This is a genomic window from Donghicola sp. XS_ASV15, from assembly GCF_041224595.1.
Classification (GTDB): domain Bacteria; phylum Pseudomonadota; class Alphaproteobacteria; order Rhodobacterales; family Rhodobacteraceae; genus Donghicola.
The window spans coordinates 112742-227580 of the sequence record NZ_JBGFGN010000157.1; the positions used below are offsets into that span (position 1 = coordinate 112742).

The window sequence follows — 114839 nt, forward strand, 5'->3', positions numbered from 1 at the left end:
TGCGGTTCGATTTGGACCGCGACCGTGATTTGGAAGATCTCATAGGTTTTGCTGTCCAGCCTTCATTGGCCTTGTGCTCTGGACCCTGCCGCCTTTTGGGCGGGGATCCGCGAGCAGGATTATTTTTTTGGCTTAACATCGCGGGGGCAGCTGTAACCGCACCAGCCTGCGACTACACCTGAGTAATCACTTTGACCCAGTTGTTGCAAGGCCAAAGCGCGAATTTGGGGTCTTAAACCTGCGAAAAATCGCCTAAACCTGCTCTTTTATTGCCGAAACGACACGATCATGGCCATTCAAGTCTTGATGAACGGTCACTTTGGATAACCCTGCCCCCTCAAAAATAGCGGAGACTGCGGGTCCTTGGCGGTAGCCGATTTCCACCAGCACGCGCCCCATCGGCGCTAGGTGTGTCATCGCGCCCGCCGCAATAACTGTATATGGCGCCGTCCCATCCGCGCCGGGGGTCAACGCCAGTTCCGGCTCGTGCAGACGCACTTCGGGCGACAGGTCATGCATTTCGGCGGCATCGATGTAGGGCGGATTGGAAACGATCAGATCAAACGCCCCCTCGACCGCATCAAACCAATCGGACTGTTCAAAGTCACAGCGCGCCTCGACGCCCAAACGCACCGCGTTCTCGCGCGCGACGTCCAAGGCTCGTTCGGACAGGTCCACCGCCACGCCGCGCGCCTCGGGACTCTCGGCCAAGAGTGTCAGGGCAATGCATCCGGTCCCCGTCCCCAAATCCAGAACCCGCGCAAACGGTTGCTCCAGAACCAGAGAAATCAGCGTTTCGGTTTCTGGTCGGGGGTCAAGTACATCGCGGGTGACTGTGAACCGGCGGCCATAGAAATCGCGCCCACCGGTCAAGTGGCTGACGGGCTCGCGCGCGGTACGGCGTGTGATCAGGGTGTAGAACGCGTCGGCCTGCACGGGGTCCAAAGCGTCGTGCATCATCAAGATCAAGCGTCCAGCGTCCACGCCAACCACATGGGCCAGCAAACGGCGCGCATCGACCGCAGGATCAGGCACACCCGCAGCGCGCAGTCGCGCGATGGCCGCGGTCAGCGCCTCTTGCAGGGTCATCCGTCCAGCTCAGATAGCAGGGTCGCCTGATGGTCAGAGATCAGCGCGTCGATCACCTCGTCCAGATCGCCCTGCATGATTTGATCCAGCTTATAGAGCGTCAGGTTGATGCGATGATCGGTCATTCGGCCCTGCGGGAAATTGTAAGTCCGAATGCGTTCGCTGCGATCCCCACTGCCGACTTGGCTCTTGCGGTCAGCGGCGCGTTCCGCGTCCGCCGCTTGGCGCTGCATATCGAAGAGACGTGTTTTCAAAACCTGCATCGCGATTGCGCGGTTCTGGTGCTGGGATTTCTCGCTGCTGGTGACGACAACGCCCGTGGGGATGTGGGTGATCCGCACCGCCGAGTCGGTCGTGTTAACATGCTGACCGCCCGCGCCAGAGCTGCGCATGGTGTCTATCCGTAGATCGTTCGCGTTGATCTCAATATCCACGTCTTCGGCTTCGGGCAGAACAGCCACAGTCGCCGCCGAGGTATGAATGCGCCCGCCACTCTCGGTCTCGGGCACGCGCTGAACGCGATGCACACCGGATTCGAACTTCAGACGGGCAAAGACACCCTCGCCTTTGACGTTCGCGACGACTTCTTTGATGCCGCCAAGCTCGGTCTGCGCCATCTCTAGGATCTCGAACTTCCAGCCGTGGCTTTCGGCGTAGCGCTGGTACATGCGCAACAGATCGCCCGCAAAGAGGCCCGCCTCGTCCCCGCCCGTGCCCGGACGAATTTCGATGATCGCCGGTCGGTCGTCCGCCGCATCGCGCGGCAACAGGGCCAAGCGCATCCGGTGCTCCATCTCGGGCAATTGCGCCTTGAGCTCTGGCAGTTCCTCTTCGGCCAGTTCCTTCATGTCGGGATCGGCCAGCATAGCCTCGGCCTCGGTCAGATCGTCGAGCAAGGTTTTGTAATCGCGGATCTCGGCAACGACCGGCTTGAGCTGTGCATATTCACGGGACAGCTCTGCGATCTCGTCGTTGAAATCTCCCGAAGACAGCTTGGCCTCTAGGAATTCGTACCGCTGTACGATCTGTTCGAGTTTTTCATAAGGTACCATGCCGCCTAAGTTTCCCAAGGCTGCGCTTTCGTCAAGTGCCCTCGGGGGTCAGTTGCGAAATCCACCCCTCGACCCGTGCCTTGTTCACGCCGAAATCAGACTGCCCAAAGCGCAGCCGACCGAACAGAATCACGCGATCCTCGGCCGCAGTGATGGTCGTGTAATCGGGAAATCCCCAAAAGGCCGAGCGGGTGATATAGGTCACGCTACTCTCTTCGACCGCGCCAGCCAGCCGCTCGGTGCGCGGGGTCGACAGGGCGATGCGATCCAGTTCAGCAAGGGAGGCGCTGGGATCGTTCACAGCCACAACGCGAATAGCTGCGCCCTCTTTGTCCTCGTCCTTGGTGAAGGTCAGCGCACCGTGCCAGCGGGCCGGGTCACTTGGGGCCAGCCGCACCCACGCCATCAGGGCCGCAACAGCGACGAGGGCTAGGACAAGGATGAGAAGTCCGATCTTCATGGGGGCTGGCTCCTTTGTTTCTGAACAACTTAGGCGGCCTTGCGCCGCGTCCAACACCAAAGGGCCAGAATTTCCATCGCCACATGGGCGCCCGCGATGGCCGTGGCTCCGGTCGTATCGAACGGAGGAGAGACTTCGACCACGTCACCCCCCACCAGATTGATCCCAGCAATGTCCCGCAGAATGATCGAAGCTTGGCCGCTGGTCAGACCGCCCCAGACCGGCGTGCCCGTGCCCGGTGCAAAAGCAGGGTCTAGGCAGTCGATGTCAAAGGTCAGGTAGGTCTGGTTGTCACCTAGGATATCCTTGATCTTTTTCGCAACGGCGACAGGACCGGTTTCATGCACCTCGCGGGCGTCGATGGTCGGCACGCCAAGGTTATCTTCGTTCACCGTACGGATGCCCACCTGAACGCTGCGTTTGGGGTCGATCAGCCCCTCTTTAACCGCTTTGTAGAACATGGTCCCGTGGTCGATGCGGCTCATGTCATCGTCGGCCCAAGTGTCCGAGTGTGCATCAAAATGCAGCAGCGACAGCGGCCCGTATTTCTCGGCATAGGCGCGCAAGATCGGGAAGCTGATGTAGTGATCACCGCCCAATGTGATGCTGGCCGCACCTGCGTCCAGAATGCCCTTGATATGCGTGGTCAGTTTACCCGGAAAGCTGGGAGTGTGCGCGTAATCGAACGCCAGATCGCCATAATCCACGACCGCGAATTCCGACAGCGGGTCAAAGCCCCAACCATAGGGCGGATCATAGGGTTGCAGGGTGCTGGCCTCGCGGATCGCGCGGGGGCCAAGGCGCGTGCCCGTGCGGTTCGTCACCGCTTGGTCGAACGGCACGCCAGTAATGGCCACATCCACACCGGTCAGATCCTTGGTGTACTGGCGGCGCAAGAAAGATGTCGCACCGCCGAACGCATTCTCGTACCGCAGCCCGCGCGGGTTCTTTTCAGTGAACGCCGTATCAACCTGTTTCTTTGCGTCTTCGAGCGCCATGATCAGTCCTTTCAGGTGCGGGGCTGGCCGGTTTCGACCAGACGGACAAAATAGCTGGCCCCGATGGGCGCGATCTCGTCATTGAAGTCAAAGGCAGGGTGATGGCAGACAGGCCCGTCCCCTTGGCCCAGAAACAGGTACGCACCGGGGCGCGCCTGAAGCATGTAGGCAAAATCCTCGGCCCCCATTTCGCGGTCAATGCTGTCATCGACCTGCGCGTTGCCAACCACGTCTCGCGCCACATCTGCAGCAAAGGCCGTCTGCGCGGCGTCATTCACCGTTGGGGGATAGTCGCGGAAGTAATCCAGTTCAGCCTCGACTCCATACGCAATCGCCTGCCCTTGCACGATTTCTGTCAGGCGGCGTTCGACCATGTTCTGTACATCCGGGTCAAAGCTGCGAACCGTCCCGTTGATGTAGGCGGTGTCGGGGATGATGTTCTCAGCGCTGCCGGTGTGGATTTGCGTGACCGAAACCACCAAATCATTCAACGCATGATGGTTGCGGCTGAGGATCGTCTGGATCGCCGTCACGATCCCGCAGGACGCCACCACGGGGTCCACACAGGAATGGGGCTGCGCGGCATGGCCGCCCTTGCCTTTGACGTTAATGGTAAAGGTGTCCACAGCGGCCATGATCGGACCGGGTGTCGTGACCAGATGCCCCTCGGGCACATTGGGCGCATTATGCAGGGCAAAGACACGAGCGATATCGAACCGCTCCATGATGCCTTCTTTCACCATGACGCCCGCGCCGCCGCCATCCTCTTCGGCCGGTTGGAAAATCAGCGCCACACGGCCCGCGAAATTCCGTGTCTCGGCCAGATACCGCGCCGCCCCCAGCAGCATTGTGGTGTGGCCATCGTGACCGCAGGCGTGCATCGCGCCCTCAACTTGGCTGGCGTATTCTGCGCCCGTCGCCTCTTTGATAGGCAACGCGTCCATGTCCGCACGCAGCCCCATGGTCGGGCCGCCGCCTGTGCCATTGATGATCGCGACAACACCGCTGGTCGCAATCCCCTCGTGGATTTCGTCGGCACCGAATTCCTTTAGCTTTTCAACGACAAAGGCCGCTGTCTTGTGGCAGTTGAACCCCAGTTCCGGCATCTGGTGCAAATGGCGGCGCCACGCGGTCATTTCGGGCGCGTAATCTGCAATTCGGTTAATGACGGCCATCACTGGACTCCTTTGGCGTGGGGCGGCACCTTGGCACCAAATCTGAAACTGAAGAGACACGCAATGCCCCACGATCCGATCCACGACCTGAGCGGGAACGCACGTCTGCGCGAAATTATGCGACGTTTGCGCGACCCTAAAAACGGGTGCCCTTGGGACATCGAACAAGGCTTCAAGACCATCGCGCCCTACACCATCGAAGAGGCCTACGAGGTCAGCGATGCCATCGAGCGCGAGGCATGGGACGAGCTGAAGTCGGAATTGGGTGATCTGTTGTTCCAGTCTTACTTCCATGCCCAAATGGCCGAGGATGCGGGCCTCTTCACCCACGAAGACGTGGTGAACGCGATCAGCGAAAAGATGATCAGCCGCCATCCCCATGTCTTTGGCGACGAAAACCGCGATAAATCTGCTGAACAGCAGACCGTCGACTGGGAGGTGGTCAAAGCCGCAGAGCGCGCTGCCAAGAAACAAGATGGCGTGCTGGACGATGTGGCACTGGCCCTGCCCGCCCTGCTCCGCGCGGTCAAACTGCAAAAACGCGCGGCAAGGGTGGGATTTGACTGGCCGGAAACCACCATGGTTCTGGACAAAATTCAGGAAGAGTGCCGAGAATTGGTCGAAGCCAAGGACACGCTAACACAAGCCGAAGTCAAAGAGGAAATGGGCGATCTGCTGTTTGTCATGGCTAATCTGGCCCGACATCTGGGGGTCGAACCCGAGGAAGCCCTGCGCGACACCAACGCAAAATTCACGCGCAGATTCCGCAGCATCGAGGCCGCACTGGCCGAGATGGGCAAACGGCCAGAAGACAGCACCTTGGAAGAAATGGACAAACTCTGGGACGCAGCCAAAGCAGAAGAGAAGGCTGCAAAATCATAACAGACTATTCCTATCAGGTATTGACCCGACTTATTTTGTCAGATTTAAACCCGCTCAAATTCGTTGCGAGGAGGACGTTATGTTCGCACATGTAAAAACCTCTCTGATGGCAGGCGCTGCTGTCTTGGCCGCCGCCCCCGTTCTGGCCCAAGAGGTCAACGTTTATTCCTATCGCCAGCCCGAGCTGCTCCAGCCTCTGCTGGATGCGTTCACCGAGGAAACCGGCATCGACGTGAACATGGCCTATCTGGCCAAAGGGATGGTCGAACGCCTGCAGGCCGAGGGTGATCGCACCCCAGCCGATTTGGTGTTCACCGTAGACATCTCGCGCCTGTCGGCGGTTGTGGATGCGGGCGTGACCCAGCCGATCACCACCGACTACCTGCAAGAGCACGTGCCCGCGCAGTATCACGATCCCGATGGCCACTGGTGGGGCCTGACCACCCGCGCCCGCGTGGTTTACGCGTCCAAAGACCGTGTCGCGGACGAAGATGTCACCACCTACGAGGATCTGGCCGATCCCAAGTGGGAAGGCCGCATCTGCACCCGTTCGGGCACACATACCTACATGCTGGCGCTGACCGCTGCGATGATCCACCACCACGGCGAAGACTACGCTAAAGAGTGGCTCGAAGGCGTGAAGTCCAACCTTGCTCGCAAACCCGAGGGCAACGACCGCGCGCAGGTCAAAGCGATCTGGGCCGGCCAGTGCGACATCAGCCTCGGCAACACCTACTACATGGGTCAGATGCTCGAGGATGCAGAGCAGACCGAATGGGCGAACAGTGTGCGCCTGCTCTTCCCCGAGTTTGAAAACGGCGGCACCCACGTGAACATTTCGGGCGTGGCGATGACCAAAGCGGCCCCGAACAAGGAAAACGCCATCAAGCTGATGGAATTCCTGACCTCGCCGGCAGCCCAAGAGCTTTACGCCGAAGCAAACCACGAATACCCGATCGCACCGGAAAGCACTCCGACCGATCTGGTCAGCAGCTGGGGTACCTTTACCGCGGATGACGTGAACCTGATGACCCTAGCCGGTCTGCGCGACGACGCACTGCGCATCACGCAAGAAGTCGACTTCGACGGCTAAGCCCTGTCACACTCCAAAATGAAAACGCCCCGCAATTCACGTTGCGGGGCGTTTCCTATTCTACTGTCCTAAGTGGGTTAGGCAGCCTGAATGTCCAGCTTCACGAGGGTCTGGTTCAGCAGGATGTACGCGATCTCGCCAAAGGTCACGGGGCCGGTAAAGGTGCCGGTCGATTTGCCTTCGAGCTCGCCATAGAGGTAGTTCAGGATGCAGTTGCAAGAGTACTGACCTACACCGCTATCGCCAAGGTTGGCCGCAAAAGTGCCTGCGTAATCGCTGATGGGCGCTGCCAGCTGGTATTCGACGCCGGGCATGACGGGCGCGTAGAATGCCACGTTGCCATTGTCGGTATCCACGGCCTGAACCGCTACGTTGACGAGTGCGCCGGCATAGTTTGCGACCAGCGGCAGGCGAGTGTCGATGTTATTCTCGGTCAGGTATTGGGCAAAGTTCACCTCACGGCCTTCGACGACAGCAGTGGTCGCAGCAAAGCCTTTTTCCTGGAAGGTGAAGGTGGTGCCAGCGTTGTGGCCCTGGTCAAAGATGTTGACGATGTCGGTGTTAACTTTCGCACCTGCGGGCAGCGCGATGTGCAGGCAAACAGCGCCGTCTTCGACCGCGATTGCAGTTGCGCCGTTGAAAACCATCGGCTTGGCAGTGCCCAGTTCGTCCAGATGCACGCCCGAAATCCAGCCGACCAGCGGCTGCGCGAACAGCGCGCCCATGCTGGGTGCTGCTTCTGCAAAGGTGGTGTGGGTGTTCGAGAAGGCCGGGATCAGTACGACGGTGAAGCCGCCTGCCTTGTAGCCACCCGCGATGTCATTCAGCGAGCTGGCATCCTGCTGGCGGACTTCGGCGTCTACCACATCCTCAAAGGTGGTGCAGAATACTTTGTCACGCACAATCGCGCCGCCGGTCTCGGTCACGAAGTAAACAGAGGTGCCGCCAATCCATTTACCAGCGGGCAGCTGAGCCAGCAGATCTGCATCGCCTGCGACAGTCATCACGTCACCAGCTGCGATACGCGCAGATGCCTCGGCTACGGTCAGGAATTCGTTCTTCATAATTTTTCTCCGAGGACAGGATTAGATGTTGGCGAGGTCAGCAGCAGCAAAGTCGTTCAACTGCGCGAACTCGGTCAGTTCTGCGACTTTTTGCGAAAGCGATGAGGGGTCGCCCGAGACTTCGGTGCGCAGACGACCAACGGTGATACGGGTCGCCAGCGAAGCTCTCGAAAGGTCACTGGAGCTAAGTAGAATTTGCTCGAGCTGAGCGGGGGCAGGCACAGACATATTTGTTTCCTTACGGTTTCGCCGGATACTCGGCAGTCGTTCTCAGACTGCGTGTGCGTTAGGCGTACCGCATAGGAAATGCTCAGCGCAGCCCATCTGAGGTATCACTGCGCCGTGAAATCGGGTGCAAGCCGATCCAATTGGATAGGTTTTTAGAGCGTCAGAGCGCCTTTTGAGCAATCTCTGCTGCAAGATTGGCGATTGCACGGGCCCGCGCGTCGGCGGCCTGTGCAGGACCAAAGGGTGCAGACACCGGCTCTTGGATGTCAAAAAGAACTGCGCGGTCCCTGCCCCGTCCTTCGCTGTCGACAACGAAATACTGCCCTGCGATCTGGAACTGGTTGTCCGATCGCGCCAGCATATCCGTAAATCTCACATCGACGCGTCCTGAAGCATAGGCGTCAAACGGCCACGGTTCTGGTGCGACCGTTGCGCCCGTGATCAGCGACAGGTGACGAGACAGCGCCAAGGTCACAGCCCGCGCCGGATCATCCGCCCACAAAAGCGATGCGCCCGACGTAATGGTTCCGTCCGCCTGTTGGATGCTGATCTCTTCGGCGCCGGCATAGGTGGGCAAGCTCACCAAGCGCATCTCGAGCGAGGGAAAGCTGGTACGCACAGACACATCGCTGTCAATTTGCGGCGTTGCCAACCTGACTTCGGGGGCTGTGCAGGCAGCCAAAGCTACCAGTGCGAGGATCGGAAGAGCGTTGGTCATATTTAGCGTCCCAGAATAAGTGAGTTGGGTTTGCGTTCAATCGTTCGCGCAAGGCCATCAATGGCGCGCATCGCTTCGGTCAAGGCGCGCAAGGCGGTGCGGGCATCGCGGTTGATCTGCGAATTACCATCGTAACCGGTCAGCGTCGCTTGGGCCTGCGTAATCAGCGTGCCGAGACGATCCACAAGGCTAGGCAGTTCGTCGGTCGCACGCGCGACAGCATCCGCCGCATCGCTCGCGGATTGCAGTGTCGTGTTCACATTGGCGACGGTCCCCCCTTCGCGCAGGTCACGCAGAACCGCGGCAACTTCGGTCAGGGTCTGCGACAGGTCTGCGGGCAATTGGCGGGCCTGCGGCGTGTCTATCAGGCGATCCACAGCCTTCAGCAGTTCCGACAGGTCTACGGTCAGCTGATCAATCGGCACGGTCTCAAGTTTGGCGATTACGCCGTCCACACGCTCGACCAGTTGCGGCACCCCGTCGATCGAGGCATTCGCCCGCTCGACCGTCCCTTGCAGCGAAACTAGCGTGTCGCTCAAAGTCGCAACCATCTGCGCTTCGTTGATCTGTTTGAGAGTGCCGTTCAACTCGGTCGCCACGCCGCCAAGTTGGGCCAGCAAAGTGCTCAACTGATCAGGAACCGCTTGCACTTGATCCGACCCCACCAGCCCGCGGATATCACCCAGCAGATTGCGGATGTCTTTGGGTGTCGACTGAGTGTCCTCGTTCGCGATCAGAGAGGTCGCCCCGTTCAAGAAGTCGATGGCAGACTGCAACAGCTGTTCGATGGGCAGGTTGTTAACGCGGTTGAACATGTCTTCTGCGGTCGCGGCCACGTCGGTCAGTTCCGGGGGCGCGGTCGGGAAAACAGGATAAGGTTCAGCGTTCAGGTCAAGGGTTGCTGCTGGCGCGCCTTGCAGCGTGACCAGCTCAACCTTCAGACCACCCGTCAGCAAAGAGGCATTTGTCAGGCGTGCCCGCATTCCGTCGGCAACACTCTGTTGCAGGAATTCGATTGGATCCATGCCGTCTTCACCAAGACCCAGCCGTTCGGGCTGCAGCGCCATGGTCGCCAGCAAACGCACACGGTTGTCGCCAAAACGGTCAGGGTCCACAAGGCCGGTCAGGTTGGTGATACGTCCCACGCGCAGGCCACTCAGCTCGACGGGCGCATCGGGGCGCAAACCCGATACGTTATCATCGAACACCAGCGTCAGCTCGAACTCGGGCCCTTCGGCGCGCGAGAACAGGCTGGCACGTGCCTCGGTTTCATCGTCGAATAGATCGTATCGGTCTCCTTCCTGCGCGGGCACACCACCCGACGCAGCCGTGTCAAAGGTGATCCCTCCAGCAATCAAGGTCGAGATGGTGTCGAAATCCACCGACGCGCCCTCTGGGCCGAAGCTGAGCGAGAAGCCAGAGGCATTCCAGAAGCGCGTGGTCGAGGTGATCAGCTTGTCATAGGGCGCAAAGATCACAGCATCCGCCAGCACGGTAGAGCCATCATTCCCGATCCGCGACGGGCCTATAGCACCCACTTCGATGCCGCGAAACAGGATCGGGGAATCGCCGCTGAGTCCGTCCTCACCTACAGCGCGCATGGTCAGACGCAGGCCCTCTTCACCCGGTCTGAGCAGGGGCGCTGTATCAAGACCGTCGAAGGCGAACTGCGACTCGCCTACAGTGCTATCCCAATCACCCTCGATGAAAACACCCGACAGAACGGTGTCGAGGCCGGTCACACCCCGCGTGGTGACTTCGGGCCGGACGACCCAAAACACCGCACCGTCATCCACATATTGCGCGACCTCTTTGTCCAGACGGACTTCGGCGGTGACATTCTCCATGTCGCTTTCCAAAGTCAGGTGCTCGACCAAACCAACGGTCACATCGCGAAACCGTATCTCGGTCTCCCCTGCCCGAATGCCGGACGCATTGGAAAAGGTAATCTCGATCAGCGGACCGCGAGACTGCCAGTGGTCCCATGCAATCGCCAGCGCGATAATCAAAGCGCCCAAAGGGACCAGCCAGACGACCGATGCGCGCTCCCACAGACTGGTCCGCGCGCTTTCAATGGTGACAGAGGTGGGGGTGTCAGTGTCGCTCAAGATGGGGGTCTTTCTTGGTAGGATCGTTTGGGGCGGGGTCAGTGTCCCATATCATGCGGCTGTCAAAGCTTTGTGCTGACAGCATGGTAAAGATCACCGACAGGGCAAAGGTCAGCGCCGCTGGCCCCGGAGAGATTTGCGCCGCCGCATTCAGCTGCACAAGCGCAGACAGGATCGCGACGACAAAGACGTCGATCATGGACCAACGCCCAATGTATTCGACCAGTTCATAAAGGTGCTGGCGCCCATGCGCTGACAGCTTCGCTTGCCGATTCACTGAAAACGCCAGATAGGCGATGGCCCCGAATTTCGCGACCGGAATCCCGACAGAGGCGATCAGAATGATCAGCGCAACGGGGATATCGCCGTGGTGGATCAAGTCAAAAGCCCCTTCGACGATGGTGGACTCGGACTCCATCACCAGTGTTCGGGTCTTGAGCATCGGCTCGAGGTTTGCGGGGACGTAAGCCATGACGCCCGCGATCCACCACGCCCAAACCTTTTGCAGAGACTTGGTGTCTCGCGAATGCAGGGTGTGCCCGCAGCGATCGCATTTATGCCCTTCAGCCTCGATCGACCAGACGGCCCCGCAACGCGTGCAGGCAAGCATGCCACGGCTGCGCGCCGAGGGGATATCAGAGTGATCGCTCATGACCGCTTTTCCAGAGCGTTCCAGACTGACCAACGACACATCATATTGTCCTGCAGCAGCACCACGATCACCAGCACGCCCATCATCCAAAAGGCCGAACCCAAATGGACCTGCGCCAGCGCGGCCACTTTGACCAGCGCCACGCCGCAGCCCAGAACAAAGATTTCGGCCATAGACCAAGGTTTTAGCGCCTCGAACAGGCGAAAGGCCTTGGCCGCTCCGCGCGCGGGCGCCCTGCCCGCCACCATCGGCCCCAGCACATAGAGCGTCAGGATCATGCGCATCATCGGCACGAGCACGATCAGCGCACCGACAGCCACCGACAGGACAAAGAGCGGATCGTCCGAAAACGCGAGCACCGCGTCCATCACAGATGTCTCGTTATGAAACCCAGCGCGGCTGATCTGTAGAAACGGCAAAAAGAGCGCCGCAATCACGAGGATCAGGTTCGTCACGGACAGGGCCAGAATGCGGATAAAAGCATTGCGGCGCGGCGCGATCAGCACCGTCCGGCAGCGCGTGCAGACCGCGCGCTCCCCGAACTCGGGGGTATGCTGCACATAGAGCGCATCACAATGGGGACAGACGATGTACCCCGATTGCTGTGAATGCGACATTCCGGTGACCCTCTGGCGATGTGGAACTCGTAACAGACGCTCCTATACTTGTAATTGCAATGCAGCAAAACAAGCCTTCGTGGTTGCGTCTATGAGACCTTGTGCCGTGCTCGCCGCGCAACAGGCCACACGCGGCGCTCGATGAGCGAAAAAATAGGGGGTGCCGAAACACCCCCTAGGTTCGCGGAACCGGGCTCATTATTATGTACCGCCCGTTCTAGTTTTTGCCTGCGTCCCAGTTCGCGTTAAGGAGCGAACGCATCCGCTCCGGAACGCCAGTTTGTGGGTCGTTGCCCATCACCGCGCAGCCCATTCGGGGGGCCGGCGATAATCCTTTGGCTCAGTGCAGCACGCGCTTTGCCGTGTTGACCGAGAACCGTGCGGTGCACGCACCGCCGCCGTTGGTGTGGTACTCCAGAACCGAATAGGTCACCGCGACACGGCCGCCATCATCACTCAGCAAGATCACCATCCGATCGTCCAACGCTTCGGCCAAGGGGCCCTCGGCGTCGGCCGCGAAATCGGCTTCGATCGTATTGCCGCGCATCTCGACGCGTTCGGCAATGCAAGCGTGACCGGCGATGTCAAAAACCAACTGCATGTGTCTCTTCTTTCATGGGGCCCGCCGAAGCAGACCCTCACCCTGTTGTTTTCTTTTACGAAACGCGGTGGTCTGCGTTCCGAACTGCCTCGTGTCCAACACCTTGGCGGGGCGTGCCTGCCGCCCTGCCAAGGGTTGGCAGGCGTTAGCTACAGCCGCTTGTTGCGCCGCAAGTGTTGCACTTCATACAGGTGCCATTCCGTACGAGGGTGTAGTTTCCACAGTCCCCGCAAGCCTCGCCTTCGTAGCCCTGCATCTTTGCTTTTGCTCGCGCATCGATTCCCCCAGCCTGAGCTGAGTCGGCCTCGGGCGCGAGGGTTGTAAGGGCTTGAAGTGACTCAGTTTTGGAGTCAACGGATTCGCTGTGGATATCTCCGCCGCCACGCAAAACAACCAATTCAGCGGGCACGCGCTTACGCAAATAACCGGACGAGCTGATCTGCTTCAGAACCTCGAGCGGGTCGTTGCCACGGCTTTCGGGCACCTCGCGAAAGTTGCGTTTTTCTTGCTCGTCACCACGGTGCAAATCGTCAAAGGACGCGCCTTCGGGCTTGATGTGGGCCAGATCGGTCCGATCCAGATAACTCACCGCCAATTCACGGAAAATGTAATCCAGAATTGAGGTTGCGTTCTTGATCGAGTCGTTGCCCTGCACCAGTCCCGAAGGCTCGAATTTGGTAAACGTGAACGCATCCACGAACTCCTCGAGCGGCACGCCGTACTGGAGGCCAACGGACACCGCGATGGCGAAGTTGTTCATCATCGCGCGGAAGCCGGCGCCCTCTTTGTGCATGTCGATAAAAATCTCGCCGAGATTGCCATCGCCATATTCGCCGGTGCGCAGATAGACCTTGTGGCCGCCCACGATCGCTTTCTGGGTGTAGCCCTTGCGGCGCTCGGGCAGCTTGGTGCGCTGGGTCTTGATGACCTCTTTGACCACGATTTTCTCGACGATCTTTTCGGCGATCACAGCGACCTTTTCCTGCGGCGTGCCAGTTTCCAGCACCTCTGCGGCGTCATCGTCATCCTCGACCAACGCAGCGGCCAGCGGCTGGCTCAGCTTCGAGCCATCACGGTAGAGCGCATTCGCCTTGACCCCCAACTCCCAAGACAGCTCATAGGCATTCTGACAGTCTTCGATGCTGGCGTCGTTTGGCATGTTCACGGTCTTGGAGATCGCGCCAGAGATGAAGCTCTGAGCCGCCGCCATCATGCGAATGTGGCTCTCGACACTCAGGTAGCGTTTGCCCTTCTTGCCGCAGGGGTTGGCGCAATCGAACACGCTGTAGTGCTCGGTTTTCAGGTGCGGCGCACCCTCTAGCGTCATGGTCCCGCAGACGTGGTCGTTGGCCGCGTCGATCTCTGCTTTGGTATAGCCGAGGTGGCGCAGCAGATCGAAGGTGGGGTCAACCAACTTCGGCGCAGGAATGCCCAGAACTTCCTTGCAGAATGCCTCTCCCAGCGTCCACTGGTTGAACACGAAACGGATGTCAAAGGCTGTTGCCAGCGCGGTCTCGATCTTCTCCAGCTCAGCATTGCCAAAGCCGTGACCGATCAAGCTGGTGTGGTTCAAACCGGGCGCATTGCCAAGGCTGCCATGCCCCACAGCATAAGCGACGATCTCTTCGATCTGCGCGCTAGTGTAGCCCAGTTTTTCCAAGGCCGACGGCACCGAGCGGTTGATGATCTTGAAGTAGCCTCCACCGGCCAGCTTCTTGAATTTCACCAGCGCAAAGTCAGGCTCGATCCCGGTGGTGTCGCAGTCCATAACCAGACCGATGGTGCCCGTGGGCGCGATCACAGTGGCCTGCGCATTGCGGTAGCCGTGCTGTTCCCCCAAACGCAGAGCCTCGTCCCAGCAGCTTGCCGCGATGGCGGTCAGGCGCGGATCGGGGCAGTTCGCAATGTCCAGCGGCACCGGCTTCACGGCCAGATCTTCGTAGCCATCAGCGTTGCCGTGGGCCGCGTTGCGGTGATTGCGGATGACACGCAGCATGTGCTGTGCGTTGCGCTGATATCCGGGGAAGGTCCCCAGCTCGCCCGCCACTTCGGCCGAAGTTGCATAGGACACGCCGGTCATGATCGCCGTCAGGCTGGCAGCCATCGCGCGGCCTTCGGGACTGTCGTAGCCATAGCCCATCTGCATCAGCAGACCGCCGATGTTGGCATATCCCAGACCCAAGGTCCGAAAGTCATAGGACAGCTGCGCGATTTCCTTGGACGGGAACTGCGCCATCATCACGCTGATCTCCAGCGTCAGGGTCCACAAACGCGAGGCATGCATGTAGTTTTCGACTTGGAACTGCCCGTCCTTGTAGAACTGCAGCAGGTTCATCGACGCGAGGTTACATGCGGTATCGTCAAGGAACATGTATTCCGAGCACGGGTTCGAGCCGCGGATTTGCCCGTCCTCGGGGCACGTGTGCCACGCGTTGACGGTGTCGTGGTACTGGATGCCCGGATCAGCGCAGGCCCAAGCGGCGTGGCCAATCTGTTCCCACAGGTCGCGGGCCTTGATCGTCTTGGCCACGGTCCCGTCAGTGCGGCGGATCAGTTCCCAATCGGCGTCATCCTTGACGGCCTGCAGGAACGCGTCTGTCACACGAACCGAGTTGTTCGAGTTCTGACCCGATACACTCGCGTAGGCTTCGCTGTCCCAATCGGTGTTGTAGGTCGGGAACTCGATGCTGCTGTAGCCCTGCTTTGCGTAGTCCAGAACGCGCTTGATATACGTCTCTGGGATCGCGTTCTTTTTGGCACCGCGGATGGCGGACTTCAGGCTGTCGTTCTTGGCCGGATCAACCGCGTCCTCGGTGCTGCCATCCCACTGACGGATCGCGGCGAAAATCTCGTTCAGGCGGGCCTCGTGCATCTTGGAACCAGCAACAATGCTGGCGACCTTCTGCTCTTCTTTGACCTTCCAGTTGATGAAGTCTTCGATATCGGGGTGATCCGCATCACAGATCACCATCTTGGCGGCGCGGCGTGTGGTGCCGCCAGACTTGATCGCACCAGCCGCGCGGTCGCCAATTTTCAAGAAACCCATTAGGCCCGACGACTTGCCGCCACCGGACAGAGCCTCGCCCTCGCCCCGCAGGCTCGAGAAATTGGTACCGGTGCCTGAGCCGTACTTGAACAGACGCGCCTCGCGGACCCACAGGTCCATGATGCCGCCTTCGTTCACCAGATCATCGCTGACCGACTGGATAAAGCAGGCATGGGGCTGCGGGTGTTCATAGGCGCTGTCCGATTTGGTCAGCTTACCGGTTTTGTAATCCACATAGAAGTGGCCCTGGCTGGGGCCGTCGATCCCATAGGCCCAATGCAGACCGGTGTTGAACCACTGGGGGCTGTTCGGCGCGGCCATCTGGCGGGCCAGCATGTAGCGCATCTCGTCAAAGTAGGCCTGCGCGTCTTCTTCAGTGGTAAAGTAGCCACCCTTCCAGCCCCAATAGGTCCAAGCCCCAGCCAGACGGTCGAACACTTGCTTGGCGCTGGTCTCACCGCCCATTACCGCGTCATCTGCTGGCACGGAGCGCCACAGGAACTCGGGCACACCTTTTTCGCGAACGCGCTTGGACGCCGAGGGGACGCCCGCTTTGCGAAAGTACTTCTGCGCGATGACGTCACTGGCGACCTGGCTCCATTTTGCCGGAACCTCCACTTCGTCCAGCTTGAACACCACAGTCCCGTCAGGGTTGCGGATTTCAGAAGTGGTAAGCACGAATTCCAATTCGGAATAGGCGTCTTGTCCGGCTTTGGTGAATTTGCGTTCGATCTTCATAAGTGCCCCGTATCGGCAAAATCTATCCAGCCCGCCGGATGGCGGGTCGCGGTGTTTGAACCGCTGCGTTGCTTTTCTTGTACTGACCGAGACCCGCTAGCTCTGCCCCAAGGGGTATGCGCGCTGTGTTGTCTGGCCTTGCGAGGGCCACCAAATGTAGTGGGCCGCCCGCTTGCCAGCACAATCTGGCGTAGGGAGCGCTAGATGGTCAACGGATTTTTTACCACGCTTTTTCGCGATTAGGGGTTGCATCGAGGGGGCTCTTCACGGGGCTGGGAGTGTCGGTGATTCATGCAATCAGGCCCCCAAAAACACGCCATCCGTTAACCATTTAAATTTTCGCTGAATCTACCAAGATTTACATGACGCAGCTGTTGTAGGTGCACCGAATACGCAAAAACGCTTCTACATTGATGCATTCTCAAAAGGATAGTCTTGTAAGTCTAACGATATTTTGGGCTATGGAATTACTACCCAGGTCTTGCAGGTTCTCAGCACTGCAAAACAGGAAAACACAGCACAGGATGCGCAAGTGATCGCGAATCTAGCACTCTCGTTTTGCGATAGTTTTTCGATAGGAGAGAAAGTGGTCGGGGAGGCGAGATTCGAACTCACGGCCTTCTGTACCCAAAACAGACGCGCTACCAGGCTGCGCTACACCCCGACTGGCCCCTTCCTTAGTCTGAAGAAACGACAAAGAAAAGAGGGATTTGATTATTTTGTGTCACAAGGCCATTCGGCGCTGTCGCCAAAGGCAGGATGCTGGACCTGCGCCCCCTCTTTGATGCCCATGGCCCGCGCCAAACCGCCGTTTATCTCTAAAACTGCGAGACGTGGCCCGTTTGAAGGGATCGGCGTTTCATCCAGAGGGACCGCGTTTTCATGGATCTCCTGCACGATACCGGCGGAGTCGATATAAAGGAGGTCCAGAGGAATCAGCGTATTTCGCATCCAGAAGGCAAGCTTTGCCTGCTCTTTTTCGTAGATGAAAAGCATTCCATGGGATTTGGGCAGATGCTCGCGGTGCATGAGCCCCATGGCCCGTTCCGCCGCATCGTCAGCCACCTCGACCGAAAAGCTCGCCTGCCCCCAGTCGCCGCGCAGGGCCACACGCGTTTCGCTGCATTCGGCCCAAAGTGGGCTCGCCAGGCATGTCATCCCTGCGGCCCACCCTAGTAATTTCATTTGTCTGCGCCGCGCAAAGCTGCTTCCCATGCGCAAACCTCGGTTGCCATGCGGCCCCGCTTGCCTTCGATCACGCGCAAACCAACCGCTTCGCCCGGTTGCAGGTCAGCAAGACCGGACCGGCGCAGCACTTCGATATGCACGAAGACATCCTCGGGGCGGCCCCAGACGTTGGCAAAGCCGAAACCCTTGCCCTTGTCGAACCACTTCACCCGCGCCGCGACCAGCTCTGCTGACGCAATGACGTCGGGATCCATTTCTTCGAAATCTGCCAGCGCAGCCGCAGATGTCGAGTTCGGTGGTTCGATTGACAGAACCGCAACAGCTTGGACGCCGCGTTGCGTCTCCTGTGCGATAATTTCGATACCCGCACCATCTGCAACAGAGCTCTGACCGAAGTTCCGCAGCACATTTGCATGAAGCAGAATATCTGCGCCACCTTCATGTGCTACCACGAACCCAAATCCCTTTGCGGGATCAAACCATTTCACGTGGCCTACAACGTGCTGACCACTCTTTTCTCCGTTCACAGCATCAATTCCAAAATAGTTCCCCAACACTCTCAGTTGTGATGCTGCTTCATGTAACATGCAACCCCTAAGATTTTGCACAAATGTCGAAGCAACAGACTGTTTTTTGTATCGTAGGCAATTTTCAGGGGTTCAGGCGGGTGATCCTCCATTTTTCGCCAATAACACTGCGTTTCCATTGAAAACGGTCGTGCAAACGGAAGGCACCATCTGCCCAAAATTCAATCTCTAAAGGGTTGATTCGGAAGCCTCCCCAGAATGGCGGGCGCGATGGGCTCGTCCCTTTGGATGCAGTTACCGACGCAACTTTTGCCATCAGTGCCCCACGCGAAGCCAACGGCTGCGATTGCGCCGAGGCCCATGCCCCCAGACGGCTCTTGAGTGACCTTGACGTATAGTAAGCGTCGGCTTGAGGTCCGTCCTCTTTCTCGACGATACCGCGAACGCGGATCTGGCGGCGCAGACTCTTCCAGTGCATGACAAAGGCCGCCTTGCCCGTGGCTGCGATTTCTTGCCCTTTGGCGCTCTCGTAGTTGGTATAGAAAACAAACGCGCTGTCCTCGATCTCTTTGAGCAGGACCATCCGCACATTGGGCAGCCCCTCGGCGTCTACGGTCGACAGGGCAATCGCATTGGGATCGTTGATCTCGGTGGCTTCGGCCTCGGCCAACCAGCGGCGCGCAATCTCGAACGGGTCGTCACCGGCGAAAATTCCGCTGCGGTTTTCTTGCTCTTCCATAGTCTCTCCAGAGTCGCATGGGTGTTTTGCGGCCAAGGTAGTGCCTTGATGCACCCTCGCCAATCGCCTAAACGACATCCAGCATTTCCAAGACCTGAGCGGGGGATACCTCATGTCAACAGCACTGATGGCCGGCAAGCGCGGCTTGATTATGGGCCTGGCGAACGACAAGTCGATCGCATGGGGCATCGCCCAAGCCTGCGCCGATGCGGGCGCCGAACTGGCCTTCTCTTACCAAGGCGAAGCGTTGCTCAAGCGCGTTGGCCCTCTGGCGGAGCAGCTTGGGTCGAACATCGTCCTGCCCTGCGACGTGAATGACGAAGCGTCGATCGACGCCCTGTTCGCCGAACTCGAAGCCAAATGGGGCAAGCTGGACTTTATCGTTCACGCCATCGGCTTCTCGGACAAGAGCGAGCTGCGCGGCCGCTACGTGGACACCACCCGCGGCAACTTCCAGATGACCATGGACATCTCGGTCTATTCCTTCACCGCTGTCATGCAGCGCGCGGAAAAGCTGATGACCGAAGGCGGCAGCGCTGTGACCCTGACCTACTATGGCGCAGAGCAGGTGATGCCCCACTACAACGTCATGGGCGTGGCCAAAGCGGCATTGGAAGCGTCGGTCATGTATCTGGCCGAAGACCTGGGCAAGAAGAACATCCGCGTCAACGCGATCAGCGCTGGCCCGATCAAGACCTTGGCCGCCAGCGGCATCGGCGATTTCCGCTACATCATGAAGTGGAACGAATACAACTCGCCCCTGCGCCGCAACGTGACCATCGAAGATGTGGGCAAGTCGGCTCTGTACCTGCTGTCCGACCTCGGTAGTGGCGTGACCGGTGAAAACCTGCACGTCGATGCGGGCTACCATGTCGTCGGCATGAAGGCTGTCGACGCCCCTGACATCACCAAGGGCTAAATGCTCGCGGTTCTGATCCCTGTCTTCGCGGTCCACCTCGTGGCCGCGATGAGCCCCGGCCCGGCTGTCCTCATGACGGCGCGGGTCGCGATGCTTCGAGGGATGGCCTCTGCAACGGCACTCAGCTTCGGACTGGCGTTCGGCGCATGTTTCTGGGCCGCGTCCGCAATGCTCGGCCTTGCCGCCCTGTTCGAAGTCGCGCCCAAGCTTCTGATCGCGCTCAAGGTCGTCGGCGCGACCTACCTGATCTGGTGCGCCTACAAGATGTGGCGCGGCGCGCGCCAATCCTTGGACCTCGGCACGGTCAAGGCGCCCAAAATCGCGCCTCTGCGGGCCATCGTCCTCGGGATCACCACCCAGCTTGCGAACCCCAAACCTGCGGTCTTCTTTGGCGCGGTCTTTGTGTCAGTCGTTCCACACGATGCTGACGTAACGACCTTTGCGGCAATCCTAATGATTGTCTTTTTCAACGAAGCGATCTGGAATATCTTCGTCGCTCGATTGTTTTCGCTCGAGACCACCCGCGCCGGATATATGCGCCTCAAGGCCCCGATCGACCGCATTCTTGGCGGCCTGCTCGCCGCACTCGGTCTCAAGATCGCCACGACCTGAAGGATAACAACAAATGACAGATCGTCTGCCCCACGAAAAAGGCTTCCACTTCAGCTGGGACCAACTGCACCGTGATGCCCGCGCACTTGCGTGGCGACTGCAAAGCGACGCCCCCGAAGACGGCTACAAGGCTGTGGTGGCGATCACCCGCGGCGGCATGGCCCCTGCGATGATCGTGGCCCGCGAACTGGACATCCGCACCGTCGATACGATCAGCGTCAAAAGCTACAACCACCAGACCCAGTCCGCACCGCAGGTGATCAAGTCCCCCGACATGGACATCATCGGCGACGGCACCGGCATCCTCGTAGTGGACGATCTGGTCGACACCGGCAAAACCCTCGAGGCCGTGCGAGCCCTGATGCCCAAGGCGCAGATCGCCACCGTTTACGCCAAGCCAATGGGCCGCCCGCAGGTGAACACCTTTGTCACCGAGGTCAGCCAGGACACGTGGATCTTCTTCCCGTGGGACATGGCGCTTCAGTACGTCGAACCCTACCGCGGCAAAGACTGAACCAAACCTTAGGGCGCCCACATCAGGCGCCCTTTTTCTTTGCCTCTCTTTCTTGGCCCGAAATACCCTCGGGGGTGAATTGGCGCCCCGCGCCAAGAGGGGGCAGACAGCCCCCTGCCCCCGTCAAACATCCCCAAGCCCCCTTCAAATCCGCGCCAAACCGCCAGCACCGCTTGCGGCCCGCCCTGCGCTTGCTTAGACAGTGGCGGACAGAAATTTTTCAGGAGGGCGCGCATCATGGCAAAAGCAGGCAAAGGCTCCAAAATCGTTGTCTGGGCTCTGGTGGGCGGGCTGATCGCCGGTCTTGGCGGGTTCGGTGTGACAAACTTTGGCGGAACCGTCGGCAATGTCGGCACCGTCGGCGACACCCCGATCCAGATCGAGGCCTACTCCCGCGCTCTGCGGGGCGAACTGGACGCGCTCTCGGCGCAGATGGGCTCTCCTGTCAGCTTTGCGGATGCCGCCGCGATGGGCATCGAACAGCGGGCCTTGGGGCAGGTCGTGATTGCTGCCACCCTCGATAACGAAGCGTCGGACATCGGTGTCTCGGTCGGCGACGCCGCCGTGGCCGAGCAGATCTTTGCCATCCAGGGCTTTCAGGGCACCGACGGCGAATTCGACCGAGAGGCTTACAAGTTCGCGCTCGACCGCGCGGGCCTGACCGAGGCCGAGTTCGAATCGCAACTGCGCCGCGAAAGCGCCCGCACCTTCCTGCAGGGTGCCGTGACCGGCGGCATTCAAGCGTCGGACAACTATGTGAATTTGCTGCTGAACTACATCGGGCAGCAGCGCGACATCACCTATATCGTCATCAACTCGACCAGCCTGCCCGCCACGCAGCCCCTGCCCACGGACGCGCAGTTGCAGGCGTTCTATGACGAGAACATCGCTGACTTCACCCTGCCCGCGCGCAAGGGCATCACCTATGTCGAACTGACTCCCGTCATGCTGGCCGACACCGTCGAGTTGGACGAAGGCATCCTGCGCCAAGCCTACGAGGACAATCAGGACCGCTACTACACGCCCGAGCGCCGCTTGGTCGAACGTCTGGTCTTTCCCGATGCCGAGGCGGCCGAAGCTGCCAAGGCGCGGCTGGACAGCGGCGAGGCCACCTTTGAAGATCTGGCCGCCGATCGCGGTCTGGAACTGGCGGATATCGACCTTGGGGATGTGGCGCAGGACGATCTGGACGGCGCAGGCGAAGGTGTCTTTGCCGCCGAGGCCGACAGCGTAGTAGGCCCTCTGGACAGCAACTTTGGCCCTGCCCTGTTCCGCGTGAACGCCATCCTGCCAGAGCAATCGACCTCTTATGAAGAGGCCAAGCCCGACCTGCGCGACGAGTTCGCCATCGACCGCGCCCGCCGCGTGATCGAACAGCAGGCCGAGGATCTGAATGACATGCTCGCCGCTGGTGCCACTCTGGAAGAGGTCGCCGCAGAGACCGAAGCCACCCTTGGCACCATCGAGTATTACGACGGACTAGAGAGCGACATCGCGGGCTACGAAGAGTTCCGCCGCGTGGCCAATGGCCTGACCGTAGATGACTTCCCCGAGATCCACGAGCTAAGCGATGGCGGCATCTTTGCTGCCCGTGTCGATGGCGATCTGGAGCCCAGCCCCATCCCGCTGGAAGACGTGCGCGCCGAAGTCGTACTGGCATGGCAAACCGCCGAAATGATGGACGAGCTGCGGACCCGCGCCGAAGCCCTGCAAGCTGCGCTCGACGCCGGTGACATGGCCGCGCTGGACGAGGTGGAAATCCAAACCGCCGAGAATGTGGGCCGTGGCCAGATGCTGCCGAACACCCCCGCCAGCCTGAACAACCACATCTTCGAAATGGAAGAAGGCGCGGTTGATCTGGTCGAGGGCGCGGAAAAGGTCGTGATCGTGCGCCTTGATGGTGTCTCGGACCCCGACATGGAGTCCGAAGAGGTCACCCAGATGCGCGGCTTTCTAGAGCAGCAGGCGGCGTCCCAGACCGCAGAGGCGCTGTTCCAAGCCTATCTCGAAGCCCTGCGCAGTGATGCGGGCGTCGAACTGAATCAGGCCGCGCTCAACGCGGTCAAAGCCCAGTTTCAATAAGAAAGGTCCGCAGCCGTGGCTCTGACCCCCGATTTTGACAGTTTTGCACAGGCCTACGAGGCCGGAGAGCATCAAGTCGTTTACACCCGCCTCGCCGCAGACCTCGACACGCCTGTGTCGCTGATGATGAAGCTGGCAGGCGATGCGCCTGACGCGTTCGTTCTGGAATCCGTGACCGGCGGCGAAGTGCGCGGTCGCTATTCGATCATCGGCATGAAGCCCGACATTATCTGGGAATGCCGTGGCACCGCGTCACGCATCAACCGTCAGGCCCGTTTCGACCCCACCGCATGGGAAGAGCAATCTGACGCGCCTTTGGACGCTTTGCGCCACCTGATCGCGGAGTCGCGCATCGATTTGCCAGCAGATCTGCCCGCGGCGTCTGCGGGTCTGTTCGGCTATCTGGGCTATGACATGATCCGTCTGGTGGAGCACCTGCCCAACGTGAACCCTGACCCGCTGGGTCTGCCCGATGCCCGCCTGATGCGCCCCACCGTGGTCGCCGTTCTGGACGGTGTCAAAGGCGAGGTCACGCTGGTCAGCCCTGCTTGGGTCACGCCCGGCCTGTCGGCCCGCGCGGCCTATGCCCAAGCGGCCGAGCGTGTGATGGACGCCCTGCGCGATCTGGACCGCCCTGCTCACGCCCCCCGCGATCTGGGAGAGGCGCAGCAACTGGGTGAGCTGACCTCGAACTTCACCAAAGAGGGCTATTTCGCCGCCATCGAAAAGGCCAAGGAATACATCCGCGCCGGTGACATCTTCCAAGTGGTGCCGTCCCAGCGCTGGACGCAGGATTTCCCCCTGCCCCCGTTTGCTTTGTATCGCAGCTTGCGCCGCACAAACCCTTCGCCGTTTATGTTCTACTTCAACTTCGGCGGATTTCAGGTGGTTGGCGCATCGCCGGAAATTCTGGTGCGTGTGTTCGACAACGAGGTCACCATCCGCCCCATCGCAGGCACCCGTCCCCGCGGCGCAACACCGGCCGAGGACGACGCGTTGGAAGCCGATCTCTTGGCTGACAAGAAGGAATTGGCAGAGCACCTGATGCTGCTGGATCTGGGACGGAACGATACGGGCAAGGTGTCCAAGATCGGGACGGTAAAGCCGACCGAAGAGTTTATCGTCGAGCGGTATAGCCATGTGATGCACATCGTGTCGAACGTGGTGGGCGAATTGTCAGAAGACAAGGATGCCTTGGCGGCGCTCTTGTCGGGGATGCCTGCGGGGACGGTTTCGGGGGCGCCGAAGGTGCGCGCGATGGAGATCATCGACGAGCTGGAGCCGGAGAAACGCGGCGTCTATGCGGGCGGTCTGGGCTACTTTAGCGCCAATGGGGATATGGACATGTGTATCGCCCTGCGCACCGCCGTCGTGAAGGACAAAAAGCTGTATATTCAAGCAGGTGGCGGGGTTGTCTACGACTCTGATCCCGAGGCGGAGTATCAGGAGACGGTCAACAAATCCAAGGCGATCAAGCGCGCGGCAGAGGATGCGGCGCGGTTTACCGGCGGGAATTCCTAACCGGTTTTTCACCGTCCGGCGTGGTTGCTTGTGGCAACCGGATCGACATGAGTATTTTACGCAAAAAGAAGCGGGCAGTCCGGAGATGGGCTGCCCGCTTTGCTTTGGAAAATTCAGGGTCTTGATCGCGTCTGGTTTGCGTATGGCAAACGTACTGACGTGGCCGCCTGACGTTACTCGGTCACGCTTTTCTTGAGGACGGCCGAGACGGGCGCGAGGGCGACTTGGCTGGCGCGGTCTTGGAGGGCCCAGATCAGGAGGGCCGAGATGGTTTCGGGGCGCAGGCGGGTCAGGACGACGACGCCCTCTTCGGCTTGGCGGGCGCGGAAGGCCGCATTGTCGAGGAAGCGGCGGATGACGTCGGCGTTCTGATCCTTGCCATCCAGATCGCGGAAGATCGAGGCGGCGGGAACACCCTCTTGGACGGCCACTTTTTGCGCGGTGTTCAGGCCCTTGGGCTGGAGGACGAGGCCGTAGCCGCTGTCGGCCAGAACGGCGGTGACCTGATCGGTCAGCTCGCGGCTTTGCTGGAGCGAGGCGTCGTCCGCTTCGAGCAGGCCGATGGCTTCGGGGACCGCGCCGAAAATGGCGCCGAGGGCGACTTCGGCATCGGTGGGGCCTGCGCCTTGGGGGAAGTTCGCGGTGGCAAGCACTTCGAAACCCGCGTCGCGGTAAGCCTGCATCCGCTGGAGCGCGTCAGGGGCCAGCGCGTCGATGGCGATGGTGATCGGATAGGGGAAGTCGCGCAGGACTTGGGGGCCGAGAGCCGTGCCGGGGGTGTCGATCAGGACGATGGACATGAGCGGGCGGTCCGCAGGGATGGAAAACTCCGTGCTATAGACCGACAGGGGCAGCACGTTTGCTTGCAGGGTCGGTGTGCTGTCGGCCTCGGCAGCGCGGCGAGCGTCGATCAGGTTACCCGCCGGTTCGGGCAGGCCCGGTTCCGGGGTCTGGGCAAGATCAATGGCTTCGGGCTGGACAGGAGGGAGTTCGGGCGCGGTGTCAGAGACTATGGGGGCTGCGTCGGTGCGGTCCGGTGTGGCCTCTGGCGCTGCGGGGTCCGGCGCGGACTCTGCATCCGCCATATCCTCTTCCGACATGTCCGTTTCGGGCGCGTCTTCTGGTGCCTCGGGCTCGGGCGCAGCAAAGCTCTCGGGTTCAGGCGCGGGTTCAGCCTCGGTCACTTCGGGCTGCTCTGGCGTCTCGGACGTTTCGGGCTGAGGATCCGGCGCGATGTCGGGCGCGGAGGACTCTTCGATCGCAGGTTCAGAGGCCGGCTGGTCCGGCGCGTCGGAGATGTCAGGATCGGGCAGGTTTTCGACCTTGGGCTCTTCGGCCTCGGGCGCTTCGGCCCCTGCGTCGGGGTCGATTTCGGTCACGATGGGCGTGGGCAAATCCTGGGCCATCGGGTCTTCGGCCGGCATCGGCAGAGGCGCGGCCTCCTCGACCGGATCAGAGACCGGTGCGGGTTGCGCCTCTTCGACGGGGATTTCGGGCAGATTTGCTGCCTGCTCGGGGACGTCCGACAGCAAAGACACCGTGACAGCCCCTGCCACGGACACGAATGTGCCCCAGACCACTCCGTTCCAGAATCCGCTAGCCACTGCCCACCTCCGTTATGGTTTCCGCATTAGCGGCAGACCTCCCCGCACCTGCAAGAGGAAATCCCTGACTTAATGCTTGGTCGCGCCCTTGACGCCGCTTGCCAAGCCTGAACATGTATACCCCGACCCGCACAGGGGGCTCTACCCATTTATTCAAAGGTCTGCCCATGCTCTTGCTGATCGATAACTATGACAGCTTTACTTACAATCTGGTTCACTATCTAGGTGAATTGGGCGCAGATGTTGTCGTCAAGCGTAATGATGCGCTGGATGTGCAACAGGCTATGGCGTTGAAACCGGCGGGAATTCTGTTGTCACCCGGCCCGTGCGATCCCGATCAGGCTGGAATTTGCCTCGCCTTGACCGAGGCCGCTGCTGAAACCAAAACTCCCCTAATGGGGGTCTGTTTGGGCCATCAAACGATTGGTCAGGCTTTTGGGGGTAATGTGGTGCGATGCCACGAGATTGTGCACGGTAAGATGGGAGCGATGCATCACACCGGTAAAGGGCTGTTCGCTGGCCTGCCCTCGCCCTTTGAGGCGACGCGCTATCACTCGTTGATTGTGGAGCGCGGGACCCTGCCCGACTGTCTGGAAGTGACCGCAGAGCTGGAGGACGGGACCATCATGGGTCTGCAGCACAAAGAGCTGCCGATTCACGGCGTCCAGTTCCACCCCGAGTCGATTGCCAGCCAGCACGGCCACGCCCTGCTGCAGAACTTTTTGAACGATATGAAGGTACCCGCATGACCGATGCCATCAAGCCGCTGATCTACGCCGCGTCCGAAGGCCCCCTGAGCCGCGCTCAGGCCAACGCGGCGTTCGAGATCCTGTTCGAGGGTCAGGCGACTCCGGCGCAGGTGGCTGGTTTGCTGATGTCGATGCGCGCGCGCGGCGAGGCTGTGTCGGAATATGCGGCGGCGGCAGCAGCGATGCGCGCCAAGTGTGTACCGGTGTCGGCGCCCGAAGGCGCGATGGACATCGTGGGCACGGGCGGCGACGGGATGGGCACGCTGAACATCAGCACCGCGACGGCTTTCGTTGTGGCGGGCGCTGGCGTTCCTGTGGCCAAGCACGGCAACCGCAAGCTGTCGTCCAAGGCGGGTGCGGCGGATGCTCTGGCCGTTCTGGGCATTGAGGTGATGGTCGAAGCGGACGTGGTCGAAAAGGCCATCGCCGAGGCGGGCATCGGCTTTATGATGGCCCCCATGCACCATCCCGCGATGAAGCACGTGATGCCTGTGCGGACCGAGTTGGGTTGCAAGACGATTTTCAACATTCTGGGGCCGCTGACCAACCCTGCAGGCGTGAAGCGCCAGCTGACAGGGGCTTTTGCGGTCGATCTGATTCACCCCATGGCCGAGACCCTGCAACAGCTTGGGTCCGAGAAGGCATGGCTGGTGCACGGCTCTGACGGCACGGACGAGATCGCGATCACCGGCACCACCGCCGTGGCTGCGCTGGAAAACGGCACCATCCACAGCCGTGAAATCCACCCAGAGGATGCGGGCCTGCCCGTGCATCCGCTGAAGGAGATCCTTGGCGGCACGCCCGAGGAAAACGGCAAAGCGATGCTGGATCTGTTTGCCGGTCAGGCGGGCGCCTATCGCGATGCGGTTCTGCTGAATGCGGCGGCGGCCTTGATCGTGGCGGACAAAGCCGCAGATCTGAAAGAAGGCGTCGCCATCGCGGCGGAAAGCATCGACAGCGGCGCGGCCAAACGGGCCGTGGACGCGCTCGCAAAAATCACATCGGGGGCAGCATGAGCACCACCATTCTCGACAAGATCAAAGCCTACAAGCTGGAAGAGGTCGCCGCCGACAAGGCAGAGCGCCCCATGGCAGAGGTCGAGGCCGCGGCGCGGGATGCGGGCCCTGTCCGTCCCTTTGCCGAGAGCCTGATGAAAGCCTCTCGCGAGGGGTATGGTCTGATCGCAGAGGTCAAGAAAGCCAGCCCCTCCAAGGGCTTGATCCGCGAAGATTTCGATCCCGCGACCTTGGCCAAGGCCTATGAGGACGGCGGCGCGACCTGTTTGTCCGTGCTGACCGACACCCCTAGCTTCCAAGGGGCCAAGGATTTCTTGGTTCAAGCGCGCGAGGCTACGAACCTGCCTGCCCTGCGCAAGGACTTTATGTACGATCCCTATCAGGTCGCCGAAGCGCGTGCGTTGGGCGCGGACTGCATTCTGATCATCATGGCGTCGGTCGAGGATTCGCTGGCCCAAGAGCTGGAAGATGCGGCCTTTGGCTGGGACATGTCCGTTCTGATCGAGGTCCACGACCAAGAGGAACTGGAGCGCGCGGCCAAGCTGAAGTCGCCGCTGATGGGGATCAACAACCGGAACCTCAAGACGTTCGAGACCACGCTGGACACCACCAAGACGCTGGCCAAACTGGTCCCCGAGGATCGTCTGATCGTGTCGGAATCCGGCCTGTTCACCCCTGCTGATCTGGCGGACATCGCGCGCTACGGCGCGCGCACCTTCCTGATCGGCGAGAGCCTGATGCGTCAGGACGACGTCGAGCAAGCGACCCGCGATATTCTGGCCAACCCGCTGACCTCGGGGGCCCTCTAATGAGCGGCCTGACCCATTTCGACGCCGAGGGGCAGGCCCACATGGTTGACGTGTCCGAAAAGGCCGTCACCAGCCGGATCGCAACGGCCAAAGGCTGGGTCCGCATGGCCCCCGCCACCATGGAAATGATCGCCGAGGGCGGCGCCAAGAAGGGCGACGTTTTGGGAGTGGCCCGCTTGGCGGGGATCATGGGCTGCAAGAAAACGCCCGAGCTGATCCCCTTGTGCCATCCGCTGCCGATCACCAAGGTGTCGGTCGATCTGGAAATTGATGCCGATCTGCCCGGCGTGCAGATCACCGCGACCGTCAAGACCACCGGCCAGACTGGCGTCGAGATGGAGGCACTGACCGCCGTCAGCACCACCGCCCTGACCGTCTATGACATGGTCAAAGCGGTCGATAAGTACATGGAAATCGGCGGTATTCGCGTGACGCTGAAGGACGGCGGCAAGTCCGGAAGGATCGAAGCGGAATGATCTCTGTCACAGAGGCGCTTGAGCGGTTGTTCGCACTGGTTCAGCCTCTGGCGGCTGAGACGGTTCCCTTGGCAGAGTGCGGTGGCCGCGTGTTGGCCGAGACGGTCCATGCGCAGCGCACCCAGCCGCCCTTTGCCGCGTCTGCGATGGACGGCTATGCGGTGGCGGGCGATGTGGCCTCGGGCGACGTGTTAACCGTGATCGGAGAGGCTGCAGCGGGCCACGCATTCGACGGCGTCGTAGGGCGCGGTCAGGCGGTGCGGATTTTCACGGGCGCGCCTATTCCCAACGGCGCGACCCGCGTGGTGATCCAAGAAGACGTCGAGCGGTCTGGCGACACGATTACCCTGCAGGACAATCTGGACAGCGGTGGGCACATTCGCCCTGCTGGTGGAGATTTCGCGGCGGGCGATCCGATGGTCGCACCCGTCCGGTTGGGGCCTGCGCACGTGGCCTTGGCCGCGGCGATGAACATCCCTGCCCTGCCCGTCCGGCGGCGCCCCGTTGTGGCGATCATGGCGACGGGCGACGAGCTGTGCATGCCGGGCGAGGACCCTGCGGCGGACCAGATCATAGCGTCGAATAACTTTGGCCTGAAAGCGATGCTCGAAGCGCGCGGGGCCGAGGTGCGGATGCTGCCCATCGCCCGTGACACCGAGGACGCCCTGCGTTTCGGCTTCCAGCTGGCCAAAGGCGCGGACATGATCGTGACCATCGGTGGGGCCTCGGTCGGGGACCACGATCTGGTCGGCCCCGTGGCCAGCGACATGGGCATGGACACCAGTTTCTACAAAATCGCCATGCGTCCGGGCAAACCGCTGATGGCGGGCAAATTGGGCGATCAGGTGATGGTCGGTCTGCCCGGAAATCCGGTGTCGGCGCTGGTCTGCGGGCAGCTGTTCCTGTGTCCGATGGTCGATGTGATGCTGGGCCTGTCTGCTGCCCCGCCCGCACGGCGCACAGCGGTTTTGGCGGCTGATTTGGGCACGAACGGCCCGCGTGAACATTATATGCGGGCGGTTGTGGCGGACGGTCAAATCACGGCGGCCGGTTCGCAGGATTCGTCGCTGCTGACCGTATTGGCGGGCGCGAATGCGCTGTTGATCCGGCCTGTGGGCGACGGCCCCCGCGCGGCGGGCGAAACCGTGGAATACATTGCAATTTAAGCAATCCCGTTGACACAAAACGGGAACATCGGTAGAACAAACCCGAGATATGCGAACATCACGGGGCGGAACATGCTGACGAAGAAGCAGAAGGATTTGCTGGAATTCATCCACCAGCGGGTGCAGCGCGATGGTGTGCCGCCCTCTTTTGACGAGATGAAAGAGGCGCTGGATCTGCGGTCGAAGTCGGGCATCCACCGGCTGATTACAGCATTGGAAGAGCGCGGATTCATCCGCCGCATGGCGCACCGAGCCCGTGCGATTGAAATTGTGAAGCTGCCCGATGCCATGGGCGGCTTTGTCCCGCAGGTGATTGAGGGCGATAAACCCGCCGCGCCTGCGCCCGCCCCGGCCCCCGCGCTCAAGGGGATTCCGGTCGAGCGCGGCGATGTGGCAGAGCTGCCCTTGATGGGCCGGATCGCTGCCGGTGTCCCGATCGAAGCGATAGGCGACGGCGATACCAGCGTGGCCGTGCCCGGCATGATGCTGCGCGGCCGCGGCAATCATTACGCGCTAGAGGTGCGCGGGGACTCGATGATCGAAGCGGGCATCAACGATGGCGATCTGGTGATCATCCTCGAGACCGAAGATGCGAAGAACGGCGATATCGTCGTTGCGCAAGTCGAGGGCTATGAAGCGACGCTGAAGACCTATCGCAAGAGCGGGTCTTCGATCGCGCTGGAAGCTGCGAACCCAGCCTATGAGACCCGCGTCTTCCGCGAGGGGCAGGTCGAGGTGCAGGGTCGCTTGGTCGGTTTGATCCGCAGCTACTGATCCGTATCGCGGGCCCGTGTGTTCCAAAGCCGCTGGCCCGTGTGCTCTCTGGCAGATGTGATGGCCAACTGGTCGCCGCCGATGTGGAACGCGAGCGCGCCGGATTTGCGCAGGTCTCTCGGTGTGGTGATCCGGCAATCGCCTGAGCCGAGCGTTTTGTCTAAGTCCTGATCAGAGATCACCCAAGTTTTTCCAGAGCATCCATCAAAGGCGCGGGCTTCGCGTTTGCCTTTGATATGCTGAATGGTCCATGCGCCAGCGTGCCAGACTTGGCCGCTTTGGGCATCGCGCCACCCGGCGCGCGCGGCGGCTTCGGATTGCGATGCGGGATCGCCGTCGTTTTCGAGCCAGACAGAGGCGACGAACCCTGCGCCTTTGGGATGGCTCGGGACGCGGCCTGTGTCCGAGAGGACGGCGACGAGTTTGCCATCGTCTGACACCAGACCCTGCGGGCGAGGCGTTTGGCTCCACAGTAGGCAAGCAGCACCGATGGCGATAATGCCGGCGAGTCGACCGATCCCCTGCCAAATGGACAAAAAGAGCGCACCGCCTGTCAGGAGCAGAAAGGCAGCGGTGTTCGGCGTGTGCACGGGTGTGACCGCGCTCGGCCACGCGGAAACCGTTTCGGCCACACCAATGATCCAGTCGATACCGTAGCCCATGACGACTAAGGCGGGTTTTTCCAGCCCGAACGGCATCAGCACAGCCCCTGCGATCCCTGCGGGCATGACCACGGTGCCCATCAGCGGCGTTGCGAGCAGATTGGCGATCAGCCCGTAATCGGACAGCCGATTGAAATGCGCCGCTGCAAACGGGGCGGTTGCCGCCCCCGCCATGGCAGAAGACAGAACGGAGACCACGATGGCTTGGAGCCAGCGGCGCTTGATCCGCGTGAGATGGGGGCTGAGCAGGTCGAACCCGGCGATCAGACCGGTCGTCGCGGCAAAGGACATCTGAAATCCCGGTCCCGTCAGGGCGTGGGGCTGCAGGACCAAAAGTACCAGCGCGGCGGTGGCGACGGAGCGCAGACTAAACACCCTTCGGTCCGCCATAACAGCGCAGAGACCGACTGCTGCCATGACGAAGGCCCGCTGGGTCGCGACGCTGGCCCCCGACAGCCCGAGATAGGCGGCGGCACAGGTCAGGGCGACGGCGGCGGCAATCTTCTTGGTCGGGTGATAGAGGGCGATGCGCGGGACCAGTGACAGGGTGCGCCGCGTGACCGCGTAAACGAGCCCCGCGAGGAGCCCCATGTGGAGCCCCGAGATCGCGAGAAGATGGGCAAGATTGCTGTCGCGCAGGGCGCGCACCGTATCCGGCGGGACCCCAGAGCGGTCCCCGGCCAAGAGGGCGGCGGCGATGTCCCCGCTCTGACCAGGCAATGCGGCGCGAATGCGGTTCACAAAAGTCTGACGCAGCCGCATCAGAGTAAGGGTTTCGGGCGCAGGATCACGGAGCAGAACTGGCGTCCGCGAATAGCCCACAGCGCCAAGTCGCTGATACCACGCATGGCGGCGAAAATCAAAACCGCCCGGCTCTGCCGGACCCGCGGGCGGCGACAGGTGGGCGGTCAGGATCACCGTATCGCCGTTCTTGGGCGGGGGGCTGGTGTCATCATAAAGGGCGACGCGCACGCGGGAAGGCGCACGGCGGCGATCGAGACGCACTTGGTCCAAGGTCAGGCGCAGCGCGCCAGAGGCGGCACGGTCTTGGAGGATGACGCGCCCCTCGACAGGGCCATAGTACCGCGACGTCAGGACAGGCTCGGCGTGGCGCAACGCCTCTGCCGCGGCAAGGACGTATCCGCCGAGCCCCAGTCCGATGCCGACCACCACGGGGCCGAAATAAACGCCAAGCCACCGGCCGCCGATCACCATGGGCAGGGCTATCAGGCCCATAGCCCACAGGAGCCAGAGCGCTGGCTCGCGCACAGCGGCGAAATACAGACCCACCCCGACCCCGAGACAGACGGGCGCCCATAGGAACAGGGCGCCCTCTTGTTTCAGCCATTCATTGCGGATTGCTGCAGGTGCACGCACTCTTGCCACCCAAATATGGGGTCGATAGACACGTCCCGAACGCTGCACGAACTTTCCTAAGCAAAGGTAAATCCTGTCATGACCTCCGCCGTCGTCACCCGTTTTGCACCCTCGCCCACCGGCTACCTGCATATCGGCGGGGCCCGCACCGCCCTGTTCAACTGGCTCTATGCCCGTGGCCGCGGGGGCAAATTCCTGCTGCGGATCGAGGATACGGACCGCGAACGCTCAACCCCCGAGGCGACCGCCGCAATCCTGAAGGGACTGGACTGGCTGGGTCTGGACCACGATGGCGAACCGATCAGCCAGCACGCGCGTGCCGACCGTCACCGCGAAGTGGCGCTGGAGCTGCTGGACGCGGGCAAGGCGTACAAGTGCTTTAGCACGCAAGAGGAAATTCAGGCGTTCCGCGACGCAGCCAAAGAAGAGGGCCGCAGCACCCTGTTCCAGAGCCCATGGCGCGATGCCGATCCCAGCACCTATCCCGACGCGCCCTATGTGGTCCGTCTGAAAACCGCGACCGAAGGCACGACCGTCATCGAAGACGAGGTGCAGGGCACGGTGAAAATCCGCAATGACCAGCTGGATGACATGATCCTGCTGCGCTCGGATGGTAGCCCCGTTTACATGTTGGCTGTAGTCGTGGACGACTACGACATGGGGGTGACTCATGTGATCCGCGGCGACGACCACCTGAACAACGCGGCGCGCCAGATGGGCATCTATACAGCGATGGGCTGGCCCCTGCCCGTCTACGCCCACATCCCGCTGATCCACGGTCCCGATGGCAAGAAGCTGTCGAAGCGTCACGGCGCGCTGGGGGTCGAGGAATACCAAGCCATGGGCTACCCCGCTGCGGGCATGCGCAACTATCTGGCGCGTCTGGGCTGGAGCCACGGGGACGACGAATTCTTCTCGGATGAACAGGCCAAAGAGTGGTTTGATCTCAAGGGGATCGGCAAATCACCCGCGCGTCTGGACTTCAAAAAGCTGGAGAATCTGTGCGGCCAACACATTGCTGCAACAGACGATGCTGCACTGCTCGCAGAAATTGAGGCATTTTTCAGCGCGACCAATCAGCCCGCTTTGACACCCGAGAAAAAAGAACTGTTTAAAAATGCGCTTTTCTGCCTGAAAGATCGCGCAAAGACCTTCCCGGAACTCATTGATAAAGCTGCATTTGTTTTCGCGGACCGCCCCATCGTGCCCGATGAAAAAGCTGCAAAGAACCTCGACACGGTATCCCGTGGTATACTGTCAGAATTGACGCCGCACCTGCAAAATGCTAGCTGGACGCGTGAGGCGTTGGAGGAGGTGCTGAACCAATTTGCCGAAGCTCGCGAGCTGAAGTTTGGCAAAATGGCAGGTCCGCTGCGGGCAGCCCTTGCGGGTCGTTCGGTCTCTCCTAGCGTATTCGACATGATGATTGTTCTTGGGCGCGAGGAAACTCTTGCCCGCTTTAACGACGCAGCGAACGGCTAAGCCGGAGAAGCTGACCATGAAAACCCTTTCCGGCCTCCACTGGCCGGAAAAAGGGACTAGATAATATAGCGTACCCTGGCCGGACCACCGGCCGACGGGAGGTAGCCCCGGGACCCGTGTCCGAGGGCCTTTCAAGAGGAATGACGATGGCTGATACTACAAAGACCGCGAAGCTGACGATTGGTGAGAACACCTACGATCTGCCGATCCACTCGCCGAGTGTGGGACCTGACGTGCTCGATATCCGCAAGCTGTACGCTCAGGCAGGTGTCTTTACCTACGATCCGGGTTTCACCTCGACCGCAGCCTGTGACAGCACAATCACCTACATCGACGGCGGCAAAGGCGAGCTGCTGCACCGCGGCTATCCCATCGACCAGCTGGCCGGCAAATCGCACTACCTCGAGGTTTGCTTCCTGCTGCTTTACGGCTACCTGCCCACAGCCGCCGAACTGGAAAAGTTCGAGACCACAATCACCCGTCACACCATGATCCACGAGCAGATGCACAACTTCTTCCGTGGCTTCCGTCGTGACGCGCACCCGATGGCGACCATGGTGGGTGTGGTTGGCGCCATGTCGGCATTCTACCACGACTCGACCGACATCTCGGACCCACGCCAGCGCGAGATCGCATCGCACCGCCTGATCGCCAAGATGCCTACCATCGCGGCGATGGCGTACAAATATTCGATCGGTCAGCCCTTTGTGTATCCGCGCAACGATCTGGATTACGCGTCGAACTTCCTGAACATGTGCTTTGCTGTGCCTGCGGAAGAGTACCACGTTGACCCGATCCTCGCGCGCGCGATGGACCGTATCTTTACCCTGCACGCGGACCACGAGCAGAATGCGTCGACCTCGACCGTGCGTCTGGCGTCGTCCTCGGGTGCGAACCCGTTTGCGTGTATCGCGGCTGGCATCGCCTGCCTCTGGGGCCCCGCACACGGCGGCGCAAACCAGGCATGTCTGGAAATGCTCAAGGAAATCGGCAGCCCCGATCGCATCCCCGAATTCATCGCCCGCGCCAAAGACAAGAACGATCCGTTCCGCCTGATGGGCTTTGGCCACCGCGTCTACAAGAACTTTGACCCCCGCGCGACTGTGATGAAGCAGTCTGCTGACGAGGTTCTGGAACTGCTGGGTGTGGAAAACAACCCGATCCTCGCCACCGCGAAAGCGCTGGAAGAGGCGGCCTTGGCAGACCCCTACTTCGCAGAGAAGAAGCTGTTCCCGAACGTGGACTTCTACTCGGGCATCATCCTCGAGGCGATGGGCTTCCCGACCTCGATGTTCACCCCGATCTTCGCGATGTCGCGGACCGTGGGCTGGATTTCGCAGTGGAAAGAGCAGCTGTCGGATCCGCAGATGAAAATCGGCCGTCCCCGTCAGCTGTACCTCGGCGAGACCTCGCGCGACTACGTGGACATCGAAGAGCGCTAATCGCGCTCTCACCCTTAGACATAAAGAAAGCCGCCCGTTTCGGGGCGGCTTTTTCGTTGGTGCGATGTGGGGGCTTAACCAGCAATCGGCTCCAGTCCGATCGCTGCGGCGACATTGAAGTCAGAGGGCAGCGGCTGGTTGATCTGCGCGAAGGCCACGCCATCGAGATAGATCATGGTCCCCTGCTCGTCTGCGTCCAGTTCGGTGGTGATCACGGGCGCAGTATCGCCCTCGTATTTGATCATCAGATAGTCCTCGTACGGGTCAAATGCGCGGATTGCGATCACGTCGTCGCTGTCCGCCGTCTCGACGAGGATCAGGGCATCAGCGCCGTCGCGGCCATCGATCGTGTCACCGCCGCCAGCAATCAAAACGTCGTTGCCTTCGCCGCCTTTGATAAGATCAAAGCCCTCGGTCGAAATGGTGTCGTTATCCATCGGGACATCGATAATGGTTTCGTCCTCGCCAACATCGAAGCGGACATAGCGCAGATCCGCACTCGTGCCGTTCAGCAGGTCATCGCCGGTGTCGCCAAAGATCGTGTCGTCACCCGTGCCGCCGACCACTTCGTCGTTGCCGGAATTGCCATCCATGGTGTCATCGCCCGCACCGCCAGAGATAAAGTCGTCTCCGGCATTACCAAGAAGCAAGTCATCACCGTGTTCGCCGTAGAGCGTGTCATCCCCTTGGCCCGCGTAGAACGAGTCATCCTCACTTCGGCCCATAAAGAGGTCATCGTATACGGAACCGAAGCGTTCATAATCAGGTCCGAATGTTTCCACACCATTCTCAGGCACGAACAGGCCAGTTACGACGACATCATCAAGGGTGAAGCTTTCATCCGCTCCATCAAGGCGCATCACCACCTTGCCGTCATCGAGAAGTTCGGCATAGCCATCCTCGTAATTGATCGAGAGGTCAATGCGGGCATTCGAGGTAACCGTATATTCGATAATATCCACGCCGGGCTTGAAGTCGGTGATCACCGCCGGTTCATCCCCGTCCACGAGGAACTCACGAAGAACGCTGAAGGTGTCCAAGCCTTTGCCGCCCGTCGCGGTATCGTCAGACCCAATGAACAGGGTGTCGTCGCCACCGTCGCCATAGACTTCGTCCGCGCCGCTGGTATCTGTGTCACCGATCCAGCCCAAGAAGGTCCGCACGTCAATTTCCGTGCGATCGGCCAAGGCTTCGAAGGCTGCGGCCTGATCTCCGGACCCTGCCGCGATGATCATATCATCCCCTTGTTCGCCGACCAGGACATTGTTGCCTTGGTTGTCGATCAAGGCATCGGTCCCATCGCCACCCCATAGGGTGTCGCTGCCACCGCCGCCGAGCAGAGTATCACTCTGTCCATCACCGTAGAGCGCATCATCGCCACCAGCGCCATACAGCAAGTCTTCGCTGCGGCCGCCAGCCACGAGGTCATCGCCCTGCCCACCGTTCAAAGTATCCTGCCATTCCTCGCCAGAGACAACATCATTGCCACTGCCCCCGAGCAGCAGATCGCCGCCCTTGCCGCCCTCGAGGCTATCGCTACCGTCACCGCCTCTGATTTCGTCCGCGGCATCCGTCCCGACAAGGTATTCATCCAAGGACACGGCCACGGTGTCCTCGCCTTCGGTCGGGTCTACATTTTCCGTCTGGTCTTCACCTACGGACGAGTCGGCCTCGGTTTCGACTTCGGGGGCTTCTGCTTGCACCTGTTCGTCGGAGTCGTCGTCTGAATCGCTGTCCGTATCGTCATCAATGAAAGCCGCGTATGCGCCATAGCTCGCCAGAAGCGAGAATAACATAATTCCAATCATTACTTCGCACCAAATTCTTGAACGCCTGAAACCGACGCTTCACTTAAAATGGCGGGATAATTCCCACCTGACCCCTGTCAAGATTTTGGCAATTTTGTGGCAAAGGCAAGTGATGTTTCACTCATCATTGCCAGTTCGGGTCAACCTCGGAAAGAAAACCACCTGCAAGTCTTTGATTAAATGAAGTTAACCAATTTTAGAAATGTAGCCGGAGCGAACATGACATCCGCTCTGGCTTTTCGTAATTATTTCCAAATTAAGTTCAACGACCCTCGTAAGACGCTGGTCGTTTCTCAAGAAAGGCTAATACACCTTCTTTGAAATCACGGGTGCTGCCGCAAGCGCCTTGAAGCTGCGCCTCGAGCAAGAGTTGTTGTTCTAAGTTGTTGTCCCAGCTGCCGCGGAGCGAGGCTTTGATATGCTGATAGGCCACCGACGGACCACTACCCAATTTGGCCGCGCGGGCGCGCCAGTGGGCGTCAAAATCGGCGTCTGGGACGGCCTCCCAGATCATGCCCCATTCGTCGGCTTGGCGGGCGGTGATCGGCTCGGCGAAGAGAGCTGCGCCCATGGCTTTGGCTGCGCCCATCTGGCGGGGTAGCCAATAGGTGCCACCAGCGTCAGGCATCAGGCCAATGCGGGCAAACGCCTGTAGGAAGACGGCGCTTTCGGTGGCAATCACAACGTCAGCGGCCAGCGCAAGGTTGGCCCCTGCCCCTGCTGCCGTGCCGTTGACGGCGCAGATGGTCGGCACGGGGCAGTCATAGATCGCTTGCAGCATCGGCACGTATTCATCGCGCAGCACACGCTCCAGATCCAGAGCGTTCAGGGTGCCTGCGTCGGACAAATCCTGACCGGAACAAAAGGCCCGCCCTTCGCCTGTCATGACCAACGCCCGCGCGTTTTTGCCCGCGTCCTTGACCGCTTCTAGGATCTCGGCGCGCATCTGCGAGGACAGCGCGTTCATCACGTCCGGACGGTTCAGGGTCAGGACTGCGATGTCGTCCGCAATCTCGTAGCGAATTGTCTGGAATTGCATGAAAGGCCTCCTCTGCTCTCTGGCCCGCATCAAAGCGGAAAGCCCGAGAGCAGGAAAGAAAAACCCAGCGTCAGTCCTTGAGGATTTCGCTGAGACGCGCTTCTTCGTCCGCGCTCAGGCGATCCTCGGCCGCTGGTTTGGCGGTGGCGCGGCCGCGCACGTAAAAGAAGGCAAGGATCAGGGCGATAACCGCCATGATCGGGCCTGCAAGCCACAGGAGAATATTGGAGCCGCGCGTGGTAGGGTTCAGCAGGACGTATTCGCCGTAGCGGTCCACCACGTAGTCCACCACCTCTGCGTTGGTGTCCCCTTCGAGCAGACGCTCACGGACCAAGAGGCGCAGATCGCGCGCCAGTTCGGCGTTCGATTCGTCGATGCTTTCATTGCGGCAGACCAGACAGCGCAGACCGGCCGAAATGTCCCGCGCCCGCTGTTCCATCGCGGGATCGGGCAGGATTTCGTCGGGCTGAACAGCATAGGCCATGGGGGCCGAGAGGATCAGCGCCAATACGAGGATCAGGCGTTTCATTCTGCGGGCACTCCTTGGACAGGTGCCTTGCGGGCACCAGCGGCGACGCGGTATCGGCGGTCCGTCAGGCTAAGCACACCGCCCACAGCCATGATGATCGATCCGAGCCAAATCCAGTTCGCCAGCGGTTTGATATAGGTGCGCACGGCCCACCCGCCATCGGACTGCGGATCACCGATCACGACATAGACGTCGCGCAGCAAACCACCGTCGATTGCGGCCTCGGTCGTGGGCATCTTGGCGACGGGATAGACCCGCTTTTCCGGATAGAGGGTCGCGATCTCGCTGCCATCCTGCGACAGGGTCACGTCGCCCATGGTGGACAGGTAGTTCGGCCCTTTGACCTCTTGGACGTCGTTCAGGACCAGCGTGTAGGCGCCCACGTCAAAGGGCTCGCCCAATTGGACTGTGCGGATGTCCTCTTGCTCCCACGCCATCAGACCAGAGACACCGATGAAGGTAATACCAAGGCCGGCATGGGCGACCGCTTTGCCCCAGTCGGCGCGCGGCATACGGCGCAGGCGGCCAAAGCGGTTGGCTCCGCGTCCCGTCCGGCTCCATAGATCCATCGCAGCGCCTGCAACCATCCAAGTCCCCAGCAGCAGGCCAATTGGACCCAGCGCAGTTTTGCCGGTTTGCAGCGCATAGGCCAGCGCGGCAACAGCAACGGCCAGCACCAGTGCGGGCACCAGATGGCGACCCACACGGCCCAGATTGCCACGCTTCCACGGGAGGATAGACCCGAGCGGAAGGATCAGCCCCAAGACCACCATGAAGGGCGTGAAGGCCATGTTAAAGAACGGCGCACCGACCGACAGTTTGCGGTCAAAGAACATCTCGGCCACCAGCGGCCAGATGGTCCCGATGAACACCACGAACGCCGACACAGCGAGCAGGATGTTGTTGGCGACCAGCGCGCTCTCGCGGCTGACCATGCCAAAGACACCCTTCGCCTCCATCACATTGGCGCGGGCCGCGAACAGGGTCAGCGCCCCGCCCATGAAGAACGCGAGGATGAACAGGATGAACACACCGCGCTCGGGGTCATTGGCGAACGCATGGACCGAGGTCAGCACGCCCGAACGCACGATGAACGTCCCGATCAGCGAGAAGCCGAAGGCAAGGATCGCCAGCAGGATGGTCCAGCTTTTCAGAGCTTCGCGCTTTTCGACCACGATGGCCGAATGCAGCAGCGCCGCACCGATGAGCCACGGCATGAAGCTGGCGTTTTCTACGGGGTCCCAGAACCAGAAACCGCCCCAACCCAGCTCGTAATAGGCCCACCAAGAGCCAAGCGCGATACCAATGGTCAGGAACACCCACGCGGCCAGCGTCCACGGACGGACCCAGCGGGCCCATGCGGCGTCCACGCGTCCTTCGATCAGGGCGGCGACGGCAAAGCTGAAGGCCATACTCAGGCCCACATAGCCCAGATACAGGAACGGCGGGTGGAAGGCCAAACCGGGGTCCTGCAACAGCGGGTTCAAGTCCTGCCCGTCAAAGGGCGGCACCGCGAGACGCAGGAACGGGTTCGAAGTAAAGATAATAAAGGCGAAAAACGCCACAGAGATAGCGGACTGCACGGCCAGAACGCGGGCCTTGAGCGTCGGCGGCAGCTGCCCGCCAAACCAAGCGGCACACGCACCGAATAGCGTCAGGATCAGCACCCAGAGCAGCATCGACCCTTCGTGGTTGCCCCACACTCCGCTGATTTTGTACAGCATCGGCTTGGCCGAATGGCTGTTCAGCACCACGAGCCGCAGGCTGAAATCCGACACAACAAAGGCATGGGTCAAAGCGGCAAAAGACGCAGCCGTCAGCAGGAATTGCGCGACGGCTGCGGGTTCGGCCACGGCCATCCAGCCGTGCCAGCGTTTATGGGCGCCAATCAGCGGAACGATTGCCTGAACGATGGCAACCAGAAAGGCGAGGATAAGGGCGAAGTGTCCGAGCTCTGTAATCATGCGCGGATATTAGGCGTTTGGCGATGCGGGGCCAATCACAATTAGCCCCGACTTAGGTTCACTTTGTCGCGGCTCCATGATCTGCCAGTTTTCGCCACTCTGACAGCGCGGGATTCTCCGGTTTCGCCGCGCTTTCGATCGCTTGGATCTGCTGGACCACCTGAGGGACACGCGCCGCGGTTGTCATCATATCGCGTTGGAACGACTGGTTTTTCGCCTGATGCCGCGCGCCAAAGTAGAAGCTGACCACGACGCCCATCAGCCACCAAAGCGGCTCTGGAATCAGCGCGAGCCCCTGCATTCGCGCCGCGAACCAAATGGGATCGTGCATTGCCATGCCAAAGAGACCCAACACCGACAGGGCAAGCATCGGGCGCGGCAGCCGGTTCAGCCCATCGACCAAGCCGTCAAACCAACTCTGGCGCGGGCGCGCGTATTCGGCGGCCAGTTGTTCAAGCGCGGCAGACTGCATTTGCACCGCCCGCTGGCCCGAGGCCTCTGCGTTCTCGCGCCAGACATGGGCGGTGTCGGCGATCACGTTGCGGCCCCCGAACAGCAGGTCCATCGCGTTCCACATCATCCCCATGAGGCCACCCGCGCGGCGTGGTCCGCGTCCGTCAGGTGATAGCGAGGGGAGATGAATTCCTCGGCGCGGGCGATCCAGCCGCCTTTGCCCCCGTCGCGGCGGCGGGCGTATTTGCGGCTGGCGGGCCGCTGGTCCGCGAGGCGGTAATAGTAGTTGCGGCGCGCAATCCCGTAGGCATCGCGCAGGTGGCTGGAAGACACCGCCGCTGCCGCATGGCAGGCCGCAACGGTGATCGGGCCAATCACGCCGTCATCCTGCAAACCGTGCCCCATTTGGGTCAGCAAACGTTGCAACACCTTGATCGCGTTGGACCCTGCGTTGACGTTCATGTCGAACACGGTGTCATGCAGCACGTCAGGCAACTGGTCGATGCGCGGTTTCAGATAGTAGTGATCAAGAAAGATCTGCACCGCCTGATCGCGGCTCAGCGCTTTCACGTCGCGGGCATCCACGCGGCCATCCCCTGTCAGGTCCAGCCCTAGCCGCCGCATGGTTCCGATGGTCACGCCGTAGTTGGTCGCGCCGCCGGGATCGTCGGGATCATCCACATAGCCGCCTTCGCGCGCGACGATGTCCCAAGCCATTTTCGTAATCTTGTCCATTCGAACCCCCGAATGCTGTTTCGAGGGCCGAGGATTATGAACAGCCGTTAACTGCTGGTGTCTTCACCGTCCGGATCACGGTAAACGCCCTGCTCTTTCAGAGCGTCAGTGACCTCTTTGGGCATGTAGCTTTCGTCGTGCTTGGCAAGGATTTCAGAAGCCTCGAACACGCCGTTGATGTAACGGCCCGTGCCGACCATGCCTTGGTTCTCGCCAAACAAATCAGGGAGAACGCCGGTATAGACCACGGGGACCGTCGCGCCGCCGTCGGTCACGGAGAAGCTGATCGTCTCCCCCTCGCCGCGCTTCAGGCTACCCTCTTCGACCAAGCCGCCAATGCGGAAGGTTTCATTGGGCGCAGGGGGTTCGGCCACAATCTGGCTTGGCGCACGAAAGAAGTTGATGCCGTCGCGCATGGCATAGCCGATCAAGCCGGTGGATACGGCCAAGGCCACAACGGCCACGGCAATCACCTGAATGCGGCGTGTCTTTTTGAGCGACTTCATTCGAACCTCCTTAGAACATTCGTGTTCCGCAATATATGCGGATGCGCCGTAAGGTCCAAGCCCCTGCGGCGCGATGTCATTACGGGAAGCAAGGTGCCAGCATCAGGCCGGTCGTTTCCTCGATCCCGAGCATCAGGTTCGCGTTCTGCAGTGCCTGCCCGCTGGAGCCTTTGGTCAGGTTGTCCAGCGCGGCGACCACGATGGCGCGGCCTTCGATGCGGTCGGCAACCACGCCGATATGGCAGAAGTTCGAGCCGCGGATGTGGCGGGTCGAGGGCAGTTCCTTGAAAGGCAGAACCTCAATAAACGGCTCGCCTTTGTAGGCTTCGATCAGCGTTTCGTGGATCTTGGCCGCGTCGCCATGGACATAGCTGGTCGCCAGAATACCGCGGTTGGCGGGGACCAAGTGGGGCGTGAACTGGATTTTGACCGGACGGCCCGCGATGGCCGAGAATTCCTGATCAAACTCGCCCAGGTGACGGTGGGTGCCGCCAGCGGAATAGGCGTGATAGCCCTCGGACAGTTCGGCGTGCAGCAGGTTTTCCTTCAGCGCGCGTCCCGCGCCGGACACTGCGCATTTGAGGTCCAGAATGATGTTGTCCAGATCAATAACGCCAGCAGCGATCAGCGGGCGCAGGACGAACTGGCCGGTGGCCGCGTTACAACCGGTACCAGCGACCAGACGGGCATTCTTGATCTCGTCGCGGTAAAATTCGGTCAGGCCGTACACAGCCTCTTTCTGCATCTCGACCGCCGCGTGGGGGTTGCCGTACCACTGCTCGTAAGCTTCGGGGTCGCGCAGACGGAAGTCCGCAGACAAGTCCACGATCTTCAGCGTTTTGGGCAGCTGGCTGATGACCTCTTGGCTGGTTTTGTGCGGCAAGGCGCAGAAGCACAGGTCGATCTGGTCAAAGTCGATCTGGTCCATGGTAACCAGCGGCGGCAGGTTCAGATGGCGCAGATGCGGAAAGACCTGCGCGATGGTTTGCCCGGCCTTGGAGTTCGCGCCAAGGGCCGCGATTTCGATCTCGGGGTGGGTGGCGATCAAGCGGATCAGCTCTGCCCCGGTGTAACCCGAGGCGCCAATGATGGCGACTTTACAGGACATACTTTTATCCCTTTTATCAAACGGTTATCAGGCGGCGCGGAACTTGATCTCGCGTCGCAGGAATTGGGTGGCGCGGGCCGAGACTTTGGCCGGGTCGCCTGAGGTCAGGAACATGCTCTCTGTCCCCTTGCCCAGCATTTCGGGTCGGCGCTCCAGATAATCGGCAAGGCTTTCGGCCACGAGGTTGGCTTGGCTGTACACTTCGACATCCGCGCCCAGAGCGTCCTGAAAGGTCGTCTCCATCAGCGGGTAATGGGTGCAACCCAGAATGGCGGCTTCGGGTTTGGGCATCTTGCGTTTCAGCGCGTCTACGTGGCTGCGCACCAAAGCCTCAGCAAGGATCATGTCGCCCTCTTCGATGGCATCGACCACACCGCCGCAGGCTTGGGCTTCGACATCCACACCGATCGCGCGGAAAGCCAGTTCGCGCTGGAACGCACGGCTGGAGACGGTCGCGGGGGTCGCGAACAGGGCCACGTGCTGAACCTTGACCTGACGGGGCGGGCTGTTGTCGCCCCACTGGCGTTCGGTCAGTGCCTCGATCAAGGGCACGAAGACGCCAAGGCAGCGCTTGTCCGTGGGCAGAAAGCTTTCCTGCATCCGGCGCAGGGCGGCGGCGCTGGCGGTGTTGCAGGCGATGATGACCAGATCGACGCCCTCTTCCCACATGCGGGTGACCGCTTTGGTGGTCAGATCATAGATGTCGTCCGCATCCCGCACCCCATACGGTGCGTGTGCGTTATCCCCGAAATAGACCAGCGGTACGTCGGGCAAACGGCGGCTGACGGCATCCAGCACGGTCAGTCCTCCGAGACCCGAGTCGAAAATCCCTACTGCCATCTGCCCTAGCCTTTGTGTTTTTCTTCAAACTCGAAGCCATAATCATACGATGCGTATGGCTTTGGCGAGAGGGCATAGGTGCTTTTTCGCAGGAAATCCATCATCTCTCGCGTGTCCTTCGACCTCTTGGCAATCTCGGCAGGGTCGATGGGCTGGCCAATGACGACGCGCACAGGGGTTCCGACGCGGGCGCGGAACTCCTTGATCAATAGTCCCATGCGCAGGGTGTAGTGCAGATGACTGGCCAGTTGGAACATGCGACTGTTGTGGCCGTCAAAGTAGATCGGGACCACGGTGGCATTCGATTTCGCCACCATTTTTGCGGTAAAACTGCGCCAACCGGGATCCATGGGCCGCGAGAACGGCTTGGCCGAGGTTGACACCGTCCCCCCCGGAAACACGCCGATCGCGCCGCCTTCGTTCAGGTAATTTAGGGCGGTTTTGCGGGTCTCGAGGTTCAATTTCACTGCCTCTTTCGTCTCGTCAAAGGCGATAGGCAGGATCACGCGGTTCAAGTCTTCGGCCTTGCGAAACACCTGATGCGCCAGAATGCGAAAGTCCCCACGGGTTTTCGACAGGATATGTCCCATCATCAGACCATCAAGGATGCCGTAAGGGTGGTTGGCGATCAGGATCAGCGGGCCGTCTTTGGGGATATTGTCCAGCGATCCGCCCATCACGTCCAGCGACAGGCGGTAGCGCTCGACCATCACCTCCCAGAAGTCGCGGCCTTGGGCGACTTCATGTTCGTATCCCAAAGCCTTGCGGATCAGGCCGAGGCGGCCGGTCACATTCTCCATCACGCGAATCAAAACTGCCCCGCTCCGCGATGTTGCGGAATGGGCATAGCTGATTTCGCGAGCGACCTCTTTGCCCCTCGTCATGGTGTTCCTCCCGACAGATGTCGTTTCTGAACACAAAGGCGCGCGGTCTGTCATCCACTTTCCGCGCGCATTTCTTTCATTCTGCGGCTTGGGCCAGCTCTGATCCACCACTGCGGAACGCGGCCAAGAAATCTTCGCGTTTCGCGCGTACTTTGGCGGCGTTCTCTTCCTTGACCGGCCCGAAACCGCGGATGTCGAGCGGCAGTTTCGCCAGTGCAATCGCAATGTCGCGGGTGGCAGGCGTGACCTGCGCCAACACCTCGTCCATGTCGCGCTCGTACTCGCGGATCAAGGCCCGCTCCATCTTGCGTTCTGCCGTGCGGCCAAAAGGATCAAACGGCGTGCCACGCAGCGGACGTAGCTTCACCAAAAGTCGCAACCAGCGGTCCATGCCTGTGCCGAATTCCCGCTTCTTGGGGCGGCCATTCGCGCCCTGTTTGGCCATGATCGGTGGTGCGATGTGATAGCTCAACTCGAAGTCGCCATCGAACTCCTCTTCGGCCAGCTTGCGGGTTTGCAGCAGCAGGCGGGCGACCTCGTACTCGTCCTTGTAGGCCAAGAGCTTGTGGTAGCCTTCGGCCACGGCAAGCTTCAGTTCGGGATCGTCAATCCCGTCGAGCCGTTTGGTAAAGCGGCGCGCCAGACGCGCACCGCCGTAGGTGTGTAGATGGTCGGTCCGGTATGCGATCTTGTCCTCTGGCGACTGGGGCAGATTCACCTCGACCGGAGCGCTCAGGGCATACGCTTCATCAGGATAGAGCGCCGCCCAGCGCCCGATTTCAAAGGCCCGCAGGTTGTTGTCCACCGCGGCGCCGTTCAGGCGGACCGCTTCGACAATCGCGTCTTGCGCAATCGGGATCAGGCCCCGCTGCCAAGCCGCACCCAACAGGATCATGTTCGAATAGATGCTGTCCCCGAGCGTATTCTTGGCCAAGGTGCTGGCATCGAACATCTGCACACGCTCTTTCAAACGCGCCTCTAGCGCCAAAGATAGACGATCTGATGGTAGCTTGAAAGACGGATCGCGGGTGAAGTCGCCAGTGACCGTGTCGTGACTGTTCACCACCGCCCCAGTTCGGTCCGCGCTGGTCAGGCCGAGCGTTTTCGCCCCCGCGCTGACCACCAGATCCCCGCCAATCAAGGCATCACACTCGCCCGTTGCCACGCGGATCGCGCTGATGTCGTCGGGTTGATTGGCCAGTCGGCAATGGATATGCACCGCGCCGCCCTTTTGAGCGAGGCCAGCCATTTCCATCATCCCCGCGCCAAGGCCCGCGATCTGCGCGGCCTGCGCCAGCACAGCGCCGATGGTCACAACGCCCGTGCCGCCAACGCCCGTGACGACCACGTTCCACGTGCCATTGATCGCAGGTAACTCTGGCAAAGGCATATCCGGCAGGTCCAGCGCCGTGGTTGCCTGTTTGCGCCGCTTGGCCCCCTTGAGCGTGACAAAGGACGGGCAAAACCCATCAAGGCAGCTGAAATCCTTATTACAGGCGGACTGGTCGATGGCACGCTTGCGGCCCAGTTCGGTTTCGACCGGAGTGATCGCCACACAGTTTGACTGCACCCCGCAATCCCCGCAGCCCTCGCAGATATCGGTATTGATGAACACCCGCTGATCGGGATCGGGGAAAGTGCCCCGCTTGCGGCGGCGACGTTTTTCCGCAGCGCAGGTTTGGATGTAGATGATGGCCGAGACGCCCTCTATCTGCGCGCACTCTTCCTGAACTGCGGGCATGTCGCAGCGTTCATGCAGCTTCATCCCCTTAGGAAAGGCGTCCAGATCGACCTCTTCTTTGGGGTCATAGACCACCGCGATGTGGCCGACCCCCATGGCCTGCAATTCGCGGGCAATGCGCTGAGGGGACAAGCTTCCTTCGTTTGGCTGGCCACCGGTCATCGCCACCGCGTCATTATAAAGGATCTTGTAGGTGATGTTCGTCCCCGCCGCCAAAGCGGCGCGGATCGCCTGAACGCCCGAGTGGTTGTAGGTCCCGTCCCCGAGGTTCTGGAACACGTGCTTACGGTTGCTGAACGGTGCCTCGCCGATCCAGTTCGCCCCTTCGGCCCCCATATGGGTAAAGCCGGTGGTGTTCCGGTCCATCCACTGCACCATGTAGTGACAGCCGATCCCCGCATAGGCGCGGTGGCCCTCGGGCACTTTGGTAGATGTGTTGTGCGGACAGCCTGCGCAGTAATAGGGCAGCCGCGCGGCAATATCCTCGGCGTTGTCGGCGCGGCGAGCATTCGCCAGCGTGTCCAGACCTGCGCGGACCCCATCCGTGCCGCGCCCCTCTTCGATCAGGATGCCCCCAATCTTTTCCGCGATCATCACGGGGTCGAGCGCCATTCGGGTCGGGAACAACTCCTCTCCGTGGTCGGCCCCTGCCCCGCCGCCCTTATGCCAGCCATAAACGCGGCGGCCACGGCGGTCGTCAAAGATGCTTTCCTTGACCTGCACTTCGATCAGCTTGCGCTTTTCCTCGACCACGATGATCAGGTCGAGCCCCTCGGCCCAGTCGTGGAACCCATGCATGTCCAAGGGCCAAGTTTGACCGACCTTGTACGTCGTAAGGCCAAGACGTTCGGCTTCGGACGCGTCGATGTTCAGCAGGTTGAACGCGTGCACCAGATCGAGCCAGTTTTTACCCGCGGCGACAAAGCCGATCTTGGCCCCTGCCTTGCCCCAGACCCGCTTGTCCATGTTGTTAGCGCGGGAAAATGCCTCGGCTGCGAAGCGTTTGTGGTCGATCATCCGCGCCTCTTGGGCGTGGGGCGTGTCGCCCAGACGGATGTTCAGCCCGCCGTCAGGCATCGCGAAGTCAGTCGGCTGGACCAGCTGAACACGGTGCGGATCACCATCCACAACGCCCGTTGCCTCGACCGTATCCTTCATCGTTTTCAGGCCAACCCAGACACCGGCATAACGGGACAGCGCAAAGCCATAGAGGCCGTAGTCCAGAATTTCCTGCACGCCTGCTGGGTTCACCACAGGCATATAGGCATCCACCATGGCCCAGTCGGACTGGTGCAACACGGTGCTGGATTCGCCCGTGTGGTCATCCCCCATGGCCATCAGAACACCGCCATAGCGTGAGGTTCCTGCCATATTCGCGTGGCGCATCACGTCGCCAGAGCGGTCCACGCCCGGCCCCTTGCCGTACCAAAGCCCGAAGACGCCGTCGTATTTCCCCTCGCCGCGGAGTTCGGCCTGTTGGCTGCCCCAGAGTGCGGTGGCGGCCAAATCCTCATTCAGACCCGGCTGAAATGTAACGTCATATTCACTTAGAACCCGGCCTGCACGGATCATCTGCTGGTCCACCGCACCCAAGGGTGAGCCGCGATATCCGGTCACCAAACCTGCTGTGTTCAGCCCAGCCGCACGGTCGCGTTCACGTTGTGCCAACATAAGTCGCACCAGTGCCTGCGTTCCGTTCAATAGAATCGGGGATTTCGTCAGATCAAAACGATCTTCCAAAGAAACAGTGTGCTTGCTCATCTCGCGCCTCCCCTCGCTCAATGTGCGTGCTATAGTATAGCACAAGGTTAGGTCGCAGATGCTGACCTACAAAGGCGAAAGTTAGGATTTTTGCACAATTCCTCGTGTATAATCCGTTCAAATGAATGACATTTCGTCTAAGATAAGAAGAGCGGGCAGAAAGTTACAAAGATGGACTGGGACAAATTACGGATATTTCACGCGGTCGCGGATGCAGGCAGCCTCACACACGCCGGTGACGTGCTGCATCTGTCTCAATCTGCGGTCAGCAGGCAAATTCGGGCCCTCGAAGAGAGCCTGAACACCACGCTGTTCCACCGTCACGCACGGGGACTGATTCTCACCGAACAGGGCGAATTGCTGTTTGACGCGACCTCGGCGATGTCGCGGCGCCTTGATGCGGCGTCTGCGCGGATCAAGGACAGCGAAGAAGAAGTGTTCGGCGAATTGCGCGTCACCACGACCACGGGCTTTGGCTCCATGTGGCTCGCGCCGCGTCTGACCAAGCTCTATGAACAGTATCCGAATCTCAAGATTGACCTGATGCTCGAAGAGCGCGTGCTCGACCTGCCCATGCGCGAGGCCGACGTTGCCATCCGCATGAAAGAGCCCAGCCAAGCCGATCTGGTTCGCAAGCGTTTGTTTAACGTCCGCATGCGGATGTACGCTTCGCAGAACTACATCAAAATGCACGGCGCGCCCGAAAAGCTAGAGGAATTGGCCAACCACCGCCTGATCTGCCAGAGCCCAAGCACCCCCCAGGTCGGGGCCGGTGCGCAGTTGGTAGCGTCCATCCTTGCCAACGACATTTCATCGACTTTGACCGTAAACAGCTATTTTGGCGTCCTTCAGGGGGCCATTCACGATCTCGGGATCGGGGTTCTGCCTCAATATTTGGCAGTTGACTTCCCAGACCTTGTCAGAGTGCTGCCAGAAATTGAAAGCGCCGAAGTTCCGGTCTACCTTGCCTACCCAGAGGAGCTGCGGCAGTCCCAGCGGATCGCCGCGTTCCGAGAGTTTGTACAGTCCGAGATCGCCGAATCTAGGCGGGCATATCCGGACGAACCGCCGCTGTAAGATGCGACGCGCACCTAGCTATGCCTTATTTGCATAGCAGGGTTGTTGCTCCTGCGGCAATTCGAGTCTTGATCGAGTCACCAGTGATCCTTATTTCGGCCGTCGAAGCTGGTCGCGCACTTTGGCGCTTCCGCTTCATACCTCCCTGTTGGACTTCGGCCGAGCTTAGTGCTCGGCCTTTTTTTTGCGGCGCCGCCAGTGGCCCGCAAACCGTCAGGCGCGATTTCGACCCCTACCCCCTTTCCCATTCTCGGACTCTGTCATAAAAGCGCGGCAATCCGTCTTAAGGGGACTTATTCCATGCAAGAGCCGGCGATCACGCCCGACCTCATCGAGGCCCACGGTATCAAGCCCGATGAATATGCCGAAATCCTTCGCATCCTGAACCGCGAGCCCACCTTTACCGAGCTGGGGATTTTCTCGGCGATGTGGAACGAGCACTGCTCGTACAAAAGCTCCAAGAAATGGCTGCGCACCCTGCCCACCGAGGGCCCTCAGGTCATTTGCGGCCCCGGCGAGAACGCAGGCGTTGTCGACATCGGCGATGGTCAGGCGGTCATCTTCAAGATGGAAAGCCACAACCACCCCTCGTACATCGAACCCTATCAGGGCGCGGCGACCGGCGTGGGCGGCATTCTGCGTGACGTCTTTACGATGGGCGCGCGCCCCATTGCGGCGATGAACTCTCTGTCCTTTGGCGAACCCGATCACTCCAAGACCAAGCGTCTGGTGCACGGCGTTGTCGAAGGCATCGGCGGCTATGGCAACTGCTTTGGCGTTCCCACCGTGGGCGGCGAGATGCGGTTCCACAGCGCATATAATGGCAACTGTCTGGTCAACGCCTTTGCGGCGGGCCTCGCAGATGCGGACAAGATTTTCTACTCGGCGGCGTCCGGTGTGGGCATGCCTGTGGTTTACCTTGGTGCAAAGACCGGCCGTGATGGCGTTGGCGGCGCGACCATGGCGTCGGCAGAATTCGACGAGACCATCGAAGAGAAGCGTCCCACCGTTCAGGTTGGCGACCCCTTCACCGAAAAGCGCTTGATGGAAGCCACGCTGGAACTGATGCAGACCGGCGCTGTGATTTCGATTCAGGACATGGGCGCTGCGGGTCTGACCTGCTCGGCTGTGGAAATGGGCGACAAGGGCGAGTTGGGCGTACGTCTGAACCTTAACGCGGTACCCTGCCGCGAAGAGAACATGACCGCCTACGAAATGATGCTGTCGGAATCGCAGGAACGCATGCTGATGGTTCTGCGTCCCGAAAAGGAAGCCGAAGCCAAGGCTGTCTTCGACAAGTGGGACCTCGACTTCGCGATCGTGGGCGAGACCATCCCCGAAGACAAGTTCATCATTGAGCATAACGGCAAGGTCATGGCCGACCTGCCCCTGCGGGCACTGTCGGGCAACGCGCCCGAATACGACCGTCCCCACGTGCCCACCCCCATCGCAGAAGAGCTGGCGCCGGTGCCCGAGGTTGACGCAATCGACGCGCTGAAAGCGATCATTGGTTCGTTGAACTACTGCTCGCGCCAATGGGTGTATCAGCAGTATGACACGCAGGTCATGGGCGACACCCTCCGCACCCCAGGTGCTGGCGCAGGTCTGGTCCGTGTCCACGGTACCAACAAAGTGCTGGCGTTCAGCAGCGACGTGACCCCGCGCTACGTCAAAGCGAACCCCGTTCAGGGTGGCCGTCAGGCTGTCGCAGAGACCTACCGCAACCTGACCGCAGTAGGCGCCAAGCCTCTGGCGACCACGGACAACCTGAACTTCGGCAACCCCGAAAAGCCCGAGATCATGGGCCAGTTCGTGGGCGCTATTGAGGGTATCGGCGAAGCATGTCTGGCGCTGGACACCCCGATCGTGTCGGGCAACGTCTCGCTCTATAACGAAACTGATGGTGAGCCGATCCTGCCCACCCCGACCATCTGTGCGGTTGGCCTGATTGATCACGTGGACGACATCATCGGCGGCGACGTACGCGAAGGCCATGTGGCTCTGCTGGTCGGCGACACTGTTGGTCATCTGGGCCAGTCTGCCCTGCTGGCCGAAGTCTTCAACCGCGAAGATGGCGATGCGCCGCACGTGGATCTGGACGCCGAACGCAAAAACGGTGAGTTCATTCGTGACAACCGTCAGTTCATCCGCGCCTGTACCGACCTGTCGGACGGCGGTCTGGCCGTTGCAGCGTTTGAAATGGCCGAAGCACACGGCGTTGGCGTTCAGCTGGATGCAGCAGACACCGCGACCCTGTTTGGCGAAGATCAGGCCCGCTACCTGATTGCCTGCAACTTCGACTATGCCGAAGCCCTGATGTCCGCGGCCGCTCAGGCGGGTGTGACCATCCAGTCGGTCGGTAAATTCTCTGGCGACACCGTGTCCATCGGTGGCGCTTCTGCACCGCTGGCCGAACTGTCGGCCCAGTATCGCGGTGCACTTGCCGAACGTCTCGGCTAATCTCATAGACACATCCTAAATCGATGTATCGCACAGTGTGCCCCCTTGCAGAGGGGGCACACGACGCCTACCCTTGTAGCGCTACAAGACGGAGGCCACTTGCACATGCCAATGCGTGCAGACGAAATCGAAAACCTGCTGCGTGAAACGTTCCCAGAGGCACGGATTCAGATCACCGACACCGCTGGTGACGGAAACCACTTTGCCGCCGAGGTCGTGGACGAAAGCTTTCGCGGCAAGAACCGCGTTCAGCAGCAGCGCGCGGTCTACGCAGCGCTCAAAGGGAAAATGGACGGCTCACAGGGCGAATTACACGCTCTGGCGCTGACCACACGGGCCCCTGAATGATTGATGCCGCCCTCTGGGGACTGATCGCTCTGGCGCTTGGCCTTTTCATTGCTGGGAAGGTCATGGGTCGACGCGCATATGTTCCGCTATCCAGAAGGCAGCCGAAACCCAGATTGCCGGAGACGCCTGAGTTGGGCCTCGAGGCGGTCGATCACGAGGCCTTGGCGCGGTCCCATCGGCAGAACGCCTCGCTTGAACGCGGGGTCAGCTGGTTGGGCGGCAATTACAGTCAGGCCGACATTCATATCCCGCCAGAGGCGGATGATGCAGACTACGCCCGGCGGTATCACCGGGCTCACAATCGCAGAACCTCAAGGAGGGTCAAATGAGCGAAGCACAAACGCAGATCAAAGACACCGTCACCAACAATGACGTGGTTCTTTTCATGAAGGGCACCAAAGACATGCCCCAGTGCGGCTTTTCGAGCCGTGTCGCAGGTGTTCTGAACTTCATTGGTGTCGACTATACCGACGTGAACGTTCTGGCCGACGAAGGCATTCGTCAAGGCATCAAGGACTACTCGGATTGGCCGACCATCCCCCAGCTGTATGTCAAAGGCGAGTTCGTCGGCGGCTGCGACATCATCACCGAGATGACCCTGTCGGGCGAGCTGGACACTCTGTTCGAAGAGAACGGCATCACCTACGACAAAACCTCGGCCGAAAAAATCCGCGAAGCCAACGCGTAATCGCATCCGGGATCGCAATGCAAAAAGACCCGCCTCGTTTGGCGGGTCTCTTCTGTTCCCAAGATGGGGCGACCGTTTAGGCCGTCGCCTTTTCTTCGACCTCTTCGGCCAGCTTTTCTGCGCGGTCCGCTAGCGCGGCCAAAGTGCTCTCCAGTCCTTCGGGCAGGGTCGGGACGGGCACTTCGACAGTTACTGTCTGCGGCTCGCGCGCTTTGAGCGCAGCGTTTTCGGCCTCAAGCTCTGCGATGCGGGCGTTCAGGGCGGCAGTGTTGTCCCCTGAACCCGCCGTTTTGTCAGCGAGCATCAGGCCAGCCATCAAGAGCATACGCGATTCCGGCATCCGCCCGATCTGCTCAACGAGCAACGAGGCCTCTTCGTCCAAAACAGCCGCTGCGGCTTGCAAATAGCTTTCTTCGCCGGGCTGGCAGGCCACATCGAAAAAACGTCCGCCGATCGATACCTGAACATGGGGCATTAGGTGCTCTCCTCTTCGGTGGCGACGCGGTTGGCCCCTTCGACAAGTGCCAGCAGCGCTTTCATTTCGGTGGCTTCGGCAGCGCGTTCAGCGCGCAATGCGGCCAGTTCGGCAACGACGCCCTGATCCATCTGTTCGATGGTGACGCCGCTTTCTGCACCACGCATCGCCTCGTTCGCGGCCATCAGTTCGGCGTTCGCTTCTTTCAGCTTGGCGATCTGTTCCTCCAGCTCGGCCACAAGGGTCGAGCTGATCTCGGGCTCGGCCTTGGCCAGCTTGTCTTGAACGCCGTCCAGTTTATCCTGCAGCGCTTCGCTATGGGCCAGCGCCGCCTGCAACTCCATCCGTAGAACATCGGCATCTGCCTTGGCGAGCGCACCTTCGGGCAGCGCATCACCCGCGGGCGCCGTATCCAACATCTGGACGCCCTGTCCGATCCGGTCGAACGCCGCCGTGATGCGACGTTGGAGTTCGTCAATCTCAGTCATTCCTGCTTGCCTTTCTTCGAGACAACACTGCTCTTGGGTCCCGCCGAATCGCGAAACCGTCGCTATAGGGTACTTTATCCCTATCCCCATCAAAATGCGCCCCTTTGGGCGTTTTTAGGCCGATCGTACGCGTTTACGGCGGTTGCACTATCTTGGGACCCTGATATTCAGCCCTCAGATACGCTTCTGACAGAGGAATTGCCCGTGGATATCGAAGCCCTGCGCACAACCAACCCTGAACACTGGATGAAGGCCGCCGCCATCCGCACCCTGACGCTGGATGCCGTTGCCGCCGCAAACTCGGGTCACTCGGGTATGCCAATGGGTATGGCAGACGTTGCGACCGTGCTGTTCGAAAAGCACATGAAATTCGACGCGAAAAACCCTGACTGGTTCGACCGCGACCGCTTCATCCTGTCGGCGGGCCACGGCTCGATGCTGATGTACAGCCTGCTGTACCTCACCGGTTACGAGGACATGACCCTCGAGCAGGTCAAGAACTTCCGCCAGTGGGGCGCGATCACCGCAGGTCACCCCGAGTACGGCCACGCCAAAGGCATCGAGACCACCACCGGCCCGCTGGGTCAGGGCATCTCGAACGCGGTTGGTTTCGCAATGGCCGAAGCGTCGCTGCGCGGCCGCTATGGCAAGAAGATCGTTGATCACTACACTTACGTGATCGCGGGCGACGGCTGCCTGATGGAAGGCGTCAGCCAAGAAGCCATCGCGCTGGCAGGCCGTCAGGAACTGTCCAAGCTGATCGTCTTCTGGGACAACAACAACATCACCATCGACGGCACCGTTGATATCGCCGACCGCACCAATCAGGTGCAGCGTTTCAAGGCGTCGGGCTGGCACGTGATCGAAATCGACGGCCACAACCCCGCCGAAATCGATGAAGCCATCGCCAAGGCCAAGACCACCAAGAAGCCTTCGATGATCGCGTGCAAAACGCACATCGCTTTGGGCCACGCGGCGCAGGACACCAGCAAGGGCCACGGCGCTCTGACAAATGGTGACCAGCTGGCAGCGGCCAAAGCAGCATATGGCTGGAACCATGGTCCCTTCGAGATCCCTGCGGACGTAAAAGCCCAGTGGGAAGCCATCGGTACCCGCGGTCAGGCCGAGCGCGCAGCATGGGAAGGTCGCTTTGCCGAGGTGTCGGCCAGCCGTCAGGCGGAATTCACCCGCATCATGACTGGCGAAGCCCCCAAGAAGCTATCGGCCACCGTCAAAGCGCTGAAGAAGCAGCTGTCGGAAGAGGCGCCCAAGGTCGCGACCCGCAAGGCGTCGGAGATGGCTCTGGAAGTGATCAACCCGATCGCACCCGAAACCATTGGTGGTTCTGCTGACCTGACCGGCTCGAACAACACCAAAACCGGTGATCTGGGCATTCTGTCCCCCGAGGACCGCAAAGGCCGCTACGTTTACTATGGTATCCGCGAGCACGGCATGGCTGCTGCGATGAACGGCATGGCCCTGCACGGCGGCGTGCGTCCCTATGGCGGCACCTTCCTGTGCTTTGCGGACTATGCCCGTGGCTCCATGCGTTTGTCGGCGCTGATGGGCGTTCCGGTGACTTACGTCATGACCCACGACTCCATCGGTCTGGGTGAAGACGGCCCGACCCACCAGCCGGTCGAGCATCTGGCCTACTGCCGCGCGACCCCGAACACCTACCTGATCCGTCCTGCGGATGCGGTCGAGACTGCCGAAGCGTGGGAAATCGCGCTGACCTCCAAGTCGACCCCGACCGTGATGGCGCTGTCCCGTCAGAACCTGCCTACCGTCCGCACCGAGCACAAGCTCAAGAACCTGACCGCTCAGGGTGGTTACGTTCTGGCAGACGCCGAGGGCAAGCGTCAGGCGATCATCATGGCGACCGGCTCGGAAGTCGAAATCGCGATGGAAGCCAAGAAGCTGCTCGAAGCCGAAGGCATCGGCACCCGCGTTGTCTCTATGCCTTGTATGGAACTGTTCGACGCGCAGGACGAAGGCTACCGCAAGAAGGTGCTGCCCGCAGGTCCCGTCCGCGTCGCCGTCGAAGCCGCTGTCCGTCAGCCCTGGGACAAGTACCTGCTGGGTGAGCGCGGCCGCGAGGCCAAGGCGGCGTTCGTGGGCATGGAAGGCTTTGGTGCCTCGGCTCCTGCAACGACCCTGTACGAGCAGTTCGGCATCACCGCAGCGAATGTCGCGCAAAAGGTCAAAGACATGCTCTGATCTCTTGAGCGATCAGAAATTCTGAGAGGGCGTCCTGCGGGGCGCCCTTTTCTTTGGGCTCTCGGGTTGGGCCGTGCAGGTGCTCCGTGAGTATTTGCAGCAAAAAGAAGTCGGGGGATTCGCGAAGGGGGTTTGCGCGATGCTGCAACGCAGAACTGTTAGCGATTGACTGTTAGCGCAAACCTGCACACGTGGTGCAGTTTATCGCTAACATACTGATAGATTTAGAAGATTTCCTTTGCCCCTTTTGCGGGGTTGGGCCATACAGCCGTTAACTCCCTCAGCTCGGTTTCAGGAGACACCCCCATGACCATCACCGTTGGCATCAATGGATTTGGCCGCATCGGTCGCTGCACTTTGGCGCACATCGCGGAAAGCGCACGCAATGACGTACAGGTTGTTAAGATCAACGCAACCGGCCCCATCGAGACCAACGCGCACCTGCTGAAGTATGACAGCGTGCATGGCCGTTTTGGCGGTGTGGTCAAAGTAGACGGCAGCACGCTGGATCTGGGCCGTGGCCCCATCGATGTGATGTCGACCTATGAGCCCAACGAACTGGACTGGGACGGCGTTGACGTTGTTCTGGAATGCACCGGCAAATTCAATGATGGCGGCAAGTCGGCGATCCATCTGGACCGCGGCGCGAAATCGGTTCTGATCTCTGCCCCCGCGACCAACGTGGACAAGACCATTGTGTATGGCGTGAACCACCGCAGCCTGGTCGAAGGCGACCGCATGATCTCGAACGGGTCGTGCACCACCAACTGCCTTGCGCCTCTGGCGAAGGTCCTGAATGACGCGATCGGCATTGAGCGCGGCATCATGACCACCATCCACAGCTACACCGGTGACCAGCCCACGTTGGACCGTCGTCACAAGGATCTGTACCGCGCTCGCGCAGCGGCCATGGCGATGATCCCGACCTCGACCGGTGCGGCCAAGGCCCTGAAAGAAGTTCTCCCCGAGCTGGAAGGCAAACTGGACGGCACCTCGATGCGCGTACCGACCCCGAACGTGTCTTGCGTGGACCTGACCTTTGAAGCTGGCAAGGACGTCACCGTTGCAGATGTGAACGAGATTGTTCGTGAGGCCGCAGCAGGTCACATGGGCCACGTTCTGGGCTACGATCCCGAGCCCAAGGTGTCGATCGACTTTAACCATACCTCGCAATCCTCGATCTTTGCTCCCGATCAAACCAAGGTTGTGGGTGGTCGCACCGTGCGCGTTCTGGCATGGTACGATAACGAATGGGGCTTCTCCTGCCGCATGGCCGACGTGGCCGCAGCAATGGGGCAGCTCCTTAACTAAGGAGCGGCCTCCGCGTGACGAACAAGCTGTCATTGATTCTAGGCGCCCTCATCGTGGGCGCCTTTTGCTATGATTGGATGGCCCAAGATGGCGAGAGCACCATCTTTCTGGCCAAAAAGGGAATTCTCCTGATCGAATACATCGAATTCTGGCGCTGATCCGGCGATATCGTCTGATCGGTTGACATCCTGTGCGATATCGCCATGTTAGCGATAACTTTGTTAGCGTTATCAGCGAACCATTTCGCGGGAGGAAACCATGACCGTAAAAGTTGCTATCAACGGCTTTGGCCGCATCGGCCGTAATGTACTGCGCGGCATCATCGAGTCGGGGCGCACCGATATCGAAGTCGTCGCCATCAACGATCTGGGCCCTGTTGAGACCAACGCACACCTGCTGAAGTATGACAGCGTCCACGGCCGCTTCCCCAGCGAAGTGACTGTTGGCGACGGTGTCATCGACGCAGGTCGTGGCCCGATCCGTGTGACAGCCATCCGTGACCCCAAAGACCTGCCTTGGGGTGACGTTGACGTGGCGCTGGAGTGCACCGGCATCTTCACCTCGAAAGAACAGGCGTCGCTGCACCTCGAGAACGGCTCCAAGCGCGTCTTGGTGTCGGCGCCTGCGTCCGGCGCGGACAAGACCATTGTGTACGGTGTGAACCACGACAGCCTGACAGCAGAAGACCTGATCGTGTCGAACGCATCGTGCACCACCAACTGCCTATCGCCCGTGGCAAAAGTGCTGAACGACAAGATCGGCATCGTCAAAGGCTTCATGACCACTATCCACAGCTACACCGGCGACCAGCCGACGCTGGATACCATGCACAAAGACCTGTACCGCGCCCGCGCGGCAGCTCTGTCCATGATCCCCACCTCGACCGGTGCGGCCAAAGCGGTTGGTCTGGTTCTGCCCGACCTGAACGGCAAGCTGGACGGCGTTGCGATCCGCGTCCCCACCCCGAACGTGTCGGTCGTTGACCTGACCTTCGAAGCAGCGCGCGAAACCACCGTCGAAGAAATCAACGCAGCCATCCACGAGGCCGCCGCAGGCGAGCTGAAGGGTATTCTGGGTGTCACTGACGAAAAGCTGGTCTCGGTCGACTTCAACCACGACTCTCACAGCTCGATCTTTGCCACCGACCAGACCAAGGTCATGGAAGGCACCATGGTCCGTATCCTGAGCTGGTACGACAACGAATGGGGCTTCTCGAACCGTATGGCGGACACCGCTGTTGCGATGGCGAAGTTCATCTGATCCACACTGGATCATGAATAGAAAACGGCCCGAGGCATCGCTTCGGGCCGTTTTGCATTTCGAAACCGTAGGATTGGCGATTAGCGCAGCTTGCCCTTCAGCGCGTCGGCCACCGTGGGCGTCACAAACTTGGATACATCTCCGCCAAGGCGCGCGATCTCTTTGACAAGTTTCGATGCGATGGCCTGGTGTTGCGCTTCGGCCATAAGGAAAACCGTCTCGACCGTGTCGTCCAACTGCCGATTCATTCCGACCATCTGGTATTCGTACTCGAAGTCAGACACCGCGCGAAGACCGCGCACGATCAACTGAGCTCCAACATCGTGGGCACAATCGATCAGCAAGTTTTCGAAAGGGTGCGCAATGATCTCAACCCCAGTTTCTTGGGCGAGGATCGCACATTCGGACTGGATCATCTCGACCCGTTCATCCAGCGAAAATAGGGGGCCCTTGTCGCGGTTGATGGCAACGCCAATCACCAGCCGATCAACCAGGGCTGTCGCACGACGGATGATGTCGATATGCCCCAAGGTGATCGGATCGAATGTTCCCGGATACAGTCCGATACGCATAAAAGTGGCTCCTTCCCCCGTTTTTCTGCGACGCAACAATATTGCGGCGCAGAATGCAAGGGGAACGCGACTATTGGCCCATGATCATGCCTTCTAGGGCTTCTTTCTCCATGGCCACATGGCTCAATTGCGCCTTCACTGCATCGCCAAGACTGATGACACCGATCAGTTTGCCATCCTCGAGCACGGGCATGTGGCGAAACCGGCCATCGGTCATTTTCTGCATCACCTCATCGGTTCGGTCGCCCTTGGCACAGGTGACAAGGTTCGCGGTCATCAATTCAGATACTGGCAGGTCCAGCACCGACGGCCCGGATTTGGCCAGATGGCGGACGATGTCACGCTCTGACAGGATGCCTTCGGGGTGCTCTCCGTCCGTGGAAACCATGACCGTTCCGATTTTCTTGTCGGCCTGAATCTTCGCGGCTTCCATGACAGTGATGGTGGGCTTGACGGTAAAAACGCCCTGCTGACTCTTACTACCCAGGATTTGTTGCACCAGCATGTTCTTCCTCCCGAAATAAAATTTCTTGAGGTCAAGCGTCTGCCCGATTGTTGACCCTGTCAAGCAGTTGCTTCAAGTCTGGCAATCTCGTTTCGCACGCCCTCTGCCACCAGTTTGGCAAAGCTGTTCATTCGTTCAAGTCTACGATCGTCTGCATGTCGGATCAGATAAAAGCTTCGCTTTAGGCTGACATCTTCGGTTAAAATGCGCCGGACGGTGTTGGTCGAGGGAATCGCAAAATCATGCACCACCCCGACGCCGCCCCCCATCCGCACCCAATTGAACTGCACCGAGACAGAGTTAGAGCCCAGACTCACCCGTTCCGCGCCCATTTCGGTCAGGTAGTCCAGTTCCTTGTCAAAGATCATGTCGGGGATGTAGCCCACCAGCCGATGCCCCTTCAGGTCCGAAAGGCTTTTGATTGGCGGATTCTGCGCGAGATAGTCCTCGGACGCGGCGAGATGTAGGTGATAATCGCTGATCTTCTGCACCGTCAGGCGACCCGTGGTCGGGCGACTCACCCCAATTGCCATGTCAGCCTCGCGCTTGGACAGGTTAAAAACGCGGGGCAAGGCAACGATCTGCACTTCGAGATCAGGGTTCTCTTCGACGATCCGCGCACAGACCTGGGGCAACACGTAGTTCGCACAGCCATCCGGCGCGCCAATGCGGATTTGCCCCGACAGGCCGCCGGTCTGCGATCCTACTGTTTCGAGCGCCGCATCCATCGCCTGCTCGACCCGTACCGCCTCTGTCATCAAACGCTGTCCCCGTTCGGTCAACGCATACCCTTGCGGGGACCGCGCAAAGAGCGGTGCCTCTAGTGCCTCTTCCAGACGTGTGATCCGCCGGCCCACGGTCGCAGGGTCCACCCGCAACATCTTGGAGGCGCCGGTCAGCCCCCCCGCCCGCGACACAGCCAGAAACATGCGGAGATCGTCCCAGAGCACTGACATCTTTGTACCTGCATTTGCGCAAATTGAATTTGGAAAACTTCCTCTGTTTCCGTCAGATTTGCAAGACTATGCTGCGCTCAACCACAATTCCGGGAGGATACGATGCAAGAGCTTACCCACTACATCAACGGCGAGATGGTCAAAGGCACCTCGGGTCGTTTCACCGACGTCTACAACCCCGCCACTGGCGAAGTTCAGGCCAAAGTACCGCTGGCCACCATCGAAGAGCTGACCAAAGCCATCGACGATGCCGCCGAAGCGCAGGTTGCATGGGCCAACACCAACCCCCAGCGTCGCGCTCGCGTGATGATGAAGTTCGGTGCCCTGATCAACGAGCACATGGAAGAACTGGCCGAGCTGGTTTCCAAAGAGCACGGCAAAACCATCCCCGACGCCAAAGGCGACGTTCAGCGTGGTCTGGAAGTTGTCGAAGTCTGCATGGGCGCCCCCAGCATGCTGAAGGGCGAATACATGGACAACGGCGGGCCCGGCATTGACCTCTACGCAATGCGTCAGGCTCTGGGTGTCGTTGCTGGCATCACGCCCTTCAACTTCCCCGCGATGATCCCCCTGTGGAAAATGGCCCCCGCAATTGCATGCGGCAACGCCATGATCCTCAAGCCCTCCGAGCGCTGCCCCTCGACCTCGCTGCGTCTGGCCGAACTGCTGACCGAAGCAGGCCTGCCCAAAGGCGTTCTGCAGGTCATCAACGGTGACAAAGAAGTCGTTGACGGCATCCTCGACAACGAGACCATCCAGGCGGTTGGCTTCGTGGGCTCGACCCCGATCGCGCAGTACATCTATGGCCGCGCAGCGACCAACGGCAAGCGCGCTCAGTGCTTTGGCGGTGCGAAGAACCACATGATCATCATGCCCGACGCGGACATGGACAAAGCGGCTGACGCTCTGATCGGTGCAGGCTACGGCGCGGCTGGCGAACGCTGCATGGCGATCTCGGTGGCTGTTCCTGTCGGTCAGGAAACCGCTGACAAGCTGATCGAGAAGCTGGTCCCCCGCATCGAAAAGCTGAAAGTCGGGCCCTACACCGCAGGCGACGACGTGGACTACGGCCCCGTTATCACCGCTGCTTCGAAAGAGCGTATCAACAAGCTGATCACCTCGGGCGTGGAGCAAGGCGCAGATCTGGTCATCGACGGCCGTGACTTCAGCCTGCAAGGCTACGAGAACGGCTTCTTCTGTGGCCCCTCGCTGTTCGACAACGTGACCCCGGACATGGAGATCTACAAAGAAGAGATCTTCGGCCCCGTGCTCTCGACCGTCCGCACCGAGAACTACGAAGAAGCGCTCGACCTGATCATGACCAACAACTACGGCAACGGCACTGCGATCTACACCGCGGACGGCGACACCGCCCGTGACTTCGCACACCGCGTCAACGTCGGCATGGTCGGCATCAACTTCCCGATCCCCGTTCCGCTGTCCTACTTCTCGTTCGGCGGTTGGAAGAAGTCGGCCTTCGGCGACCTGAACCAGTACGGCCCCGACGCGTTCAAGTTCTACACCAAGACCAAAACCGTCACCGCACGCTGGTTCTCGGGCATCAAAGACGGTGCCGCGCTGAACTTCAAAGCGATGGACTAAGGCTCGGCCTAGCAAAATAGAAAACCCCGCCAGAGCAATCTGGCGGGGTTTTTCATTGGCAGTTCCAGCGTCAAACTCAGAGCTTTAGGTTTTCCAACTTCACTGGCGTGTTGGCTTCGACGGCCTCGACCACTGTCGCTCCGATGACCTGATCCAGATGCTTGGGGGCTGCGCCATAGCCGGGACGTACACTGCGGACAGCATCGGCTGCAACCGTACCGCCCGCTGGGATATCTTTGACAAAGTAGAGAGACCGGCGGAACTTCACATTTCCGAGCTCGCTCGACTTACGTCCGTAGTCCACACGGCCAAGCGCTTCCCACGCGGTTTTTGCACCGGTGCAGAGCGCCTCTAACTCATGTGGTTCAAGAGAGAAGCTATCGTCTGGACCGCCGCCGTTGCGATCCAGCGTCACATGCTTTTCGACCACACAGGCCCCCAGAGCCACTGCAGTCAGCGCCGTCGTGTTGTCAAGCGTATGATCGGACAATCCCGTGAGCGTCCCATAGCGGGCGGCCATGTCCGGCAAGGTACGCAGATTGTAGTCCGACGCAGGCGCCGGATAACCCGAGACGCAATGTAAAACGACAAGCTCGTTGCAGCCTGCCCCGCGTGCGGCATCCACGGCTTCGGCAATCTCTTCGGCGTCGGCCATGCCCGTGGACATGATCATCGGCTTGCCGGTTTGAGCGACGTAGCGGATCAGCGGCAAATCGACCAATTCGAAGCTCGCAATTTTATAGGCGGGCGCGTTTAGATCCTCGAGCAGATCAACCGCTGTGCTGTCAAAAGGCGAGCTGAACATCGTGATCCCCTCGGCCCGGGCATGATCGAACAGCGCCTTGTGCCAGTCCCACGGCGTATGCGCCCATTCGTACAGGTCGTACAGGGAATGGCCCGCCCACAAACCATCAGTGATCTGGAAATCAGGCCGATCCGACTTCAGGGTGATCGTGTCCGCCCGATACGTCTGGATCTTGATCGCATCCGCGCCCGAGGCCTTGGCCTTGGTTATGATTTCGAGCGCCTTGTTCAGATCGCCATTATGGTTCGCCGACAACTCGGCGATGATATAAGGCGGGTGGTCAGGACCGATCGCACGGCCATCAATCTTAATCTCAGTCATGTCCTTGCCTGTACTTTGCGCTGATAGACATTGAAACCTTCGTTCATACCGGTCCGCGCATATCCTGCCTTTTCGAATACTTTCGCAGAGGCGTGGTTGTCCGGATGAATTTCTGCATCCAGATAGGTCAGCTTTAGGCCAGACGCTATCGCCTCTGCCAGCACAAGACCAGAGAGACCGATCCCTCGTCCACGCGCATCCTCGGCCAGACAAAGGCTGACGAAAGCACGATCCGCATTGGTCAAATCCAGCCGAACATAGCCGAGCGGCAAGGCCCCTTGTTCAAGCACCCAAAACCGAGTCGTTTGCGCGCGCAGGGCTCGCTGAAACCAGTTCCAGTGGTCCGGGTAGGGCGGCTCTTGCTGGCTGCGGTAGTATCGGTTTGCGCCGCCCTCGCGCCGCCACTCCCAGACACGGCGGGCATCTTCTTGGGTGGCAGTACGAAGGCTCACGTCAGCCTGCACCAACTCTCGCACCAAACGGGCTGTGCCGTCTCCATCGCAGATGCCTGCTGCTACTTCTGACATCCTAGCAAGCGCGTCCGGCTCCGAAAGGCGGTCCAGAGCGTGTGCCAGCGCGTCTTGCCAATGCTCTGAAGTTTCATCTCCCAAAAGAATGGCAGCACCAGTTTGCCCCAAGGCTTGGGCCGCGGGGATTTGATTGGCCGCAATTGTCAGCATCAAAGTCGGGAGTCCAAGGGCACATCTCTCCCATGTCGTGCCACCAACTGCACCGATAGCAAGGTCTGCCTCGACCATGCGGTGGCCCATGTCCGTGACATCGCAGGCGATCTCAAGGGGAAACGGGAATCTGCCAGCGTTCGCGGCCAGTGCATCAAGGTGTGGCGCTTGCCTCCCTAGAACTACGGAAACCTCTAGACTTGCCGCATTTTTCCATGCACCGAGTGCCTCCAGAATGCGGCCCGTTGCATTGTGCTGGTCCACGCCGCCCATCGCAATCAGCACCTTTGTCAAAGTACGATCACACCGAGACACCAGCGCTTCAGCGCGTTGTGCCGCAAATTCCGGGCGCAGTTGCGCGTATTTGGGCCCGATCAGACGTGTCACGTGATCAGCCAACAAGGCGTCATAGTCAGAACCCATGGTGCCCAAATTCTGATCCAACAGCACATCGCAATCATGCGCACGATCTGCCAGATCATCCCAGACCATGATCCGCTCAACATAGGGACGCATCGCCGACTGCCAGTTCCGATCAAAGGCATAGTGATCCATGATCAGCCAATCGACAGCATGGTCTTTCAGCGCCGCCGCACAATCCTGTGCATCCTGTTCCCAAGACACTTTAGCCCAGCGTGCATGAGCCGGCCCGCCCGCCGGTAGATCTGCATCCACTGGCGCGGGCAAAAGGTGGCAAGAAAACCCTTCGGAACGGATGCGATCACAGAGGCTCCCCTCGAGATCGCGGCTCAGGAAGAGACACTCTGCCCCCGCTTCACGCAATGCCTTGGCCAAAGTCAGACACCGCACCACGTGACCAGATCCAATTTCCAAGGATGCGTCTGCGCGGAATGCGATCAAAGCTGTCGCCATGGAGCCTCCAAACACGAATGCGCCTTAGCAAGGACGCCGTCTTTTTGTGATTTAATGATCAGCAGCCTGTGCATCCAGAGCACGCTTCAGATACTCTGCCCGGATCCAGTCTTCGGTCGTATCGATATCCTGAACCCTGTGACGCGGCAGTGCGACCCCGTGCGCGCCCTGCTCGAATACACCACGCCCGCTTTGCCATGTTTCCACGGTGGCCCAATAGAACTGCCCGGCGTCATGCCAAGCCTCTTCGAGGTCTTGACTGCGGGTCTGCATCGTCGAGGCATCGAACATTTGAACTGCGCCTCCCTCTGACCTGCGCAACGCGCGTTGGATCGGGAATGGAAAGGTTGTGACAGCCATCACGTAGCTTGCAGCTTGATCTCGCAGCGTAGCTAATCCTTGGGCGATATCGTCCGCCTCTACAAACGGCGCGGTAGCATAAAGACAGCACACAGGCGTTTCCGCCGCGAGCGCAAGCCGCTCAGTCGCATCCGCGATCACAGGGACCGTCGGCGCGTGATCGTCCGAAAGCACCGCGTCCCGCCGAAACGGAACGTCGGCCCCATAGCTTTGTGCGATCTGTGCGATCTGGTCGTCATCGGTGCTGACCACGATCTGGTCAAAGACGCCTGACGCTTGCGCCGCTTTGATCGACCACGCAATCATGGGCTGGCCGCAGAAGGGCTTGATGTTCTTGTGGGGAATACGCTTGGACCCGCCACGGGCGGGAATGACGCAAACCGCCATCAGGCCAACGCCTCGTTTAGGACGCGCACCACTTCGTTTTGGTCCTCGTCGGTCAGGCCGGCGTAGAGGGGGATCGAAATGGCCCGCGCATAATAGTCCTCGGACACAGGGAAATCCCCGATATTGTTGCCTAGATCGCGGTAATAGGGCTGCGTGTGCACGGGAATGTAGTGCAGGTTCACACCGATCCCGTGCGCGCGCAGATGTTCGAACACCGCCCTGTGCTGCGCGACATCGTCCAGACGGATCACATAGAGGTGCCACGCAGAACGCGCCCCTTCGATCCGGCCGGGAGTTTTCAGCGGCAGATCCGCCAGCAAGGCATCATAGCGATCGGCCAGCGCATTGCGGCGATCAATGAACTGGTCCAATCGGGCCATCTGAGACAGACCCAGCGCGGCCTGCATTTCGGTCATCCGGTAGTTCCATCCCAGATCGACCTGCTGATAGTACCAAGGGCCGTCCGACTCATGGGTCATCAGCGCAGGATCGCGGGTCACACCATGGCTGCGCAGCAGGCCCATGCGTTCGGCCAGAACGGGATCGTTCGTGGTGGCCAAGCCGCCCTCAGCGGTGGTGATGATCTTGACTGGATGGAAGCTGAAAACCGTGATGTCGGAATGCGCGCAGGCGCCAACCTTGTCTTCGCCATAGCTCGCACCGATGGCGTGGCTCGCGTCCTCAATGATCTTGATCCCGTATTTACGGGCCAGAGCCGCAATTTCTTCGGCACGAGTGGACTGGCCGCACATGTGGACGGGCACGATGACCTTGGGCAACCGACCAGCAGCTTCTGCCGCCTCCAATTTCGCCGCTAAAGCATCGGGACACATGTTGAAGGTATCCGCGTCGATATCAACGAAATCCACATCCGCACCGCAGTAGCGCCCGCAATTGGCCGACGCGACAAAGGTGATGGGGCTCGTCCACATCAGATCGCCCTCGCCCAATCCCAGCGCCTTGACTGCGATATGCAGCGCCGAGGTTGCCGAGTTCACAGCCACCCCGAATTTCGCGCCAACATAGTCCGCAATGGCCTGTTCAAAGGCCGGAACCGCCGGCCCTTGGGTCAGGAAATCGGACTTCAGGACATCGACCACTGCGTCGATATCGGCCTGCGAAATATCCTGACGGCCATAGGGGATCATTAGATCGCTCCGATCTTTTCGCGGTTGGCGTCGATCCAAGCTTGCAGCGCATCGTCCGTCATCCAGTCGTTGTTGTTGTCACTGGAGTAGACAAAGTCCTCTGCCACGCGGACGCCATCCTTGATGCGCGCACTGTCGGTGCCCCAGTTGTTCAGGTTCGGCAGAATCTTGAAGTGCTCATCATATTCGTAGGTGAACATCGCATCTTCGGCACCGACCATCTGTTCATGAATTTTCTCGCCGGGACGGATGCCAATGATCTCTTGGCTGGCCTCGGGCGCAATCACACGAGCCACGTCGGTCACCTTCATAGAGGGGATCTTCTTCACATAAATTTCGCCGCCGATCATGTCTTCGAACGCGTGCCAGACCAGTTCAACGCCCTGCTCAAGGGAGATCATAAAACGGGTCATGCGGGGATCAGTGATCGGCAGAACGCCCTTGTCCTTGATCGACATGAAGAACGGAATCACCGAGCCGCGCGAGCCCATGACGTTGCCATAACGCACAACCGAGAACGCGGTGTCGTGGCCGCCGGCATAGGCATTGCCCGACACGAACAGCTTGTCCGACGCCAGTTTTGAGGCGCCATAAAGGTTGATCGGGCTCGACGCCTTGTCGGTGGACAGGGCGACCACGCCTTTGACCTTTTTGTCGATCGCGGCATCGATCACGTTCATCGCGCCGTTTACGTTGGTCTTGATGCATTCGAACGGGTTGTATTCGGCCGTCGGCACGATCTTGGTCGCGGCCGCGTGGACAACGTAATCCACACCGTCAAATGCGCGGTACATCCGTTCACGATCACGGACATCGCCAATAAAGAAGCGGACGCGTGGATCGTTCTGGAACAGCTTGGCCATTTCCCACTGCTTCATCTCGTCTCGCGAGTAGATGATGACCTTTTTGGGGTTGTAGCGTTCCAGTGTCATCGGAACAAAGGCATGCCCGAAAGAGCCCGTACCGCCTGTCACCAGAATTGTCTTGTTCTCGAACATGGCTCAACCCGTTCCTTACTTTTCTTACGCTTAAGCTCAGCGATTATCAGTCTGCACCTCTTCAATCCAGTGGCTTTTTCCCATAGGCTCAGCGGAAAATTACCGAAGCAGTGTCCGGATGTCCGCATCGTCTCCCCTCCCTCGCCATGACATCACGCGCCGGACACGGCCTGGGACGCATCGCCGCGCGATGCTCTTGCTCGCGGCCCTTCGAGATCTGCGGCAGCGGAACAAATTACCCGCCAAAGGTGGGCTGTTGGAGAAGCCCAAACGATATTCGGTCAAGGACATATGGCAGGTGGCGCAAAAACTGCGGCATGTGACATCGGACAAAATCGCGCCTGTGGGCGGTAAACGCCTTGCTCTTTTGGACTGCCCGAACCCGCATACCAAAGCTCGGTTGATCCGCGACACGATGATCAACGAAGGCTGCCCGCCGGACCTGATTAACTCGCCCGCACCAATGCTGAAAAAGGACCGTCACGCACTGCGCCTGCGCGCATTGATAGGGATCATTTCCCTGCGTCCCTCGAGGCGCTGGCTAAGCAAAGACGAACTTGCTTTTTGCCTGGCGGTTTACCTGCATGAGCGCATGCTCAAGAAAGCCAGCGCGACCGTGATACATATTGGCGACCGGTCATCCCGGCGCAACGCGATGGCGGTCGGAGCAGCGTTCGCTGGGGTGCCTTCGGTGTATTGGCAACTTGGCTATCACGATGTGGCGATCCCCAACCTTGGCTACACCCATGCCGCCGTTTTGAACCAACCCGCCGAAGCCTGCGTGGCGGCCAATGGCACAGAGCCCCTGCGCCAGACGCCTGCCCCGATGCGCCCCGTTACACCGCCCACCGGATCGCAGAATATCGGTCTGACTATGAACGCGTTTGCAGGACCCGAGGTCGCGGACCTCTGCCGTGCTGTTTTGAGCATCTTTCCAGACGCGCGCCTGCACCTTCGGACCCACCCGCGCGTGGCAGACCCAAATCTCGGGGATTTGCCGAGCCAAGCGACGGTCCGCCCAAGGGGCGAGCCACTCGAGGCATTTTGCCAAGACTGCGATATTGTACTGTGCGGCAACTCCTCCGTTCAGATCGAGATGCTGCTTCTCGGCGTGCTGGTGATCCATATCCCTGGTCTCGATCAGCACGCGTTCGATCTGTACAAATATGTTGCTGACGGCGTGACATACGGCACCGAAACGCTGTCCTCACGCAGCGTCGCCGACGCCGTCGCCTTCTACGCCCGCGAGGGATGGAGTGATCGGCTGATTGCCCATGTCGCAGCACCTGACATATCGCGACGCCCGATCCACGTTCTTTGGGCCTCAGAGGACACCGCATCCGCATGACCAAACGCATCCTATTTCCCTATGTCGGTGACAGTGTCGGGGGCAGTCACATCTCTTCGTTGACCTTAGCGCGCGGCCTGCCTGAACGCTACGCTCCGGTCATTGCACAGCACGAAGCGGGCCCGCTGACCCAGTATCTTGTGCAGCTTGGAATGCCCGCAATAGATGCACCAACTGTGGGCTTCCTAAACACCGGCCCCTATCGCAAGCAGTTTCTGAAGGCGTGGCGGGGCGTTCCGAAGCTGGTTCATTTCCTGCGCGAACAGCGTATCGATCTGGTCCACACGCATGATATTCGCATGCACGTCATTTGGGGATTGGCGGCCAAGCGTGCAGGCATCCCGCATATCTGGCACCAGCGCACACCGACCACGGCAAAACGTCTGGACCAATACACTTCCCACGCCGCACGTATCCTTGCGGTGTCCGACTATTGCCGCAGCCAATTTCCGCCTAAGATGCGGGAACGTGCGCAGATCCTGTTCAATCCGTTCGACATTCCGGAACCCGCGAACCGCGCTGCAGCAAGAACGGCCCTTGCCGGTCGGTTGGGCCTTGGGTCCGATACCAAGGTCATCGGCTTTATCGCAAATCTAGACGACCGCAAACGCCCGCTTCTGTTTGTGGAAATTGCTCAAAAACTGCGCGCAATGGGCTGCAATGATCTGCATTTCATCATGCTTGGCGAGGCGCGCAGCCCCCATATCGAGGTACTCAAGCAGAAAATTGCTGATGCCAGCCTGCGCGAAACCGTGCAACACATCGGCCCGCAGTATCCCATTGCCCCGTGGATGGCGGGAATGGACCTGCTGATTGCCCCCGCCATTCACGAAGCTTTGGGCCGCACCATGATCGAAGCCCAACTCTTCGGAACACCTGTCGTGGCCTCGAACGCGGGCGGCAACCCAGAGATCATTTTGGATGACACAACGGGCTTTTTGGCAGAGCCCGACAATGCTGACGATTTTGCGGCCAAGGCGCTCCGGCTGCTTGACGATCCAGCCCTTGCTCTGCGCCTGACGGAGCGCGGCAAAACAAGGGCCGAACAAACATTCTCTGCCGAACGCCACATTTCAGCGATGGTCGATATTTACGAGGATGTGCTCTAGCCTTTCCCTCTGAGCGCAGGAAAGGTAAACGACCCAGAGTGTCGAACGGGTAAGCCATGAAAATTCTGTATGTCATCCGCAAGCGCGAAACGCGCCATTGGTCAAAACGCCTGCAGCGCTGGTTCACTGGCTTTACCGACGGACAGGACGGCTTTTTTGAAGCCAGCCTGCATTACGGATGCGACGTGACGCGCCGTACCTTTCGTGAAGTTTCCGAAATGGCCCAGGGCGAGCTACGCCAATTCGACGCTATCGTGGTAAACGCCAAGTCCGGTTTCCCTTGGCAAAAACCAGACGAAGCCAATGCCCTGCTGCGCGCCTGGGGCCGTCCTTCGGCGCTGTTTATTGGCCAAGCCCGCCCGACAGAGATGGCACCGAACGGCGTCGCGGACGGGTTTGACGTCCTCTTCAAACGAGAGCCTTTCGCCGATCTGGATCGCTATGAGCTGTCTAACACCAACCGAGCCAAGCTGGTCACAACCCTACTCTCGAACCAGCTTTTGAACATGAGTTGGCGGTTCAAAAGCCGAAATTCTTCTTTCACTCTGCCGAAATACGGCTTCGCGCACGACAAAACCCACGACGTTTATTTCTCTGGCAAACTGGGTCCGAACCGGTTTGACAATCGCGTGGCGGCGTGGGAGCGCGTGACTGCGGATCTCGGTGATCTGCGGCTTAAGGGCGGTCTGGCATCCAACGGTCAGGTCGAGGTTCCCGCCCACCTGAAGGGCGAATTGATGGAAAAACCAGAGTACCTGAAAACGTTACTCACAACCAAGGTGAACCTCGCTCTCTCGGGCATCGGCCCCTTCACGCACCGGCACCTTGAACTGTTTTACGCTGGGGCTTTTGCGCTATCGAACAACGACATCGAGCCGCTCTGGCTTCGTGCGCCTGTGGTCAAAGGACAGGACTACGCCGCCTTTGACACCGAAGACGAGATGATCGACATGATCCGCTATTACGTGGCACATGATGCCGAGCGCGAGGCGATCGCCAAGAATGGCCGCGCTTGTTTCGAGCGCCTTTATGACGTTCCAGCCCATGCCGTCGAACTGCGTGACGCCCTACAGAAAGTAATCTGATGACCCAACCCCGCGTCTGCATCGCAACCGGCGACTACTACCGCCTTGGCGAGACCTTTGTGAACCGCCACATCGCAGAGATTTTCGGCGGTTCGGTCGGAGTGATCACTGGTCGCTATCACGGGGAAAACCCGTTGAACAAACCTGTGTTCGAAAGGCGTCAGCGGGCGGGCGGCACGGCGGCCCTGCTGCAGGGACTGCTCTGGCATATTCCCCTGAATACTCTGAAACACGGCACCTCTCGCCTGCCCTATGGTCAGGCAAAATCGGACCTGATCGCCTTTTTGCGCGAACATCAGGTGGACGTCATTCTGGCCGAGTTTGGCACGCAAGCGCTGGCGCTGGCGCCCTTGGCCAATGAGTTGAACATCCCGATCTTCACCTACTTCCGCGGCACCGACGCATCCAAGCAAATTCAGCGCCCGCGGATAGTGAAAGCTTATAACAAGATGATGCCGCGTCTGGCGGGTGTCTTTTCTGTCAGCCAATTTCTGTTGGACAATCTAGCGCGCCACGGTGTCACGGTGAACCCGAACGCCCATGTGGTGCCTTCTGGCGTGGATATCCGTCGCTTTGTGCCGGGTGAGAAGCGGCCCGGCAGTTTCCTTGCCGTGGGCCGGTTTGTGGAGAAGAAAGCCCCGCAGATCACCCTACGCGCATTTGCAAAGGCCGCGCAGAACCACCCCGACGCCCGTCTGGACTTCATTGGCTCTGGCCCCCTCCTCGAAGACTGCCAGAAGCTGGCAGCCGATATGGGCGTTGCGGATCAAGTGACGTTCCATGGCCAACAACCGCACGAGTATGTGCGCCAGCACCTGCTGACAACCGAGGTGTTCCTACAGCATTCGATCACCGCAGCCGATGGCAATACCGAAGGTCTGCCCACCGCGATCCAAGAAGCTTTGGCGTGCGGGTGCATCACCATCTCGACGAACCACGCGGGCATCCCCGAGGCGGTCGAGCACGGGGTGAACGGCTACCTCGTCGATGAATGGGACGAAGACGGCTTTGGCCAGAAAATTGCGGCCGTTTTGGATCAGGCCGACCGCAGCGCCATGGCAACAGCAGCCCGCCAAACCGCAGAGGACAAATTCGACAATGACAAGGGCCTCTCCCGCGTCGAGAGGATCATCCTAGAGACAATCGAACGTCAGGGCTGATCCATCTCGAGGCTGAACAGGCTGCGATAGAGTGCGTTCTCCGCCATCAGGGCCTCGTGTGTATCAAAGCCCACAACGCGTCCGTGATCCAGAACCAGAACGCGATCCACCCACTCCAGCGTCGAAGGCCGGTGAGTGACGAAGAGCATTGTGCTGTCCTTGGCACCCTGCACAACAGCCTCCATCACGGCGCGATCGTTTTCACCGTCCAGCGCGCTGGTCGCTTCGTCAAAGATGTAAACCTTCGCCTGCTTTACCAGTGCGCGTGCGATACCAACACGCTGTTTCTGTCCGCCCGAGAGGTTAGAGCCATTCGGGCCGACCTGAGCGTCTAGCCCGCCTTGCAGCTTGCCCAACACGTTATCCAGCGCAGCGCGGCGCACCGCATCCTGCACCTGCTGCTCTGTTGCGGTGGCATGGCCGTCCAGAATGTTGTCGCGGATCGACCCGTCGAACAGGAACACATCCTGAGAGATCAGAGCGATCCCATCCCGCAGCGCATTCGGCGACACGTCTTTCAAATTCAGATCGCCAAGGCGCACCACCCCATCCGTCGGATCATAAAAGCGCTGGCACAGGTCGATAAACGTTGTCTTTCCCGCGCCGGAACGACCTACAATCGCAATGCGTTCGCCCGCGGAAATCGTCAGATCGACGTTGTGAAGGGCCGGCGCATCATCTGCGTAAAAGAAGCTGACATCTTCGAATGCGATCGACGGCGCGACGCCTGTTAGCCCCAAAGTGCCGGTACGCGTGGCTGCTTGGGGGGTGTCCAGCATCTCGTGCATCATGGTGACGTGAACGAGTCCTTTCTGGATATCGACCAACGTTTTCGACACACGCTCCGCAGGTTGATAGGCCAGAAGGAAAGCGGTGATGAAAGCCGTAAATTCACCCGGTGTCTTGCCGTTTGTGATCGTCTGCCAGCTGGCGTACATCACGAAAAGGCCGATCACGACGCCGCCCAACAACTCCATCAAGGGAACGGTCGCGTTCGTCGCTTTGGCAATGCCAACCACGCGCTTTTCCAGATCTTCGACCACCTTCGCAAACCGGCGGGCCGACTTGCTCTCTAGAGCGTAGCTTTTGACGGTGCGAATGCCTTCGATCGACTCAACGCCTGTCGATGCCATGACCTGCAAGAGTTCGGTTTCATGCTTCGAATGTTTGCGGACGCTCTTGATCAAACGCCCAACCAAAAAGAAAATCAGCGGGAAAATGACCAAACAGATCAAAGACATCGTCGCGTCCTGATAGATCATTACTGCGATCAGAGCGAGCAACGTCAGGATATCGGTGATCAGCTTGTTCGCGATATTTACGACAACTGTGCCGCAGGACTTTCCGAACATCATGATCCGCTGCATATGCTTGGCCGGATGCAAACCCGCGAAGAAATCCACATCCCGATAGAGCACATTCTCGAACAGATGCTTTTGATTGTTCGCCGCAATCTGCCGGTTCATCACTGTTTGGATCACCGAGTTACCGTATTGGAAGAAGCTCTTGGCCACGCTGATCCCGATCACCAGACCTGCAACGATCCACGCTTCTGACACGTTTTCCGACACAAAAACATCGTTCACAATCCGCTTGGTGGACCAAGCGAGCAAACCGGTAAACACAGAGACACCGATCATGAACAGCACGTTCAGGGCATATAGCTTCCAACGCGGCAGCAGTTCATCTTGGAGCAGGCGCTTGACGGTCTGCATCGGGGTCGCCTCGACGGGCTTAGCGGGCATGAGGGCTCCTCGCTCTTGGGCCAATTCGCGCTAGAATTGGCATATACGCGCAGCATCCCGCTCTTGCAATCACGCGGGGTTCAGGGCAACTTTTGAACAAATGTTCAATTCATGCACCGGAGGGGAGGCCGCGCCATGGATTTCGCACTGACCGAAGAACAAGAAGCCATTTTCGATATGGCCCGCGCATTCGGGGAGGAGCACATCGCCCCCCACGCGCAGGCGTGGGAACGGGACGGCACGATTCCCAAAGAGCTGTGGCCACAGCTGGCAGAGTTGGGGTTTGGCGGCTTATACGTGTCCGAAGAAAACGGCGGTTCTGGCCTGTCTCGGCTGGACGCAACGCTCGTGTTCGAGGCACTGTCGATGGCCTGCCCATCCGTGGCTGCGTTCCTATCGATCCACAACATGTGCGCCAAAATGCTGGACAGCTTTGCCAGCGACGAAATGCGCGATCGCTACTTGCCTGCCGCCCTCTCGATGGAAAAGGTGTTCTCGTACTGCCTGACCGAACCCGGATCGGGCAGCGATGCCGCCGCTTTGCGCACGCGCGCCACGGCAACTGATCAGGGCTACAGCCTGACAGGGACCAAAGCCTTCATCTCGGGCGGGGGCTATTCCGACGCTTATATCGTGATGGCTCGCTCGGGCGATGACAGCCCGCGTGGCATCTCCGCGTTCGTGATCGAAGACGGGACTGCGGGCCTCAGCTATGGCGGGCTCGAAGACAAAATGGGCTGGAGATCACAGCCAACACGTCAGGTCCATATGGATGACTGCCACATCCCCGCCACCAACCTTTTGGGGACCGAAGGCGAAGGGTTCAAATACGCGATGAAGGGGCTGGACGGCGGGCGCCTGAATATCTCGGCCTGCTCACTCGGGGCCGCTCAGGCCGCTCTGAACCAGACCCTGAATTACATGGCCGAGCGCAAAGCCTTTGGCAAATCCATCGACCAGTTCCAAGCTCTGCAATTCCGCCTCGCGGACGCAGAAATCGAACTGCAAGCCGCCCGTACCTTTTTGCGCCAAGCTGCGTGGAAGCTGGACCATGGCACGCCAGACGCCACGAAATTCTGTGCCATGGCCAAGAAGTTCGTGACCGAAGCGGGCAGCCGTGTTGCGGATCAATGTCTGCAACTGCATGGTGGCTATGGCTATCTTGCCGATTACGGCATTGAAAAGATCGTGCGCGATTTACGTGTGCATCAGATCCTTGAGGGGACCAACGAAATCATGCGTCTCATTGTGGCGCGTCAATTGCTGGCCGAAAGATGACATCAGACATTTCCACCCGTATCGAGGGACGTGCCGGTCGCATTACCCTGACCCGCCCCAAGGCTTTGAACGCCCTATCCTATGACATGTGCAAAGCCATCGCCGCAGCCTTGGACAACTGGGAAAACGACGACACCGTACAGATCATCCTGATTGATGCAGAGGGCGATCGTGCCTTTTGCGCGGGCGGGGACATTGCCGCCATTTACCACCAGAGCAAAGCAGGCGACTACGCCGAGGCCCGCGCATTCTGGGCAGATGAGTACCGGATGAACAACCGGCTCGCGACCTACCCCAAGCCGATCGTCAGCTTTATGCAAGGCTACGTCATGGGCGGCGGCGTCGGGGTTGGCTGCCACGTCCAGCACCGGATTGTCGGCGACACAACACGCCTTGCGATGCCTGAATGCGGCATCGGGCTGGTCCCTGACGTGGGCGGCACCGCCCTGTTGGCTGCAGCGCCCGGACACCTCGGGGAATACCTTGGCCTGACCGGCGCGCGGATGAAGGCTGGCGACGCTATTCGCGCAGGATTTGCCGACCACTACATCGCAGAGAGCGATTGGGACACGCTCAAGCAGCAACTGATTGAAACCGGCGATATCACCGCCCTGACGGCCACCTTGCACCCCGCGCCAGACTCCGCACTGGCGCAAAAGCAGGACCTGATCGACGAGCTGTTCTCAGCGGGCACATTACAGGACCTGTTCCAGCGGCTCGAAGACAACTCTTCTGATCTGGCAGAGGAAACCCTTCAGTCCCTACGTCATCACGCGCCGCTCGCTATGGCGACATCGCTCCAACTCATCCGGCGCCAACGCCCTACCCCAAACCTGAAGGATGCGCTGACCTGGGAATACCGCTGTACCTACCGCGCGCAGGAACAGGGCGATTTCCTCGAAGGCATTCGCGCGCAAGTCATCGACAAGGACCGCACACCAAAGTGGACTCACGCCAGTCCCGCTGACCTCACCCAAGCCGAAATTGACCGAATGCTCGAACCGCTTGGGGACAGCGAACTGCGCTTCTAGCTTCTTTCTGCTGAAAATACTCATTGCCCTCCGCGATCCATCGGGCGCAGCGTCGCGGCAGTATCCAAGACCTGCGCCCATGGGAGGATAGAATGAAAATCGGCTTTATCGGACTTGGAAACATGGGCGCGCCCATGGCACTGAACCTCGTCAAAGCGGGTCACGAGGTCACGGGATACGACGCCGCTGGCGTCACGGTCGAAGGCGTGGCCAACGCCACCTCTGGGGCAGAGGCCGCGACCGGTGCAGACGTCGTTATTACCATGCTGCCCAACGGCGCAATCCTGCAATCTGTTGCCGCCGAGGTCATTCCAACCATGCCCAAGGGCAGCGTGCTCCTTGACTGTTCGACCGTCGACGTAGACAGCGCCCGCGCTGTGTCAGACCAAGCCCGCGAGAACGGCCTTGATGCGCTGGATGCCCCTGTCTCTGGCGGGATTGGCGGCGCGGCGGCGGGCACTCTCACCTTTATGGTTGGCGGCAGCGAAGCGGCCTTTGCGACCGCCAAACCTCTGTTCGAGATCATGGGTCAGAAAGCCGTCCATTGCGGCCCTTCGGGCAACGGCCAAGCCGCCAAGATCTGCAACAACATGATCCTTGGCGTGACTATGATCGCCACGTGCGAGGCTTTTGCGCTTGCCGATAAACTGGGCCTAGACCGTCAGGCGATGTTCGACGTGGTCTCAACCTCCTCGGGAGCCAGCTGGTCCATCAACGCATACTGCCCTGCCCCCGGCATCGGCCCGCAATCCCCATCAGACAATGACTACAAGCCGGGCTTTGCGGCGGACCTAATGCTCAAGGACCTGCGCCTGTCGCAACAGGCCGCTGCCAGCGCAGACGCCGATACGCCCATGGGTCAATTGGCCGAAACGCTTTACCAAACCTTTGTCGAAACCGAAGAAGGCAGCGGCAAGGATTTTAGCGCGATGCTGCCGCGGTTCTCGACCCGGTCGCGCACCTGAACCAACAGCCACCAACCATCACTAAGCCGCGAGCAGAGAGAACTGCCTCGCGGCTTTTGCGTTAGTCAGGTGAACAACAAAGGATGACACCATGAAACGCACAGCCCTCATCATCGCCTCTGCTTTGGCCGCGACGTTCGCCGCCCCTACCGCATTCGCTGCAGGCAACGGCAATTGCCCTCCAGGCCTCGCCAAAAAGAACCCGCCCTGTGTCCCGCCGGGCCAAGCGAAAAAAGGCCATGATACAGGCCACTTTCAACGCGGCGACCATGTCGACAACTACGACCGTCTGGACCGTCCTGATCGCTACGGGTTGAACGACGGTAATTACGTCGTCTCGGACGGTTACGTTTACCGCATCAACGAACAGACCGGCGAAGTGCTGGCGCTGATCGGTGCGATGCAAAACCTGCTGAACTAAGCAGCGGGCAAAGCGCCGCATCTGCTGCCCCTAGCGCATCAAGTTCCTGAATGTTATATTCCATATGCAGAATATAATTTAGGAGCTTGTTATGTTTTCCAAAAATGTTGGCGGCCTTGACCGCATCCTTCGGATCGTGGTGGGTGCGGCCCTTCTGATCGGCTTTTTGTTTAATGGCGATGGCGCCTACGGCTGGCTTTATCTGATCGGGATCATCCCATTGGCGACAGGCCTGATGTCGACGTGCCCACTGTATTCAATCTTTGGGATGAACACCTGTCCACGTAAATGACGCCAAGGGCACCTAATCAAATGGGGTCGGACCTTCGACCTCAAGATGCTCTGCAAACTTGAAGCAATAGGTCCACCACTCCACCAAATCTTCTCGGTTTTCGGGATAGTCCCATTGCCCTGCGTCCCAGCGATCATGCCAGACCTGTCGCTTTTCGGCGGCAGTTCGCTCCACATAGTTGGCGTCACTACGCCCCACCGCCTCAGCGCGCATATTTGCTGCGGTTCCGACAAAGTATTCCAATTCGGCGCTTTGGCCCGAAACAGGCGTTTGTTCCCCAGTCATTAGCTCGATCAGAACCGCACATTCCACAAGGCTCTCTTCGAAAGGTTGGCCCGCATTGGCAGGTCCGGTCGCCGCACACAGCAAGGCAGCGGCGGCACACAAGGTTTTCAAATCAACTCTCCTTCGCTCGCAACGCGAGCAAAGCTGTCACCCCATTTCGGCAGCATGATGACACGAAAAAGGCGGAGCCTTGCCCCGCCTGCATTCTTCTTTGTTTGGCTTATTCCGCCGCGACCGGCTTTTTTGGTTTGAGCATGTCGACCAGATAGTGCCCAGTGTGGCTGCGCGGCTCTTTGGCAACCTTTTCAGGTGTGCCCGTGGCCACCACTTCGCCGCCGCCATCGCCGCCCTCAGGACCGATATCTATGATCCAGTCGGCGGTTTTGATGACGTCGAGGTTGTGCTCGATCACGACAACGCTGTTGCCCTGTTCAACCAGTTCATGCAGCACTTCCAAGAGCTTGCGCACATCCTCGAAGTGTAGACCTGTAGTTGGTTCGTCCAGAATATACAGCGTCCGGCCCGTTGACCGTTTCGACAGTTCCTTGGACAGCTTCACGCGCTGCGCTTCGCCGCCAGACAGGGTCGTCGCCTGCTGCCCGACCTTGATGTAGCCAAGGCCCACCCGCATCAGCGCGTCCATCTTCTCGCGAATGCTCGGCACCGCCTGGAAAAATCCCTGCGCATCTTCGACAGTCATATCCAGCACATCGGCAATGGATTTGCCCTTGAACTGCACCTCGAGCGTTTCGCGGTTGTACCGCTTTCCCTTACAGGTTTCGCAGGTCACGTAGACGTCGGGCAGGAAGTGCATCTCGATCTTGATGACACCGTCGCCCTGACACGCCTCGCACCGCCCACCTTTGACGTTGAAGCTGAAGCGGCCCGGTTTGTACCCGCGCGCCTTTGCCTCTGGCAGGCCAGAAAACCATTCGCGGATCGGCGTAAACGCCCCAGTATAAGTCGCAGGGTTGGATCGCGGCGTCCGGCCGATGGGGCGCTGGTCAATGTCGATCACCTTGTCCAGATGCTCTAGCCCCTTGATCGTCTGGCAGGGCGCAGGCACCTGTTTCGCGCCATTCAGACGCATGGACGCGGTCTTGAACAGGGTCTCGATGGTCAGGGTCGATTTGCCCCCACCCGACACGCCGCTCACGCAGACGAACTTGCCCAACGGGAAGTCCACCGTCACATCCTTCAGATTGTTTCCTCTGGCCTTTACGACTTTGATCTTCTTGCCATTTCCCTTGCGCCGCTCTGTCGGAACAGAAATTTCTCGCACGCCGCTAAGGTATTGGCCCGTGACCGAATTCGGGTCCGCCGCCAAAGCCTCTGGCGTCCCGTGCGAGACGACCTGACCACCGTGGACGCCCGCACCCGGCCCGATGTCAAAGACATAGTCCGCCTCGCGAATGGCATCTTCGTCATGTTCTACAACGATCACGGTGTTCCCCTGATCGCGCAGGTTTTTCAGCGTGGTCAACAGACGATCATTGTCGCGCTGGTGCAGACCAATCGAAGGCTCATCCAACACGTACAAAACACCCGTCAGACCGCTGCCAATCTGACTGGCCAAACGGATGCGCTGGCTCTCACCACCCGACAATGTTCCAGCATTCCGCGACAGCGTCAGATACTCCAGCCCAACGTTATTCAGGAACCCAAGGCGTTCGCGGATTTCCTTGAGGATCGCATGGGCAATCTCGTTCTTTTGCTTGGACAGGCTCTCAGGGACAGTCTTGCACCAGTCATAGGCCTGCTTGATCGACATCTCGACCACCTGACCAATATGCAGCCCGCCAATTTTTACCGCCAAAGCCTCTTCACGCAGACGATACCCGTGGCACGTCCCGCAGGACCGGTTGTTCTGATAGCGCTCGAATTCTTCGCGGATCCAATTTGAGTCTGTCTCGCGATAGCGGCGTTCCATGTTCGGGATCACGCCCTCGAACACGCGGCTGACCTGATAAACGCGCCCGCCTTCGTCATAGCGGAACTGGATTTCCTCGTCGCCAGAGCCGTACAGGAACACCTGCTTCACGTGGGCAGGCAGGTCCTTCCACTTGGTGTTCTTGTCGAATTCGTAGTGCTTGGCGATCGCCTCGATGGTCTGCAGGAAATACGGCGACTTCCCCTTGCGCCAAGGCGCCAAGGCCCCGTCATAGACCTTCAGATCCTCGTCCGGGACTACGAGCTTTTCGTCAAAGAACAGCTCTACACCCAGACCGTCACACTCTGGACAGGCCCCGAACGGCGCGTTGAACGAAAACAGGCGCGGCTCGATCTCGGGGATCGTGAAGCCGCTGACCGGACAGGCGAAATTCTCGGAGAAGGTAAAGCGCTCCGGCTCTCCTTCGCGCGGCGCTGTCTCTAAAATGGCAATCCCATCGGCCAGATCCAACGCAGTCTGGAAGGAATCCGCCAGACGCGTCTCCATCCCCTCGCGCACCACGATCCGATCCACGACCACATCAATGTCGTGACGAAATTTCTTGTCCAAGGTCGGCGGCTCGTCCAGATCATAGAATTCGCCATCAACCTTAACGCGCTGGAAACCCTGCTTGCGCAGTTCCAGAAATTCCTTGCGGTACTCGCCCTTGCGGTCGCGCACGATGGGCGCCAGCAAATAGGCCCGCGTGCCGTCTTCCATGCCCATGACACGGTCAACCATGTCCTGAACCTGCTGCGCCTCGATCGGCAGGCCGGTCGCAGGGCTGTACGGAGTCCCTGCCCGCGCAAACAACAGACGCATGTAGTCGTAAATTTCGGTCACAGTCCCCACGGTCGATCGAGGGTTCTTGCTGGTGGTCTTCTGCTCGATGGAAATCGCAGGGCTTAGACCACTGATGTGATCCACGTCCGGCTTTTCCATCATATCAAGGAACTGCCGCGCATAGGCGCTCAGGCTCTCGACATAGCGTCGCTGCCCTTCAGCATAGATCGTATCGAACGCCAGACTGGACTTGCCGGACCCCGACAAACCGGTGATCACCACCAGCTGGTCGCGCGGAATATCCACGTCGATGTTCTTTAGATTATGCTCGCGCGCGCCGCGGACCTCGATGTTCTTCAGCTCGGCCATTCGGACCCCCAGAAAGTGACCTCTATCAAATAGTCCAGCCTGCCCGAGTCTCCAACCATTCGTTAAGAACTTTTTGAGAACATCCGCTCTTTCACGCCCTTTGCTTTCTGCTTTGCAAAAATACTCACGGTGCCAACACCGTCATCAGCGCAAAGAAAAATGGGCGAGAGCAGCCCGCGCCACTCTCGCCCTTCCCAAAACTTATCTGATCAAATCAGATGTGGATCGCGCGATCCCAAGCGTCCAAGACGCTCTCGTGCATCATTTCCGACAGGGTCGGGTGCGGGAACACGGTCTCCATCAGATCCGCTTCGGTGGTCTCAAGTTTTTGGCCGATCACGTAGCCCTGGATCATCTCGGTGACCTCGGCGCCAACCATATGCGCGCCGAGCAGCTCGCCAGTCTTCTCGTCAAACACGGTTTTCACCATGCCCTCGGGCTCGCCCAAAGCAATCGCCTTGCCGTTCCCGATGAAGGGGAAGCGACCAACCTTGATCTTATATCCTGCCGCTTTGGCCTTCTCTTCGGTCAGGCCGACGCTGGCGATCTGTGGGTGGCAGTAGGTACAGCCGGCGATGGTCTCTGGCTTGACGGGGTGCGGATGACCGCCCGCGATGTGCTCTGCAACCATGACGCCTTCGTGGGACGCTTTGTGCGCCAGCCAAGGGCCATTGGTCGCGTCGCCAATGACATAAATGCCCTCGACACCGGTGCGGCAGAACTCGTCGGTCACAGCAAAGCTGCGGTCGATCTTGACGCCCACTTCTTCCAGACCGATGCCGCCGGTGTTGGCGACGATGCCCACAGCCGAGATCACGGTGTCGAACTCTTCGGTCGTGGTCTTGCCGCCCATTTCGATGTGCGCGGTGACCTTGCCGTTGCCGCGGTCCAATTTTTTGACCATGGCTTTTTCTTTGATCTTCAGACCCTGCTTGGTGAACGCCTTTTTCGCGAATGCTGCGATTTCTGCGTCCTCGACCGGCAGGATGCGGTCCTGAACCTCGACCACGGTCGTGTCAGCCCCCAGCGTGTTGTAGAAGCTGGCAAATTCGATGCCGATCGCGCCAGAACCGATGACCAACAGTTTTTTGGGCATCTTCTTGGGGGTCAGGGCGTGCTTGTAGGTCCAGACCAGATCACCATCCGCCTCAAGGCCGGGCAGTTCGCGAGCGCGCGCACCGGTGGCGACGATGATGTTCTTGGCCACCAACTCTTCGGTGCCCTTGTCAGTCTTGACGCTGACCTTGCCCTTGGCGGGGATGGTCGCGGTGCCCATGATGGTGGTCACTTTGTTCTTTTTCAGCAGGTGACCAACGCCACCGTTCAGCTGCTTGGCCACCCCGCGCGAACGCGCGACAACCGCATCCAGATCAAAGCCGATCTTTTCCGCCGACAGGCCATAATCCTTGGCCCGATGCATCATGTGGTAAACTTCTGCCGAACGCAGGAGCGCCTTGGTGGGGATACAGCCCCAGTTCAGGCAAATCCCGCCCATGTGCTCGCGTTCGACCACAGCGGTCTTGAGCCCCAGTTGCGCTGCCCGAATTGCAGCAACATATCCGCCGGGGCCCGCCCCGATCACGACAACATCGAATTCCTTGGCGGCCATTGGCTCTCCTCCGATTCAAGAATTAGTTTGACGTTAAACTATCTTGAACGGAGCATCAACAAAGGCGTCAGCCGACAGTCTCGAGTTGTTGTTTTTCCTGCAACTCACGCAAGATTTCGCCGTAGCCGCCCGCTTCTAGGAATTCGGTCTCCGCCGCAGTCGAGCTCCGCCCGAGTGCTGCGTTGCGATAGGGGAAGCGGCCGAATTTGCGAATGATTTCACGGTGAACCTTCGCATGAAGCAGGTTACTTGCACCGGTCTCAGGCAGGCGTTCATGCATCAGTCGTACGCAGCGGTCCTGATCACATAGGCTCTCGGAATGCATCAACGGCAGGTAAAAGAATTGGCGTGCAGGCTCGTGGATTTTCATATCCCAGCCATGATCGATGGCGACTTTGGCCGCAGCGCGGGCGGGGAAGTCGGTCGCAAAGGCCCTTGCGTCATCACGAAACATGTTACGCGGCAGCTGATCCAGCAGCACGATGTAGCCCAGAGCCCCCGTCGGGTAGGTCAGCCATAGACCATATGCGCCCTCAGCCGCTTCGGTCCAGATGTCAAAAAATTTGTCTCGGATCTCGGCGTCCAGAGACTCGGTACTGTTGTACCAGCCTTTGGGGCCCACCTCGTCTAACCAGAACTCTAATACTCTTTGCGGTGTCATCCGTATGCCCTCCACTCAACGCTACATAAAATCGTTACGTAAGGTTGGGTGGAGAGGACAGTCACAATTTATAACATCCTGATGCAAGCAGAGAGCGTTGCATCAGGATCACTTCTCTTCGACGGGGTGCGCGCTGGATTCTTCCATCGCGGTTTCGACCGCCAGTTGCGTCGCTGTCGCATAGACCGGCGCGTAGGAGTTGTACTCCTCTCGTGCGGGTGCCGAGCGTACAGTCATGCGGTAGGCAGTATAGCCCACAAGCATCACCATGAGCACAGCAAGGATCACAAAGAACCCGTTTGGCCCTAACTGCGCCATCAACCAACCAGAGATAACAGGTCCGGCTATCGCACCGAAACCGTTGATGAAAACCAGACCACCAGAGGCGGCAGCCATATCTTCGAGTTCCAGGTAGTCGTTGGTATACGCCAAGAGCAATGCATAGAGCGGATTGGTCACCCCACCGATCAGCGAGGCCGACACCAAGAGCAAGAAAAAGTCGGTACCAACGATCATTCCCAGAATAGCGCCTGCCGCCCCGATGGTCGCAAGGATCACGATGAGCAGGCGGCGGTCCATGCGATCGGACAGCCAGCCAATCGGATATTGCACCAAAAGCGCTGCTGCGAAAAACACCGAGATAAAGATCGAAATTTGGGCAGTGCTGAGCCCCGCCTCTGTCCCGAAGACCGAAGCCATACCGAACTGGGCAGCAAAAACACCACCTAGCAGGAACATGCCAACGCAGCCCAGCGGAGAGATGTCGTAGAGCTGGCGCAGCGTCATCGGCTTGGTCCGCTCGAACGCGGGCGTCGGGTTGATCGATAGCAAAATCGGGGCAAAGGACAAGGAAACCAGAACCGACGGGATGACGAACAGAAAATAGCCCGCCACATCGCCGACGTTCACCAGACCTTGCGCCACAACGAGGCCGAAAATCTGCACAATCATGTAGAGGGACAGCGCCTGCCCTCGTGTTTCGTTGGTGGTGGTGTTGTTAAGCCAGCTTTCGGCGGTCACATACACAGCCGAAAAACAAAAGCCGATCGCCACGCGACCCACGGTCCACGCCCAAGGGTCGGTGATCGCCGGATAGAGGATCAGGACCGCCGACACCATCGAAGCCAGCGCCGCGAAGACACGCACGTGACCAACGCGACGGATCATCTCTGGCGCCATGCGCGATCCGCCAAGGAAACCAAGGAAATAAGCGGACATCACGATGGACATCTCGAAGGTCCCAAAACCTTCGTACGCGCCGCGCAAGCCCAGAAGCGTACCTTGCATCCCGTTGCCCACCATCAGCAACAACAGTCCCAGCAGCAGCGGCCACGCGCTCGACAACACCTGTAGCATATTTCTTTCCCGGCGTTTGCGTTTCAGTTTCGAAGACTTATGGCACCCGAACCTCACAGAAATTGGGTACTCGCACAAAGCTTAGGGAATCAACAGAGATGCATCCCCATAGGAAAAGAAACGGTATTCTTGCGAAATTGCATGGCCATATGCGGCCATGATCCGGTCGCGACCGACAAGCGCAGAAACCAGCATCATCAGCGTGGATTTCGGCAGGTGGAAGTTGGTCATCAGGGCGTCGGCCACGCGGAAATCGAACCCGGGATAGATAAAGATATCCGTGTCACCCGCCCAAGGCCGGATCGCACCCGTGTCACGTGCGGCTGTCTCGATCAGGCGCAGGGCAGTTGTGCCGACAGGGATCACGCGACCACCGTTCGCTTTGGTCTGGGCAATTTCGGCAGCGGCAGCTTCGCTGACCTCCCCCCATTCCGAGTGCATCTTGTGGGTGGTGACATCGTCCACCTTGACCGGCAAGAACGTCCCTGCCCCGACATGGAGCGTGACGTAGGTGAAGCCGACACCCATTTCCGCCAGCTTTTTCAAGAGCGGCTGATCAAAGTGAAGGCTCGCTGTCGGGGCCGCCACCGCTCCGGTGTTGCGGGCCCAAACGGTCTGGTAATCCTCTTTGTCCTGGCTGTCGGCGGCGCGTTTGGCAGCGATGTAGGGGGGCAACGGCATTGCGCCCGCCTCTGCCAGCGCGGCATCAAAATCATCGCCCGTCAGATTGAACTCCAATACCGCCTGCCCTTCTTCGCGGGCAACCAACTGCGCCTTGAGGCCCGCCGAAAACTCGACCCATTCGCCTTCGCCGAGTTTGCGCAGAGGTTTGACCAGCGCAGCCCACTGCCCGTTGGGGCGCGGCTCTAGCAGAGTCACTTCGATCTTGGCGCTCACGCGGCCTTGGGCGCTATCCCGCCAGCGCTGGCCAAACAGACGCGCCGGAATTACGCGCGTGTCGTTCAGTACCAGACGATCCCCTGCCTCTAGCAGATCCGGCAGGTCGTAGACGTGCAGGTCCGACAGCCCATCAGGACGCGACACCAACAACCGAGAGGCACTGCGTGGCTTGGCAGGGCGGGTCGCGATCAGGCTTTCAGGAAGATCAAAATCGAAGTCGCTTAGTTTCACTGGCTTACCTTTGGCGGAGGACGGCGGAAGATTTCTCTGAACATGCCGGGGGTCAGAACCGACAGCGGATTGACCCCAACATCCGGCGCAGAGGTAGTCCCCGCGAGCGTAAAGTTAAAGCCAAAGAGTCCTTCGCCTTGGCGCGTAAAAATGCCACCAATGCCATTCAGCATATAAACAGGGGACAAGACTCCCTGCAAATCAAGACGGTTCGATTTCAAACCAATCGTCCCGTCTAGGGATAGGCCCATCGAAGGCCCAACAGCGCTGCCCTCTAACAGAATGAACTGCTCTGGCGTTAGCCGAAACTTCGCATCGACATTAGAGAAATAAATGCCGCCATTGGCCATTTGATCCAAGAGACCAACGACGCTGACGGCATTCAGCAAATCCGTGACCGCCGGGGCGTCATAAAGACGCGTATTTGTGATTGCGAGCACACCATCGTACTGCCCCTCGGTCCGCGCGGGCGTGAGCGTCAGCACCATCTCGCCGCCATTGGCCTGCTTCAGAATGCCCGCATCGCGCATCACGTCGCCACCATCTTCACTGGTGACGCGAATCGCGCTTCGCCCTCGACTTGGTGCGATCAAACCCTCTACAGGCGCGCCGCCGTTGACCTTGGCAGTGAAATTTCCACGGAAGCCGCCAGCGGTGTCAAAGTCCCCATTGAACTGCTGCAACGCTATTCCGTTCGTGATCCGGACCGTCATGTCTGACAGCCGGATTGGCCCGCCCTCGCCGCTTCCTGATCCGCTACCGGGGATTTTGGAAACGTCGACTGTCCCGCCGGACACCGAGATCAGCGGCGCTGCATTTTCGCGCAGCCCGAGTGACACCGCTGCATCAAGCCAGTCTGATGCCCGAAGCCGTGCGAGGCGGACGTCAGTGACCTTTCCTTCGGCAGTGGTTTGCAAGGCCCCCTCCAATGAAAGTCCCGGTGCAGCGAATTCTAACGTGCCGATTTTCAGCGGGTTCAATTGACCTGCGATTGTCAGATCGCCCGTCGCGCTTTGCGCTTTGGCCCAACCCAACGAATCTAGTCCAACGCCGACACCGGCCAAGGCACTGGTCAGGCTAAAGTCTATCGGCGCATTCTTGGGCAAAGACAGTTTCAGCGTACCCGCCCCGCGCCCCGACACCGCGACAGCGCCAAGATCAATCTTCAACGCGTCCAGCGCTTGTTTGCTAAGCCCAATCTCCGCATTCACCGTGGGCGTTCCATTCTTCGGTGCGAGGAACGTGCCGTCAAGTGGCAGAGCGTCAAAGCGCCCCTTGCCAGAGATTTTGACACCAGATGGGTCGGCGTGCAGCTTCAGCTTTTCTGCCGCGATTGTGCGGCCTGGGACGAGGGTGTCGGTCCGGACCTGCGAAAGATCGGCATCAAAATCATAGGCAACATCACTAGGGCCAAGCTTCGGCTTGAACGGAATCTGCAGGCTACCGATGATTTTGGCGCGTCCGTCAGCAAGCGTGATCGGCAGGTTCGCTTTGGTCGGCACAAGCAAGGGCTCGCTGTCCAACAAACTCATAAAAGCAGTGACGGTGCCCTCGCCCTTTAGGTCGACCCGCGCGTCTTCGGGCGGTTTGCCGAAGCGCGGGATTTCGTAGCGCGATCCAGAGATGTCGATCACGCCACCCTGCTTCGGGCGGACCTCGCCTTGGTTCAAGACGATCGCAAAGCGCGTGTTGTCCAGCGCCGCAATCCCAGAGGCGGACTGAATCATCGGCATGGTCCGCAAATACTGAACGGACGCCCCCTCGAACGCAAAGTCCAACTGGTGCTTGGGCTTCTGACCGGGTTCAGCCGCGAGATGGAACTGGATGTCGCGCAAGGTGCCCGCGGTGATGTTGTTCGCCAACCACTGACGGACCTTGGCGGCTTTGCTTTCGGGCCAATAGGATACCACGTCTTTGGGTGCGATCTCATCGACTTCGGCCAAGAGACTCATGGCCCAACCGCCCACAGCAGCTTCGACACGCCCAGACACGTTGGCACGCCCTTCGGGCACTTCGACCGTCAGTTGCCCCAAGTCCAACGCAAAATCATCGAGCGCAAGACGGAAGCTGGCCGTTGCCTCTTGAATGTCGAGCGGCTTGGTCAAAACGCCAATCGGCGCCGCGTTCAAATCTGACAGACGAATCTGCGCAATCATCGCCTTGGGCCAGGGGTTGCCGTCTTCAGTGATCAGACGGGCACTGCCTTCGGCGCGGCCGCTGATCCCGTCGCTGTCGACCGAAACTTCGTCAAAAAGCAGCAGACCCGCCGCTGGCTCGTAATTGAAATAGGTGCGCGCGCCATTAAAAGCCACTGGTCGCGCATCCGCATTCGGTCGCAGCGCTCCTGCGCCAACCGAAAGCGAAGCGCTCAAGTTACTGAGCGCGCCAGCCTCATCCATCTGCCCGCGCAGAGATCCTGAAAGCGGCGCATCCAGCGCGCCAAAGAAACTAAGCGCAGGGGCTTGGGTCGCAATGTCCTGCGCCAGCAGATCGGTCACGGTCAGCCCGAAATCTGCGGACAATTCTCCGATCGTGCGCCAGTAGCTGGCTTCGACGGTTGCCGCGGTTGCCCCGCCGGTCAGCAAAGTCATCGTTGACGCTGCGTGCAAATCCTCGCCGCTGCGCTCGACCGAAAAGCGCCCACCATCCACGGTCCAAGACCGCTCAGCCCGCAGATCCACGTAGCGCAGGCTGATGTTATCAAGCTCTACAGTCCTGAGCGCACTCAGTTCCGGCGTCTCGAATGCAGTGTCCATCACTGAGATCAGCCTTGGGAAATCCATGGACTGCTCGACTGGCACCTCTGATCTGCCAAAGGACAACTCGAACGTGCCGTCCGCCGCGCGCTTTAAGTCAATCAGCAAGCCACTGATCGCGATATGTTCTGCAGCCAGCGTCCCTTTTGCCAGACTACGCGCAGACAGGTTCACGCGCATGTTGCTGACACGCGCGAGCGCAGCGCCATCTGGCTGGGTGATCCGAGTGTTCCGTAACTCGACCCACGGACGTAGCCCCGTGCCCATGGTCAGGTAAATTTCGCCCAATTGAACGCGCGCGCCTGTGCCCTGACCCGCCAAAGCTTGTTCAATCCGCACCTCGGCCCAGTCCGGTACACGCACAGGACGATCAAGCAGGTAGAATGCGCCGCCCACCGGCAACAAAACCGTCAGCAACAACACCGCAACGACAAAAGCCCACAACTTCCGACGCTTGCGCGGCGGATCGATGGGGTTTTCTGCCTTTTCAGGTGCCTCGTTCTCTTTCTTTTCGGTCATGCGGCCCTAGACTGCCCGTAAACACTCATTGCAAGGTATATGCCCATGATTGAAGTTGGCGCGAAAGCCCCCGAATTCACACTGCCCCGTGATGGCGGCGGAGAAGTGTCGCTGGACAGCCTGTCGGGTCAGGCCGTGGTTCTGTATTTCTATCCCAAGGACGACACTCCTGGCTGCACTAAAGAGGCGATCGCCTTTACCGAACATGCCGATGCCTTTGGCGCGGAAAACGCGGTAGTTCTGGGCATTTCCAAAGACACCGTTGCCAAGCACGACAAGTTCCGCGACAAGCACGGCCTGAAAGTGGCGCTTTTGTCGGACGAAAACAGCGATGTTTGCGAACGCTATGGCGTCTGGAAAGAAAAGAACATGTACGGCCGCAAATACATGGGCATCGAGCGCACCACTGTGCTGATCGACGCGTCGGGCAACATCGCCCGCATCTGGCCCAAAGTCAAAGTCGCCGGACATGCCGAAGACGTACTGGAGGCCGTGAAGGCGCTGTGACCCAAACTCTGGCAGAAATGGCCACCGAGGTTCTGACCTGCGGTGAAGGACGCGAGAAAACCGAAATCTCGAAGCGGCACGCGGAAGCGTGGTTCGCCGCGCGCAAGGCAGGCACGCCCATTCCTGTGGGCACCGCCAATCCTCCGCTGCGCCCATCCCGTCCGGCCAAGCCAGAGCTTCTGGACCCCCGTGATGTGCCCCGCCGCCGCCCCGGCAGCCCTCAGGGGCGCATCGCATTGCTGCACGCCGTCGCCCATATCGAACTGAACGCGGTCGACCTGCACTGGGACATTATCGCACGGTTCGGGCATATCCCCATGCCCATCGGCTTTTACGATGACTGGGTGAAATCTGCCGCCGAAGAATCAAAGCACTTCAACCTGATCTGCGATTGCCTCGAGGCATTGGGTAGCTTTTATGGCGACCTGCCTGCCCACGCGGGCATGTGGAAGGCCGCCGAAGATACCGCCGAGGATTTCATGGGCCGTCTTGCCGTGGTCCCCATGGTGCTGGAGGCCCGCGGGCTGGACGTGACCCCCGGCATGATCGAGATCTTTCGCAAGGCCAAAGCCGATGACGCCGTCGCCGCGCTAGAAGTTATCTATTCCGAAGAAGTCGGGCACGTGGCCTTTGGCTCCAAGTGGTTCCACTTTATGTGCGGACGTGAAAATCTGGACCCCAAGGATGTGTTCCATGATCTGGTGCGCCGCTATTTTCACGGAGCCCTCAAGCCTCCCTTCAACGAAGAAAAGCGGGCCGAAGCAGGGATTCCCCCCGACTTTTACTGGCCCCTGACAGAAACTGGCTCTGTCACGGACGAATAGTTCCCACAGGGGAAACAGCCACGCGCGGATCGGCAGGTTCTCGCCGAAATGGCGGGATGTGGCGCACGCCCGGAGCGCGAATTTTCAAAAGGGTTGCGCCGAAAACACGGTGCGGTTTATCCCCTACATACGCCGTTGTTGCGCCCTTTCGTGTGCCGGCGTCAAAAACACGACCTAGGGGACCTAACCAGTGAGAAGCCGCGTTAACCGCTTTATCGAAACACGCTTCGGCAATGTGTTTCCGGAACGCCGCGTATTTTTGCGTTCAGACACCGAAACCCGTTTTATCCGCCTGACACCGCTCACCCAGATCACCGCGCTTGGCGGGTTGGCGGTGATCATGGCATGGGCCGCGATATCGACGTCGATCCTGCTGATGGACAGCATCGGATCTGGCAACGTCCGCGCCCAAGTCCAGCGAGAACAAGAGAACTACGAAGAGCGCTTGAACCGTCTCGCGCTGGAGCGCGACATGCGTGCCGAAGAAGCCTCGGACGCGCAGGATCGCTTCAATCTGGCGCTTCAGCAGATTTCGGTGATGCAGACACAGCTTCTGGCATCCGAAGACCGCCGCCGCGAATTAGAGACCGGTCTGACCGTTGTGCAGGATACCCTGCGCCGCGCCATGACGGCGCGCGACGCGGCGACCGAACGCGCTGGCACGCTTGAGGCTGCGCTGAAGGGTGAAGAAGGCGCGATCAACGTGTTGCCGATGGGCGCAGAGATAAACGGAGCTGTCGATGCGCTAAGCGTTGCTCTGTCCGAGACCGCAGCAGAACGCGACTCCAAAGCAGCAGAAGCCCGCAAAGCGCTGCGCGAGGCAGACGAGATCGCCATGCAGCTCAAGTTGTTGCGCGATCAGAACGACCGCGTGTTCCGCCAACTCGAAGAGGCTATGACCGTCTCTGTCGAGCCCCTGAACAAGATGTTCCGCAACGCTGGGATGGACCCCGACCAGATCATTGGACAGATTCGCAGCCGCTACTCTGGCCAGGGCGGACCGCTGATGCCCCTGACCTTTGGCCCCGAAGAAGAGCACAGCCACGAGATTGACCGCGCGAACCGCCTGCTAGAGCAGATGGACATGCTGAACATGTACCGTATGGCCGCTGAGAAAGCGCCCTTTGCATCGCCTGTTAAATCAGCATTCCGCTTTACCAGCCCCTATGGCTATCGCCGCGACCCGAAAACAGGCGGACGCCGGATGCACGCAGGTGTAGATTTTGCAGCATCCACCGGAACGCCGCTTTACGCGACGGCCGATGGCGTAGTAATCCATGCTGGCTGGTCTTCGGGTTATGGTCGTTTGGTTAAAATCCAGCATGAATTTGGTATCGAGACAAGGTATGCCCACTTGTCCAAACTTAACGTGACCAAGGGCCAAAGGGTCTCGCGTGGTGACCGTATCGGTGATATGGGAGCATCAGGACGCGTGACCGGCGTGCACCTGCATTACGAGGTGCGTGTCGGGGGCAAACCCGTCAACCCGATGGTATATATCAAGGCTGCTAATGATGTTTTCTAAAAGCAAGATCAACGAACCTGGCCCCAAGGCCTCCGAAGCTCCGGCACCGGCTCCGGCAACGGCACCCGTGGAAAAGACTGACTTCAAAGCACCCGCGGCGACCAAGGCAAAGCCCCCCGCATCGGTTCTGTCGTCTGATCTGCACGTCGAAGGTAACATCCGCACCACAGGCGATGTTCAGGTCGAAGGCACTGTCGATGGCGATATCCGCGCGCACCTGCTGACCATTGGCGAAACCGCCACCATCAAAGGCGAGGTCGTGGCAGACGACGTCGTGGTGAACGGCCGCATCGTGGGTCGCGTGCGCGGCCTGAAGGTCCGCCTGACCTCTTCGGCGCGCGTCGAGGGTGACATCATTCACAAGACCATCGCGATCGAGAGCGGCGCGCACTTCGAAGGTTCGGTCCAGCGCCAGGACGATCCCCTTTCGACCGCTGGCGCCAAGCGCATCACTGGCCCTGAAAGCAAAAGCTAATCCGGCATTTTCCGGATTGCCCCTTCGGGACGATCTCTAGGACGAGACAGAAAGGCACCGCGACTTGCGGTGCCTTTTTCTATAGTCCAACGCATCAGGGGTCAGCGTATCAGGCGTTCTCGATCAAAATGCGATAGAGGTGCCAAGTCGCGTGTCCCAAAATGGGCAGCACGATAAACAGCCCCAAGAAGCCTGGCAGCATTGCGACAAAGGTCAGCACTGCCACGATTCCGGCCCAGACCAACATCGGGACCGGCGCCTCGGTGACGACCTCGAAACTGCTGATCATTGCCGTCACGAAATCGATATCGCGGTCCACGACCATCGGCAGACCCACAACTGTGATCGCGAAAATCAGCAGTGCAAAGACCGCACCTATCGCCGTTCCGACCGCCAGCATTGTCAGGCCGTTGGTCGTCAGGTAGACATCATAAGATGTCGAGACATTGGTCATCGTCGAGAGCCCCATAAAAAGGGCAAAGATCATGTGCGCGATGAAGAACCAGAACAAAAAGATGATCACGACCACCGCGCTGAGCCACGGCAACTGGCGGCTCCCCTGCCCTTTGACCGCGCCAAAGATGCGGTGCCAGTCCATGGCCAGCCCGAACTCCAGCCAGCGTGATGTCTCGTACAGGCCCACGGCGGCAAAGCTCCCGACCAAAGGGAAGCTGATCACCGCCAGCACCAGCCAGTAGGTCTGCCCCGTGATCGCGGTGATCGCCCACATCAGCCATCCCACGGCCACATAGACGCCTGCAAAGATCAGCCCGAACACCGGCGAGCGGCGAAAGTCCCCGACCCCGCGCCGTAGCGCCAGAAAGACGTCAGCGATCGTTGCTTGCGCCAACTCGGGCGCGCCGAGCTTGCTGCCCTGCTCAATGGCATCCATTCATGGTCTCCCCTCTTCCTCCGGAAGGGAGCCTATCGGCCATTGGCGATGCGGCGAAGATGTAATTTCGATACAGCTTATCAGCGGCCAAAGAAAAACCGCGGCGCTTTGGCCGCGGTATCATTTATTCTTCGAAGGTCGCTTCGGCGCGGGATTTGCCGCTGACATCCATGGCCAGCGTCGCCGCCATCAACCCGTCCAGATCCCCGTCCAATACGCCCGAGGTGTCCGAGGTTTCGAACCCCGTCCGCAGGTCCTTGACCATCTGGTAGGGCTGCAGAACGTAGGACCGGATCTGGTTACCCCAGCCCGCATCGCCCTTGGCTTCGTGGGCGGCGTTGATGTCCGCGTTCCGGCGATCCAACTCCATCTGATACAGACGCGATTTTAGGGCCTTCATGGCGATATCGCGGTTCTGGTGCTGCGACTTCTCCGAAGAGGTCACAACGATGCCGGTGGGGATGTGCGTAATCCGTACAGCCGAGTCTGTGGTGTTGACGTGCTGACCGCCCGCGCCGGACGAACGGTAGGTGTCGATGCGGATTTCGCTCGGGTTCACCTCGATCTCGATGTTGTCGTCGACCACGGGGTAGACCCAGACCGAGCTGAACGAAGTGTGACGGCGCGCCGCCGAGTCATAGGGCGAAATCCGCACCAAACGGTGCACACCACTCTCGGTCTTAAGCCAGCCATAGGCGTTGTGGCCGCTGATCTTGTAGACTGCCGATTTGATCCCCGCTTCTTCGCCGGGGCTCATGGACTGCAATTCGACCTTGTAGCCTTTCTTTTCGGCCCAGCGGACGTACATGCGCGACAGGATCGAGGCCCAGTCACAGCTTTCTGTACCACCCGCACCCGAGTTGATCTCGAGGAAGGTGTCGTTGCCGTCCGCCTCGCCATTCAGCAGAGCTTCCAACTCTTTTTGCGCAGCGGTTTGGGCGAGATCCTTCAGAGCAGCTTCGGCGTCTTTGACGACCTCCTCATCCTCTTCCATCTCGCCAAGCTCGATCATGTCGATGTTGTCCTGAAGATCCTGCTTGATGCCGGTGTAGACATCCATGGAATCGATCAAGGTCTGGCGGTCGCGCATCAGCTTTTGCGCGGCCTCGGGATCGTCCCACAGGGTCGGGTCCTCGACACGGGCGTTGAATTCCTCGAGCCGGTGCTGCGCGGTGTCCCAGTTCAGCCGCTGGCGCAACAGCTCCAGCGATTTTTCGATCTCGGCCACGGTGTTCTGTGCTTCTGCGCGCATCTTCGTCCTATGGGTTTGAAAGGGTCAAAGGGGCCGCGCGGGGCGGCAGCCCTGTCAGGCAGCGGTGATACCGCAGCATCGCTATATGAGCAAGGTCAGTAGAGGCCGCCCGCGCTGAGCGTCCCAAAATCGGCCTTGGGCCCGACGACAGCCGTTCCCCCGCCCGAGGTCGTGACCTGCTTGGGCGCATCGTCAGATTCACCACGTTCAAAAAGCGGCAAGTTGGAGCCGACGGCAAAACCACCGTCAAAGGTGACGCCAAACATCGGCTCTTCGCCATCGCGGAAGTATTCAGCGACCACGTATTCGCCGCTCGCATCATCTGCCAATCGTGCACCGGTGAAACGGTCGATCTTGATAAAGTGACCGCCTGGCGGCACATCAAACGGACCACCACCGTACTTCTTGGTCGCAGCCCGCATCAGCTCGGTAAAGACCGGACCACACAGTGTGCCACCATAGGCGCCACGACCCATGGGACGCGGGCTGTCAAAGCCCATGTAGCAGCCCGCCACAATGTTTGAGGTAAAGCCGACGAACCACACGTCCTTAGCGTCGTTGGTGGTGCCGGTTTTACCGGCGGTGGGGACAGGCAGCTTCACAGTGCTGGCCGCAGTACCGCGTTGCACAACGCCCTGCATCATCGAGGTCAGCTGATAGGCTGTGATGGGGTCCATCACCTGTTCACGATTCGAGGTGATGCGCGGCCCGATCCCATTGGGGATGGAGGGATCTGCACAATCGGTGCAAACGCGCTCTTCGTGGCGATAGATGGTGCGGCCATAGCGGTCCTGAACGCGGTCCACCAGAGTGGGCTGCACCCGCTCGCCGCCGTTCGCGAACATCGCATAAGCCGCGACCATCTTGTACAGTGTCGTCTCTTCGGAGCCCAGAGAGTTCGCTAGGAAGCGGCCCATGTTGTCATAAACGCCAAAGCGTTCGGCGTAGCGCGCAATGGTGTCCATGCCGACTTCTTGGGCCAGACGCACGGTCATCAGGTTCCGCGACTGTTCGATGCCGGTCCGCAACGGGGTCGGGCCATAGTATTTGTTCGACGAGTTTTTGGGGCGCCACAAACCTTGGGGGGTGTCCACCTCGATCGGGGCGTCGATCACGATGGTCGCGGGCGAATAGCCGCTATCCAGAGCCGAAGCATAGACAAAGGGTTTGAAGCTAGACCCCGGCTGGCGCTGCGCCTGCGTCACGCGATTGAACACCGAATCCTGATAGGAGAAGCCCCCCTGCATTGCCAGAACGCGGCCGTTTTCCACGTCCATGGCCATCAGACCGCCCTGCACTTCGGGGGTCTGTCGCAAGGTCCAGCGGATAAAGCTGCCATCTTCGTCCTTGGTCATGCGCCGTACGAGCACGACGTCGCCAACCTCGACCAGATCACCAGCCACGCGGGCCTTATTCGCGAGTTTCCCATTCTCCAGGCGCTTGCGAGCCCACTGCACGTCTTCGGACGGGATCCAGTGGCCATCTTCGTCCTCTTCGACGCCTTCGATCCCGATGCGGGCCGAGCTATCGCCAACGCGCAGAACAACGGCGGGATACCACTGCGCTTCAAGGAAGATGTCGCGGGGAACATCAACGTTCGACAGGGCTTCGCGCCACTGTTCTTCGGTCTCTAGTTCGGCTGGGTCGATCTTCTTGCCTGTGCCGCGCCAGATACCGAGACCGCGGTCATATTTTTCAAGGCCGCGGCGCAGGGATTCGCCTGCAACAGCTTGCAAATCGGGATCGACGGTGGCGCGCACCGATAGACCGCCGGTAAAAAATTCACCCTCTCCGAAATCGTCGCTTAGCTGGCGGCGAATTTCGTCAGTGAAGTAATCGCGGTAGGGCAGAGCAACGCGGAAGTCTTCGTAGTCGCCATTCTGCACGGATTTGAGCGGCAGCGCCTGTTCGGCATCGCGCATCTCGGCGGTGATGTATCCGTTCTCTTCCATCTCGCGCAGCACGTAGTTGCGGCGATCCACAGCTTCTTCGTAGTCACGGACAGGATGCAGTTTGGCCGGTTTCTTGGGCAATGATGCCAGATATGCCGCTTCGCCCGGGGTCAGTTCACCCAGCGTTTTGTTGAAGTAGGTCTGCGCGGCAGCCGCCACACCATACGAATTCGCGCCAAGGTAAATTTCGTTCAGGTACAGCTCTAGGATCTCGTCCTTTTCCAGCGTCTGCTCAATACGCGTGGCAAGGATCAATTCCTTGATCTTGCGCTCGGCCTGACGGTCGCCGGACAGAAGGAAGTTCTTCATGACCTGCTGTGTGATGGTCGACGCGCCGCGCACATTGCGGCCGCGCGACACCACCGCGTCCCGTGCCGCCGAGGCGATGCCCATCAGGTCGTAGCCCGAGTGCTGATAGAAGTTCTTGTCCTCGGCCGAGATAAAGGCCGCTTTGACCAGATCGGGGATTTCTTCAGCAGGGACGAACAAACGCCGCTCTTTGGCGAATTCATCAATGATGCGCCCTTCGGCGGAATAAATCCGGCTGATGGTCGGCGGTTCGTACTGTGACAGAGCCTCGTGGCTCGGCAGGTCGCGTCCGTACATCCAGAACACACCACCAATGCCCAGAGCAACCATGAAAATGCCCAAGGTGATGGCGCTAAAGATCGCCCCGAAGAAGGATAATATGAATCGCACCACTGGCTGGCCCTCGTGTCAAACGTGCCCCCTCTTATAGGCAGGGCCTTGTGGGGTCAAAACACAATGGGTCGAGATAAATGGAAAGGCGGGCTATTGCCGGATCAATTGCCCTTCTGCGGCGTCTGCAATCGCCCACTCTAGAATTGCCGCCGTAATCGCCGTAGCGGTACGCGCTCGCCATTCTGGATTGGTGATGTTGGCGCGATCCCGATCCGAAGACAGGAAGCCGACTTCAAGCAGAACGGACGGGATATCCGCAGCCTTGAGGACCGAGAACCCCGCCCCGCGCAGTGGGCGCGAATGCAGCGGATTGCCATTCTCTTTGAGCGCCTCCAGCAATTGGTTTGCCGCACGTTTCGCGCGTGGCATCGTGTCCGTCCGCGCCAAGTCCATTAGCACATGAGCGACGACATCGTCCTGCCCCGTCAGGTCTACCCCCGCCAGCAAGTCCGCCCTGTTATGCCGCTCTGCAAGTTTCTGCGAGGCCTTGTCCGAGGCTTCTTCGGCCAGAGTATAAATGGTGGCCCCCCGCGCACCGCCGCCGTCCAAGGCATCCGCGTGCAGCGATAGGAAAAGATCCGCGCGGGCCTCGTGGGCGATTGTGACGCGGGTTTCCAAGGGGACAAATTCATCGGCCTCTCGGGTCAGGTAGACATCGACCTCGCCCGTCCGAACCAGCGTATCGCGCAGTTCCATAGCAAAGCGCAGCATCAACTCTTTCTCATCATAACCGCCGCGCTGCGCGCCCGGGTCTACGCCGCCGTGGCCTGGGTCAATGACAACCACCAGCTTACCACTGCCGGATTGGCGCATGCGGGCCGGATCAACATCCGCGACCAAGGGCATCCCCCAGTCGGGATCGGCAGGCGCGACGGACCGCGCGGCGAAGTCCTGATGAGAGGTACGTTCAAGCGTCAGGTTCAGCTTGGCCTGCCCGGTCTCGGTATCGATCCGCAGATCAGACGACGCCAGCGCCAGAGGCCCGTCAAGATCGAGGATCATGCGTGTCCAGCCGGGTCGATACTGACCAAAGCGCGCGTCCGATACGGCGGTTGTTTGGGTAAACAGCGCGGGGTCTAGCCCGGTCCAATCGACTTCGCGAAAGTCTGCGATCAGGCGTGCGGGGTCGTCCAGCGTGAACACGCGATACGGAACCCCTTGGGTCATCCCAAGGGTCAGCGTCACCCCGCGCTCTGTGTCAGCAGCACGGGTTTCATCCGGTAGAATACGGGCCCGCCCCGTGAAATCCTGAGCGAGCGCAGCACCAGCAAGACACAGCGCCACCACCAAACCTGTAACAATGCGAAAAATCATCTGCTCGGCCTCTGACCGTCTTTTCGCAAATAGATACACGGTCTGGGGGCCTTCGCAAAGTTATCATGAAGGAGAGTGTGTAAGCCCGCCTAAAGATGGCACAAATCCGCTATCGGTTTGCCATGAATTCGGTCAGGCGGCGCAGGCCCTCTTCGATATCCTCAGTCGAGCGCGCGTAAGAAAACCGCAGCGTCCCTGCCCCGCGATCAGGATCGAAATCGAGGCCGGGGGTCACCGCAACGCCCGCTTTTTCCAAGATTTCGGCGCAGAAGGCGCGGCTGTCGCTGGTAATGTGGCTGACGTCCGCGTAGACGTAAAATGCCCCATCGGGCGGCGCGATGCGGTCGAAACCTGCTTTGGGCAGGCCCTCGATCATCAGCTGGCGATTGCGCGTATAGACCTGCAGGTTCGCGTCCAACTCCTCTTTGCAATCCAGCGCCCCAAGGGCGGCGATCTGGCTGGCATGGGGGGCGCAGATGAACATGTTCTGGGCCAGACGTTCAATCCGGCGCACGTGCTCGGGCGGAACAACCATCCAACCCACGCGCCAACCAGTCATGCTGAAATACTTGGAAAAGCTGTTGATCACATAGACGTCTTCGGAATGCTGCAGCGCCGTGACCGCTTTGGCCTCGTACTCGATACCATGGTAAATCTCATCGCTGATAAAGGCGGTATTCTCGGCCTGCGCGGCATCAATGAGTGCGCCCAAAGCATCCTTGCCCAACATAGTACCCGAGGGGTTCGCGGGCGATGCGACCATCAGACCGTCCAACCCTTTGCCCACGAAATCCGATGGCACCGGCTGATAGCGGTTCTCGGCCGCCGTTTCGAGCATCACAGGCTCGACGCTCATTGCCTTCAGGATCTGTCGATAGCTGGGATAGCCCGGCGCGCCGATGCCAACCTTGTCCCCTGCGTCGAACAGCGCGGTGAACGCCAGCAAAAATGCCCCCGAAGAGCCCGAAGTCACCACGACCCGCGACGGGTCCAGTTCAACGTCATACCAATCGCCATAAAGCTGCGCGATCCGTGCCCGCAATTCAGGAATGCCCAAGGCAACCGTATACCCCAGCGAGCCGTTCTCCATCGCCGTCGCCAAGGCGTGGCGCGCACCAGTCGGCGCGGCGGTACTGGGTTGACCGACCTCCATGTGAATGATGTGGCGTCCGGCCTCTTCGGCACGGCGCGCGGCCTCCATCACATCCATCACGATAAAGGGATCGACATCGCTGCGGGTTGAATTTCGCATGGGGTCCTCACTAGGGTGTTGCCAATGTCATTTCAGGCGAGGAAAGGATCGTCAATGCGCCAAGCCGCCCGCGTGCTGGCAACTGCCCTGTGCCTGTCTCTGATTGCCAGCCTTCCGGCCCGTGCCGTTGGCCTGTTGCGCGATCCCGACATCGAACATGCGCTAAACACGATTGCTGCGCCGATCCTGAATGCCGCGGGCCTTGGCGCCAATCGCGTGAAAGTTCTGGTTGTGAACGAATCCAGTTTGAACGCCTTTGTCGTCGATGCGGAACATATTTTCATCCACGCAGGGCTTCTGTCTCGGCTTGAAAACGCCAGCCAGCTGCAATCTGTCATCGCGCACGAGGCCGCACATATCGCGAACGGTCACATGGCCCGACGTCTCACCAACATGCGCACTGCCCGCACTGCAGCAGGCATTGGTCTGGCTTTGGCTGCCGCAGCCGCTGCTGGCGGAGAAGGACGCGCCGCCACCGGACTTGCCCTTGGGACGCAATCTAGTGCGCAAAGAGTTCTCTTTGCCCACACCCGCGCCGAAGAGGCCAGCGCAGACCAAGCTGGGGTTCGTTACATGGTCAGCGCGGGCATCAATCCAGTAGGCGCTGTCGAGGTCGTCGACATCTTTCGCGGACAAGAGGCGCTGAGCGTCTCTCGCCAAGATCCCTACACACGCACGCACCCTTTGACCCAAGACCGTTTCCGCGCCTTGCAAGGGTTCGCCGCAGCGTACGGAGATCGTGCTTGGCCCGATGCGACGACCGCGAACTACTGGTTTGCGCGCGCTCAGGGCAAACTGACTGCGTTCACCCGAGCCCCCAGTTGGACCCTGCGCCGCGCGAAATCCAGCGTGACCGCAGATATCCGCCTGATGCGCGAGGCGGTCGCCTATCACCGCCAACCGAACGCAAGAAAGGCGATTGCCACAATCGACAAACTGGCCTCCGCCCGCCCCCAAGACCCCTTTGTCCACGAGCTCCGTGGCCAAATTCTGCTAGAGAGCCGTAACTTCAGCCCCGCGACAAATGCCTATGGCCGCGCAGTCAAACTGGCCCCGAATGATCCCCTGATTTTAGGCGGCTACGGGCGGTCCTTGCTGGCGCTTGACACCGCCGACAGCAACAAGCGAGCCCTCGCCGCACTGGAGAAAGCCCGCCGGATCGACCGATATAGCGCAGGCGTTCTGCGTGATCTGGGCATGGCCTATGCCCGCGCGGGACAGAACGGAATGGCCTCACTGGTGACTGCCGAACGCTATGCATTGCGCGGTCGGCTAAATGACGCTGCACTCCACGCCAAACGGGCCGAAGGTCTGCTGCCGCGCGGATCCGCCCCTTGGCAAAGGGCGCAGGATGTGCTGACTGCTGCAAAAGCCGCGCCGAAATGAAAGGACGCCACATGATCCGAACTCTCGTCACCGCCAGCGCCTTGGCCCTGACCGTTGCAGGTTCTGCCGCGACCGCAGAAACCGATCTGACCAGCATGACTGACGCCGAGCGCGCGGCGTTCCGTGACGAAGTCCGCGCCTACCTTCTGGACAACCCCGAAGTCATTATGGAAGCCGTCGCCGCCCTAGAACAGCGCCAAGCCGCAGACGCCGCGAACACCGACCGTACGCTGGTTGAGACATACAGTGACGCAATCTTTGCCGATGGGCATTCATGGGTTGGCGGCAACCCAGAGGGTGACATCACCCTGGTTGAATTTCTGGATTATCGCTGCGGCTACTGCCGCAAAGCCTCTGCCGAGGTCGAGCAGCTGCTGGAGTCCGATGGGAACATCAAATTCATCGTCAAAGAGTTTCCAATCCTTGGCGAAGAGAGTGTGATCTCGTCTCGGTTTGCGCTGGCTGTACAGGCGGTCGCGGGAGACGATGCCTACAAAGAAGCGCATGACGCTCTGATCACCTACAAGGGCAGCTACGCCGAGCCTGCCCTGCGCCGCCTGGCCGAGGGGCTTGGTGTCGATCCAGATGCGGTGATCGCTGGCATGGACGCGCCCGAGATCAACCAGATCCTGCAGGCAAACCGCGAATTGGCGAACGCGCTACAAATCAGCGGTACGCCGACATTTGTCATGGATGATACCATGTTGCGGGGGTACGTCCCACTGGCACAGATGCAGGCGATCGCAGACGACATCCGCGCACAATGATCCGTTGGGCCGCTGCCTTGCTGGCTGCGGCCAGCCCTGCCTGCGCGCTCGATTTCGGGGATCTGACCCCGACCGAGCGCGAGGCCCTTGGTCAGGAACTCCGTGCGCTGCTGCTTGATGAACCCGAATTGATTGAGCAAGCCCTATCGCCTGCGCGACCTGACCCCATGTCCTTTCACATCGCAGAGGACAAGCGTCGTCTGTCTTACCTACGCGAGCAAATCGCACCCCAAGATGGGGACGTGGTAATTGGACCAGCTGGCGCACCAGTCGTGACCGCGTTTCTCGGAGCCGGGGATACGTCGGCAGAGATGGCGCGGGTCCTGCGCGATCTGGCGGGCACCGCCACACCCCCTCAGATTGTTATCAAATTCTGGCCTGCCAACGACAGGGCCGCCGCGATTGGCCAACTTTATGGCACAGAGGCCCTTTGGGCAGCTTTGACAGGGCAGTCTGAGACAGATTGGGACGAAGCCGCAATAGGCGCGCGCGCCGCGAAACTAATGACGGACCGGACCGCGCTTGCAGAGGCGTTAGAGTTGGACGCCCCGCCTTTCCTGCTCATCGACGGCATCATGGTCAAAGGCCCCGTGCCCCCGATCGTCATCCAGAAATACCTCTCTAAATGAAAAAGGGCGCATCGCTGCACCCTTAGATCCGTTCTATCCGAAAGCCTTACTCGGCAGCATCCGCCATTTCGGCGTCGATCTCTGCCGCGCGCTTTTCGACCTGCTCCACGATGTGGTCGATCATCTTGTCATTCGACATTTTGTGGCTTTGCTGGCCCGCCAGATAAACCATCCCGCTGCCTGCTCCGCCACCGGTAAAGCCGACATCGGTCATCAGCGCCTCGCCGGGGCCATTGACCACACAGCCGATAATCGACAGGCTCATGGGCGTTTTGATGTGTTCGAGCCGCTGCTCCAAAGCCTCGACCGTTTTGATCACGTCAAAGCCCTGACGCGCGCAGCTGGGGCAGCTGATGATGTTGACGCCGCGATGGCGCAAACCCAGCGATTTGAGGATTTCATAGCCAACCTTCACCTCTTCGACGGGGTCGGCCGACAAGCTGACCCGAATGGTGTCGCCAATCCCCATCCACAGCAGATTGCCCAGTCCAATCGCGGACTTGATTGTGCCAGAGGTCAGACCCCCTGCCTCGGTGATGCCAAGGTGGATCGGTGCGTCCGTGGCTTCGGCAATCCCTTGGTAGGCCGCCGCAGCGAGAAAAACATCGCTGGCTTTGACGCTGATCTTGAACTCGTGGAAGTCGTTGTCCTGCAGAATCCGAATATGCTCTAGCCCGCTTTCGACCATCGCTTCGGGGCACGGCTCGCCGTATTTCTCGAGCAAGTGCTTTTCCAAAGAGCCCGCGTTCACGCCGATGCGAATTGAACAATTGTGGTCGCGCGCTGCTTTGATCACCTCTTTGACACGGGTCTCGTCGCCAATATTACCGGGGTTGATCCGCAAACACGCTGCACCCGCCTCGGCCGCCTCGATCCCGCGTTTGTAGTGGAAATGGATATCAGCCACGATCGGAACCGGGCTTTCCTTAACGATCTCTTTCAACGCGATCGAGCTGTCGCGGTCCGGAACAGAGATACGAACGATGTCAGCGCCAGCCTCTGCGGCCGCCTGAACCTGCGCGATGGTGCCTTTGATATCGGTCGTGACCGTGTTGGTCATGGTCTGAACCGAGATCGGAGCGTCCCCGCCCACCGGAACGTTGCCCACCATGATCTGGCGGCTCTTGCGGCGGTAAATGTTCCGCCAAGGGCGGACGTGGTTCAGGGACATGGGCACGCACTCCGGGTTAATCAGAAGTCGTGCAACAAATAGGGCTGATAGGGCTGGGGTGCAATCATCCCCTGCCCCAGATCAGAACAAGTTTATCAGTCAGCGGTGGTTTGCTGAGGCGCTGGTGTATCCGCCAGCGCCAGTTCGGCGACGACTTTGGCCAGATCCTGATCATTGTCGAGCGAGGCGACGGAATAAGTCTGCGACAGGCTCTCGCTATCGAGCGCGAGATTTTTGGTTACCACGCCCCGATCACCGGCAGGGCCAAAATGCGTGCCATTGATGTCAAAGTAGACCGCGCCGGATTCGCCAACACGGATGGTGGGCGCCTCTTCGGTTTGGGGCACTTCGTAGCTGTCACCGCCGTTCATAATGCCCTCAAAAATAACCGAGCCATCGGCGGCGCGCACACGTACCCAAGCAGGGCGAACCGCGACCACGGCCAAACGGGGCGGCGCGTCCGCGACAACCTGTGGCTGCGGGGCACCGACTGGCGTCATGGGCAATTCGGCAAACATATCGTCAGTAGGCTGTTCAACGACTTCTGCAATCTGTGGCAGTTCAGGCTGTGCGAACACGCCAACCGAGCGTGGATCAAGTGACGCAATCGGCGCATCACGGGGCACCAAAACTGGCACATCCAACGCTTCGGGACGATAAAGACGATCCAGAGCTTCGGCGGGTGGGTTAAAGATACCGGCCGCGTCAGCGACAATCTCGCCCTCTTCGTCACCCTGTTCGCTCAGCGGATCAAGGTCACTGACCAGCATCGGCGTATGCTCGACCGGAGCCAGTTGAACCCGCTGAATTTCGGTAAACACGCTCCAGCCGCCAAATCCGAGCATACCGATCACAGCCAGTAGCGCGATCGATGACCCAATGGCGCCGGGCTCTATCCCTGCAAAGATGCTCTCTTTGCCAGGGACAAAGGGCGTACCGGACTCAAGTAGCGGATCGGCATTCATGCGGCGCGCGCGCGGCGCGGGGATCCCGTCACGCTTGCGCGACGATGCTTCGGGTGCCATGCCATGCGCCGTCGAGAAGCCGCTTTCCTTACAAAAGGCCGCGAATACAACATCAGGCTCCAACCCCAAATAGCGGGCGTAGGAGCGCACGTATCCTGCAATAAAACCGGGGGTATCGAAAACGCTTGGATCGCAGTTTTCGATGGCAGCAATGTAAGAAGCTTTGATGCGCAGCTCTCGTTGCACGTCGAGAAGGGACTTCCCGATCGTCGCGCGTTCGCCACGCAGCACATCCCCAAGCCGCAGCTCAAAGTCGTCGAACCCCTTGGGGTCCGAAGATTCATCCTGCGCATCACTCGACTGGGATTTGAAACGCATACCCAAATTTACTGCCCTACTTACCTGATTCCGACACGGCAAACACACTTTTGATTCGCCGTGATCTGTTATTAGGGCAAAGTTACCACACTGCGTAGGAGAATTCAGCGCAGGACTTGATTAAGCGCTTAATTCGGCACGATTCAGCGCACAATGAGACCAGAGATCGTCCATTGCCCGGACCAAAGCGTCCATTTCCTTGGGGCCATGCACCGGAGACGGGGTGAATCGCAGCCTTTCGGTCCCACGCGGAACGGTGGGGAAGTTGATAGGCTGCACGTAGATCCCGTACTGCTCAAGTAACATGTCAGAGAGCATCTTGCACTTGACCGGGTTGCCCACGTGCACTGGCACAATGTGGCTGTCGTGGTCGATCAGGGGCAAGCCCATCGCCTTCAGGCGGGCCTTCAGGATCTTGGCTTGGGTCTGATGTGCATCACGGATTGACTGATCCTCTTTCAGAACAGCGATGCTTGCTGCAGCGCCTGCCGCCACAACGGGGGGCAGCGAGGTGGTGAAGATGAAGCCAGGCGCATAGGAACGGATCGCATCACACATCTTTTCCGATGCCGCGATGTAGCCACCGTGGACGCCAAATGCTTTGCCCAGAGTGCCGTTAATAATATCAAGACGATCCAAAAGTCCGTCGCGTTCTGCAACACCGCCACCGCGGGGACCGTACATGCCAACGGCGTGCACTTCGTCCAGATATGTCAGTGCGCCGAACTCTTCGGCCAGATCGCACAGCTCAACGATGGGGCCAAAGTCGCCGTCCATAGAGTAGACCGATTCAAACGCGATCAGCTTGGGCGCGTTGGGATCGTCGGCTTCCAGCAGCTCGCGCAGGTGCGCGACGTCGTTGTGACGGAACACGCGCTTGGCACCACCGTTGCGGCGAATACCCTCGATCATCGAGGCGTGGTTCAGCTCGTCCGAGTAAATGATCAGGCCGGGGAATAGCTTGGGCAGGGTCGAAAGAGTCGCGTCGTTTGCGATGTACGCGCTGGTGAACAGCAGCGCCGCCTCTTTCTGGTGCAGGTCAGCCAGCTCGGCCTCAAGACGCTTGTGGTAGACAGTGGTGCCCGAGATGTTGCGGGTGCCGCCCGAACCGGCGCCGGTGGCGTCCAGCGCTTCGTGCATTGCTTCCAGCACCTTAGGATGTTGGCCCATGCCTAGGTAATCGTTGCCACACCACACAGTGATGTTCTGCTCCGAACCATCCTCCTTGCGCCATACGGCGTGGGGATAATTGCCTTTGCGGCGTTCGATATCGATGAAGGTCCGGTAGCGACCTTCTTCATGCAGGCGGTTCAGAGCTACGTCGAGCTGTTGGGTGTAGTCCACCGGTGTCTCCTGTGTTTGGTTGCCGCGCCCCGCCTTTGGCGAAATGCGACATGCCTACCTAGGCATCCCGTCGATTTAGAACGGATATAGGTTACTGTTCGCGTAGGCAACAGGCTACAAGGTGCCGCAGGTATTAGACTTTGATCTGCATCAACGTGCTTGACCGGACCGTGACTGGACAGTCCGACGCCGACTGTTAGGGTCGCCTCCAGTAATATTCTGGAGATTCACGATGACCCTCACCCCCGTTTTGGAGCGGATCGACGCCGATCTGGACGCCTCTCTCGACCGCTTGATGGAGCTACTGCGAATCCAGTCAATCTCGACCGATCCGGCCTATGCCGACCAGTGCGAAGCGGCTGCCGACTGGCTGGTCGCCGACCTGCAGAGTTTTGGCATTGCAGCAGAAAAGCGCGACACACCGGGCCATCCGATGGTGGTCGGCCATGTGCCTGGCGACGGTCCACATGTACTGTTCTATGGTCATTATGACGTTCAGCCCGTCGATCCGCTAAACCTTTGGCACAGAGACCCTTTTGACCCCGCGATCGAGGATGCGAACGGCACCCGCGTGATCCGTGGCCGCGGATCGAGCGATGACAAGGGCCAGCTGATGACCTTTGTCGAGGCCTGCCGCGCGTGGCAGGCTGTGCACGGCTCCCTGCCCTGCCGCATCACCTTCTTCTTCGAAGGAGAAGAGGAAACAGGCTCGCCGTCGCTGGTGCCGTTCATGGAAGAATTCGCCGACGAACTGCGCTGCGATCTGGCTCTGATCTGCGACACCTCAATGGTTGCCCCTGGTGTCCCATCTATCGCCAGTCAGCTGCGCGGAATGCTGAAGGAAGAGTTCACGCTGATTGGCCCGAAAATGGATCTGCATTCCGGCCACTACGGCGGAACCGCTCTGAACCCGCTCCATGCAATTGCACAAATTGTGGCCTCTTTTCATGATTCGACCGGGCGAGTCGCTGTCGATGGCTTCTACGAAGGCGTGCACCCCCTGCCCGAAGGCCTAAAGCGCCAGTGGGAGGGCTGCGGCTTTGACGAGGAGGATTACCTTGGCTCGGTCGGCATGACCAAAGCCCACGGCGAAGAGGGTTTCTCGACGCTCGAACTGCAATGGGCGCGCCCGACGCTCGAGGTCAACGGCCTCTGGGGTGGCTACAACGGCAAGGGCAGCAAGACGGTGATTCCGTCCGAAGCGCACTGCAAGATCACCTGCCGTCTGGTGGGCGACATGGAGCCCGACCACCTGCGCGCCGCGATCCGCAAACACGTCGAAGACCGCCTGCCCCAAGATGCTTCGGTACAGTGGGACAATGATGTGGACGGCGCCAAGGCCGCAGTGATGAACATCGAACGCCCCGAATTCGAAGCCGCCCGTCAGGCGCTGTCCGACGAATGGGACCGCGAAGCCGTTTTTGTCGGCATGGGCGGATCGATCCCGATCGCGGGCCTGTTCAAGGATATCCTGGGCATGGACGCGATGCTGATCGGCTTTGCGCAGGATGACGACCGCATTCACTCGCCCAACGAAAAGTACAATGTTGAGAGTTTCCACAAGGGCATGCGCTCTTGGGCGCGGGTGCTCGAGGCGCTTTCGCAGAAGTAAAAACAGCAAAACCAAGGCACCGCGCCTTGGCTTTTCTCTTTTAGACAAAGATCACGTCAGCGTGGTCCTGCATGTAGACCTTGAGCCACGGCGTGAACTGATCAGGATGCTCTGCAATCCGGCGGGCTAAGTCGCGCAATGTCACCCATTCCACCGCCATCACCTCGTCCGGGTTGGGCGTGACGGTCAGGCCCACTGGTGCGTCAGATACGTAAATCTGAACAACCTCGTGTTCTGTCAGGCCCTGCCCTACGTCGGCACGGTATTCGACCTCTTCTCGGTAGTGCACAGTGATACCGGTGACGCCAAGCTCCTCTTCCATCCGGCGCAAGGCACAAGCTTCGGAAGCCTCGTCCCAATGGGGGTGCGTGCAGCATGTGTTCGCCCAGTAGCCCGGCGTGTGGTATTTCGACAAAGCGCGCTGCTGTATCAAAATGCGATCACCATCACGCAAGAACACGGAAATTGCTGGGTGCCGCAGGCCGAGCCTGTGAACCTCTAGCTTTTCGACAGGTGTCAGGACGCCGTCGCGCCATGCAGGGATGAGATCAGCCATAACGCACCCGTTCCGTTGCTCTTACGGGTCGCTGGCATATCCCGAGCGCCGCCCTGCCGCAACCCAACTAGGACCGCAACGCGTCAGGATTGTTGCGCCAGATAGATCCATTCAACGCTGCCGCCACCGTGACCCAAGCAAGATAAGGCAGGAACAGCATCCCAGCGAGCCAGTCAATCTGCCAAAGCACGCCCGTCAAGATCGCGATCGTGATCCACATGATCGAAATGATCGCCATCCCAAGCCTGATCCGATGTGCTCCGAAAAACACTGGGGTCCATAGCGTGTTCAGCGCGATCTGAAGCGCCCAGAGCGCCATTGCCAGCCCCAGCAGCGGGCCGCCCGCAAACGCAGCGCGCGCCCCGGCCAAAGCCATCAGAATATAAAGAGTGGTCCAAACCACGGGGAAAGCCCAGTTTGGCGGCGTGAACGATGGCTTTTGCAGCGCGACGTACCACGCACCGGGCTTGAACAGCACACCGGTCGCAGCCGCGGCGCCACTGGCCGCCAAAAGAATAAAGAAAATCGTCCAATCCATGACAGGATAGGTAATACGTAGATTGCGCGCTTCAAGCGCCACTTCATTGATTTTAAGGGAAGAAGTGGCGCGGTTGACGGGGCTCGAACCCGCGACCCCCGGCGTGACAGGCCGGTACTCTAACCAACTGAGCTACAACCGCGCATCTACTTCGCCCGAGGTTTCACATTCAGCAGTGGCGCGGTTGACGGGGCTCGAACCCGCGACCCCCGGCGTGACAGGCCGGTACTCTAACCAACTGAGCTACAACCGCTCGCTGCTGTGTGTGACGCCTCGTTGGCGTGTGGGCGGTGTTTATGGCGTGGCGCGGGTGGCGTCAAGCGGAACCAAACACCTTTTTCAAAAAAAGTTCACGGACCGATCAGGCCCTGCGCACAGGCAGGGGCACGAACGCATTATTGTCGTCTGGCGGTAGATGGAAAAGCCCGTTTTCCCAATCGGTTGCACGCCACTGCGCCTTGGCTTCCTGAATCTTTTCACGAGAACTAGAGACGAAGTTCCACCAAATATGACGCGGTCCGTTCATGGTCGCCCCCCCAAGCAGCAGGAGACGGGCGCCAGACTCCTCGGCCCGTACCGTCAACGCATCTTTGGGATGAAAAACCAGCAAGCGCCCTGCTTCGAAACGATCCGCTCCTACCGTCACAGCGCCCGAGAGTATGTAGATTGCGCGATCCTCTTGGTTACCCGGTAGCGGCAACACTGAACCGGCTTCCAGCATCGCTTCTGCATAAAACATCTCGGACGTGGTCGGCACCCCGGCCTTGGCACCATAGAGGTCACCAAGAATCACGCGGACCTGCGCGCCGGCATCACTCAAAATCGGAGCATCGTTGCCCCCTGCATGGTGAAAGCTTGGTGCCGCATCCTCCAAATATTCGGGCAGAGCGACCCAGCTCTGGATACCATGAAGTGCTTGGGGACCGCGCAAAGCAATCCCATCCGTGCGCTCCGAATGCGTAATCCCCTGCCCCGCGATCATGAGATTGACGTCGCCCGGCTCGATCCATTGGCGCGTCCCCAGGCTGTCGCGGTGATGTAATCGGCCAGACATCAAATAGGTCACTGTTGCCAAACCGATATGCGGGTGGGGCAGAACGTCCAAACTGCGTCCGTTCAAAAACTCCATCGGCCCCATCTCGTCGAAGAAGATGAAAGGACCGACCATCTGGCGCTGCTTCGAGGGCAGCGCGCGCTGAACTTCAAACCCGCCAATGTCGCTCGCGCGAGGCACGATCACGGTTTCGAGTTCGTCAGAAAACGGAGAGCCGCACATATCCAATCCTTTCAACTAGCGTCTAGATCGGATTTGGGGTGCGAATAGCCTTTTACGAGCCGGCTTTGTGAACAATTCCTGTTTTGACCTGCACAGCGGCTCGACTATCTTCAGGGAGGATAACCGCGATCACCTTACAGATGAGGTGACAATCAAAGTTCAGGAAGGAGATTTAGGTGCGACAGACCGAAGGGTAAAAAAAAACCGTTAAGCCGCTCACTATGCCTGCGGCCTGCCGCGTCACTCGTTAAACACACACGAGTTAAAAAACCGTTCACCCACTCTGCAGTATTACAGTCATCGGTGATCTTCAAAAAACTCAAGACTTATGAGCCCATTCGAACAAGCCTTGTGTCGTGAAATGCACACTTTTGACGCCTTATGGCACGAAATTCACCTCACGCTTCGTGAAATTCCGCAGATTTTCGCGCGTCGCGAAGCAGTGGTTTTTCTTTGTTTATCAGGGCTTACACTCATCGCACTGGATCCACACGATTTTCTTGAACACATCTCGGTTCTTGAAGCCATTTTTGTGTGGGCATGCGCAGATTTCATCTTCGCCCTGGTGTATTTCATGACGCTTCTCGGAATCGCGATGATCCCGACCCGAAAGCCGCCCAAGATCTATCTTCCGATCCCGAGCACCTTTGCATTTACACTCACGACAGTCTTTGTCGAATCTATGATTGGCACGCTGAGTCTTGGTGAATACACGCCCAAAGTATGGCCCGATATCGTGGCCTTTGTCGTGGTGGCACAGCTCTTCGAGTTTCTGTTTGTTCGCTATGTTCTACCCGACGTCCTTGCAGCCATCCGAGCGCAATCGCCGGAGGAAACGCAGGGGATGTATCTCCAGATCGGTGAAAGCAAATGGCCCCTCTCCGAAGTTACTGCGATCTCTTCAAACCAGCACTACCTGAGGGTCGATTTTCTGAATGCTGAATCAGAAACGATCCGAGCACGCATTTCTGATGTGTTGGATACACTGCCCGACACAGCAGGCGTTCAGCCCCATCGGTCATGGTGGGTTTCCATTGGCGCACAGCCCTCATTGATCACAGAGGGGCGGAAACGTTGGCTCGTTACAGGTTTTGGGCACAAAATACCAGTCGCCAGAGGTAGAATTGACGTGGTCCAAAAATGGCTCGACACTCATCAAAGTAACGAGTCCTCGGGTCCAACATGAGTATTTTGACCACCGCCTTGAACCGCCCCTTCCAGCTTCTCGATGCCTTCGGGAGGCGATACCGCGTTCAACTCAAGACAGCACTTCCCGCAATCTTTTCGATGACGAGCTTGCTGTTTTTTGGCGTACTGCTGCTTGTGCTGTGGATCAGCGACCCTGTGGACTACCACGACTATATTTCTGCCCCGGCAGCGCTACTACTGTGGGCGGCAGGTCTGGCCATCGCGCTCTTCACCTATGTGGGGCTGATCTTTCTCTGGTCTATGAGTGCAGTGTCGCGCAGCATCACACTACCAATCTCAGCGGTCGGTCTAGTCGCATTTCTACTCTCGACCGTGTTTCACAAGGTGACCGGCAGCCTCCTGTCACAAGGCCTGTGGGAACAAGAGCTCTTCCCCAGCCACATCTACCTACTGCTGACGCAGATCGGATTCGAAGCGCTCTATCTACGCTACGGACTTCCGAAGTCCTTTCAAGATATCGCGGCACGCAAAGCCGGAGACGCCTATGACAGGACTGCCGTCCCCCTACAGACCGAAACAACGTACGAGACGCACGATAACTCTGTGACGTTTGCCGGAGAGCAAGCCATCCCACTGAACGAGATTTGGCTGGTCCGCGCTCTGGAGCATTACGTCGAGATCCATGGCAGATCGGGCGAACCCCGTGTTGTACGCGCGAGAATCACGGATTTTCTGGAACAAGTCAGCGAAGCCGATGGCATCCAAACCCACCGGTCGTGGTGGGTTTCTGCCAGCGCGGCCAAAGAACTGGTGACAGAGGGCGGCAAACGCTTTCTTGCTCTACAAGACGGCCAAAAAATCCCTGTCTCTCGCGGGCGACACCCAGATGTCTCGGCTTGGCTTGGCAAGCTATAAACATCAGAAATAAGGGAAAGTGGTGGGTGATGAGAGACTCGAACTCCCGACATCTTCGGTGTAAACGAAGCGCTCTACCAACTGAGCTAATCACCCGGTAGCGCGGTGTTTAATCTTATGATTTGGGGAAGGCAAGAGCCGTTTTCGAAAAAAGTTCATCTATTTGAGAATAGTTTGACGCCCTGCTCGAAACGCAAAGATCACACCCTGACCATCAGGCGCGCGGGCCAGTTCATCAATGCTATGCCCCATCACCTGGGTGCGTAGAAACCGTGAGGTGAAGCCATGGGTTACGATCACTGCAGGACGCCGAAGGCCCCTTAGAAAATCGCCCGTACGCGCCCACAGGCTCTCAAAGCTCTCACCCTCTGGCACACGGGCGTAGAAGTCCAATGCAGTCTCATTCGGGGTCTGTGCGGGCCAACGTTCGGCGATTTCTGATAGCAAGAGCCCCGCCCACTGGCCCATGCCTATTTCCGCGATCCTTGGGTCAGGCTGAACTTCGCACCCCAACCTCTGCCCGATCGGAGCTGCGGTCTGCAT

Annotated in this window: 104 protein-coding genes and 4 tRNA genes (2 of these 108 running past the window's edge); 44 read left to right on the forward strand and 64 right to left on the reverse strand. The window is 59.7% G+C overall.

Translation table 11 applies throughout. The features are described from left to right. The 6 genes from AB9K37_RS14990 to AB9K37_RS15015 all read right to left on the reverse strand — a co-directional run. On the reverse strand, positions 1-43 hold the beginning of the coding sequence (locus tag AB9K37_RS14990) for a DUF4167 domain-containing protein (RefSeq protein WP_369840342.1). 689 nt of this gene lie to the left of the window's left edge; only the first 43 of its 732 coding nucleotides appear in the window; it begins with the start codon at positions 41-43; its stop codon lies beyond the left edge, outside the window. Between the two features lie 209 nt (positions 44-252). After that, entirely contained in the window at positions 253-1089 is an 837-nt protein-coding gene (prmC, locus tag AB9K37_RS14995; protein WP_369840344.1) for a peptide chain release factor N(5)-glutamine methyltransferase, read from the reverse strand. Continuing rightward, complete coding sequence (gene prfA, locus AB9K37_RS15000) at positions 1086-2141, reverse strand: peptide chain release factor 1 (RefSeq protein WP_369840346.1); 1056 nt, start codon at positions 2139-2141, stop codon at positions 1086-1088. The genes prmC and prfA overlap by 4 nt, the downstream gene beginning before the upstream one ends. 31 nt (positions 2142-2172) lie before the next feature. Beyond that, positions 2173-2601 carry a DUF1499 domain-containing protein gene (locus AB9K37_RS15005; RefSeq protein ID WP_369840348.1) on the reverse strand — a complete coding sequence of 143 codons (429 nt, stop codon included), beginning with the start codon at positions 2599-2601 and terminating at the stop codon, positions 2173-2175. 29 nt (positions 2602-2630) lie between these two features. Then, positions 2631-3599 (reverse strand): agmatinase, encoded by a 969-nt coding sequence (gene speB / locus AB9K37_RS15010; RefSeq protein ID WP_369840350.1) that lies wholly within the window; start codon positions 3597-3599, stop codon positions 2631-2633. A gap of 11 nt (positions 3600-3610) precedes the next feature. After that, complete coding sequence (locus AB9K37_RS15015) at positions 3611-4774, reverse strand: M20 aminoacylase family protein (RefSeq protein WP_369840352.1); 1164 nt, start codon at positions 4772-4774, stop codon at positions 3611-3613. Between the two features lie 63 nt (positions 4775-4837). On the opposite strand from AB9K37_RS15015, the gene mazG reads away from it, so the two are divergent. Next, the gene (mazG, locus tag AB9K37_RS15020; protein ID WP_369840354.1) at positions 4838-5656 is read left to right on the forward strand and encodes a nucleoside triphosphate pyrophosphohydrolase; all 819 of its coding nucleotides are present in this window, start codon (positions 4838-4840) and stop codon (positions 5654-5656) included. Between the two features lie 79 nt (positions 5657-5735). Beyond that, on the forward strand, positions 5736-6749 hold the full coding sequence (locus AB9K37_RS15025; protein ID WP_369840356.1) for a Fe(3+) ABC transporter substrate-binding protein: 1014 nt from the start codon (positions 5736-5738) through the stop codon (positions 6747-6749). Between the two features lie 77 nt (positions 6750-6826). Here the strand turns inward: AB9K37_RS15025 and AB9K37_RS15030 are convergent, their stop codons facing one another. The 12 genes from AB9K37_RS15030 to pdxH all read right to left on the reverse strand — a co-directional run bounded on the left by AB9K37_RS15030 (position 6827) and on the right by pdxH (position 18975). After that, on the reverse strand, positions 6827-7813 hold the full coding sequence (locus AB9K37_RS15030) for a hypothetical protein (protein ID WP_369840358.1): 987 nt from the start codon (positions 7811-7813) through the stop codon (positions 6827-6829). 21 nt (positions 7814-7834) lie between these two features. After that, on the reverse strand, positions 7835-8041 hold the full coding sequence (locus AB9K37_RS15035; RefSeq protein ID WP_369840360.1) for a hypothetical protein: 207 nt from the start codon (positions 8039-8041) through the stop codon (positions 7835-7837). A 160-nt stretch (positions 8042-8201) separates the two neighbouring features. Next, on the reverse strand, positions 8202-8759 hold the full coding sequence (locus tag AB9K37_RS15040) for a membrane integrity-associated transporter subunit PqiC (RefSeq protein ID WP_369840362.1): 558 nt from the start codon (positions 8757-8759) through the stop codon (positions 8202-8204). A 2-nt stretch (positions 8760-8761) separates the two neighbouring features. Further along, positions 8762-10867: an MlaD family protein gene (locus AB9K37_RS15045; protein ID WP_369840364.1), complete on the reverse strand. Its 2106-nt coding sequence runs from the start codon at positions 10865-10867 to the stop codon at positions 8762-8764. Beyond that, positions 10854-11519: a paraquat-inducible protein A gene (locus AB9K37_RS15050; protein WP_369840366.1), complete on the reverse strand. Its 666-nt coding sequence runs from the start codon at positions 11517-11519 to the stop codon at positions 10854-10856. The genes AB9K37_RS15045 and AB9K37_RS15050 overlap by 14 nt, the downstream gene beginning before the upstream one ends. Continuing rightward, positions 11516-12136, reverse strand: a complete 621-nt coding sequence (locus tag AB9K37_RS15055; protein ID WP_369840368.1) for a paraquat-inducible protein A — start codon at positions 12134-12136, stop codon at positions 11516-11518. Before AB9K37_RS15055 ends, AB9K37_RS15050 begins: the two co-directional genes overlap by 4 nt. Before the next feature lie 340 nt (positions 12137-12476). Next, positions 12477-12737: a hypothetical protein gene (locus AB9K37_RS15060; RefSeq protein WP_369840370.1), complete on the reverse strand. Its 261-nt coding sequence runs from the start codon at positions 12735-12737 to the stop codon at positions 12477-12479. A gap of 145 nt (positions 12738-12882) precedes the next feature. After that, positions 12883-16521 (reverse strand): vitamin B12-dependent ribonucleotide reductase, encoded by a 3639-nt coding sequence (locus AB9K37_RS15065; RefSeq protein WP_369840372.1) that lies wholly within the window; start codon positions 16519-16521, stop codon positions 12883-12885. Positions 16522-17108: 587 nt separating this feature from the next. Further along, positions 17109-17185: transfer RNA gene (locus AB9K37_RS15070), tRNA-Pro, on the reverse strand. A gap of 50 nt (positions 17186-17235) precedes the next feature. Continuing rightward, positions 17236-17586: a DUF192 domain-containing protein gene (locus AB9K37_RS15075; RefSeq protein WP_369840374.1), complete on the reverse strand. Its 351-nt coding sequence runs from the start codon at positions 17584-17586 to the stop codon at positions 17236-17238. 116 nt (positions 17587-17702) lie between these two features. Further along, on the reverse strand, positions 17703-18236 hold the full coding sequence (locus AB9K37_RS15080) for a cold-shock protein (RefSeq protein ID WP_369840376.1): 534 nt from the start codon (positions 18234-18236) through the stop codon (positions 17703-17705). Between the two features lie 124 nt (positions 18237-18360). Next, a complete protein-coding gene (gene pdxH, locus AB9K37_RS15085) occupies positions 18361-18975 on the reverse strand; it encodes a pyridoxamine 5'-phosphate oxidase (protein ID WP_369840378.1) in 615 nt (204 codons plus the stop codon). A gap of 112 nt (positions 18976-19087) precedes the next feature. Here pdxH and fabI point away from each other — a divergent pair, with 112 nt between their 5' ends. The 5 genes from fabI (at position 19088) to trpE (ending at position 24623) form a co-directional block, all read left to right on the forward strand. Next, on the forward strand, positions 19088-19894 hold the full coding sequence (gene fabI / locus AB9K37_RS15090; RefSeq protein WP_072707034.1) for an enoyl-ACP reductase FabI: 807 nt from the start codon (positions 19088-19090) through the stop codon (positions 19892-19894). Further along, positions 19895-20506 (forward strand): LysE family translocator, encoded by a 612-nt coding sequence (locus AB9K37_RS15095; protein ID WP_369840380.1) that lies wholly within the window; start codon positions 19895-19897, stop codon positions 20504-20506. It abuts the gene before it with no gap. A gap of 13 nt (positions 20507-20519) precedes the next feature. Further along, a complete protein-coding gene (gpt, locus tag AB9K37_RS15100; protein WP_369840382.1) occupies positions 20520-21020 on the forward strand; it encodes a xanthine phosphoribosyltransferase in 501 nt (166 codons plus the stop codon). Between the two features lie 237 nt (positions 21021-21257). Next, the gene (locus AB9K37_RS15105; protein ID WP_369840384.1) at positions 21258-23102 is read left to right on the forward strand and encodes a peptidyl-prolyl cis-trans isomerase; all 1845 of its coding nucleotides are present in this window, start codon (positions 21258-21260) and stop codon (positions 23100-23102) included. 15 nt (positions 23103-23117) lie between these two features. After that, entirely contained in the window at positions 23118-24623 is a 1506-nt protein-coding gene (gene trpE / locus AB9K37_RS15110; RefSeq protein ID WP_072707038.1) for an anthranilate synthase component I, read from the forward strand. Positions 24624-24796: 173 nt separating this feature from the next. Here trpE and AB9K37_RS15115 read toward each other — a convergent pair whose 3' ends face one another. Then, positions 24797-26227 (reverse strand): divergent polysaccharide deacetylase family protein, encoded by a 1431-nt coding sequence (locus tag AB9K37_RS15115; RefSeq protein WP_369840387.1) that lies wholly within the window; start codon positions 26225-26227, stop codon positions 24797-24799. 167 nt (positions 26228-26394) lie between these two features. Between AB9K37_RS15115 and AB9K37_RS15120 the strand changes: the two genes are divergently transcribed. From AB9K37_RS15120 to lexA, 6 genes are all read left to right on the forward strand, one after another. Beyond that, positions 26395-26976, forward strand: a complete 582-nt coding sequence (locus AB9K37_RS15120) for an aminodeoxychorismate/anthranilate synthase component II (RefSeq protein ID WP_369840661.1) — start codon at positions 26395-26397, stop codon at positions 26974-26976. Beyond that, positions 26973-27992 (forward strand): anthranilate phosphoribosyltransferase, encoded by a 1020-nt coding sequence (gene trpD, locus AB9K37_RS15125; protein ID WP_369840389.1) that lies wholly within the window; start codon positions 26973-26975, stop codon positions 27990-27992. The genes AB9K37_RS15120 and trpD overlap by 4 nt, the downstream gene beginning before the upstream one ends. Next, positions 27989-28801 carry an indole-3-glycerol phosphate synthase TrpC gene (gene trpC, locus AB9K37_RS15130; protein ID WP_369840391.1) on the forward strand — a complete coding sequence of 271 codons (813 nt, stop codon included), beginning with the start codon at positions 27989-27991 and terminating at the stop codon, positions 28799-28801. The genes trpD and trpC overlap by 4 nt, the downstream gene beginning before the upstream one ends. Beyond that, complete coding sequence (gene moaC, locus AB9K37_RS15135) at positions 28801-29277, forward strand: cyclic pyranopterin monophosphate synthase MoaC (RefSeq protein WP_072707043.1); 477 nt, start codon at positions 28801-28803, stop codon at positions 29275-29277. The genes trpC and moaC overlap by 1 nt, the downstream gene beginning before the upstream one ends. Continuing rightward, a complete protein-coding gene (locus AB9K37_RS15140; RefSeq protein WP_369840393.1) occupies positions 29274-30443 on the forward strand; it encodes a molybdopterin molybdotransferase MoeA in 1170 nt (389 codons plus the stop codon). The genes moaC and AB9K37_RS15140 overlap by 4 nt, the downstream gene beginning before the upstream one ends. Positions 30444-30515: 72 nt before the next feature. Further along, positions 30516-31217, forward strand: a complete 702-nt coding sequence (lexA, locus tag AB9K37_RS15145) for a transcriptional repressor LexA (protein WP_072707045.1) — start codon at positions 30516-30518, stop codon at positions 31215-31217. Here lexA and AB9K37_RS15150 read toward each other — a convergent pair. Then, positions 31211-33256 (reverse strand): ComEC/Rec2 family competence protein, encoded by a 2046-nt coding sequence (locus AB9K37_RS15150; protein ID WP_369840396.1) that lies wholly within the window; start codon positions 33254-33256, stop codon positions 31211-31213. The genes lexA and AB9K37_RS15150 overlap by 7 nt on opposite strands. A gap of 78 nt (positions 33257-33334) precedes the next feature. On the opposite strand from AB9K37_RS15150, the gene gltX reads away from it, so the two are divergent. Both gltX and gltA read left to right on the forward strand, forming a co-directional pair. Then, on the forward strand, positions 33335-34738 hold the full coding sequence (gene gltX / locus AB9K37_RS15155) for a glutamate--tRNA ligase (RefSeq protein ID WP_072707047.1): 1404 nt from the start codon (positions 33335-33337) through the stop codon (positions 34736-34738). 146 nt (positions 34739-34884) lie between these two features. After that, complete coding sequence (gltA, locus tag AB9K37_RS15160) at positions 34885-36180, forward strand: citrate synthase (protein WP_369840398.1); 1296 nt, start codon at positions 34885-34887, stop codon at positions 36178-36180. Between the two features lie 74 nt (positions 36181-36254). On the opposite strand, the gene AB9K37_RS15165 is transcribed toward gltA, so the two are convergent. The 11 genes from AB9K37_RS15165 to AB9K37_RS15215 form a co-directional block, all read right to left on the reverse strand. Continuing rightward, on the reverse strand, positions 36255-37976 hold the full coding sequence (locus AB9K37_RS15165) for a calcium-binding protein (RefSeq protein ID WP_369840400.1): 1722 nt from the start codon (positions 37974-37976) through the stop codon (positions 36255-36257). A 274-nt stretch (positions 37977-38250) separates the two neighbouring features. Beyond that, positions 38251-39027, reverse strand: coding sequence for an enoyl-CoA hydratase-related protein (locus AB9K37_RS15170; protein WP_369840401.1), 777 nt, complete (start codon positions 39025-39027; stop codon positions 38251-38253). Positions 39028-39097: 70 nt separating this feature from the next. Continuing rightward, positions 39098-39556, reverse strand: coding sequence for a cytochrome c-type biogenesis protein CcmH (locus AB9K37_RS15175; protein WP_369840403.1), 459 nt, complete (start codon positions 39554-39556; stop codon positions 39098-39100). Further along, complete coding sequence (locus tag AB9K37_RS15180; RefSeq protein WP_369840405.1) at positions 39553-41520, reverse strand: heme lyase CcmF/NrfE family subunit; 1968 nt, start codon at positions 41518-41520, stop codon at positions 39553-39555. Before AB9K37_RS15180 ends, AB9K37_RS15175 begins: the two co-directional genes overlap by 4 nt. A gap of 58 nt (positions 41521-41578) precedes the next feature. Beyond that, a complete protein-coding gene (locus AB9K37_RS15185) occupies positions 41579-42106 on the reverse strand; it encodes a holin family protein (protein WP_369840407.1) in 528 nt (175 codons plus the stop codon). After that, the gene (locus AB9K37_RS15190; RefSeq protein WP_369840409.1) at positions 42097-42708 is read right to left on the reverse strand and encodes a holin-associated N-acetylmuramidase; all 612 of its coding nucleotides are present in this window, start codon (positions 42706-42708) and stop codon (positions 42097-42099) included. Before AB9K37_RS15190 ends, AB9K37_RS15185 begins: the two co-directional genes overlap by 10 nt. 47 nt (positions 42709-42755) lie before the next feature. After that, the gene (gene ccmE, locus AB9K37_RS15195; RefSeq protein ID WP_369840411.1) at positions 42756-43214 is read right to left on the reverse strand and encodes a cytochrome c maturation protein CcmE; all 459 of its coding nucleotides are present in this window, start codon (positions 43212-43214) and stop codon (positions 42756-42758) included. A gap of 79 nt (positions 43215-43293) precedes the next feature. Further along, complete coding sequence (argC, locus tag AB9K37_RS15200; RefSeq protein WP_369840413.1) at positions 43294-44322, reverse strand: N-acetyl-gamma-glutamyl-phosphate reductase; 1029 nt, start codon at positions 44320-44322, stop codon at positions 43294-43296. Between the two features lie 27 nt (positions 44323-44349). Continuing rightward, complete coding sequence (gene murI, locus AB9K37_RS15205; RefSeq protein WP_369840415.1) at positions 44350-45162, reverse strand: glutamate racemase; 813 nt, start codon at positions 45160-45162, stop codon at positions 44350-44352. Positions 45163-45167: 5 nt separating this feature from the next. Continuing rightward, on the reverse strand, positions 45168-46046 hold the full coding sequence (locus tag AB9K37_RS15210; protein WP_369840417.1) for a lysophospholipid acyltransferase family protein: 879 nt from the start codon (positions 46044-46046) through the stop codon (positions 45168-45170). Positions 46047-46122: 76 nt separating this feature from the next. Continuing rightward, a complete protein-coding gene (locus AB9K37_RS15215) occupies positions 46123-49548 on the reverse strand; it encodes an indolepyruvate ferredoxin oxidoreductase family protein (protein WP_369840419.1) in 3426 nt (1141 codons plus the stop codon). A 171-nt stretch (positions 49549-49719) separates the two neighbouring features. Here AB9K37_RS15215 and AB9K37_RS15220 point away from each other — a divergent pair, with 171 nt between their 5' ends. The 5 genes from AB9K37_RS15220 (at position 49720) to grxD (ending at position 54121) form a co-directional block, all read left to right on the forward strand. Then, entirely contained in the window at positions 49720-50625 is a 906-nt protein-coding gene (locus AB9K37_RS15220; RefSeq protein WP_072707061.1) for a LysR family transcriptional regulator, read from the forward strand. 300 nt (positions 50626-50925) lie between these two features. Then, positions 50926-53085, forward strand: a complete 2160-nt coding sequence (gene purL, locus AB9K37_RS15225; protein WP_369840421.1) for a phosphoribosylformylglycinamidine synthase subunit PurL — start codon at positions 50926-50928, stop codon at positions 53083-53085. Positions 53086-53190: 105 nt separating this feature from the next. Next, a complete protein-coding gene (locus tag AB9K37_RS15230; RefSeq protein WP_072707063.1) occupies positions 53191-53433 on the forward strand; it encodes a BolA family protein in 243 nt (80 codons plus the stop codon). Further along, a complete protein-coding gene (locus AB9K37_RS15235; protein ID WP_369840423.1) occupies positions 53430-53762 on the forward strand; it encodes a hypothetical protein in 333 nt (110 codons plus the stop codon). Before AB9K37_RS15230 ends, AB9K37_RS15235 begins: the two co-directional genes overlap by 4 nt. After that, entirely contained in the window at positions 53759-54121 is a 363-nt protein-coding gene (grxD, locus tag AB9K37_RS15240; RefSeq protein ID WP_369840425.1) for a Grx4 family monothiol glutaredoxin, read from the forward strand. The genes AB9K37_RS15235 and grxD overlap by 4 nt, the downstream gene beginning before the upstream one ends. Before the next feature lie 76 nt (positions 54122-54197). On the opposite strand, the gene AB9K37_RS15245 is transcribed toward grxD, so the two are convergent. Together AB9K37_RS15245 and AB9K37_RS15250 are read right to left on the reverse strand one after the other, a co-directional pair. Continuing rightward, entirely contained in the window at positions 54198-54596 is a 399-nt protein-coding gene (locus AB9K37_RS15245; RefSeq protein WP_369840427.1) for a cell division protein ZapA, read from the reverse strand. After that, entirely contained in the window at positions 54596-55084 is a 489-nt protein-coding gene (locus AB9K37_RS15250) for a hypothetical protein (RefSeq protein WP_369840429.1), read from the reverse strand. The genes AB9K37_RS15245 and AB9K37_RS15250 overlap by 1 nt, the downstream gene beginning before the upstream one ends. 204 nt (positions 55085-55288) lie before the next feature. Here AB9K37_RS15250 and tkt point away from each other — a divergent pair, with 204 nt between their 5' ends. The 4 genes from tkt to gap (AB9K37_RS15270) all read left to right on the forward strand — a co-directional run bounded on the left by tkt (position 55289) and on the right by gap (AB9K37_RS15270) (position 59875). Next, entirely contained in the window at positions 55289-57304 is a 2016-nt protein-coding gene (gene tkt / locus AB9K37_RS15255; RefSeq protein WP_369840431.1) for a transketolase, read from the forward strand. A gap of 306 nt (positions 57305-57610) precedes the next feature. Beyond that, entirely contained in the window at positions 57611-58615 is a 1005-nt protein-coding gene (gap, locus tag AB9K37_RS15260; protein WP_072707069.1) for a type I glyceraldehyde-3-phosphate dehydrogenase, read from the forward strand. A gap of 14 nt (positions 58616-58629) precedes the next feature. Continuing rightward, the gene (locus AB9K37_RS15265; protein ID WP_178338725.1) at positions 58630-58773 is read left to right on the forward strand and encodes a hypothetical protein; all 144 of its coding nucleotides are present in this window, start codon (positions 58630-58632) and stop codon (positions 58771-58773) included. 100 nt (positions 58774-58873) lie between these two features. Further along, positions 58874-59875: a type I glyceraldehyde-3-phosphate dehydrogenase gene (gene gap, locus AB9K37_RS15270; protein ID WP_293708817.1), complete on the forward strand. Its 1002-nt coding sequence runs from the start codon at positions 58874-58876 to the stop codon at positions 59873-59875. 80 nt (positions 59876-59955) lie between these two features. On the opposite strand, the gene coaD is transcribed toward gap (AB9K37_RS15270), so the two are convergent. From coaD to AB9K37_RS15285, 3 genes are all read right to left on the reverse strand, one after another. Further along, the gene (gene coaD, locus AB9K37_RS15275; protein WP_072707071.1) at positions 59956-60447 is read right to left on the reverse strand and encodes a pantetheine-phosphate adenylyltransferase; all 492 of its coding nucleotides are present in this window, start codon (positions 60445-60447) and stop codon (positions 59956-59958) included. Positions 60448-60517: 70 nt separating this feature from the next. Beyond that, positions 60518-60952, reverse strand: a complete 435-nt coding sequence (locus AB9K37_RS15280) for a CBS domain-containing protein (protein ID WP_369840435.1) — start codon at positions 60950-60952, stop codon at positions 60518-60520. Between the two features lie 59 nt (positions 60953-61011). After that, positions 61012-61908, reverse strand: a complete 897-nt coding sequence (locus AB9K37_RS15285) for a LysR substrate-binding domain-containing protein (RefSeq protein WP_369840437.1) — start codon at positions 61906-61908, stop codon at positions 61012-61014. A gap of 102 nt (positions 61909-62010) precedes the next feature. On the opposite strand from AB9K37_RS15285, the gene AB9K37_RS15290 reads away from it, so the two are divergent. Then, positions 62011-63510, forward strand: coding sequence for a CoA-acylating methylmalonate-semialdehyde dehydrogenase (locus AB9K37_RS15290; RefSeq protein WP_369840439.1), 1500 nt, complete (start codon positions 62011-62013; stop codon positions 63508-63510). Between the two features lie 76 nt (positions 63511-63586). On the opposite strand, the gene pseI is transcribed toward AB9K37_RS15290, so the two are convergent. From pseI to pseB, 5 genes are read right to left on the reverse strand one after another with little or no spacing between them, the layout of a single operon-like run. After that, complete coding sequence (gene pseI / locus AB9K37_RS15295; RefSeq protein ID WP_369840440.1) at positions 63587-64636, reverse strand: pseudaminic acid synthase; 1050 nt, start codon at positions 64634-64636, stop codon at positions 63587-63589. Beyond that, positions 64633-66189: a UDP-2,4-diacetamido-2,4,6-trideoxy-beta-L-altropyranose hydrolase gene (gene pseG, locus AB9K37_RS15300; protein WP_369840442.1), complete on the reverse strand. Its 1557-nt coding sequence runs from the start codon at positions 66187-66189 to the stop codon at positions 64633-64635. The genes pseI and pseG overlap by 4 nt, the downstream gene beginning before the upstream one ends. Positions 66190-66240: 51 nt before the next feature. After that, on the reverse strand, positions 66241-66936 hold the full coding sequence (pseF, locus tag AB9K37_RS15305) for a pseudaminic acid cytidylyltransferase (protein ID WP_369840444.1): 696 nt from the start codon (positions 66934-66936) through the stop codon (positions 66241-66243). After that, positions 66936-68084, reverse strand: coding sequence for a UDP-4-amino-4,6-dideoxy-N-acetyl-beta-L-altrosamine transaminase (pseC, locus tag AB9K37_RS15310; protein ID WP_369840446.1), 1149 nt, complete (start codon positions 68082-68084; stop codon positions 66936-66938). The genes pseF and pseC overlap by 1 nt, the downstream gene beginning before the upstream one ends. After that, the gene (gene pseB / locus AB9K37_RS15315) at positions 68084-69082 is read right to left on the reverse strand and encodes a UDP-N-acetylglucosamine 4,6-dehydratase (inverting) (protein ID WP_369840448.1); all 999 of its coding nucleotides are present in this window, start codon (positions 69080-69082) and stop codon (positions 68084-68086) included. Before pseB ends, pseC begins: the two co-directional genes overlap by 1 nt. A gap of 118 nt (positions 69083-69200) precedes the next feature. Between pseB and AB9K37_RS15320 the strand changes: the two genes are divergently transcribed. The 4 genes from AB9K37_RS15320 to AB9K37_RS15335 are packed head-to-tail and all read left to right on the forward strand — an operon-like array spanning position 69201 to position 73784. Continuing rightward, positions 69201-70430 carry a hypothetical protein gene (locus tag AB9K37_RS15320; protein ID WP_369840450.1) on the forward strand — a complete coding sequence of 410 codons (1230 nt, stop codon included), beginning with the start codon at positions 69201-69203 and terminating at the stop codon, positions 70428-70430. Then, positions 70427-71539, forward strand: a complete 1113-nt coding sequence (locus tag AB9K37_RS15325) for a glycosyltransferase family 4 protein (protein WP_369840452.1) — start codon at positions 70427-70429, stop codon at positions 71537-71539. The genes AB9K37_RS15320 and AB9K37_RS15325 overlap by 4 nt, the downstream gene beginning before the upstream one ends. A 56-nt stretch (positions 71540-71595) precedes the next feature. After that, on the forward strand, positions 71596-72624 hold the full coding sequence (locus tag AB9K37_RS15330) for a glycosyltransferase (RefSeq protein ID WP_369840454.1): 1029 nt from the start codon (positions 71596-71598) through the stop codon (positions 72622-72624). After that, positions 72624-73784, forward strand: coding sequence for a glycosyltransferase (locus AB9K37_RS15335; RefSeq protein ID WP_369840456.1), 1161 nt, complete (start codon positions 72624-72626; stop codon positions 73782-73784). Before AB9K37_RS15330 ends, AB9K37_RS15335 begins: the two co-directional genes overlap by 1 nt. Here the strand turns inward: AB9K37_RS15335 and AB9K37_RS15340 are convergent. Beyond that, the gene (locus tag AB9K37_RS15340) at positions 73775-75529 is read right to left on the reverse strand and encodes an ABC transporter ATP-binding protein (RefSeq protein WP_369840458.1); all 1755 of its coding nucleotides are present in this window, start codon (positions 75527-75529) and stop codon (positions 73775-73777) included. The genes AB9K37_RS15335 and AB9K37_RS15340 overlap by 10 nt on opposite strands. A 135-nt stretch (positions 75530-75664) precedes the next feature. Here AB9K37_RS15340 and AB9K37_RS15345 point away from each other — a divergent pair, with 135 nt between their 5' ends. From AB9K37_RS15345 to AB9K37_RS15365, 5 genes are all read left to right on the forward strand, one after another. After that, entirely contained in the window at positions 75665-76807 is a 1143-nt protein-coding gene (locus tag AB9K37_RS15345) for an acyl-CoA dehydrogenase family protein (RefSeq protein ID WP_369840460.1), read from the forward strand. Then, on the forward strand, positions 76804-77838 hold the full coding sequence (locus tag AB9K37_RS15350) for an enoyl-CoA hydratase/isomerase family protein (protein WP_369840462.1): 1035 nt from the start codon (positions 76804-76806) through the stop codon (positions 77836-77838). The genes AB9K37_RS15345 and AB9K37_RS15350 overlap by 4 nt, the downstream gene beginning before the upstream one ends. A gap of 92 nt (positions 77839-77930) precedes the next feature. Continuing rightward, positions 77931-78803, forward strand: a complete 873-nt coding sequence (gene mmsB / locus AB9K37_RS15355) for a 3-hydroxyisobutyrate dehydrogenase (protein ID WP_369840464.1) — start codon at positions 77931-77933, stop codon at positions 78801-78803. 91 nt (positions 78804-78894) lie between these two features. Beyond that, the gene (locus tag AB9K37_RS15360) at positions 78895-79224 is read left to right on the forward strand and encodes an excinuclease ABC subunit A (protein ID WP_369840466.1); all 330 of its coding nucleotides are present in this window, start codon (positions 78895-78897) and stop codon (positions 79222-79224) included. Positions 79225-79315: 91 nt separating this feature from the next. Continuing rightward, positions 79316-79516, forward strand: a complete 201-nt coding sequence (locus tag AB9K37_RS15365; RefSeq protein ID WP_369840468.1) for a DUF2892 domain-containing protein — start codon at positions 79316-79318, stop codon at positions 79514-79516. Positions 79517-79528: 12 nt separating this feature from the next. Here AB9K37_RS15365 and AB9K37_RS15370 read toward each other — a convergent pair whose 3' ends face one another. The 7 genes from AB9K37_RS15370 to AB9K37_RS15400 form a co-directional block, all read right to left on the reverse strand. Beyond that, the gene (locus AB9K37_RS15370; protein WP_369840470.1) at positions 79529-79912 is read right to left on the reverse strand and encodes a hypothetical protein; all 384 of its coding nucleotides are present in this window, start codon (positions 79910-79912) and stop codon (positions 79529-79531) included. 109 nt (positions 79913-80021) lie between these two features. Further along, entirely contained in the window at positions 80022-82883 is a 2862-nt protein-coding gene (uvrA, locus tag AB9K37_RS15375; protein ID WP_369840472.1) for an excinuclease ABC subunit UvrA, read from the reverse strand. A gap of 214 nt (positions 82884-83097) precedes the next feature. Continuing rightward, positions 83098-84492 (reverse strand): dihydrolipoyl dehydrogenase, encoded by a 1395-nt coding sequence (gene lpdA / locus AB9K37_RS15380; protein WP_369840474.1) that lies wholly within the window; start codon positions 84490-84492, stop codon positions 83098-83100. Between the two features lie 67 nt (positions 84493-84559). Further along, positions 84560-85153 carry a DUF924 family protein gene (locus tag AB9K37_RS15385; RefSeq protein ID WP_369840476.1) on the reverse strand — a complete coding sequence of 198 codons (594 nt, stop codon included), beginning with the start codon at positions 85151-85153 and terminating at the stop codon, positions 84560-84562. A gap of 108 nt (positions 85154-85261) precedes the next feature. Next, the gene (locus AB9K37_RS15390) at positions 85262-86509 is read right to left on the reverse strand and encodes an MFS transporter (protein WP_369840478.1); all 1248 of its coding nucleotides are present in this window, start codon (positions 86507-86509) and stop codon (positions 85262-85264) included. A gap of 81 nt (positions 86510-86590) precedes the next feature. Then, positions 86591-87640, reverse strand: a complete 1050-nt coding sequence (gene queA / locus AB9K37_RS15395) for a tRNA preQ1(34) S-adenosylmethionine ribosyltransferase-isomerase QueA (protein WP_369840480.1) — start codon at positions 87638-87640, stop codon at positions 86591-86593. Next, positions 87637-90915, reverse strand: a complete 3279-nt coding sequence (locus tag AB9K37_RS15400) for a DUF3971 domain-containing protein (protein ID WP_369840482.1) — start codon at positions 90913-90915, stop codon at positions 87637-87639. Before AB9K37_RS15400 ends, queA begins: the two co-directional genes overlap by 4 nt. A gap of 45 nt (positions 90916-90960) precedes the next feature. Between AB9K37_RS15400 and bcp the strand changes: the two genes are divergently transcribed. From bcp to AB9K37_RS15420, 4 genes are all read left to right on the forward strand, one after another. Beyond that, entirely contained in the window at positions 90961-91422 is a 462-nt protein-coding gene (gene bcp, locus AB9K37_RS15405) for a thioredoxin-dependent thiol peroxidase (RefSeq protein ID WP_369840484.1), read from the forward strand. A gap of 17 nt (positions 91423-91439) precedes the next feature. Then, positions 91440-92246: a ferritin-like domain-containing protein gene (locus tag AB9K37_RS15410; RefSeq protein WP_369840663.1), complete on the forward strand. Its 807-nt coding sequence runs from the start codon at positions 91440-91442 to the stop codon at positions 92244-92246. Between the two features lie 190 nt (positions 92247-92436). Next, positions 92437-93771, forward strand: coding sequence for a DUF5930 domain-containing protein (locus tag AB9K37_RS15415; RefSeq protein WP_369840486.1), 1335 nt, complete (start codon positions 92437-92439; stop codon positions 93769-93771). Next, positions 93761-94246, forward strand: coding sequence for a polymer-forming cytoskeletal protein (locus AB9K37_RS15420; RefSeq protein WP_369840488.1), 486 nt, complete (start codon positions 93761-93763; stop codon positions 94244-94246). Before AB9K37_RS15415 ends, AB9K37_RS15420 begins: the two co-directional genes overlap by 11 nt. A gap of 109 nt (positions 94247-94355) precedes the next feature. On the opposite strand, the gene AB9K37_RS15425 is transcribed toward AB9K37_RS15420, so the two are convergent. The 5 genes from AB9K37_RS15425 to AB9K37_RS15445 all read right to left on the reverse strand — a co-directional run bounded on the left by AB9K37_RS15425 (position 94356) and on the right by AB9K37_RS15445 (position 101610). Beyond that, a complete protein-coding gene (locus tag AB9K37_RS15425) occupies positions 94356-95138 on the reverse strand; it encodes a DUF2189 domain-containing protein (RefSeq protein ID WP_369840490.1) in 783 nt (260 codons plus the stop codon). Positions 95139-95262: 124 nt separating this feature from the next. Further along, a complete protein-coding gene (prfB, locus tag AB9K37_RS15430) occupies positions 95263-96390 on the reverse strand; it encodes a peptide chain release factor 2 (protein ID WP_369840492.1) in 1128 nt (375 codons plus the stop codon). A 95-nt stretch (positions 96391-96485) separates the two neighbouring features. After that, positions 96486-99044: a penicillin-binding protein 1A gene (locus AB9K37_RS15435; protein ID WP_369840494.1), complete on the reverse strand. Its 2559-nt coding sequence runs from the start codon at positions 99042-99044 to the stop codon at positions 96486-96488. Between the two features lie 90 nt (positions 99045-99134). After that, positions 99135-100358: an N-acetylmuramoyl-L-alanine amidase gene (locus AB9K37_RS15440; RefSeq protein ID WP_369840496.1), complete on the reverse strand. Its 1224-nt coding sequence runs from the start codon at positions 100356-100358 to the stop codon at positions 99135-99137. 109 nt (positions 100359-100467) lie between these two features. Beyond that, positions 100468-101610 (reverse strand): pyridoxal phosphate-dependent aminotransferase, encoded by a 1143-nt coding sequence (locus AB9K37_RS15445; RefSeq protein ID WP_369840498.1) that lies wholly within the window; start codon positions 101608-101610, stop codon positions 100468-100470. A 54-nt stretch (positions 101611-101664) separates the two neighbouring features. Here AB9K37_RS15445 and AB9K37_RS15450 point away from each other — a divergent pair, with 54 nt between their 5' ends. From AB9K37_RS15450 to AB9K37_RS15460, 3 genes are read left to right on the forward strand one after another with little or no spacing between them, the layout of a single operon-like run. Beyond that, complete coding sequence (locus AB9K37_RS15450; protein ID WP_369840499.1) at positions 101665-102996, forward strand: M48 family metalloprotease; 1332 nt, start codon at positions 101665-101667, stop codon at positions 102994-102996. Between the two features lie 11 nt (positions 102997-103007). Beyond that, positions 103008-103763 carry a DsbA family protein gene (locus AB9K37_RS15455; protein ID WP_369840501.1) on the forward strand — a complete coding sequence of 252 codons (756 nt, stop codon included), beginning with the start codon at positions 103008-103010 and terminating at the stop codon, positions 103761-103763. Then, positions 103760-104392, forward strand: coding sequence for a hypothetical protein (locus AB9K37_RS15460; protein ID WP_369840503.1), 633 nt, complete (start codon positions 103760-103762; stop codon positions 104390-104392). The genes AB9K37_RS15455 and AB9K37_RS15460 overlap by 4 nt, the downstream gene beginning before the upstream one ends. A gap of 46 nt (positions 104393-104438) precedes the next feature. On the opposite strand, the gene ispG is transcribed toward AB9K37_RS15460, so the two are convergent. From ispG to hemA, 3 genes are all read right to left on the reverse strand, one after another. Next, positions 104439-105563 (reverse strand): flavodoxin-dependent (E)-4-hydroxy-3-methylbut-2-enyl-diphosphate synthase, encoded by a 1125-nt coding sequence (gene ispG / locus AB9K37_RS15465; protein ID WP_072707108.1) that lies wholly within the window; start codon positions 105561-105563, stop codon positions 104439-104441. Positions 105564-105658: 95 nt separating this feature from the next. Further along, positions 105659-106906, reverse strand: a complete 1248-nt coding sequence (locus tag AB9K37_RS15470; protein WP_369840505.1) for a helix-turn-helix domain-containing protein — start codon at positions 106904-106906, stop codon at positions 105659-105661. A gap of 120 nt (positions 106907-107026) precedes the next feature. After that, the gene (hemA, locus tag AB9K37_RS15475; protein WP_369840507.1) at positions 107027-108250 is read right to left on the reverse strand and encodes a 5-aminolevulinate synthase; all 1224 of its coding nucleotides are present in this window, start codon (positions 108248-108250) and stop codon (positions 107027-107029) included. Positions 108251-108482: 232 nt separating this feature from the next. On the opposite strand from hemA, the gene AB9K37_RS15480 reads away from it, so the two are divergent. After that, positions 108483-109862: a dipeptidase gene (locus AB9K37_RS15480; protein WP_369840509.1), complete on the forward strand. Its 1380-nt coding sequence runs from the start codon at positions 108483-108485 to the stop codon at positions 109860-109862. A gap of 40 nt (positions 109863-109902) precedes the next feature. Here the strand turns inward: AB9K37_RS15480 and idi are convergent, their stop codons facing one another. The 5 genes from idi to AB9K37_RS15505 all read right to left on the reverse strand — a co-directional run bounded on the left by idi (position 109903) and on the right by AB9K37_RS15505 (position 112232). Continuing rightward, on the reverse strand, positions 109903-110418 hold the full coding sequence (gene idi / locus AB9K37_RS15485) for an isopentenyl-diphosphate Delta-isomerase (protein WP_369840511.1): 516 nt from the start codon (positions 110416-110418) through the stop codon (positions 109903-109905). A gap of 67 nt (positions 110419-110485) precedes the next feature. Continuing rightward, a complete protein-coding gene (locus tag AB9K37_RS15490) occupies positions 110486-110956 on the reverse strand; it encodes a TspO/MBR family protein (protein ID WP_369840665.1) in 471 nt (156 codons plus the stop codon). 65 nt (positions 110957-111021) lie between these two features. Then, a tRNA-Asp gene (locus AB9K37_RS15495) sits at positions 111022-111098 on the reverse strand. A 34-nt stretch (positions 111099-111132) separates the two neighbouring features. After that, positions 111133-111209 (reverse strand) — tRNA-Asp (locus AB9K37_RS15500). A 108-nt stretch (positions 111210-111317) separates the two neighbouring features. Further along, positions 111318-112232, reverse strand: a complete 915-nt coding sequence (locus AB9K37_RS15505; RefSeq protein ID WP_369840513.1) for a pirin family protein — start codon at positions 112230-112232, stop codon at positions 111318-111320. 328 nt (positions 112233-112560) lie between these two features. Here AB9K37_RS15505 and AB9K37_RS15510 point away from each other — a divergent pair, with 328 nt between their 5' ends. Both AB9K37_RS15510 and AB9K37_RS15515 read left to right on the forward strand, forming a co-directional pair. Then, positions 112561-113418 carry a LytTR family DNA-binding domain-containing protein gene (locus tag AB9K37_RS15510; RefSeq protein ID WP_369840515.1) on the forward strand — a complete coding sequence of 286 codons (858 nt, stop codon included), beginning with the start codon at positions 112561-112563 and terminating at the stop codon, positions 113416-113418. Further along, positions 113415-114296, forward strand: a complete 882-nt coding sequence (locus AB9K37_RS15515) for a LytTR family DNA-binding domain-containing protein (protein WP_369840517.1) — start codon at positions 113415-113417, stop codon at positions 114294-114296. The genes AB9K37_RS15510 and AB9K37_RS15515 overlap by 4 nt, the downstream gene beginning before the upstream one ends. A 20-nt stretch (positions 114297-114316) precedes the next feature. Here the strand turns inward: AB9K37_RS15515 and AB9K37_RS15520 are convergent. Continuing rightward, positions 114317-114392, reverse strand: a tRNA-Val gene (locus tag AB9K37_RS15520). A gap of 63 nt (positions 114393-114455) precedes the next feature. Then, positions 114456-114839: the 3' portion of a histidine phosphatase family protein gene (locus tag AB9K37_RS15525; RefSeq protein ID WP_369840519.1), read on the reverse strand. The gene runs 195 nt beyond the window's last position; 384 of the gene's 579 nt are visible here — the last part of the coding sequence; the start codon falls outside the window, past its right edge; it ends in the stop codon at positions 114456-114458.

Excerpts from the sequence above, each read along its gene's own strand:
- AB9K37_RS15510 (WP_369840515.1), top strand. The coding sequence starts at position 112,561 with ATGAGCCCATTCGAACAAGCCTTGTGTCGTGAAATGCACACTTTTGAC.
- gltA (WP_369840398.1), top strand. The coding sequence starts at position 34,885 with ATGGCTGATACTACAAAGACCGCGAAGCTGACGATTGGTGAGAACACC.
- AB9K37_RS15095 (WP_369840380.1), top strand. The coding sequence starts at position 19,895 with ATGCTCGCGGTTCTGATCCCTGTCTTCGCGGTCCACCTCGTGGCCGCG.
- AB9K37_RS15480 (WP_369840509.1), top strand. The coding sequence starts at position 108,483 with ATGACCCTCACCCCCGTTTTGGAGCGGATCGACGCCGATCTGGACGCC.
- AB9K37_RS15005 (WP_369840348.1), bottom strand. The coding sequence starts at position 2,601 with ATGAAGATCGGACTTCTCATCCTTGTCCTAGCCCTCGTCGCTGTTGCG.
- AB9K37_RS15065 (WP_369840372.1), bottom strand. The coding sequence starts at position 16,521 with ATGAAGATCGAACGCAAATTCACCAAAGCCGGACAAGACGCCTATTCC.
- AB9K37_RS15140 (WP_369840393.1), top strand. The coding sequence starts at position 29,274 with ATGATCTCTGTCACAGAGGCGCTTGAGCGGTTGTTCGCACTGGTTCAG.
- AB9K37_RS15190 (WP_369840409.1), bottom strand. The coding sequence starts at position 42,708 with ATGGACAAGATTACGAAAATGGCTTGGGACATCGTCGCGCGCGAAGGC.
- AB9K37_RS15445 (WP_369840498.1), bottom strand. The coding sequence starts at position 101,610 with ATGCGAAATTCAACCCGCAGCGATGTCGATCCCTTTATCGTGATGGAT.
- lexA (WP_072707045.1), top strand. The coding sequence starts at position 30,516 with ATGCTGACGAAGAAGCAGAAGGATTTGCTGGAATTCATCCACCAGCGG.
- AB9K37_RS15235 (WP_369840423.1), top strand. The coding sequence starts at position 53,430 with ATGATTGATGCCGCCCTCTGGGGACTGATCGCTCTGGCGCTTGGCCTT.
- AB9K37_RS15230 (WP_072707063.1), top strand. The coding sequence starts at position 53,191 with ATGCCAATGCGTGCAGACGAAATCGAAAACCTGCTGCGTGAAACGTTC.
- AB9K37_RS15050 (WP_369840366.1), bottom strand. The coding sequence starts at position 11,519 with ATGAGCGATCACTCTGATATCCCCTCGGCGCGCAGCCGTGGCATGCTT.
- AB9K37_RS15460 (WP_369840503.1), top strand. The coding sequence starts at position 103,760 with ATGATCCGTTGGGCCGCTGCCTTGCTGGCTGCGGCCAGCCCTGCCTGC.
- moaC (WP_072707043.1), top strand. The coding sequence starts at position 28,801 with ATGAGCGGCCTGACCCATTTCGACGCCGAGGGGCAGGCCCACATGGTT.
- AB9K37_RS15035 (WP_369840360.1), bottom strand. The coding sequence starts at position 8,041 with ATGTCTGTGCCTGCCCCCGCTCAGCTCGAGCAAATTCTACTTAGCTCC.
- ccmE (WP_369840411.1), bottom strand. The coding sequence starts at position 43,214 with ATGAAGTCGCTCAAAAAGACACGCCGCATTCAGGTGATTGCCGTGGCC.
- AB9K37_RS15320 (WP_369840450.1), top strand. The coding sequence starts at position 69,201 with ATGTCCGCATCGTCTCCCCTCCCTCGCCATGACATCACGCGCCGGACA.
- mmsB (WP_369840464.1), top strand. The coding sequence starts at position 77,931 with ATGAAAATCGGCTTTATCGGACTTGGAAACATGGGCGCGCCCATGGCA.
- AB9K37_RS15215 (WP_369840419.1), bottom strand. The coding sequence starts at position 49,548 with ATGAGCAAGCACACTGTTTCTTTGGAAGATCGTTTTGATCTGACGAAA.
- AB9K37_RS15345 (WP_369840460.1), top strand. The coding sequence starts at position 75,665 with ATGGATTTCGCACTGACCGAAGAACAAGAAGCCATTTTCGATATGGCC.
- AB9K37_RS15350 (WP_369840462.1), top strand. The coding sequence starts at position 76,804 with ATGACATCAGACATTTCCACCCGTATCGAGGGACGTGCCGGTCGCATT.
- grxD (WP_369840425.1), top strand. The coding sequence starts at position 53,759 with ATGAGCGAAGCACAAACGCAGATCAAAGACACCGTCACCAACAATGAC.
- AB9K37_RS15335 (WP_369840456.1), top strand. The coding sequence starts at position 72,624 with ATGACCCAACCCCGCGTCTGCATCGCAACCGGCGACTACTACCGCCTT.
- AB9K37_RS15185 (WP_369840407.1), bottom strand. The coding sequence starts at position 42,106 with ATGGGGATGATGTGGAACGCGATGGACCTGCTGTTCGGGGGCCGCAAC.
- AB9K37_RS15360 (WP_369840466.1), top strand. The coding sequence starts at position 78,895 with ATGAAACGCACAGCCCTCATCATCGCCTCTGCTTTGGCCGCGACGTTC.
- pseB (WP_369840448.1), bottom strand. The coding sequence starts at position 69,082 with ATGTTCGAGAACAAGACAATTCTGGTGACAGGCGGTACGGGCTCTTTC.
- AB9K37_RS15450 (WP_369840499.1), top strand. The coding sequence starts at position 101,665 with ATGCGCCAAGCCGCCCGCGTGCTGGCAACTGCCCTGTGCCTGTCTCTG.
- AB9K37_RS15440 (WP_369840496.1), bottom strand. The coding sequence starts at position 100,358 with ATGATTTTTCGCATTGTTACAGGTTTGGTGGTGGCGCTGTGTCTTGCT.
- gap (WP_293708817.1), top strand. The coding sequence starts at position 58,874 with ATGACCGTAAAAGTTGCTATCAACGGCTTTGGCCGCATCGGCCGTAAT.
- AB9K37_RS15015 (WP_369840352.1), bottom strand. The coding sequence starts at position 4,774 with ATGGCCGTCATTAACCGAATTGCAGATTACGCGCCCGAAATGACCGCG.
- AB9K37_RS15290 (WP_369840439.1), top strand. The coding sequence starts at position 62,011 with ATGCAAGAGCTTACCCACTACATCAACGGCGAGATGGTCAAAGGCACC.
- purL (WP_369840421.1), top strand. The coding sequence starts at position 50,926 with ATGCAAGAGCCGGCGATCACGCCCGACCTCATCGAGGCCCACGGTATC.
- prfB (WP_369840492.1), bottom strand. The coding sequence starts at position 96,390 with ATGCGCGCAGAAGCACAGAACACCGTGGCCGAGATCGAAAAATCGCTG.
- AB9K37_RS15120 (WP_369840661.1), top strand. The coding sequence starts at position 26,395 with ATGCTCTTGCTGATCGATAACTATGACAGCTTTACTTACAATCTGGTT.
- pseI (WP_369840440.1), bottom strand. The coding sequence starts at position 64,636 with ATGACTGAGATTAAGATTGATGGCCGTGCGATCGGTCCTGACCACCCG.
- pseG (WP_369840442.1), bottom strand. The coding sequence starts at position 66,189 with ATGGCGACAGCTTTGATCGCATTCCGCGCAGACGCATCCTTGGAAATT.
- AB9K37_RS15210 (WP_369840417.1), bottom strand. The coding sequence starts at position 46,046 with ATGACGAGGGGCAAAGAGGTCGCTCGCGAAATCAGCTATGCCCATTCC.
- gltX (WP_072707047.1), top strand. The coding sequence starts at position 33,335 with ATGACCTCCGCCGTCGTCACCCGTTTTGCACCCTCGCCCACCGGCTAC.
- AB9K37_RS15390 (WP_369840478.1), bottom strand. The coding sequence starts at position 86,509 with ATGCTACAGGTGTTGTCGAGCGCGTGGCCGCTGCTGCTGGGACTGTTG.
- coaD (WP_072707071.1), bottom strand. The coding sequence starts at position 60,447 with ATGCGTATCGGACTGTATCCGGGAACATTCGATCCGATCACCTTGGGG.
- AB9K37_RS15180 (WP_369840405.1), bottom strand. The coding sequence starts at position 41,520 with ATGATTACAGAGCTCGGACACTTCGCCCTTATCCTCGCCTTTCTGGTT.
- AB9K37_RS15470 (WP_369840505.1), bottom strand. The coding sequence starts at position 106,906 with ATGCGTTTCAAATCCCAGTCGAGTGATGCGCAGGATGAATCTTCGGAC.
- AB9K37_RS15165 (WP_369840400.1), bottom strand. The coding sequence starts at position 37,976 with ATGTTATTCTCGCTTCTGGCGAGCTATGGCGCATACGCGGCTTTCATT.
- murI (WP_369840415.1), bottom strand. The coding sequence starts at position 45,162 with ATGGCAGTAGGGATTTTCGACTCGGGTCTCGGAGGACTGACCGTGCTG.
- pdxH (WP_369840378.1), bottom strand. The coding sequence starts at position 18,975 with ATGGAAGAGCAAGAAAACCGCAGCGGAATTTTCGCCGGTGACGACCCG.
- AB9K37_RS15325 (WP_369840452.1), top strand. The coding sequence starts at position 70,427 with ATGACCAAACGCATCCTATTTCCCTATGTCGGTGACAGTGTCGGGGGC.
- AB9K37_RS15515 (WP_369840517.1), top strand. The coding sequence starts at position 113,415 with ATGAGTATTTTGACCACCGCCTTGAACCGCCCCTTCCAGCTTCTCGAT.
- trpC (WP_369840391.1), top strand. The coding sequence starts at position 27,989 with ATGAGCACCACCATTCTCGACAAGATCAAAGCCTACAAGCTGGAAGAG.
- uvrA (WP_369840472.1), bottom strand. The coding sequence starts at position 82,883 with ATGGCCGAGCTGAAGAACATCGAGGTCCGCGGCGCGCGCGAGCATAAT.
- argC (WP_369840413.1), bottom strand. The coding sequence starts at position 44,322 with ATGTCCTGTAAAGTCGCCATCATTGGCGCCTCGGGTTACACCGGGGCA.
- AB9K37_RS15410 (WP_369840663.1), top strand. The coding sequence starts at position 91,440 with ATGGCCACCGAGGTTCTGACCTGCGGTGAAGGACGCGAGAAAACCGAA.
- pseC (WP_369840446.1), bottom strand. The coding sequence starts at position 68,084 with ATGATCCCCTATGGCCGTCAGGATATTTCGCAGGCCGATATCGACGCA.
- AB9K37_RS15245 (WP_369840427.1), bottom strand. The coding sequence starts at position 54,596 with ATGCCCCATGTTCAGGTATCGATCGGCGGACGTTTTTTCGATGTGGCC.
- fabI (WP_072707034.1), top strand. The coding sequence starts at position 19,088 with ATGTCAACAGCACTGATGGCCGGCAAGCGCGGCTTGATTATGGGCCTG.
- AB9K37_RS15220 (WP_072707061.1), top strand. The coding sequence starts at position 49,720 with ATGGACTGGGACAAATTACGGATATTTCACGCGGTCGCGGATGCAGGC.
- AB9K37_RS15040 (WP_369840362.1), bottom strand. The coding sequence starts at position 8,759 with ATGACCAACGCTCTTCCGATCCTCGCACTGGTAGCTTTGGCTGCCTGC.
- trpD (WP_369840389.1), top strand. The coding sequence starts at position 26,973 with ATGACCGATGCCATCAAGCCGCTGATCTACGCCGCGTCCGAAGGCCCC.
- bcp (WP_369840484.1), top strand. The coding sequence starts at position 90,961 with ATGATTGAAGTTGGCGCGAAAGCCCCCGAATTCACACTGCCCCGTGAT.
- AB9K37_RS15425 (WP_369840490.1), bottom strand. The coding sequence starts at position 95,138 with ATGGATGCCATTGAGCAGGGCAGCAAGCTCGGCGCGCCCGAGTTGGCG.
- ispG (WP_072707108.1), bottom strand. The coding sequence starts at position 105,563 with ATGTCCCTGAACCACGTCCGCCCTTGGCGGAACATTTACCGCCGCAAG.
- AB9K37_RS15490 (WP_369840665.1), bottom strand. The coding sequence starts at position 110,956 with ATGGATTGGACGATTTTCTTTATTCTTTTGGCGGCCAGTGGCGCCGCG.
- AB9K37_RS15330 (WP_369840454.1), top strand. The coding sequence starts at position 71,596 with ATGAAAATTCTGTATGTCATCCGCAAGCGCGAAACGCGCCATTGGTCA.
- AB9K37_RS15285 (WP_369840437.1), bottom strand. The coding sequence starts at position 61,908 with ATGTCAGTGCTCTGGGACGATCTCCGCATGTTTCTGGCTGTGTCGCGG.
- pseF (WP_369840444.1), bottom strand. The coding sequence starts at position 66,936 with ATGGCGGTTTGCGTCATTCCCGCCCGTGGCGGGTCCAAGCGTATTCCC.
- prfA (WP_369840346.1), bottom strand. The coding sequence starts at position 2,141 with ATGGTACCTTATGAAAAACTCGAACAGATCGTACAGCGGTACGAATTC.
- AB9K37_RS15505 (WP_369840513.1), bottom strand. The coding sequence starts at position 112,232 with ATGTGCGGCTCTCCGTTTTCTGACGAACTCGAAACCGTGATCGTGCCT.
- AB9K37_RS15025 (WP_369840356.1), top strand. The coding sequence starts at position 5,736 with ATGTTCGCACATGTAAAAACCTCTCTGATGGCAGGCGCTGCTGTCTTG.
- idi (WP_369840511.1), bottom strand. The coding sequence starts at position 110,418 with ATGGCTGATCTCATCCCTGCATGGCGCGACGGCGTCCTGACACCTGTC.
- prmC (WP_369840344.1), bottom strand. The coding sequence starts at position 1,089 with ATGACCCTGCAAGAGGCGCTGACCGCGGCCATCGCGCGACTGCGCGCT.
- AB9K37_RS15385 (WP_369840476.1), bottom strand. The coding sequence starts at position 85,153 with ATGACACCGCAAAGAGTATTAGAGTTCTGGTTAGACGAGGTGGGCCCC.
- speB (WP_369840350.1), bottom strand. The coding sequence starts at position 3,599 with ATGGCGCTCGAAGACGCAAAGAAACAGGTTGATACGGCGTTCACTGAA.
- AB9K37_RS15030 (WP_369840358.1), bottom strand. The coding sequence starts at position 7,813 with ATGAAGAACGAATTCCTGACCGTAGCCGAGGCATCTGCGCGTATCGCA.
- AB9K37_RS15365 (WP_369840468.1), top strand. The coding sequence starts at position 79,316 with ATGTTTTCCAAAAATGTTGGCGGCCTTGACCGCATCCTTCGGATCGTG.
- AB9K37_RS15280 (WP_369840435.1), bottom strand. The coding sequence starts at position 60,952 with ATGCTGGTGCAACAAATCCTGGGTAGTAAGAGTCAGCAGGGCGTTTTT.
- AB9K37_RS15170 (WP_369840401.1), bottom strand. The coding sequence starts at position 39,027 with ATGCAATTCCAGACAATTCGCTACGAGATTGCGGACGACATCGCAGTC.
- AB9K37_RS15055 (WP_369840368.1), bottom strand. The coding sequence starts at position 12,136 with ATGTCGCATTCACAGCAATCGGGGTACATCGTCTGTCCCCATTGTGAT.
- mazG (WP_369840354.1), top strand. The coding sequence starts at position 4,838 with ATGCCCCACGATCCGATCCACGACCTGAGCGGGAACGCACGTCTGCGC.
- AB9K37_RS15175 (WP_369840403.1), bottom strand. The coding sequence starts at position 39,556 with ATGAAACGCCTGATCCTCGTATTGGCGCTGATCCTCTCGGCCCCCATG.
- gpt (WP_369840382.1), top strand. The coding sequence starts at position 20,520 with ATGACAGATCGTCTGCCCCACGAAAAAGGCTTCCACTTCAGCTGGGAC.
- AB9K37_RS15420 (WP_369840488.1), top strand. The coding sequence starts at position 93,761 with ATGTTTTCTAAAAGCAAGATCAACGAACCTGGCCCCAAGGCCTCCGAA.
- lpdA (WP_369840474.1), bottom strand. The coding sequence starts at position 84,492 with ATGGCCGCCAAGGAATTCGATGTTGTCGTGATCGGGGCGGGCCCCGGC.
- gap (WP_072707069.1), top strand. The coding sequence starts at position 57,611 with ATGACCATCACCGTTGGCATCAATGGATTTGGCCGCATCGGTCGCTGC.
- AB9K37_RS15105 (WP_369840384.1), top strand. The coding sequence starts at position 21,258 with ATGGCAAAAGCAGGCAAAGGCTCCAAAATCGTTGTCTGGGCTCTGGTG.
- AB9K37_RS15455 (WP_369840501.1), top strand. The coding sequence starts at position 103,008 with ATGATCCGAACTCTCGTCACCGCCAGCGCCTTGGCCCTGACCGTTGCA.
- AB9K37_RS15060 (WP_369840370.1), bottom strand. The coding sequence starts at position 12,737 with ATGCAGTTGGTTTTTGACATCGCCGGTCACGCTTGCATTGCCGAACGC.
- AB9K37_RS15340 (WP_369840458.1), bottom strand. The coding sequence starts at position 75,529 with ATGCCCGCTAAGCCCGTCGAGGCGACCCCGATGCAGACCGTCAAGCGC.
- AB9K37_RS15400 (WP_369840482.1), bottom strand. The coding sequence starts at position 90,915 with ATGACCGAAAAGAAAGAGAACGAGGCACCTGAAAAGGCAGAAAACCCC.
- AB9K37_RS15250 (WP_369840429.1), bottom strand. The coding sequence starts at position 55,084 with ATGACTGAGATTGACGAACTCCAACGTCGCATCACGGCGGCGTTCGAC.